A 115,343-nucleotide genomic window follows, 5' to 3' on the forward strand; every position below is an offset into this window, starting at 1 on the left:
AGCGAACAAGTACCGTGAGGGAAAGGTGAAAAGCACCCCGATGAGGGGAGTGAAAGAGACCTGAAACCGGACGCCTACAAGCAGTCGGAGCCTCTTATGGGGTGACGGCGTACCTTTTGTATAATGGGTCAGCGAGTTTCTGTTTGCAGCGAGCTTAAGCCGTTAGGTGTAGGCGTAGCGAAAGCGAGTCTGAATAGGGCGAATGAGTTGCTGGCAGAAGACCCGAAACCGAGTGATCTAGCCATGGCCAGGCTGAAGGTGCGGTAACACGCACTGGAGGGCCGAACCCACGCCTGTTGAAAAAGTCGGGGATGAGCTGTGGCTAGGGGTGAAAGGCCAATCAAACTCGGAGATAGCTGGTTCTCCGCGAAATCTATTGAGGTAGATCGTCGGGTGTTTACCCTGGGGGGTAGAGCACTGGATGGGCTAGGGGGGCCCAAAGCCTTACCAAACCTAACCAAACTCCGAATACCCAGGAGTATAGCCCGGCAGACAGACAGTGGGTGCTAAGGTCCATTGTCGAGAGGGAAACAGCCCAGACCACCAGCTAAGGCCCCTAAATCGTGGCTAAGTGGGAAAGGATGTGGGGATTCCAAAACAACCAGGAGGTTGGCTTAGAAGCAGCCATCCTTTAAAGAAAGCGTAATAGCTCACTGGTCTATTAGAAACCCTGCGCCGAAAATGTAACGGGGCTCAAGCCACGTGCCGAAGCTGTGGGTGCATTCTTTGAATGCGCGGTAGCGGAGCGTTCCGTAAGTCTGCGAAGGAGACGGGGTGACCCTCTCTGGAGATATCGGAAGTGCGAATGCTGACATGAGTAGCGACAAACAGTGCGAGAAACACTGTCGCCGAAAGTCCAAGGGTTCCTGCGCAAGGTTAATCCACGCAGGGTGAGCCGGCCCCTAAGGCGAGGGCGAGAGCCGTAGTCGATGGGAACCAGTTGAATATTACTGGGCCTGCCAGAAGTGACGAATGAGAGATGTTGTCTGTCCTTAACGGATTGAACAGGCTTTTCAATCATTCCAGGAAATAGCTCTGGCGTATAGACCGTACCCGAAACCGACACAGGTGGACTGGTAGAGAATACCAAGGCGCTTGAGAGAACGATGCTGAAGGAACTAGGCAAATTGCTCGTGTAACTTCGGGATAAACGAGACCCGCTCGTGGGCAACCATGGACGGGTGGCACAGACCAGGGGGTAGCGACTGTTTAGTAAAAACACAGGGCTCTGCGAAATCGTGAGATGACGTATAGGGCCTGACGCCTGCCCGGTGCCGGAAGGTTAAGAGGAGGTGTGCAAGCACTGAATTGAAGCCCCGGTAAACGGCGGCCGTAACTATAACGGTCCTAAGGTAGCGAAATTCCTTGTCGGGTAAGTTCCGACCTGCACGAATGGCGTAACGACTTCCCCACTGTCTCCAGCATCGACTCAGCGAAATTGAATTCCCCGTGAAGATGCGGGGTACCCGCGGTCAGACGGAAAGACCCTATGAACCTTTACTGCAGCTTTGCAGTGGCATCAGAGACATTCTGTGTAGGATAGGTCGGAGGCTTTGAAACCCAGGCGCCAGCTTGGGTGGAGCCATCCTTGAAATACGACCCTGAATTTTTCTGATGTCTAACCGAGACCAGTAAGCCTGGTCCGGGACCCTGCATGGTGGGCAGTTTGACTGGGGCGGTCGCCTCCCAAAGTGTAACGGAGGCGCGCGATGGTGGGCTCAGGCCGGTCGGAAACCGGCTGTCGAGTGCAATGGCATAAGCCCGCCTGACTGTGAGAGTGACAGCTCGATCAGAGACGAAAGTCGGCCATAGTGATCCGGTGGTCCCACGTGGACGGGCCATCGCTCAACGGATAAAAGGTACTCTAGGGATAACAGGCTGATCTCCCCCAAGAGTCCACATCGACGGGGAGGTTTGGCACCTCGATGTCGGCTCATCACATCCTGGGGCTGGAGCAGGTCCCAAGGGTTCGGCTGTTCGCCGATTAAAGTGGTACGTGAGCTGGGTTTAGAACGTCGTGAGACAGTTCGGTCCCTATCTGCCGTGGGTGTAAGAGACTTGAGAGGATTTGTCCCTAGTACGAGAGGACCGGGATGAACATACCTCTGGTGCACCGGTTGTCACGCCAGTGGCACAGCCGGGTAGCTAAGTATGGACGGGATAACCGCTGAAAGCATCTAAGCGGGAAACCCACCTCAAAACGAGGTCTCATAGAGCCGTGACAGACCATCACGTTGATAGGCCGGGTGTGAAAGTGCAGTAATGCATGCAGCTAACCGGTCCTAATCGCTCATACTTCTCACTCCAAAACACATGCACAGAAATCAGCCACACACTTCAAACGCACCAACCACCACCCTCTCTCAAAAGACAGGGTGGGCTGGAAGACCTGGTGGCCATTGCGAGGGCCCTACACCCGATCCCATCCCGAACTCGGCCGTGAAATCCCTCAGCGCCTATGATACTGCACCTTAAGGTGCGGAAAAGTCGGTCGCCGCCAGGTCCCCCAGCCTACCCAACACCACACCAAATCCCCCAACATCAACCAAACACCACCGCGGGGTGGAGCAGCCCGGTAGCTCGTCAGGCTCATAACCTGAAGGCCGCAGGTTCAAATCCTGCCCCCGCAACCATAGATCCCTGCACCAGGTGCCTGAAACCCCCACGAAACCAACAGGTTCGTGGGGGTTTTCGCGTTTGAAGGCCGGGGGGAGGAGAGCTGTTTAGTCCAAGAGACTCACGGCGAAGCTTCAAATCAGGGGCGATCATATCGCTCAGATAACCTACTTTAGATGTTAGCGTACTCTCAGAGCGGGCTTCTTGCGTTTTAGCATTCAAAAAAACGGACAGTGTCATCTCGTTGTCCGCTTCCAGTCACTGGCTGCGGCTTTGTCCAGAATGATCGTGGCGTTGTCATGAAGACGGATTGCGGAGGCACTTACGGTCTCGCTTATAGGGCCGTTCAGAGCTTCATTGACGATTGCCGCCTTTCCTTCTCCGACAGCGACCAGCACAAGGCGCCTCGCATCAAGGATCGTGCCCACTCCCATGGTCAGGGCGCGAGGGGGGACACGGTCCGGATCGTTGCCGAACATGCCGCTGTTCTGACGTCGTGTGACCTCATCGAGATGTACAACCCGTGTCCGGCTGTCGAACGCTGAGGGGGGCTCGTTGAAACCAATATGACCGGTCTCGCCAATGCCCAGGAGTTGCAGGTCAATGCCACCTGCCGCATGGATAGCCGCTTCATAACGCGTACATTCCACTTCCAGATCCGGTGCAATGCCGTTCGGAACATGCGCCCGATTTGCCTGCATATTCACATGAGCGAACAGATGATCCTGCATGTAGTGATGGTATGAATTCGGATCCGTAGGCGCCAGGTCAACATATTCGTCCAGATTGAAAGAGGTGGTACCGGAAAAATCCAGTGCGCCTATCTCATGCTTCTGCACCAGAATCTGGTAGATATTTTCCATTGTACGGCCCGTTGCCAAGCCGAGAACAGGTGTGGGAGATCTGCGGATCTCATCCGTGATCATATCGGCGGCGCACTGGAAGGCCTGCTCGGGGCTGTCGGTGACAATGACATTCATGGGGTGCATCAATCCTGTATGACGTATCACGCTCGGCGCTCTGAATTGGTCCAGAATTTTATGACCTGAAATCTGCCGTCAAGCATGTTGTGCTTGCGCAGGAAGTGCCTGTTATCAGGAGGTGACATCATGGTTTCTGATCCAGAGGTAGGAGGCCAGTCTGACCATAACGTCGCGCATAGATCAGCAGGGCAAGATAGGATGGCAGAACAAGCAGTGCGAACATCGCCTGAAACCCGATCACGGGTTTCAGGGCCACATAAATCTGCGGAATGACGGCCCCGCCGCTATACGCCATGACAAGCAGTGCGGACGCCAGAGGCGTCCATGAACCTGCGCCACGGATCGCAATCGGGAAGATTGTGGGCATCAGCATGGCGTTGGCAGCTCCGAGGAGAGCCACGCAGAGTACAGAAACATAGCCATGCGTCAGGAAGGCTGTGATTGTGAGCATCCCTCCCAGAATGCAGGCCAGTTCCATGAGCCGTTCCTGTGTCAGGATGCGTGGAACAATCACAAAACCGGCCACGTATCCCCCCAGCATTGCGGTGAGGGTCAGAGAGGTGAAGAAGCGGGTCTGGCTGAGCGGCAAACCAAAGCCCTGCCCATAAGTGCCGATGGCATCCCCTGCCATGACTTCAATGCCCACATACAGGAACATGGCGACAATTCCGAAGATCAGATGTGGCCGGAAAATACGCCCATTACTTTCCCGTGGCCCCTGCAGGGCCGGCGCCTGAAGATCGGGTAGGCGGGTGACGGGTATTTCCGGGTTATGTGGGAAAACGTATCCTCCAGCGCTGGCAGAAGGTATCCCATTCCGCGTTGGGATTGGATGCGCCTGCTGAGATCAATCGCGCTGTCTCGGCATGATCTTTGCGATAGGTCGTCCAGCGCCGCATGAAGGCCCCGGCGAAACCGGCTTCATCCAGGCGTTTGAGGGCGGCACGGTCGGTCTCAGACTGCCAGACGTCGAGCGGCATGGGGCGGCCTCCCCGGATCAGGTCCGTTTGTCGCTGATTTTGTGAGAAGCCGAGGATTTCAGAAACGGAACGAGCCTGCATAGAGCAAAGGCCGCATCACGTAACCGCATGATTCACTTCATGAAAGTGATAACAGGCTCATGATCTACGGGAGATTCTGGCAGCAAACCTTAAACGATACCGGCGTGAACGCGGGGTGTCGCAGGAAGAGCTTGCCCATCTTGCTGATATTGACCGGACCTATATCAGCTCGTTAGAGCGGTGCCAGTATGCGGCTTTCATTGAGGTGGTTGATCGACTAGCAAAGGCGTTGGGAGTGCAAGCGGCTGATCTTTTGGTGCAAATATCGCTCTGATCATTCGCGAATTAAATTATCTAAAAAATAATTATGCAGATAATCTGAGGTCTCTGAAAATATATAAAGGGATAAAGTGAAATAAATTAATGCGCAAGTAATAGTATTGCCCTTACTTCTGAAAGTAGAAGCGGGGATAGGCCAAAAGATTCTAAAGGTCGCGTTCGTAGCCAGTGTAATGCACCACTGACGTCAAGGTCCTTCCGCGCTGATAAAGCATTTAATTTCATAGCTGTAACGCGAGATAGGCCAAGAGAAATGAAACTTATCATAGTTTTATCAGATGCACCAATCTCCAAATATAGAGGCAAGGACGGGATGCTTGATGCCAAGTCTATTAATCCTGCCTTATCTAGGGCATAAGTTAAAAGGGTATTATAGCAGCCGAAAAGACGAACTGCCTGAAACCGAATATCATTTTCGATCAGTTTAAGAGTATCTCGAATAGTTGTCCGGATAATTTTTTGTGGTGACCGTTTGATTTGGTCATCAATTATTTGAGATAATGATGTCCCAAGCATCCATTTACGTGCAATAAGAGCATGGAACCGATAAATTTTTATTTTCGATGTATCGTGATCAAGTAGAGATTGATAACATATCTCTAAAATAGCTTCATAAGATTTATATGCGTCGCTTTCGCGCGGATGCTTAGGAATGAGAATCTTAGCAGAGGCAGAGCTATGAGAAATATAATTGTTTAATATATCAAGTAGTCTTTGTTGTTTATGAACAGAGATGCCTGGGTTTTTTCTCACAATAGACGGAGGTATAGTAATTTTTTGTTCTGCTAATGTTAATGCATCAAAAATAGTTTTAAACTCGATAGTGTCTTCAGTGATACCTAGACGAGTTAATGTTCTATCTAAATTTCCCCTCATATGGTCCGAAAATAGACGAACAAATACTGTTTCAAAATTTTCAGTATCAGTGATTTTTCCCACTGAATCATCGTTGATGACACTTAATAGGATATCTTCATGGTTCTTTATTGTGTTTTCAATTGCGGGGACAATTATGGAATCTTTAGGACCATCTAATGGTTTTTTCTTCCAGTTATCGTAATCAATTAGAAAAATATTACCTTGGAATTCGCGCAGCAGTCTTCCGGCACGTCCTGCCAAATTCCAAAAATCCGTTGATTCTATCGCCTTCCTACGTCCTCGTTCCGGAGAGCAAAGGAAGATATTTTTTGCAGGTAGGTTAACTCCCTGTAAAAGGGTGCTTGTGCAAATGAGATAATCAATTTGCCCATTAGAAACTGCATCTTCAACTGCCCGTCTTAGATGGGTTGGTATGTTCGAGTAATGAAAAGCGATCCCTTTCTTTACGCATTCTACCAATATGTAGTTCGGATGTACGGTCTCTTTGGCTAATTCCGAGAGTGCCAAAAGAGACTCCTTGTCTGGCCGATCTATAAAAAGATCCATTAATAAAATAGCAATATTTTCGGCCTCAGCCGCGCCGTTCGCGTAAATGATGTTTGACTGACCATGTCCTAATGTTGCTGAAATATGAACCAATTTGTCAATTCGACTGGAAATATTTTGATTCAATGTCAAGTCAGCCACGTGTGAGAGCGGGCTTCTCCCATCTCCGACAGTTTGTATAGAAATTTTTCCTTTAGTTGCTGAGTCTATTTTTGTTATTAAAAAATTTTGAGCTACAGTCGGCTCGACAGATGAAAATTCCACAACATCTTTTATATCAAATAGTCTTCCAAAAACGTCTAGATTTCTAATGGTCGGACTTGCAAAAAGTATTTGAGAATTATTTTTTCTGTGAAGTAGGTCATCAATGACCCATTGTAACAGTACTCCTCTAGCGCCTTCTGAAATTGAATGGGCTTCATCAACGATTATTATATGAGCGAAAAAATTTTTATGAGCAATGAGGGCAAGTTGTACTCGCTCTTGTGTCATCACGTAGATGGCATTTTTTGGGAGTGGGGTCTCGTTATCAATGGGGATTGTTATAATTTCAGGCTTCTCTTCCTCAAAATCTCTGAATTGTTCAACAAGGTCTTCCGCTACCTGTGCAATTAATGCTCGTGTTGGGACGATGTATATAACGGAATTATTTGTATTATTTGAGAATATTGAAGAAATATAGTGTTGAAGAACAAAAGACTTTCCCGCTGAAGTAGGGGCTGCCAAAGCAATGCGTTTTTTGTTAAGTAAATTAACCCATAGAGTATGCTGAAAATCTGTTAGGTAAATATTTTTCTTATTAAAAATTACTCTTCGGCTTTCTGCAGAAGCAGCTTCTTCTGTCGCCAAAGTAAGAGGAAGATTTTTCCCAGAAGATGCGACATCTTTCCGTGTCATGATAGATGGAAAATTTCCTAACCGAGCTAGAACGACTCTTAATGCTTGGTCAAACGGAAGAGACTTTGTTCTGAAAATTTCATATGTGCATGTAGCTACGCGAAAAGCGATTTTGCGGTGTTCTTGGTTCGTTGAGCACGCAAGGATAGCGGCCGCTCTCATGAGGCGATTGGCCTCTTCAAGGTCGAGAAGTTCTGCATCAGTGCCAAGCTCTTGACGTAACCATGCCAATTGAATGCGATGAGATGCATTATGGAAAAGAGGATTTTCCCAAACTTTTTCAATTAACTCTTGCATTATTTTTTCCAGCCGATCTTGGCCTGAAATAAGTCACGAAATTCTTGTACAGAAGGAACAGGAAAGAAAAAAATCTCGATCGGACGCCCGCCTAAGCCGGCCTCATGAAGCTTTTGTGCTAATTTTGGTGCGATTTCTTTTAACTCTTTTTGCGCCAATATTATGAATTTTTCTTCTGCTTTTGTCGCATCTGCCGGTGTGATTGCAGCAAAAGCTTTGAAATCAAAACCAATCAGGCAGGTCGTGATATCATCGCGATCATTATAAGATTCATCAAATGGATCAAGATATCTTAGGAATGCTTCCCTAGCTGATCCGTTCAGACCGGAGAAATCGATATTTCTTTGTACTAAATCAATTTCGTGCTGCATTTTTTCTGGATCTAACGATTCTGATATGGAATCTACGGCAGAAGAAATCGCTGCAGTTATGTTTGAATATAATTTTGATTCACCCCAATATAAAAATATTTTCCCAGATTCTTGGCAGAATTTTGCATGGATGCCATCCGCTCCATGAACAGGCATTTCGCGGTTTGTCTTCAAAGACATTTTTGCTATTATTTGAGGCGCACCTAATATCCATTCTGTGAGCAAATATAGTAATAGCTCTCCTGCTTCACCATTGCGATTGGTCGCTTCGTTTGCGCGCTTGAATAGGTTTTTTGCGGCCTCAGAAAGCGCTGTGTATCGCGCGATAAAGTCATCTTCGCATACATTGCCATAAAGCGCACTAACAGCAGAAACTTCCTTACGAGGCATCGCAAACGCGGTTAAAAACTGCGATATAACGTTGATCAGTTCATGGACTGTAGCTTGCCCCTGACGAAATGCAGGAAAATGAAGACGAAGTGTTACGCCTGAACAGTCACAGGTAACAGTATGATCTAGACTGCGAATTCTTGGCTTGAGTTTAGAATAATCACGCTGCAATGCTGCCAAGGCGACTTCTAAATCTAAGACATCAGTCACTATGCGACTACCCGCTTATACGGCAATAAAATTAAGCTTAGGATATGCCATCATATTAATGAATGCAAACAGTCTTTGGACGGTTAACATCTGAATGGCTATCGATTTTTGCAATGTGTTTTATTTAAAATTTGAATATAATATCATAGATGTTTAACGCTTTGTTTATTTTCTGTGTTCTAAGGAAGCGTGAATAAAGTTTGCAATTTTGTTAGCCGTTACACGGATGGGATTAGTCTTGAGATGGGCGTAGCGTGCGGTGGTCTGCACCTGCGTGTGGCCCAATAACCGCCCGATCATGGTAAGGTCCGCACCAAGCTGGAGTGCATCCGAGGCGAAGGAGTGACGCAGATCGTGGATACGTAGGGTATTCAACCCAGCCCGCATGCGTATCCGTCGCCACGGTTTCTGGATGTCGGTCAGATATTGCCCGTCCACCTTCCCGGTGATGACATAGGGATTGCCCTCGATCCGGGGAATGTCCGCCAGCACGTCCAGTGCTGCCTTGCCAATGGGCACGACCTTGGCTCCGGTCTTGGAATCCGGCAGGCGCAGGACGCCCGCGCGTGCGTCCACATACTCCCATTTCAGCGTCTGGATCTCCCCAAGGCGGCAACCGGTGAGCAATAGCAGGCGAATGCAGGTTGCGGCTTCCGGCTCACCGTCCGCCTCGCGGAGCACTTTGCCCAGCCGGGCCAGTTCATCGAGTGTCAGGTAACGCTCCCGCTTCACTTCCTTGTAGCGTTTGACCTTCCAGCATGGATTGATCCCGTCTGTCCGCATGCCCCATGTGTCAGCTAGGGTGAACATGATCGACATTACGCCCAGCACCCGGTTGGCCTGATAGGGCGTTTCCTTCAGCGACTGGTGCAGTTCGACGACATCGGCGCGGGTTACGTCGATAATCTTGAGCGTTCCCAGCTTCGGGGTGATGAACAGGTCCACGCAGCGGCGATACTCGTACTGTGTCGAGGGCTTGCAATGAGAGGCGACGTGTTCGGCGAGGAACCGCTTGGCGAATTCCTTCATGGTCGCGGCGGCGCGCAGCCGGTCGCGTTGCGCGCCGGGATCGCTGCCGAGCCGGACATCTGAGAGATGCTTCATGGCCTCGGTCCGGGCCTGGTCCGGGGTGATCGGGCCATGTGGGCCAATGTTGACCCGTCGGATGCGGCCGCCCGCGCGAAACTGGGCGAGGTAGATTTTGCGACCCGAGGGATGGACCCTGAGATCGAAGCCCCGAAGCTCGTCGTCCCAGAGGAAATATTCCTTGCCGGTTCTGGCGGCGGCCTCGACGGAACGTTTCGTGATCTTGACCATGCTTTTGTCTCCAGCTGCTGGAATCAAATAGGAATCATCTGGGGGCGAAATTGGGCGATCCCGGTCAAGGAAGAGTGTATTGTGATCTGATATAAAACATCAATAAAACAGTATCTTATAGCATTAAAATCGGTGTGATGCGGCTCTGGCGAAGCTTAAAAAATGGAACTCATAACCTGAAGGCCGCAGGTTCAAATCCTGCCCCCGCAACCATAGATCCCTGCACTAGGTGCCTGAAACCCCCACGAAACCAACTGGTTCGTGGGGGTTTTCGCGTTTGAAGGCCGGGGGGGGGCGGAGAGCTGTTTAGTCCAAGAGACTCACCGCGAAGCTTCAAATCGGGGGTATCATATCGCTCAGATAACCTACTTTATTTGAGCAATCCCGTTCCATATATAGGGGGGATTCAGTAGACCGGAAGTAAATATTTTTGGGTCTAAGGATAAATCCATTGCGGGATATAGAGTATTTGCGATGGTATTGTGGACATGTAAAATGATTTTAAGGTATTTATTTGGTGTAGGGAGAATAAATGAGGCTCTATTTTCGGTACTCTTTCCTATATACGCTCCATTAACGAACAATTTCACTGTGCCTGCAATTTTTGGTAAGACTAGGTGAAGAGGTTCTTTATGAGGTCTCTTAAAATTAGATAGGTGTAGAGTATAAATGCCTATGCCGGAAAAATGCTCAAATCCCTGTTGTTCCCAGCCGCATTCAACGGCGATAGGTACCGGACGGCTCTCTGGACCGGCCTGAAAGATCCATCCGTTTTCGAGCATCTTTTTGTAAGGAGCCGGGAGGGAGACTTTATTCTTCACGGGGAAACAATGGGGTGCTGCTGTTGTCACAGATAATTCAAAAGTTGAAAGCTGACGGGGCATCAGGAAGAGGGTGAATGCCGTATTGGCGGGTACAAAAACCGGTGACATTGCCACCGCCGTATCGCATCTCCACTCTAGAAGAACTCGTTCCTGAGGTGCTGGAGCAAGTCTGGCGGTTCTTTCCTGATCTGAATCATTGAAGATAGCTATGCGTAGCAAGGAGGGCGTCAATTTTTGTAATGTAATCCTTTGGGGTTGGCCTTCAATTGACAGGAGAGGTGGGGGGAAGGTCTCTTTGATAAGGCGAGTAATTTCCGAAGTTGTGGTAACCGGCCCTTCGATGCGCCGCGTTCTGTCATTTCGGGAAGTTGTTACAGCTGCACCTGATCTGAGCAGGCGTCCTCCGGTACAGGAGAATTCTTGGAGGATAGAGAGGGTTTGAGGATCCCGGACGACGGTGACGGCTGGTAGAATGAGCGTATCGAACTGACCTGAAACCAGATGCAGCCAGCCGTTGCATACAGTGTCCTCGCGGATCTGTCTTTCGTCGATAATGGTATATTCGACGCCTGCATCCATCAATGCCTCGGCCCAGAGGCCGAAATGAACTGCGCAGTCTGGTATATTATTACCTTCCCTGAGATCTTCCAGGGGATAGAACAGAGCGACCGATCTTATAGGTGTCCCGTCTTCCAGAAATGCAGAGAGACGGGCAACTTCTTCCAGAAGGTCCGGTGCGTCGTCCCACCAGGGTTGCAGGTTGAATCCAGGTGCGAAGTCGAAACGAGGATCGGACTGGTGAGAGGGGTTCGGATGAATCGCGTCTGGCAGGAAGAGGGCATGGAGTAGAACGCGGCGTGCGCCTTGAAGGATATGACGGATCATCTGGGCGCGTAGCCGAGAGAGTGAAAGATCCCATTGTCCGTATAGTGACGGCCTGCCTGCTTCCCGTCCGGTCGAATACTGTTCGACCGTGCATCGTGTGCGGCCATGCGCGCGGGCCAGAGAGTCCCCCAGTATGGAGGAAAGCTGGGGACGGTAATCGGCGGCATCAGTGACTGTCTGGGTTCTGAAACTATCGACTTCGAAATAATCGACCCCCGGTGCGACACGGGCATCAATGCTTCCCAGGCCGCCAAGCAGTTTCCAGCCGCCGACATGGGGTAGGAGTTCATGGCCGGTGAGACCAATGTCGTGTGCATCACACCATCGTCTCAAAGTGCCGAAGAAGGCCTGATGCATCTGCCTGGAATAGATTTCGAATACGTCAGCGCGGCGGGATGCGGCTTGAAGGTCTGTGCCGTAAACCGCGTCCAGAAGGTCAGCGCAGTTTATCCCGGTATGAAGGAGGCTGTCATCCCAGAGGAGGGAATTGCGGATGGCATCGGCTTCAGTGCCTGAATTCTGGCCGTTCCATGTGTAGAAACCGGCATAGGGATGATCGAAGAAAAATGCCTCGGCTTTCGGAAAGGCGTCCTGCAAAGGTGCATAAACGCGGTCGGTAAAGCGTTCTGCTGCTTCTGGCAGAAGGTAATTGATCAGCCGGGAGGTCAGACACGTTGCTGCCACGAAGACGGCGACCTGGGTGTCGTCTGGCAGATCCGGAGCAGTGATCTGTACCGTACAGCCTGCCTCGTCCGTTTCGGAAAACGTGATCTGCGAAGGCTGAAGCGTCGTCCGGGAGGATATGATGCCACCGCCCACGATCTGCCACAGACCCCATCGGGGCTCGCCGCCATCATATGTCCAGCGTCGTCCGGCCGGGCCGAGGAAGTCCAGAAATGTGGTGTTGATGTCGGAAATCCGGAGCGTAACCTGCCCCTTCCGGAGGAGGCCGGATGTCCAGAACAGGTGCCGTTCACGGAGGTGGTCCGCGTCCTGAACGGTGCGTCCGCCTCCGTGACCCGACATCCAGCCATACTCATCGTAGATCTGGATGGTGAGTCCGTGTTCCTCGGCCAGATCCGAGACGAGACGGCACAGGGCCAGATAGTCCGGGGAAAGATAATCGGATAGCGGCATGGCAAGCCGGGCCTGCACGAGAATGCAGCCCAGCCCGGCGCGCTTCATGTCTGCGATGGCCTCGCGGCACATTTGGGGTGTGGGCAGGTGATGCCAGAACCAGAAGGCCGCCGTCCGGAAGCGGTTTTCGGGTGTCTGGAACCAGTCGGGCAAGGCTGTCGTGGTCACACCATATCCGGCGGAGTGAGATAAAGATCGAGGCGCTGCCCGGGATGGGCATGGGACAGGTCTATGTCCGGGTTCTGTGTGACAGGGAGGGATTTGCCATCCAGACGGCTTTCCACGATCCGTGCCGCATAGGCCGGACCGGGTGTCAGGACGCCCTGCTGCCCGTCAGCGGCATGGATGCGGCAGCTCAGAAGCCCCTCGCTGATCGTGAGTTCTGTCAGACGGCCTGTTCCCGTCCAGGACAGGATCTCTTCCTGTCCACGGCAGAGGATCATGCGACCCTGTGCAACGCTCAGGACGACCTGTCCGATCGGGGTGTGGATCGGGCCCAGAGTGACGTCCGCGCCCGTGTTGTGGAGTTCCCAGCCTGCCCAGGGATTGATGTCCATGACGTCCGCGACACCCAGCATCGGCAGCATTGCGCCCCAGGACAGGAACAGATCGGTATCCGGCTGGTCGTCGGCTTCGCCGGTTGTGGAGGAATAGTTTTCCGCTGCGATCCTGCGCTCCGTCCATGACTGGTTGAACAGGGCCATGCTGCGTTCAGCGAGCATCGATGCCTCGGCAAGGAAGCCGTACCGTCGCAGGCCGTGCCAGATGAAGTAATTCACGTTTGGCCAGATCCGGCCGCGCCAGTAGACGTTGTCCGCAAAGGCTGGATCATCCCGGCTGACATTCGGGATCATGTATGGGCCGCCGAAACGTTTGGGATCTGAGAGGTGACCGATCAGGGAGTGGGCCTGTTCCGGTGTGGCGGCGCGGCAGATGAGCGGAAAGAAGCTCGTGGGTCCGACACTGCGCACGAACCCGCCATGACGCTGGCGATTGGCAAAAATGCCGCGTTCACTATCCCACAGATGCTCGCGAATTTTGCTCCGGGTCTCTTCTGCCAGAGCGTCAAAGGTCTGTGCGTCTTCTATGCGTCCCAGTGCGCGTGCCATATGGGCCAGACATTCCGCATCGAGCGCCAGAGAACAGTTGAGCCCGACATCAAGCAGGGACAGCGTGCGTGTTTGTGGATCGTAGATCGCTTCGTCATGGGTCGGGGAATTATCCATGCCCGTTTCGTTGCGGGCGCCGAAATGCGTCCCCTTGTACAGGGCCTCTCCGACATCGGATGTACCGCAGGAGACAAGTCCCATGCCGTCAGGGTCACGTTCTCTGCGCCACCAGAACTGGTTGCGGGACAGGGCCTCGTAATGACATTCGAGAAAGGATCTGTCGCGATGGCGCAGATAGATCATCCACGTCATGAATGCGCCGTTGGGGGCCTGCGTCCGGTCCACCCAGCTGTCGTTCGATGTGGCGATACAGGCGAAATTGCCCTGTGGCGTGGCACTCGCCGTTGCGACGGCCATGTTCTCGCGTGCCACCTGTCCGTCGAGCAGGCCGGTCATTAAGGCTGCGTAAGTCTGGTCATTATACCAGACTGCGAATTTCCCGAGATTCCAGATCCGGCTGACGGAGGTATAGGGGCGGCGGTTGATGCCGTCATACATGGTGTTCCAGGCCATGACGTCGCGCACGGCATCCAGCGCTCCGGCGTGACGTCCGGTCTGAGCAGGCAGGGCAAGAGGATTTGGTGCGGATGAACCGTCGAGGGCAGCTCGGGCTTTTGCTACGGCCAGTTCTTCGCTGTCCGCGACGGCTGCGGCAAACCGTCCTTTGCGCATCATTTCCAGATTGAACCGTAATGCGATGACGGGGGCAGACGTGCCTCTGCTGGACGTATGGAAATAGCCGTTATCGTCGAAATCTTTTGCTGCGGCTTCCAGCGTCTCATGGGCCGTGACCTGAACGGGGGCCATGTTGCCCATCAGGGCCACATACCGATAGCCCAGCCGGATAACGGCGGCCTCTCCGTTATAGGTCACGGTGGCGCCGCACTCGGCAGACAGGCACAATGTCAGCCAGTAACGCAGTCCCCATTCCGCGAGAACCTGTCCGTCCCATGCGCCCTGCAGGCAGTAGGGATCGTCTTTTTCGTAGCGGAATGCGATTTCTGTTCCGCCATGTCGGGTCTTGAACTCCACCAGCCGTCCGTCTGTGTCATGGCAGCCGAACAGCAGGTCCTTGCCCGGCGGGAGCAGCGTCGCGCGGCGCTGACTGGTGGAATAAAGCAGGGGTGTTACATGAATACCAAGTGGCAGGAATGTCATTGCCGCCGGGCGGTCAGACCAGGTGTTCCATGCGCGGGCCGGGGGCACGGTGCTCTCAACAATCATGACGGATCCAGTTCGCTGCGATGTCCGGGTTTTCTTGCGCCACTGCGTCTGTTGGCGTCGTCAAGGATCTGTGTCAGCCGGGTTTCGTCCAGCTCAAGCCCGAATGACCAGCAAAGTGTGTCGTAAATGCCGAGGAAGGAACGGCAGCAGGGGGCAAGCCGTGTTTCGATCTCGGCGATGCTCGCGCCCGTCACATCGGCAAGCCATGTGACCAGATCGTCCTGTACGCCCGCAACCTCCAGCGCCTGTCCGGGCGGGGTGTGCAGGTTGAGCCATCGTGCTGGAGTAGCGTCTCCCGCGACATGCAGTTCCGTGACAAGGCGGATATCGCGGGAGGATGCCCCGATTTCGATGCTGACCGTTCCAGTGGGGACGGTCCAGTCCTCACGCACGGTGTCGAAATAGGCGAGATCGCGGCGGTCCAGCGTCATGTCCACGACGCGGCTTTCGCCCGCTTCCAGATGCACCGTCGCAAACCCTTTCAGGGCCCGGAGTGGATGATGGGGGAGTGCGCGGTTGGGAGCGTTCGGACTGCGCCCGAGGTAAAGCTGGCAGACTTCCCAACCGGCCCGGGTGCCGGTGTTGGAGAGTGTGAATCTGACGGTAACAGCCTCTCCTTCGGTTGCCAGTTCCAGCACGTCATAGGTGAAGGACGTGTAGGACAGGCCGTGGCCGAACGGGAAAAGAGGTTGGATCCGGCGAATGTCGAAAAAACGATATCCGACGAAAATACCTTCCCGGTACAGGTGCGTCCCCTGTTCACCGGGATATCCCAGAAAGGCCGGGCAGTCTTCCGGTCGCACAGGCCATGTGACGGACGTCTTGCCGGAAGGATTGGCATGCCCGAACAGGATATCGGCGACGGCCTGCCCAAATCCGGCCCCTGCATAGCCTGCCGAGAGGATGGCCTGCACGTTATCGGCCCATGGCAGCACGACAGCGTCCGGATGTGTCAGGACCACCACGATCCTGTCATGAATCTTCGTCAGTTCGGTAATCAGATCATCATGTGCCGGGCAAAGATTTAGATCGGGCCGGTCGGCATTTTCGCCACTGACGCAGGGCGGCGTTGAGGCAAAGATGATGACGGTTTCAGCTGTGCATGCTGCGGCAAGGGCAGCGGCCAGACGTTGCGCGTCATGGTCGCCATCCGCGCTCCAGCCAGGTTCCCAGCGGATGGATACGCCTTCAGGTGCAGTCGCTTTCAGGCACTCCAGCGGAATATCGCATTGGATGGGCCGTACAGCGGCGCTGCCCGCACCCTGGATTTCGGGTGAGACCGCGCCTGTGCCAATGACCAGCAGGCGTTCGCCGGGCTCAGGGGTGAGGGGCAGGACGTCGTTCCGGTTGCTCAGCAGAACGCAGGCGCGGGAGGCGGCCTTGCGGGCGAGGTCGTGATGGGCCGCGAAATCCGGGCGTGTGACGGGCAGTCTGCGCTGGGCATCCACGATCCGCAGGGTAAGGGCCGCGATATGGGTGCAGGCTTCGTCCAGTGTAGTTTCGGGCATACTCCCGTTCAGGACTGCGTTTTCAAGCCGTCGTCTGCGGGCGGCATTGAACGGCATATCCAGATCGTTCCCCGCCTTCAAAGCGGCGGGGAGATCCTGAATTCCGTGCCAGTCGGACATGACCGCGCCGTCATACTGCCATCGTCCGCGCAGGACACCGCGTAGGAGCCAGGGGTTCTGGGATGTCTGGATCCCGTTGAGCCGGTTGTAGGACGTCATGACCGTCCACGGACTGCTTCTGGCGATCGCACGCTCGAAGCCCAGAAGATAGAGTTCGTGCAGCGCGCGGGGTTCGACGACGGAATCCATGCTGATGCGCTCAACTTCGGAATTGTTGCACGCAAAATGCTTGAGCGATGCCCCCACGCCCCTGTCCTGAAGACCGCGGATGACGCCAGCTGCCATTTCTCCCGTCAGGACCGGGTCTTCGCTGAAATACTCGAACCCCCGACCTGCCAGCGGTGAGCGTCGCAGGTTGATCCCGGGCCCGAGCAGGATCTGGGCGCCCGCAGCACGGCATTCGATCGCCAGTGCTGTTCCGACCTCATGGGCCAGCGCGATGTCCCAGCTGTTGGCCAGAACCGAAAGTGCTGGAAAGCATGTTGCCGGCACGCTCTTGCCGAGCAGGACATTGCTGTCCCGGTTTTCCGGATCGTCCGTTGTATCAACGGCATCAAGGAACGCCCCGAGATCGGCATTCTGCGTATCTGTAGAGATCTGGTCCGGCACGACGCGCAGTCCGTTGGACCCATCGACCATCAGCAGAGAGGGCAGCCCCAGACGGGGCACGCCTGTTGTACGCCACAGGCCATTGCCACAGACGAGGTCGAGTTTTTCCGGAATCGTCATCTGCGCGACGATCGTGGCGGCTTCCCTGCCGAATGCGTGCGTCATGTCAGATGCTCTGTGGCTCAACAGGGGGCTCCGGCTGGAGGATGCGCGTCATCTCGGCCTCGGAAGGGTAAAGCAGGATAATCAGGACGGAGAACAGGGCGACGCAGGCAGGCACGCCCAGAAAACCGAACGTGATGAAGGCGCGGGCAGTGTGGGTCTGGATGGCGGCATGGGGAACATAGCCGCCCCAGCCCAGAATTGCCGCGGAAAGCGAGCCGCCGATGGCCCAGGCGACCTTTCCCGCAAAGCTGTTCACGGAATAGGCCATTCCGGATGCCGTTACACCAGTAACAGCCGTGCCGTAATCGATGGAATCCGCGACCATTGCGTAGAAAACCGGCAGTGTCATGCCCTGGAAAAAGCAGATCAGTCCGAAGACTGCGACAAGATAAGCTGCACTATTCGGGCCATATGCAAAGAGCGCCAGCCCCATGGCAGACAGGATGTAGGGCAAAACAATCGTCAGCTTCTGTCCGACATGTCGGGCAAGCCAGGGCGAGCAGGTTACCCCCAGAACCTTGCTGGCCCCCATCATCGAAATGAGCATCCCCCCGAAATACTGCGGGCGATGTAGGACTTCCGTCGCATAGTAGATCGACAGGCCGTAGAATGCCGTCAGGTTAATATAGAACAGGCTCAGCACGATCGTGACGATCACCCATGCCCGGTTGTGGAACAGGGAGCCGAGCAGAACCTGGACGGGACTGTCATTCGCTTCCAGTTCGTAGCGCTCGCGGCAGGTGAAGAAGGGAATGAGCGCCAGCCCTCCGCCTGTCGCTCCCGCAATGGCCATCGCCAGCGGGTACCCCAGCTTTTCGTTGCCCCCGCCAAACAGGTGCACCATGGGCAGGATGGATGATCCAACCAGAAATGTTGCAAGTGTTGCGCCCATCATACGGAAAGTGGACAGGGAGAGACGGTCTTCCCGGTTGCGGGTCATGACATTGGGCAACAGCCCGTAAGGTACGATGACGAGCGAGAAAAGCACCCCCATCACAAGATAGGTGGCATAGGCCCAGGCAAGGCGTCCGCCTGACCCAAACGGCAGGGGCAGAAAGCAGCAGAATGTCAGGAAGCCGAGTGGTAGCGAAAACCATTTCAGGTAGGGTCGGACGCGCCCCCTGAACAGGATGCGATGGTCGATCAGATATCCGATGACCGGGTCCACCACGCTGTCGACCACACGTGCCAGAAGCATCAGCAGAGCAACGGAAGACGCGGAAATACCGTAAACATTGGTGTAATAATAGATGAGATAGGCCCCGGTAATTCCGAACAGGGCATTCCCTGCCAGATCGCCGAAGCCGAAGCTCATCCGCTCCCACAGGGCAGGGCGCTGGTTGTTCATCGTACCGTTCATGCAGCCATCCGTTTGGGGGCATGGCTGCCTTTCCATCAATCCGGAAAGGCAGTCCTGGAAGGATGTCCGATCCGGACAGGGTTATGTCAGAAGTCTGCCTTTATTCCACCGAAGAACTGGCGGGGTGCGCCCACGACCAGCGACTGGTAATCGCCCGAAAGCGGATTGCCGCCGTCATCGCCGGTCATGATCAGGTAGCGCGACCCTGTCAGGTTGGTGACGTTAAACGATGCCGTCAGATTTTCCAGACGTCCGATGCGGCCGAAATTGTAGCGCGCTCCGAAATTGACCAGCCAGTAGGACGGAAGGGACGTGTCGTTCGTGTAGCTGAACGGACGGCTGCTGGTGTAGAGGGCGTCGATGTTGAAGCTGGCTTTCTTGTAGGTGTATTCCGCCGTCGCCTTGTACATCAGGTCCGGGTAGTTCACGACATGCTTGCCCTTGGTGGCATAGGTCGTGCCCTGCTGGGTGATGTTGTTGTCGTATGTCGAGTGGTTGTAGCTGATTGAGTTGAAGATCGAGAGGCCCCGCAGGGGACGCAGGGTCAGGCCTGCATCCACGCCGTTCATTGTGACGCCGCCGAGGTTCAGCACCGTTGTCTGCGGGTTGGTCTGGCTGCCTTGGACCAGCGCGCCCAGACGGTTCGAGAAGTTCACGCGATAGGCGCTGACCGAGAAATCCACACGGCGCTGCGTGAAGCGGTAGCCGACCGAGTAGGCCCAGCTGGTCTCGGGTTTGACGGAGCTGCGTGACAGGTCGAAGGCCTCCTGCGAGACGGCAAACGGCGAGGCCGAAAGGTGATAGCCGCTTTCCGGATAGGCGCGCATGTTCTTGGCAATGTCGAAATACAGCTCATGATGCGTCAGGAAATGCCAGTCCCCGCTGAAATGCGGCAGGAATGCTCCGAATGTCGTCAGGCCCACGCCGCCGGCAAGGGCATTGGTGCCGGTATAGGGTTCGTAATTTCCGGTCTGCCCGACACGGGTCGTGCTCAGCATGGACTTGAAACCGGCATGAAGCGACAGGTTTTTGACCGGGCGCCAGGTGTCCTCAATATAGGTCTGCATTGTGTTGGTATTGTAGGTCTGGCCCCAGAGCTTCGCGAAAGGATCGGACCATTTGCGGAAAGGGTTGGGCGTCAACGTCTGCCCGTCCGCAAGAAGCGGGTCGTTATAGGCGAACATGTTCGAGACGTATTTGTTGTTCTCGTACCAGATGCCGCCATGAATTTCGTGCTTGCCGATATCATACGTCATGCTCGATGTGAGGCCGAAGCGCTGGATGTCGGGTTGCTTGACGATTTCGGACAGGGGCGCGCCGTTCGCTGACGCCATCCACGGATCGGACCACTGGGTATTGGCCTTCTGGTTGTGGCCATACACAACGGAATCCCATCGCAGGTGATCCGCCAGCTTCAGATGAAAATTCAGCCCGCCCAGCAGATCGCGTGACGCTGTCGTTCCGGCATAGTAGGACACATCCTTCGGGTCGCTGGTCGTGTCTTCGCCGTGCGAGTAGATGCCCTGCGCGGCGTTATAGGCCAGCCGGTAATTCGGATAATAGTTGGAGATGCCGTAGCCCAGCTTCTGGACCGTCTCCAGTGTTTCGGACTGGTAGTTGAACTGCTGGACGTCTGCCCAGTCGAACAGGAGCGAGACGCTGCTTTCGTTGTGGATCGGCTGCACCAGTTTCAGGTTGGCCTGCTGGAAGAACTGGGTGCCGTATCCTTTCCACAGCTTTGTGTCATTGCGCATGTAGGACACGTAGAACTTGGTCCCGGTGGGGTTCAGCTTGCCGCTGTCGATGCGGATGAAGGCATGCGTAGTGGCGTTGCTGCCACCCGTTGCGGCAAGGGTGCCACCGAACTTGTCCTTGGGATCAGACGACGAAATCATAATCGCACCGCCGAGCACGTTGGTGCTGGGCATGTCCACGGCGCCGGCACCCTGCGACATCTCCATATGGCCGACGTTCTCGGACGACAGTGCGGCGACAGCGTTCAGACCATTATAGTTACGGTAGACGGACTCGCCGAGTGGAATGCCGTCCAGTGAAAAGCCGATCTGGTTCTGCGAAAACCCGTGGATGTAGAGCTTGACGCCGCCCGTATCGACGCCCTGCGCATCGTCCGACTGAAACAGCACACCTGGCACGTTCTGCAACGCTTTCATGACGGAGGTTCCGGCAACGGCGTTCGTAAAGACGTGTTGGGAGATGACAGTCTGTGCCCCATGCGAAACGCGTCGCCCCTGGACCTGCATGAGTTCGGGCTGCACAGGGCGGGTTGAGGCGTGGTGTGCGGCAGGGGTTCCTGGCTTGGGGGCCGTGTGAAGCGGATGCGCTTTCCCCTTGCGGACATGCTGTGGTTTTTCTGCCGTCCATCCGTATGAGGGAATGAGGGCCAGCACTGTGGAAAGCAGAGCCATGTGGCGTAACGCGAGCTTGTTCTGGGTGACGATACGCATTGAGATCAATCCTTGCCCTCACACGGGTCTGACGGGGTGGCAATCTGGATAACCGGGGAACGCTACGTTGCGATTTTATAACGTGTAAACGACAATATGAACGACAATTCGATTCTGCAACAAAAAAGAAATTCGCAAAAAGCATTGTATTGCTGCCACTGTTTTCTGCTTCTGCTGCTATGTGCCTCGGACAGATATAAGCCTTTCCGTGGTGTGTACGTCATTAATCATGGCTGCATGTCATGCTGAATTTCGTGTGGCCGGGGATGGCCGGTCGGGATATCCGGGATGCGGCATGGGGTGTTGTCCTTATTCTCGTGGGAGGGAAGTACGACCGGGAAATTTGAATATACAATCCTCCCGGAGCCTGTAAGAATCCTGGATGGTTTTAATGGAGAAAAATCCGATGTCGCATGATGCAGATTACGAACTTTGCAATCAGATCGGATATCTTCTCCGGCGTGCCTATCAGCGGCACACAATCATCTTCCAGCGTGAAATTCCCGATGATCGGCTGACCTCCGCCCAGTTTGCGACCATGGTGACGGTTCATCGCCTGAAAGAGGCGCCCCTCGTACAGATCAGCGCGGCAACCGGCATCGATCACGCAACTCTGCGTGATATCGTCATGCGTCTGCGCAAGAGAGGGCTGTTGAGCATCGTCCAGGATCGCAATGATCGCAGGCAGCGTATCGTCTCCCTGACAGCAGAAGGGCTTGCTCTTGTGGAGAGCACCATTCCGAGTGCCGCTGACGTAACCGCACGAACACTGGCGCCTCTTGATGAGTGCGAGAGGATTGCGGCGCTGCATATCCTCAGAAAACTGGCATTTTTCGAAGACTGAAAACCACAGGATATATCCCTCACAGGAAACGAAACGGAATCGTCATAATTCGCTTGACGTTCCAAGGAGGGCTGTGAATTATCCATATATCGTGTGTACGCCATTATTGTTGAGCTCTCTTGCTCCGCGATGGCCAGCAGCAGAAGGGCAATCAGATGTCGGGTGGTGTTCGGGTCGGTATTGTGGGGGCTGGTCTTGGCGGCGTTGCTGCAGCAGGACTTTTGCAGTGTCAGGGTTTTGACGTAACGCTTTATGATCAGGCTCCCGGTTTTTCCCGACTGGGGGCAGGTATCCAGTTTGGCCCCAACGTCCTGAAAATCCTTGCTCATCTTGATGGCCTGGATAAGAAACTCGAGGAAATTTCCTGTCTTCCGGACTACTGGGTCAGCCGGAACGGAGCGGATGGAGCGGTTCTCGCAAAAATCCCGCTGAATGCAGAGCGTGATCGTTACGGCGCGCCTTACATCACCATTCATCGCGGTGATCTGCATCAGGCGATGCTGGACTGCATTGAGCCCGACCGCATCAAATGGGGGCACAAACTCGTCGACTTCACGGATAACGGGAAGACCGTTTCGCTGGAATTCGAGAACGGATCCACGGACACGGTAGATATTCTGGTTGCAGCAGACGGGATCAACTCGCGTGTACGCGAGAAAATCTTTGGTCTGGAAGAGGCTCTCTATACCGGCTGGATCGCGCATCGGGCGATTATCCCCGGTGCGGTCGCAAAGGCTCTGGGCGCGGATGTCAATGCCAAGTGGTGGACTGTGGACCGCCATATCGTCTGCTATTACCTCGATCGCAAGGAAGAGGAATTCTATCTTGTGACGGGAGAGCCGGCGGAATGGACCAGTCGCGCCGGTCAGCTTCCTTCCACGCGTGAAGAGTTCAAGGCGGCGTTCGCGGATTACCATCCGATGGTTCAGGGCTATATCGATGCGGCGGAAACCGTGACGAAATGGCCGCTCAAGACGCGTGAGCCGCTTCCGAAATGGCATGAGGGCCGCGTGGTGCTTCTGGGCGATTCCTGTCATCCGATGAAGCCCCACATGGCGCAGGGTGCAGCCATGGCCGTCGAGGATGCCGCGGTTCTGACGCGTTGCCTGAGCGAGCTTGGCGTTGCCGATCTGGAAGGGACGTTCGAGGCTTATTACCGTGCCCGCAAAGAGCGTGCGACCAAGGTCCAGACGATCTCCAACGCCAACACCTGGCTGCGTCAGCCGGAGGATCCGTACTGGTGCTACGGCGACAATGTCTATGACCTGAAGCTGACGTCCTGACGTGAAGGAGAGGGACGCTATGACGGACAGCGTCTTTCTGATGGTGAACGGGGAACGGCGCAAGGTTCACGCTGCCCCCGGCACACCGCTTCTGACAGTGCTGCGCAATGATCTCGGTCTGAATGGTCCGAAATTCGGGTGCGGACTGGGAGAATGCGGAGCCTGTACCGTGCTGCTGGATGGCAAGGCCGCGCGGAGCTGTGTGGTCCGGGTCGAAACGGCCGCCGCATGTGAGTCCGTCGTGACGCTGGAGGGGCTTTCTCCTGACGGGTCCGATCCGGTCCAACAGGCTTTCATCAAGGCACAGGCCGCGCAATGCGGATATTGCCTTAACGGAATGGTCATGACGGTGAAGGCGTTTCTGGATGCCGTGCCCGATCCTGACGAAGCGGCGCTGAGAGAGGCGCTGCGATATAATCTGTGCCGCTGTGGCACCCATGTCGAAATCATGAAGGCGGCCTGCATTGCGGCGGGTCTTGTGAAGGGAGACCCATGATGGCGCAGGCCTCGCTCCCCACTGGTTCTCTCAGCATTTTTCGTCCCGCGCAGCCACCGAAAGGGCTGGCGGCACGGGGCGGGTTCATTCCCAAAGACGAAATTTTCCTGCGGATCACGGCTGATGATCAGGTCGTGGCGTTCTGCGGGCATGTGGATCTGGGAACGGGAATTGCGACGTCTCTGGCGCAGATCGTGGCGGAAGAGCTTGATGCACGTCCGGCACGGGTGCGGATGGTGCTGGGCCATACCGAGGATACGCCGGATCAGGGTGCGACGATTGCGAGCGAGACCATTCAGGTCACGGCCATTCCGCTGCGCCGGGCTGCAGCGCAGGCGCGGCGTCTCCTGCTGGAACGTGCAGCAAAACTGACAGGCCGAGCGATCGGGACCATGACGCTGCGGGATGGCGAACTGGTCTGTGAACCGCCTTTGCCGAACCGGGTCTATCGCATCGGGGATCTGGTTGAAGGCGTGGAACTGCGGGTTCTGCTGGATGATGCGGCGGCGGTGAAAAGCACGTCCGAATATCGTCTGGTGGGGCGCAACATGCCGCGCGTGGATATTCCGGACAAGGTGACGGGCCGGGCAGTCTATGTGCATGACGTGCGTGTGGACGGGATGCTGCATGGGCGCGTCGTGCGGCCACCTTATGAGGGGTACGACCATGGGCCGTATGTCGGGCGGGCGCTGCTTTCGGTCGACCGGGAGTCTGTGGCGCATCTGCCGGGTGTGGTGGATGTGGTCGTGGTCGGCGATTTCGTGGGTGTTGTGGCCGAACGTGAAGAGCAGGCTGCGGCCGCCGCGCAGGCATTGCGAGTGGAGTGGGCGCCTGTTGCGTTGCCGGATCTGACCGATCCGGCCGAGGCTGTACGGGACAATCCTTCGACACCGCGCGTCGTGCTGGATCGCGGCACGCTTGAAGACGGTCTGGCAGGTGCGCAAACTGTTCTGGAACGGGAATATTTCTGGCCATACCAGATGCATGGTTCTATCGGTCCGTCCTGTTCGGTGGCGGACTGGCAGGATGGCAAGCTGAAAGTCTGGTCCGGGACGCAGAACCCGCACATGCTGCGCGCGGACCTGGCGCTGCTGATGGGGTTGTCCACGGCTGATATTCAGGTCATCCGGCATGAGGCGGCCGGGTGCTATGGGCGCAACTGCGCGGACGATGTGGGCGGCGATGCGGCTCTGCTGTCGCGTGCGGTGGGACGTCCGGTGCGGGTGCAGCTTTCGCGTGAGCAGGAGCATGTCTGGGAGCCGAAGGGCGCGGCTCAGCTCGTGCGGATCCGGGGCGGAATTGATGCATCCGGACAGCCCGTCGCGTATGATCTGGATACCAGCTATCCGTCCAATGTCTCGCCGCTGCTCGCGCTGGTTCTGACCGGTGTTGTTCCGGCGGACGTGCCGGCCGTGGCGCAGATGGGGGACCGGACGTCTGTTCCGCCCTATGATTATCCCAACGCACGGGTGACGGTTCAGGATATGCCGCCGATTGCGCGGGCGTCCTGGTTCCGTGGGGTCTCGGCACTTCCGAACAGCTTTGCGCATGACAGCTATATCGACGAGCTGGCGGCGGAGGCCGGGGCCGATCCGCTGGAATACCGTCTGGAGCATTTGCCGGACCAGCGGGCCTGCGAGCTTTTGAAGGCGACGGCGGATCGGGCCGGGTGGACGTATCGGGCCGGGCCGGTCGAGGTTGATCCGCAGGCCCGTGTGCTGAAGGGCCGCGGACTGGCCTATGCGCAGTATGTGCATGGGACGTTTCCCGGCACGGCGGCGGCGTGGTCGGCCTGGGTCGCGGATGTCGAAGTGGATCGTCAGTCCGGTGTGGTGAGTGTCACGCGGGCGGTGGTCGGGCAGGATGCGGGCATGATGGTGAACCCGGCCGGGGTGCGCCATCAGCTTCAGGGTAATGTGATCCAGTCTACAAGTCGCATCCTGCGCGAAGAGGTCCAGTTCGACGACAAGGGCGTGGAGAGCAGGGACTGGGGCGGCTATCCGATCCTGACCTTCCCGGAGCTTCCGGCGATCGAGCCCGTTCTGATGGAGCGGCAGGACCAGCCGCCTCTGGGGGCAGGAGAGTCCGCGTCCGTGCCGAGTGCGGCGGCGATTGCCAATGCGCTTTATGCCGCAACGGGGGTACGTTTTCGGGATGTGCCGTTCACGCCGGAAAAGGTTAAGGCGCGGCTGGATGAGGCGCTGGGTCCGCTGACTGCGGAAGCGGTGCGACCACTGGCGGCGCTGGGTGTGGCGGGTTCGGAAATGCGTCCGGCGATGGCACGGACCACGCTGGGTGCGAAGCTGCGTCGCGGGGCGTTTGCGGCGGCTTTTGCGACGGTGGGCGGTCTGATGGCGACGCTGATGCCATGGCGGCCGGCGATTGCGCCGGTTTCGCCGCCGGAGGCCGGTCTGTTTTCCGATGCCGCGATTGCGCGGGGCGAAAAAGTGGCGGCTGCGGGGGATTGTGCGGTCTGCCATACGGCACCGGGTGGAGTGACGAATGCGGGGGCGTTCCCGCTGGAGACGCCGTTCGGGATCATCTATTCCACCAATCTCACGCCGGACGTGGATACCGGGCTTGGGGCCTGGTCCTACGAAGCGTTCGAGCGGGCGATGCGTCATGGCATCAGCCGGGACGGGCGGCATCTCTATCCGGCGTTTCCCTATACGGCATTTGCAAAGACGAGCGATGCGGATTTGCGGGATCTGTATGCCTATCTGATGTCGCAGAAGCCGGTGCGCAATGCGGTGCCGAAGACGGCGCTGAAGTTTCCGTACAACATGCGTTTCTCGATGGCGGGGTGGAATATGCTGTTCCATGACCCCGCGCCGTTCACGCCCGATCCGGCACAGTCCGAACAGTGGAACCGTGGTGCCTATCTGGCGGAAGGGCTGGGGCACTGCTCGGCTTGTCATACGCCGCGTAATGCGTTGGGGGCCGAGCGCTGGAAGAGTGCGTATCTGACCGGGGGAGAGGCCGAAGGATGGTCGGCACCTGCGCTGAGCACGCTGTCACAGTCTCCGCTGCCCTGGAGCGAGGACGATCTGTACGCCTATCTGCGGACGGGGTTCAGCCCGGCGCATGGTCCGGCGGGCGGGCCGATGGCACCGGTCGTTCATTCCATGGCGTCTCTGCCAGATGCGGATGTGCGGGCGATTGCGCATTACATTGCGTCCTTTGATCGCAGGAACGCCGTTGAAGGCGTGGCGGCGCGTCGGGATGCGGTGCTGGAGCAGGCGCGCGGGCTGCAGGCGCTGGACCGGGGCGAGGGATCGCGGATCTATAACGGGAGTTGCGCAAGCTGCCATGAAGGTGAGGGCGTGCATCTGTTTGGCGCGCGTCCGCAGCTTGCGCTCAACAGCAATATTCAGGCGGACAGCCCGGATAATCTTGTTCATGTCATTCTCAAGGGTGTGTCGGAGCCGGCCTATGGGCAGGCGACCACCATGCCGGCATTCGGGGACATCCTGTCTGACCGGCAGATTGCGGAACTTGTTGCGTATCTGCGGCGGACAATGGCACCGGGTCGGCCTGAATGGACGGATCTGGAAGCCCATGTGGCCCGGATCCGTGCGCAGATCCGTTTGCAGGGAGGACATTGAGAATGGGTGAACGCTGGCTTCCGGTATGGCGCCGGGCACAACGGACGGACATGATCGCGCCCGATGAGCATCCGGGCGTGGGGCAGACGGTTCTCCTTGGCGGCCAGCATGTTCTGGCGATGACGGGATCAACCGTGGTGGGGCCGCTGCTGATGGGGTTTGACCCCAATGTGGCGATCCTGTGCTCGGGGCTGGGAACGATCCTGTTCTTCTTCATCACCGGTGGTCGCATTCCGAGTTATCTGGGATCGAGCTTTTCCTTCATTGCACTCGTCGTGGCGCTGACCGGTTATTCCGGGCATGGCCCGAACCCCGATATTGCGCTGGCCTGTGGCGGGATTTTCGTGGCGGGCGTGGTGTATGCGCTGATCGGGTTGCTGGTCCGGGTTACGGGGTCGGGGTGGATCGAGCGCCTCATGCCGCCGTCTGTCACCGGGGCGATCGGGGCGGCGATCGGGCTCAATCTGGCGCCTGTGGCGTCGCGCGGGCTCGGGCATGGCGGGGCAGGCACGGCCTGCGGCCTTTTCGCGCTGCTGTGTACGGCGCTGCTGGCGGTTTATGGCGGGCCGTATCTGCGGCGTCTGTCGATCCTGCTGTCCCTGATTGCGTCCACGCTTCTCTATGTCGTGGTGGCGAATGTGCTGCATCTGGCGCCGGCGATGGATTTTTCGGAAGTTCTGGCCGCGCCGCTGATCGGGCTGCCGCATCTGACGGCACCGCGCTTTAGCGGCCATGCGGCCGTTCTGCTGGCCCCTGTGGCGCTGGTTCTGGTGGCGGAGAACCTCGGGCATCTCAAGGCGATCGGCGCCATGACGGGACGGCCGCTGGATCATCTGACGGGACGGGCGTTTCTGGGGGACGGGCTGGCGACGATGCTCGCGGCCAGTCTCGGCGGCACGGGCGTGACGACCTATGTCGAGAATATCGGCGTCATGGCGCTGTCGCGGGTCTATTCGACGCTGACTTTCGGGATGGCCGGAATTTTTGCCATTCTGCTGGGTTTTTCGCCATTTTTCGGGGCGCTGCTGCGGGCCATTCCGGAGCCTGTGCTCAGTGGACTGTCGGTCGGGCTGTTTGGTCTGATCGCGGCGACGATGGTGCGCGTCTGGGTGGATAACCGCGTGGATTTCTCCCGCGCCTCAACGCTGTTTCCTGTTGGTGTGGCCCTCGTGGCCGGGGCGGGAGACCTTACTTTCACAATCGGTGGTGTGACGCTGGGCGGCATTGCGACCGCCACGATCGCTGCCATCGGCCTCAACCAGATCCTCAAGGCAGGATCGGAGTCCAAGGAGCCACCTTCATGCCCGTAAGTGATTTTGAACTGGTGCAGGCCTGGCGACAGGTGCTGACGCTGTGTCGTCTGGAAGCGGGACAGACCGTGACGCTGCTGACGTCGCTGGGCAGCAATGAGCAGACCCTGCGCTGTGCGGTTCTGGCCGTGCAGGAAAAGGGAGCGATTGCGAACCGGCTGGATCTTCAGCCGACGAACGGGGCGCTGTCCTTCTCGCGGGATCCGCTGGCCTTTGTCGGGACGACGCCGCTGACGAACAACCGGGCGGCGGTCGAGATGCTCAAGGCCAGCGATCTGGTGCTCGACCTGATGACGCTGCTGTTCTCGGCCGAGCAGCATGAAATCCTTGCAGCGGGTGGCCGTATCCTGCTGGCCGTGGAGCCGCCCGAGGTTCTGGTGCGGATGACGCCCACGATGGAAGACCGCGAGCGCGTTCTGGCGGCTTCGAAAAAGCTTCAGGCGGCGAAGGTCATGCGGGTGACGTCAGCAGCGGGGACGGATGCGTCCTTTGCGCTGGGCGATTATCCGATGCTGGAAGAATATGGCTTCGTGGATGCGCCGGGGCGCTGGGATCACTGGCCGAGCGGGTTTCTGGCGACATGGTCCAATGAGGGCTCGGCGGAAGGGAAAATCGTTCTTGCGCCGGGAGACATTCTCCTGCCGCAGAAATCCTATGTGACGGCACCCATCACCTGCCATCTTGAGAAAGGCTTTGTCCGGGCGATCGAGGGCGGTTACGAGGCCGATCACCTGCGGGACTACATGGAAAGCTTCAACGATCCGGAAGTCTATGCGGTGTCGCATATCGGCTGGGGAATGCAGGATCGGGCGCACTGGTCGGTCATGGGGTTCTATGACCGCGAGGCCAGCATCGGCATGGACCCGCGCGCCTGTTCGGGGAATTTCCTGTGGTCCACGGGGCCGAATAACGAGGCCGGCGGCACGCGCGATACGGCGTGCCATATCGATATTCCAATGCGGGGCTGCACGGTCACGCTTGATGATGTGCCGGTCGTGAAAGACGGTAGGCTTGTGGAGAACGCATGATGAGCACGCAGGATAACCGCGACGAGGACCGCTACAAAAAGCAGGGTTTCGGAAACGAAATGGGTATGACGGGGCGCATCGCGCTGCTGATTGTCGATTTCGTCAACGGATTTGCCGATCCGGAAGCCTTTGGTGGCGGCAATATTCCCGAAGCGATCGAGCGGACGAAAACGCTGCTGGCAACGGCACGGCGTCTGGGCTGGAAGGTGGCGCATACGCGGATCGTGTTCGCGGATGATGGCGCGGATGCGAACATCTTCTCACTGAAGGTGCCGACGATGCTGGGGCTGACGGAGACCAATCCGGCCTCTGCCATCGTGGACGAACTGGCGCCGGAGCCCGGTGAATATGTGGTCCGCAAGACGGTGCCGTCGGCGTTTGCGGGCACGCCGCTGGCCTCCTGGCTGGTGACGCACGGGGTGCAGACCGTTGTTGTGGCCGGCTGTGTGACGTCCGGCTGTGTGCGGGCGAGCGTGCTGGATGCGATGCAGTACGGCTTCCGTCCGGTGATCGTCTCCGACTGCGTGGGCGACCGGGCCATCGGGCCGCATGAGGCCAATTTGTTCGATATGGCGCAGAAATGTGGGGACGTCATGGACCTCGACGCCCTGTTGTCCCGTCTTCCCAACAGCTGACATCACGATTTTTCAGAAGGATCACTTCATGACCCAGACACGTCTGCTTTACGGTGCGAATGCCCATGCCAACGGCATCCGGCAGCATTATCTGCGCTACGGTGGCAAGGGTGCGCCGCTGGTGCTGGTGCCCGGCATTACGAGCCCGGCCATCACCTGGGGGTTCGTGGCGGACCGTCTGGCCGAGACGCATGATGTCTATGTTCTGGATGTGCGCGGGCGTGGCCTGTCTTCGACGGGGCCGGATCTGGATTATGATCTCGATACCTATGCGGCGGATGTCCGGGGCTTCATTGACGCGCTGGGCCTGAAGGATGTGGTCCTGATGGGGCATTCCATGGGCGCACGTATTGCGATCCGTGCGGCGCGGCAGAATGATGCCGGGCTGGCGCATCTGGCGTTGATCGATCCTCCCGTCAGTGGTCCCGGACGTCGGGCCTATCCTGCCAACCTGGACTGGTACACGGAATCCATCCGTTTGGCGCGCAGGGGCATGAGTGGTGCGGAGATGAAGCGGTTCTGCCCGACATGGACGGACGAGCAGTGCACGCTGCGGGCCCAGTGGCTTCATACCTGTGATGAACTGGCGACCCGGATCACGTTCGAGAAGTTCCATACGGAAGACATCCATCAGGATCTGCCCCACCTTAAAACCCCTGCCACTCTTGTTGTCGCAACGCGGGGAGGCGTAATCCAGAAAGAGGATGTTGAAGAAATCCTGCAGCTCAATCCTGCAATAGCCATCGCATATGTTCCGGATGCGGGACATATGATTCCCTGGGACAATTTCGACGGGTTCTTCGAGGCGCTTCAGGGCCGCTACTGACTTTCAGGACCGAATTTCCGCCCCGCTACAGGACGTCCCTGTAAGCCAGATGAGGTAGATTGCATATGTGTAAACGACCCGGCTCCCTGCACCTCGCCCTCTCCGTGACGACGATGCTGTCGGCCGCCTTTTCTTCGTCCGCCATGGCGGCCACCAAGCATTCGTCCGTGGTGCACAAAGCGGCTCCCGCTACACATAAAAACACGCCCCGTGTGGGGGCGCCGAAGCATCGGCATACGGGGCCATATGTGAGCAAAAGCGCGGAAAGCATGGCAGTTGTGGCCCGTCATCCGCCGCGGGGGACAGTCGAGACTGTCAGCCAGAAAATGCTGGCGGAAGCACCGGCCGGTACCAACCCGATGAAGGTGATCTCGCAGCTTCCGGGCATTGTGTTCCAGTCTGGCGATGCGCAGGGGCTCGACACATGGAGTGCACAGATCTTCATGCATGGTTTCCAGCAGCAGGAAATCGGCATGACGCTGGACGGGATGCCGCTCGGGGAGATGACGTACCGGAACTATAACGGTCTGAACCCGATCATGGCGATTTCGTCGGAGAACGTGGCGCGTATTGACGTGTCCCAGTCAGCCGGTGCGGAAAGCATGGCCGCGAGCAACAATCTGGGCGGCGGGCTGAGCTATGTCTCGATGACCCCGTCGGACAAGATGGGCGGCACGGCTGCGGCGGGTTTCGGCAGCTACAGCACCTATCACACGTTCCTGCGCTTCGAGAGCGGGAAGCTCAATTCCAGCGGTACGAAGTTCTACACGTCCTACATGCGCAACGACAGCGGGATGTGGAAGGGCTATGGCGAGCAGTTCATGCAGCAGGTAAACGCCAAGCTCGTTCAGCCGATCGGTCATGACAGCTCGATTTCGGCATTCTTCGACTGGAGCGACCTGCATCAGAACACCTATCCGGACATCTCGCCACAGATCGTCAACCGGGTGGGCTACGGTCTGCCAAGCTACGAGAACGGCAGCAATTCCGGTTACATCGCGGCTGTGAATGCGGCGAACGGGATCTATCCGGGGAAGGTCGGGACGCTCGACGATCCAGCGGATGCGGCGTATTACGATGGCAGTACGAATACGGTCGATACGTTTGGCGGCATCAAGGCCGACCTGCGCCTGACGGATTGTTTGACCTGGAACACGACGGCTTACGGGCATGGGGAGCGTAACCAGACCTCCTGGGCGACGCCCTATTATCCGTCCCCAACGGGATCGCCGGTCAGTGAGCTGATGAAAGAGCCGGAAATCCGGCGCTTCGGCATCGTCTCGGCACTGCATTACGATATCGCGCACAATCATATCGGCGCGGGTGTCTGGTACGAGAACAACAGCTACATGTCCCCGATGAACGCCTATTCGCAACCGGCGGTGGTGAATGGTGTGGTTCAGGGAAAGGTGCATGATCCGCTGACCCAGTGGCGCGATCCGTTCGCACAGATCTTCAACCAGAACTACAACACCAACACGTTCACGGCCTTCGTGCAGAACACGTATAATGTGCTGCCAAATCTGGCCCTGCATTTCGGTTTCAAGTCCCTGCTGAGCACGACGCGCGTGGGCGACGGCTATCTGAACCAGGACTATTACGGCGCAGGTGCTGCCATCACGAGCGGGGAAAGCCTCACGGTGGCCAAGCCGTTTCTGCCGCATATCAGCGCGGACTGGCACTTCCTGAAGGATCATGAGCTGTATTTCGATATTTCGGAAAACGCCCGGACCTACGCGCAGTCCGGCTACAAGCTCTCGAACTCGCCCTTTGCGGTCTCCCAGACCGCCTATGACGATACGAAGTCTTCGATCCGTCCCGAGACGGCCTGGACCTATGCGATCGGCTATCGCTACACGGGCAAACTGGTCGCCGCGACGGTCTATGCCTATCGCACGAACTACAACAACCGCCTGCAGCAGATCACGGAAGGACCGGTCGTCAACCCGATCTCTGCCGTCTCGAACGTGGGCGGGGTGACGATGAACGGTGTGGATGCGGGTCTGACACTGATGCCGTTCCGCGGTTTCGCGCTGACCAATTCCGTCAGCTACAACCATGGCGTCTACGACCAGAACCTTGTCAGCGGCTCCACGGTCTATGCGACGAAAGGCCAGCAGATCGTCAATTATCCCCGCTTCATGTACAAGGGACGCGTGTCTTACGAATGGCACGGCATGACGGCCTATGCCGACGGAAGCTACACCGGGACGCGCAATTACAGCTACACGGGAGACGTCAAAAGCCCTGGCTACTGGCTGACAAATGTGGGCGTGCAGTACAGCTTCGGAAATATGAAGCGGTACAACCGCTATCTGGGCGCCATCAAAAACCTGACGGTCGCATTCAACGGCTCCAACCTGACGAACAAACGCTACATTTCCACGATGGGCCAGAACGGTAACCCGGCTGATATCGCCTCGGGCGCGCTGACGGACCAGTCCATGCAGATCGGCGCACCCCGGATGTTCTTCGGCAGCGTACGGGCGGACTTCTAGGACAAAAAGCCCGTGGCGTAGGCCGCGGGTTTTTTGCTGTCAGGCGGGTTCCTCAGGCGCGGATGATACTCAGTTCAGGCGCACGGAAGGCCGGACGAAGGTCTCGACCCAGTCGGAGTAAAAGGACATCCGCCCCCGGCACAAGGTGCATCGCATCAAGAAGTCTGTCCCATGATCAGGGCTCACAGCGGAACAGGGTCCGGATCATTGCCGAATATGTCGTTGTTCTGGCGCGGTGTGATCTTATCGAGATACACATCCCGTGTCCGGCTGTCGAATGCAGTCGGCTCTTCGAACATGGCATGGATATGGTCTTTGATTATCATATCATCATGGATCTTCTGGTCAATGGAAGCCCGGTCTTGTTTGTGAGGAGTTTGTTCTCTTTCCGGGCGCAGCCTGTCAGGAAGATCAGGGCGCTGAGAGGTAGCGTGTCGGCAACACTGCAGCAGAACAATCAGAGCCGTCTCCTGAACACGTTGTGCTGGAGAAAGACTTTCTGACGACGGTTCTTCCTTTGATACTGTTTCCTACTAAAAGTGCAGAAATGGGTCTGGCCAACCTGCTTCAATATGCCATGGGCTACAGTAGTCTGTGCGTCGACCATTCATTGGAGGGTTTAAGAGAGATTGTTCAGACCCTGTCGATGTGACCGAGTTTGGCCTGCAGGTGTGTTTCTATCTGCGGGGGATGCTGCAATCATCGCAAACTGACATGGCTGAGGCGCTATCTGTCCAAAGGTGGGACCTTTGTCGATATTCGCGCGAATAGGGAGTTCTTTTCTTTATACGCCGTCCTGCGAGAGGCCCGCGTTAAAGCTTCCAATACGTGACTATCGACCGCCTTTATCCAATCAAGTCCTGAGAAATATAACCACAGTGTACCGCTCATATCCGCAAGTTTCCAAACTCTCAAGTCATGGAAATAAGGCATCATGGGCCGATAGGTGAGGGGTTTCTGGGCATGTCCTCCTACGTATTTTCGCGTTTATAAGATGCCGTGAGAGTGTTCTGGGTGAAACGTTCAGAGAACGGGCGATATCAGTCAGGCCTTCATTCCCTTCTTCCAAGCGAGACAGCGCAATATCCAGAACCTCTTCCGAAAGAAGACGAGGACGGCCCAGTGTCTTGCCTCGTATCTTTGCAGCTTCCAGGCCGGCTCGGGTTCTCTCGGCGATGATGGAGCGTTCGAATTCAGCTAGTGCTGCCATCATATGGAACATCAGTCGGCCGCCGGAAGACGAAGTATCAATATGCTCTGTTAGTGAACGAAAATGAACGCCTCGCTTGCTTAGTCTTTCCATGAGCTGGACCAAGCCGGACAGGGAGCGCCCTAGCCGGTCGAGGCGCCAGACAACCAGCGTGGAACCTTCACGAAGCGTTTGCGTGGCAGCTTCCAAGCCCGAGCGGGAAAAATTACCGCCTGACTCTCCATGATCGGTAAAAATACGATTACAGCCAGCAGTCCGCAGCGCTTGGATCTGCAAGTCCAGTCTCTGTTCTTCTGTAGAAACCCTAGCGTAGCCGATAATCATTTAACCCCCTCAAATGTATCAAATAAAAGGTCTTCCAAGCTGAACTGTTGGTTGAAGATCCCTATGGTTTTCTTCACGAGCGGTGAAGGTGTGAGGTTGACAAAAACGGTCGTTTTACATCGTCCTGCCTGACAGCAGATTTATGCACGGGCAATGTTAGAAAATCGGCCATTTTCTGGGAATCCCCAATTAAGCTTCGGGTGTTTGCGAACCTTTGCTCGAAACGACCGTTTTTGGCATCTGGCAATTCTCTGTTGCAAAAGGAAGTCCATACGGCCCCATCAGTGCAGGGGGGAGGTTCAGAAGAGAACAATCGTTTGCTAGGGGTGCCGGGCGGGATGTCTTTTCTTTTCAATGGGAAAGATCTGATCAGCGATGCCATGACCTATGAAGTGGTCGATCGGCATGTGGCAGACGATTTGGTAATCGAGTTTGGGAAGCTGATTTTTACGGAAAAGCCTTCGTCTCCAGTAATGGTTGATGGGGAATGAAAACGAGTGTCCCTGAAAGTGATCAGCCGGTTGAGCGATACGAAAGAGGCTTCGATCTGGCGCAAGCTGGACGTGAGGGCTGGACCATAGACTACAATTGCAGCACGGGCGCTCGGCTGCGCGGGATAGGGCAAAGCGATCTGGGGGCGTGGTGGCACGTTGCTGGGGCTGCTGCACATGGCTCCCCGTATCATTGCGCGGCTTTGGCAGAGCTTGCTCCTGAGGAACGTCTGGCAATCGAGGTCCACTGCGGCCCGACTGGAATACCGTTGCTGTGACGCATCTATGAAATTGCAACAGGGCTTAATGCAGGCAAGGGACGGACAGCACGGCGACGCATGCGTCGCCGCTTCTTTCTCTGTTCAGTTCGGATTTTGATAGAACATGGTAGTGTCCTCTCTTGCCGCGTGGCGTTCCATAAGAGCGCGTCATCTTGTGTTTGCGACGGTAGGCGGAACGCTCCTTTTTGGAGGGGCCGCAACCATTCCTCTATCAGTGGAAAATCAAGCCGTTCTTGCTATTGCGGGTATCCTTGCTTTTTTTGTCGTAGATAGAGTGCGTAATGAAAATGCGGCGATTATTCTCAAGCTATTATCGTTATTCGTTTCTCTAAGGTATTTTGTCTGGCGTCTCACAGAAACGGTTGAATTCGAGGACTTTGCTCAGGCTGCTTTAAGCGCAGCTCTTATATTCGCGGAGTTTTTCGCGGGGGTCATGCTTGTCTTAAGCTACTTTCAGACATTGCATACGCTTCAACGCAAACCAGCCGCCTTGCCAGACAAGATCGAGACCTGGCCTTCTGTAGACGTCTATATTCCAACTTATAATGAGGACCTGCAGATAGTTCGTATGGCAGTTCTGGCCTGTCTGGGGCTGGATTGGCCGGCAGATCGATTGAACGTCTATATTCTGGATGATGGGCATCGAAGTGAGTTTTTCGACTTCGCGCAAGCCTGTGGCGCGGGTTATATCGCGCGTGCCGATAATGCTCATGCAAAGGCTGGCAACCTAAATCATGCTCTGTCTCTGACCTCTGGTGAGTACATCGCAATTTTCGATTGCGACCATATTCCCGTGCGCGCTTTTCTGCAGTCTACAATGGGATGGATGATCGCTGATCGCCGTATCGGCCTGATTCAGACCCCTCATTACTTTTATTCTCCTGATCCATTTGAGCGAAATCTTTCAGAAGGTCTTTCCGTTCCTCCGGAAGGCAATCTGTTTTACGGGCTACTGCAACCGGGAAATGATTTCTGGAATAGCGCATTTTTCTGCGGTTCGTGCGCGGTATTGCGGCGGACGGCTCTGGAGGAGATTGGCGGGGTCGCAACTGATACCGTGACAGAGGACTGCCATACGGCATTGAGGATGCAAAGGGCAGGCTGGTCCAGCGCCTATCTGCGTCTCCCCTTGGCCGCCGGACTGGCAACGGAACGTCTTATTCTTCATATCGGCCAGCGCGCACGATGGGCGCGAGGCATGACGCAGATTTTTCGTGTGGATAATCCGTTGTTCGGACCAGGCCTGACGTTTGCCCAACGGCTCTGTTACCTGTCTGCGACGATGAGTTTTCTTTTCGCGATACCGCGTCTCATCTTTCTTCTGGCACCGCTTGCATATCTCTTTTTCGGAGAAACGCTGATAGCAGCCTCTCCCATGGCTCTCGCTGTCTATGTACTGCCTCATTTTTTCCATTCCGTCGCAACAGCGTCTCACGTCCAGAGAAACTGGCGATATTCCTTCTGGAGCGAAGTCTATGACATCGCGCTTGCGCCATTCATTGCCCCAATTACCCTCATGACGCTGATTTTCCCACGACGTGGCCGCTTCAACGTGACCGACAAGGGCGGCCTGGTTAAGCAGGAATATACGGATATGCGTGCCATTTGGCCGCAGATTGTCATTCTGATCCTGCTTTCTGCAGCTGTCATTTCCGGGGTGTGGAGAATTTTCTTCAGACAGCATGATGTGATGGTTCTGAATGCCTTATGGACGACATGCTTCTGGGCTGCACTGAATGCTCTGCTGGTTTTTGGAGCCATTCTTGTCGGGCGTGAGACGCGTCAGATCAGGCACAGTCCCAGACTTGCTGCTATATTCCCGCTGACGCTTGATTTGCAGAATGGCAACCTCGTCGAAGGCATCACGATCGATGTCTCACGAGGTGGGTGCAGAATTCACGTTCCGCCTGAAGACGCCAGCAAGCTCAGGTCAGACATGACAGTCCGCCTTTGTCTGCAGCCAGATGAGCCGGAAGTACTCGCAAGAATTGTACTGGTTGAAGAGGATGAGGTCAGCTTGCGCTGGACTCCTGTTTCCCCGCGGGAAGAAGCGGTGATTGTACGGTTCATGTTTGGCCGGGCAGACGCCTGGCTTGGCTGGGACAACTATGCGCCGGACCGTCCGCTACGGAGCGCATGGCTGCTTCTGCGCTGTTTCGGCAGCCTTTTGAAACGGGATGAGCCTGCTGCCTATGCAGAGCGGGACAAACGAATTCTGAATGCCGAACAGCAGGCGAAAGATTTTGCCGCTGCCCGCAGGAAAAAACGTGAGAGAATAGTGCTGCGTCCTCTGAAACAAGGTTCGACGGCCCTTCTCCTGATTATCGGCCTGATGACGGGGATTGCGCTGAGTGGGGAGGTCTATGCTCAGGCGCTGCCGTCTTCGTCCGTGGATGCTGGAGACAGTGTTCCTTTACCCGATATCGGCACTCATACGAATTCACCGGCGCCTGTCATTTCTTCGATCGCAGGTGCAACGCCGCAAACTTTTTCGCTCATGTATTTCGGAACTCCCTCAGTTCTGCGGATGTTGCCCTGGGCTTCCATTCAGGGGGTCAATATCTCCGTCCCCTCGTCTCGTCTTGTCACAGGGGCACATCTTGTCCTGAGCGGAGCTTTTTCACCCCAACTCGTCGCCATGGGCGGGGCCATCACGATACGCTTCAATGATCAGTATGTCGGAACGATCACCATGGATCGCTCTCGTGCTTTGTTCGACGCAATCAGTTTCGACATTGATCCTGTGCTTTTCACGAAAAAGAATACTCTGACCTTCTCTTTGGGAAGTAGCCCGTCGGATCACGAGACGCCGGCTCTTTCTCAAAAAACGGCCGATATATGGGCTGAAATAAGAGGTATGTCCTCTCTGACGCTGACGACTGTACCCTTGCCGCCGCAGCGTCACCTCAACCGTCTTCCCGCCCCCCTTCTTGATGTCCATGCCGTTGATCCCGTCGTGCTGCCATTTGTGCTTCCCGACAATCAGTCTCCGGCCGATCTGCGCGCCGCTGCGATCATGGCAGGCTGGTTCGGGAAGATCACTGATGTTCGGCATGTCTCGTTTCCTGTCAGCAGATATCTCCCTGCAAGAGGCAATGCGGTGGTTATCGCTCCAGTAGGTCTGCTGCCAGCGGGACTTCTGCTTCCGGCACCTCTCAACGGGCCATTTGTAGCCGAAGTTGCCAATCCCAAAGATGGTAATGGAACTGTACTGGTTATCACGGGTCGCACAACAGAAGAGGTTCAGGAAGCGGCGCGTGCGGTCGCCTTTCTGCCAGAAGCGCTTTCCGAGAATGCGTCACAGGCTGTGAGTGCGCCAGAAGCCCTAGCCAGAAGCCCTTATGACGCACCGGCGTTCATACCGACAAGCCGGGTAGTACGTTTTGGGGAACTGGTCAGCGATGCTGCGCTCACTGGCCATGGGTATATTCCTGGTACACTCAGCATTCCCTTCCGTGTCCTGCCTGATCTCTATACGTGGCGGGACAAGCCATTTCTCGCCGAGGTCGGGATCAATGGTCCTCTGGAAGCAATCGTCGATCTGGATCGCTCCCATGTGGATGTGAGTCTCAATGGTCTGTATCTGCGGAGTTACTCCTGGAGAGCCCCCACCCTTCTGCCACTGTGGGTTTCCCGCTATTTCCCGTCGATTTCTGCCTTGCAGCAGGACCGGATCAAACTTCCGGTCTGGGGCGTCTATGCGCAGAACCAGCTGGATTTCTATTTCAGTGGTCGTCCGGCTGAAAATACACAGATTGCTGCATCCGGGCAGGACATCACGGTCAGTATTGATCCAGACTCTACGCTTGATTTCAGGCGGGCATATCACTTTGCCGTCCTTCCCAATCTCGCAATGTTTGCAAACAGCGCTTTCCCCTTCACGCGCCTTGCCGACCTTTCCGAAACGGTCATCTGCCTGCCTGATCACCCGGATACTGCGGTAACCACGGCCTTTCTGGACCTGATGGGCACCATAGGCTCCTATACGTGGTATCCGGCAGACAAGATGACCCTGATCGGTGAGAGCGCACTGGCCTCTGGCAAGACCTTTCCCGATCAGGATGTTCTGGTGCTCGGAACACTGGGCCTGGACAGATCATACGCATCACTCCTGGCGGCAACGCCTTATACTCTTGAAAATGGCAAGCTCCATTTCCGGCAGAGAACAATGCTGGATGGTGTTCGATATTTCTTCACCGATCTTGCAGGAAACGCCGTTTCTGACACAGGCACGGTAAAGCTTCAGGGGGCACTCAGTCTTCAGAGCGGCGGAGCGCTTATTGCGGCACAATCGCCTTATGCGTCGCATCGCTCTCTTGTCATGATGCTGGCGGGGACACCGCAGGGGCTGGACGAACTGGTCCATGCCATGCGTGATCCGGAAAAGCAGCGGGGAATTCAGGGGGACCTGACAGTTGTTAATGGCAGCCATGTCGTCGCATCCCGCAATGGCATCTCCTACACCGTGGGCAGTCTGCCTTTCTGGGTGAATATCGAGCGTATCTTCCGTGAGCATCCATTCCGCATCATTGTTGCGGCTGCCGTCGCCATCCTCCTGATCGGACGTAGCCTCCATAAGGCTGTCATATATCAGGCCATGCTGCGCAAACGTGTCATGGATGAGGTTCAATTCTCGGATCAGGGCGTCTAGGCACGATGAAAGTCCCTTTTCTGTCGCCTCGGCATAAATCTGCCCTGTTTCTGTCCAGTCTGTCGCAATGTGCACTTTGCTGGTGGCCAGGAGAGGTACAGGCTCAGCAGGCCGCCTCTCTCCCGGCAACACAGGGTGGCCAGGGCAGCGTTGTCGCGCTTTTGTTGAAACAGACACGATACTGGCTCGACCGGAACCAGTATGACCGAGCGGCTGAAACACTGGCGCAGGCACGCCAGATAGCGCCCCAAAATCCGGACGTTCTGGAAGTCGAAGGGGAGTGGGCTAGTCAAAAAGGGGATGTTGAAGCCTCGGAAAAAATTCTGAGGACTCTTCAGAGAATTAATCCGGAGACGGCACAAAAGCTGGATTCCGTTATGAGAGGCAGTCTTGTCTCCGGCCCTCTTCTGGATGAGGCACGAACGCTTGCCCGTTCAGGGAATGCGACAGAAGCAGTGCGTATTTACAAGCGCCTGTTTCCGAACGGGCCGCCTGATGGATATGCGCTGGAATACTATCAGGTCATGGCCGCAGCCAAGCCGTTGCGAAACGAAGGTATCGCCGGACTGCGCTCACTTGTCCGTACCAACCGGAACAATATTGCTGCCCAAATTGGTTATGCTGAATCGCTGACCTGGAGTGAGGAGACACGCTCTGAGGGAATGGAACGGTTGCAACGGCTGGCAGGTGTTTCAGCTCTTTCGGGTGAACAGCGAGCTTCCGTTATACGAGCATGGCGCACAGCACTTTACTGGCTTCCTGTAACATCTCGCAGCATCCCGTTCTACGATGCCTTTCTGTCGGTACTTCCGCAGGACCGTGACGTATTGGAACGGCGAAGCCGGGCAGAGCATGCGCCGAGTGAAGAGTCGGCCCAGATCCGTACCGAGGGATTCCAGGCTCTGGATCATGCCAATCTTCAGCAGGCGGAGCGTGACTTCAATAATGTGCTCCTAACCCATCCGGACGACGCTGACGCCGTAGGAGGCCTCGGGCTCGTCCGTCTGCGACAGGGTCGTTCTGACGAAGCCACGACACTTTTGAACCGTGCATCGCAGCTGAATCCGGCTGAGGCCGCACGCTGGGCGCAGGCTCTCGCTGGCTCGAAACTGGCTGGCACTTATCACAGGATAGACAGTCTGATCGCCGCGGGGCGTTATGCCGAGGCAAGACAGCTCACGGTTGATACGCTGGAACTGGCACCTGATCAGACGGCGCTTAAAGTCAAACTCGCAGATATGGACCGCAGGCAGGGGCGAATGGCTGAAGCCGAGCGGGGCTATCGTAGTGTGCTTGCTTCAGAACCTGGCAATATTGCCGCGCTTCAGGGGCTGAGTGGACTTCTGGCATCGGATGGTCGGGTGACCGAGGCTCAGGCCCTCGCGCGACGTATCCCGGGTATGGGAAACCGTTTCCTACACGATATGCGCGCGGCGGATCTTCAGGCAGAGGCGAGCAGGGCGGATAACGCCGGAGAAAGGGTCACTCTGCTGACCTCGGCTCTGTCGGAAAAACCGGATGATCCGTGGATCAGACTTCATCTGGCTCAGGCTCTTCTGCAATCTTCCCGACCGCAGGAAGCGCAGGAGGTCATGGAGCCTCTCCTGTCGACTGCGGGTCATCTGACTGTGGAACAGTTACAGGCCGCGTTGTTCTTCAGCAGTCAGGTCAATGATTTCGACAGGATCAGGCAGCTTCTTCGGACGTTGCCTGCCCACGCACACACATCTTCCATCAGGGAGGTCGAAATGCGTCTCGAAGATCATGACCGGATCGCTACTCTGCCGTCGGATGACACCGATGCCCGCTTTTACGTCCGCAGGCTGGCTGACACCATGACCGATCCCACCGGGGTGAGAGGCACGGGCGTTGCAAACCAGTTGATTGGTGCCGGCAAGTCAGCTCTTGCCGTATTCTTTCTTCGAAGTCTCATGTCTTCTTCCCCTCACCTGACGACACAGCAGAGGCTGTCATATGCGGGCAGTTTCCTGAGCCTTCGCAAGACAGATGAAGCGCGGCATCTGATGGAAGGTCTTGTCGGCGCACAGTTGACTTCCGAAGAGGAACGCGAGCGTCACGATATTACAACAGGCCTGGCCGTAACGCGATCCGACCAGCTGAACGCGAAAGGTGATCAGGCAGAAGCTTATGAAGCCCTCAGGCCCGTTCTGGCGGAAAATCCGTCTGATACGTCAGCCCGTATGGCCCTTGTTCGTCTGTATGAAGCCCGCCAGGAAACTGCAAAGGCAGACGAAATCATACGCGCCGTCGTTAATCGTGATCCAGATGATCTGGAAGCCAGGCTCGCGCTGGTCAGGCTGGAAGCTCAGGCGGGTCAGAAAGACGAAGCCAGAGCCAATGCCGATGCTCTCAAGGAACAGGCGCCTTCTGATCCCCGTGCGTGGATTGCAGCCGCCCGTGTGGCCGAGATGGATGGAAACTGGCGGGAAAGTCTTGAAGACCTCGTGCAGGCAAGAGAACTCCGGAACGCGCAGGTTCGACGGACGGATGGGTACCTGGCTGAGGACGCCAATCCGTTCCGGCAGCAGGAGCATGGCAAATCCGAGATGGAGCAGGATCCGATGCTGAGCGGCATTCAGGAAGATGAAAGCCGCGTCAGCCAGACCTATGCTCCGACTGTGGATCTCACACCCGGGTTCCTGGGGCGTTCCGGAACCGGTCTGACCAAACTTTCCCGTGCCGATCTGAAAATGGAAGGCGCCATGACGGTTGGTTCAGGACGGCTGGGTATTATTCTCGATCCAACAGTTCTCGCGTCCGGCACTGGAAATCTCGATTATCGCGAGGGACTGTGGCAGACCGGAACCACAGCTGTAACCTGTGCGCCTTATCCCGTAACGAGTTCCGCCTGCTACAGTGATGCGATACGTCGTCGCTCGGCTTATGGTGTGGGTACGAACCTTTATTATTCCCTCGGCTGGTTCAAGGGAGATATTGGCACGTCGCCGCTTGGCTTTGCTGTGACCAATATTCTGGGCGGTATTGAACTCACCCCCCGGATCGCCCCGAACCTGACATTCCATACGACGCTGGAACGGCGTGCCATCACTGATAGCGTCCTGTCATATGCTGGAATGCGAGGGGAGGGCACATGGGGCGGAGTGACCAGAAACAGAGCTCATGCACAGTTCGAATATGGAGATGATGCCTTCTCTCTTTATGCAGGTGGTGGCGGCTCTTACATCTATGGTCGTAATACCCAGTCCAATGTCAGTTATGAGGCGGGGGGCGGAGGCAGTCTCCGTATCTATGACGATGGCATGAACAAGGTTCATGTTGGCGCGGACGTTGACTGGTTCGGCTATAATAATAACCAGTTCCTTTATACTCCGGGGAACGGGGGCTATTTCTCTCCTCAGTCTTTCTTCTCCCTGACCATACCTGTGCGTTATGCGGGGCATAAAGGGTTGTGGGACTGGGCTGCATCCGGCTTTGGTGGCTTTCAGGCATATCACCAGCGCAGCACGCTGCTTTTTCCTCTCAACAGCAGCTATCAGCAGCAGGCAGCAGCCTATTACGCGGCCGCGCAATCCTGTGCCCTGCAGCAGACGCTGGCTGCGGCAGATGGATCAACGACCACGCCCTGTGCCGGTGTTTCTACCAGTGTGCTGAACCAGTATAGCGATCGCGACCCCGCGAAATCCTCGTCTGGAATTTCAGGCGGTATAGAGGCGCTTTTCTATTATCACATTACGCCTGACCTAAAGATCGGTGGTCATTTTCTCTATCAGAAGTCGGGTCCCTGGAATCAGACAGATGTGAATCTCTCGGTTCACTATGACTTTTCCGGAGTGCATTGAGTGATCGTTGATTTTACGCTGCTGCTTACAGAGCTCGCCCGCGAATTTGATCAGCAGGCCGGGTCTGATGCCCGGGACAGCTTCCTCCGTAAGGTTGGCCGCCGGATTGGTCGGCGGGCAACTTTGCCGCCGTGTGGGACGCTGCTCGACCTCGAGTTGGAAATGAACGTCCAGCTTGCAACGCTGGGCTGGGGGCAGACGCGCCTTTCCCTTGAAGAAGCGCAGGCGAGCCTTAGGCTCAGCCATGAGGGGCTGCCATCACTGGGAAGTACGGGCACTCCGCCAGGAAGCTGGCTGACAGCGTGCCTGGCCGGCCTCTACGAACAGTGGCTTATGGACCAGCCCGATGCAGCTGAAGGCTGCCGGATAAAATGGGATCCACAGGCCCCTGCCAGCGCTCCCGGAAGTCTACTTTTCGAGTACGGAAAATGAACAGAACCACTATCGCCCGTTCAATGCGTCGGAACGGTTGAGCGTATGTCACAAATTCCATCCGACATCGCTTCGCTGAGCAACGCAATGGGAAAGCCGGATTTCAGATACCATTCGTTCGATAATGTCGCTCTCATTCCACAGACACCTTACGTGACACCGGCTGAGAATGAAGCAGAGCATGCTGAACCACTGGCACAGTCCCCAGATCTGGCAACGGCTTTACCGCACGCCGAGAGCACCAAGGCGGACGCGGTTCTGACGAAAGAGAATTCACTTACGGACGTCGGTAGCATTCAGCTTTCCAGAGTATTCGCGATTTTGGGTCGGAACGGGAGCACAAGCGTCACACCTGCCAAGAAACTTAACGAGATTTTTCGTTGAGTTCCCCAAGCGAGACAGTACCTGACAGGATATATGCAGTGAAAAACAGAATGTGTGACCCCGCCGTGGCATCCGCTTCATTCAACAGGCGCACGGTCATGAAAGGAGTTTTTTATACTTCTCTTCTGGCCGCGACCGGGTCGTATGCTTCCGCAGCGACGGCAGATGAGTTGTGGGAAGATTACAAGCGGCGTTTTATGACGTCCGACGGGCGTATTATCGACGCTCATGATGGTGTCGCATCTCACAGCGAGGGGCAGGGATATGGAATGCTCTTTGCGGTTGCGTTCGATGATCAGGCGTCTTTCGACAAACTCTGGAACTGGACTGCCACCACGCTCCGCAGGCCACAGGATGCACTTTTCTCGTGGAGGTATATCAGCAATGCTGTTCCTCATGTGCCTGACCATAATAATGCTACGGACGGTGATCTTCTGATTGCCTTTGCCCTGACCCTGGCTGCACAGAAATGGCAGCGGTCATCTCTTCTGACACAGGCAAAGAAAATCTATTCAAGTGTTCGAGAAAAGCTTCTCGTTAGTTTTAACGGTCGTCTTGTTCTTCTTCCAGGTCTTGCGGGCTTTCTGCTGCCTGGAAAGGTTACGCTGAACCTGTCCTATTACATTATTCCCTCCATGCAGGCAGCACGGGACCTTGATGATGCAGTGACATGGTCGAAGGCCATTGATGACGGAATGGATCTGCTCAGGCAGGCCCGTTTTGGTAAATGGGGCCTGCCGCCTGACTGGCTTACGCTTGGTAAGGACCGGGACATGCCAGAAATCGCTTCAGGCTGGCCGCCCCGGTTTTCTTACGACGCAATCCGGATACCTCTATATCTTCAATGGGGCGGCATGCTGGATCCGGATCTTGCGGACCCGTTCGTAAGCTACTGGCATGCGTACATTTCAGGCGTGTTGCCCGCCTGGATAGATCTGAAGACAGATGAAACAGCGCCTTATGGGGCTCCCGAAGGATTTCACGCCATTGGTGGGGCTTGTGGGTTCGAGAACGGTTTCGTTCCCGTATTGAGGGGAAATATTGATTATTACTCTGCTTCCCTCGTTCTTCTCTCGAATATCGTGGCGACACGAAGGCTGCGCTAAGGCGCAGCGTCACGGGACCACCATCACATCTGAATACTCGGGGGCATGCTGCTGTTGCAGTTTCTCTCCCGCAGGTCAGATCATAATTTTACGGAAAAACATTTCATGACCATTGATTTCAGTGAAGTACAAGAGCCGTCTATTGCCCAGAAGGAATGGGAAAACCTGATCGCACAGACGCCTGAGCATGTGCGCGAGACCGTAGCCGAAGTGATCGACAGGCATGCGAAGGACTGTGTGCAGCGGTTTTATGAAGTACTCCTGGGCAACGCTGATGCAGCACCGTTCCTTTCAAACGAAATCGTCGACACGCGCCTTCGGGTGGCACTGGTGCGTTGGCTGAAGGAGCTTTTCTCTCATGACGCGCCTGACGCAGCTAACCTTGTACAGACTCAACAGCGGATTGGTGCGGCGCATGCGCGTATTCAGATCCCGATTCATGTGGTGATGCACGGAGCACGTCTCCTGAAAAGAAAACTGCGCATGTTCATTCAGTCTCTTGGACTGAATGGATCGGAGTATTCCATGAGCACCGCATATGCTGAAGACATGATCGATATTGCAATCGAGGTCATGAGCCTCGAGTTCGTAAAGGGAACGCGAAAGGAAGTTGAGGTCAACGAGGCGTTTCGGCTTATGTCATTGGGAAAAGACATAAGCCTTGAACGAGAGACACAGCGTGCCGCATTGTTGGAGTGGGGGCAGTCTTTTCTTCTTGATATTTGTTACGGGGGAGATTCAGCCAGTACTCTTTCAGACTCTGCATTCGGTCTGTGGCTCAGACACAAGGGAAGTGTCCTCTTTCAGGGAGCGCCAGAAATCGACGTCGTCTCGAAGGCCGTGGAACACGTTGATAACGAGCTTGTTCCTGCTCTGGTATCCAAACGGCCTGTATCGCCAAAGGCCATCAAAGCTCTCCAGAGTGCGCTGGAAGAAATCCATTACATGATGGACCAGCTTTTTAAGACGGCCGAAGCTGTGGAGAATGGCCGGGATCCTCTAACCCAGACATTAAGCCGACGCTTTCTGCCTACCATTCTTGGCCGAGAAGTCTCACTTTCTTTGCGGCGGAACGTCCCTTTCAGTGTCCTTATGGTGGATATTGACCATTTCAAATCCATCAATGATCAACTCGGCCATGTCGCTGGTGATTCCGTATTGCGATCTGTCGCTAAAATCCTGCTCGCACAATGTAGGATGAGTGATTTTGTTTTCCGGTATGGGGGAGAAGAATTCCTTGTTCTGTTGACAGAAACAGCAGAAGAAAAAGCAATTCAGATTGCTGAACGTATTCGCGAAGCGATTGAACGGAGTTCTGCCCTGGCAGTTAATGGAAACGATATTCACGTAACGGCATCATTCGGCATCGCCACATTTGATGGCCATCCCGATTATCGTTACCTGATTGAGGACGCGGATCGAGCCCTTTACCTTGCCAAGGCGGCAGGCCGAAATCGATGGCAGGTCAGCAAAGGAAAACATACTCATTGAAGGGGATTGTCAGGGCAGGTGGGCAAAAGATCTGATCCACGCCCTTGTGGTGGAAGATTGAGGAAACTCCTGAATAACAGGAGGCTCCTGTCATACCTTCCGGTCGTTCCATTCGCCTCCTACCAGCGGTTTCGGAAAATCCGATGGTCGTTGCATGGCGAGGGAGCTTCGGTTGCTTCGTGAACATTTGTGTGAGCCGACACTTACGTTCAGGAGATCTACCCGATGTAAGGTAATTATTCCTGCGGCCACGGTGAGGCCGCAGGAACGAATGTTATTTTTCATCCAATGCAAAAGCGATGACGTCATCTCCACGATCGGGAGACTGCCGTGCACCGCCAACCGAGATGACGATGTATTGCCGATGCGTTGTGGGCGAGACATAAGACATTGGACCACCCTGGCTCCCAACGGGCAGACGGGCTTTCCAGACCTCTTTTCCAGTCGCGCTGTCAAAAGCACGTAGATAATAATCCTGGGTCCCAGCGATGAAGACGAGGCCACCTTTCGTCGCAAGCGTTCCCCCCAGCGTTGGCATGCCAATTGGCATTTTGGCATGCATCTTGATTCCGAAGGGACCCGTATCCTGCACTGTGCCAACCGGGACTTGCCAAACGATTTTGTGCGTCCTCATATCGATTGCAGAAAGCGTGCCGAAAGGTGGTTTCTGACAGGGTATCTGCAGCGGCGACATAAAGCGGTTCTTCACAACAGAATACGGCGTGCCTCCAAGCGGCACAGCCCCCATGCCAGCATTGATCGCTTCGCCGCCACTGGCCGATCCAGTTTTGCCTGTTTCGACCTTTTCACTTTGTCCCGCCGACGGGGTAGGGGCAGGGGCCGCTGTCTTGACCATCCGCACCCAGAGGCCAAGGCGCATGTCATTAACGAAGATATAGTGGTTATCGGGATCAGTGGAGATGCCGCCCCAGTTCATGCCCCCCAGTGAGCCGGGAAAGCTTAGCGAAGTATCCGTGCCGGGAGCCGTGAACAGACCCGTGTAGCGCATCGAGCGGAAGCTGATCCGACAGGCAAGTTGATCGAATGGCGTCGCGCCCCACATATCAGCCTCGCTCAGCGGGCCAGCGCCGATTTGTGGCATACCGACCGAGACGGGCTGGGTGGGGGAGTAGTGTTCATTCGGAATATTGGCTTTCGGCACGGGGACTTCCTTGACGTCCGTCAATGGTTGGCCCGTTGCCCGATCGAGAACGAAGATTTGCCCGGATTTGGTGCCAAAGACAACGGCAGGGGTGTTGCCGTGGGCTGTCGGCACATCAATTAACGTGGGTTGCATCGGGATGTCGAAATCCCACAGATCATTATGCACGGTCTGGTAGACCCAGCGCATATGACCTGTCGTTGCATCCAAAGCGAGGATGGAAGTGGCGTATTTATGGTCTTCCGGCGTGCGATTGCCTCCCCATAGATCCACGGATGAACTACCCATCGGTATAAAGACCGTATTCATTGCGGCATCATAGGACATCGGCGCCCAGGAATTGGCAGAGCTCCGCCGATAGGTCTCCCCTTCGGTTAGTTTGTGGTTCGGATCAGGATTGCGAGCGTCAAAAGCCCACCGAAGAGCGCCGGTGATGACATCGTAACCGCGAATTACACCACCGGGCATATCGGTTTTGACGTTGTCAGCAATGCGACCACCAACGATGACAGTCGTACCGGCAACGGTTGGCGGTGAGGTGACCTGATATTGCGGATCCGGAGCATCGCCGAGACCCTCGAGCAGATTTACGGTACCATTGGTTCCGAATTCTTGACAGTATTCGCCCGTTTGGGCGTCGATAGCGATCAGTCGGCCATCGGGAGTGTTGGTGAAAAGACGCTTGTCGCACGGAGCCGTCGGATCGTGAGAGATCGGTTCAGGTGCGGAAAGCGCGTTGGTTGTAACCGGGAGAGGGGCAGAGGCATCGAAATAGCCAAGCCCTCGACAACGCTGCCATATCTTCGACTGAGAATTGACATGTGCTTCCCAGCGCTTGCCACCGCTATCCGCATCGACGGCGATGACATTGTTATGTGGTGTGCAGAGAAAGAGCGTGTTGCCGATCTGCAGGGGCGTCTCCTGGTCTTCCGCACCATTCCCTCCGGGACTTATTGGAATATCCCCCGTGTGGATGCTCCAAACCTGATGGAGGCGGGAAATGGTATTGCGGTTGATTTCCGAAAAAGGAGCGAAGCGCGTGCCAGTCGCCGTGCGTCCATACGCACTCCAGTCTCCGGTGCCGTCCTTGGTGCTGGCGAGTGGCGCTTCTTGCGTCGGGCCAGCGACAGGGGCATGTGGAATGAACATCTCGGCGAAAGCCCCAATCAGACCAATGCACGTCAAAAAGCATAGTCCATAAGACGGACCCCGGAGTGGCGTCTTACCGCTGATTTGGCGCAGATAGGGCAGAAGAGCAAAGAAAACGAGCAGAAAGACGGACGGAACAAACAGTCGCGAGATCAAGGGCCAGAAATCAATACCCGTTTCGCCGAATGCCCACAGTACTGTCGTAATGTAAAAAATCATGAAAAGAAGAAAAGCGAGCGATCGTTGCCGCATTAAAAACCAGGCAGACGTGAGAAGCAGGATGCTTTCTAGGGCGAAATAAGGACTGCCGCCGAGTGCTAGCAGCCAGATACCACCACTGAAGAAGTAGAGCCCTGTGACGAATAGGGCGATTGCCAAAAGCCACGCCAGGAGAAGGGCTGGCCGACTGGAGGGTTGGTCGATCGAATGCAAGACGTTTCTCCTGTTCTGCGGCAAAGGAATCTGACCGCCTTAGATGATTCAGACTAACTAGATAGTCAGCAAGCGAACGCATAGGACACCCAACAAGCCAAACCAAACACTACTCACGCTTTGAGACCCTCAATTCACCGTGATAGAATGAGAGGATATTTTTCCGTTATGAACAAAACCTCCCTAACCAATTGAAGGTACGAGAGAATTAACGAATGAGTGATGATCCTCCCTTTCTGCGGGATGCAGACCAGACACGGAAAAATATTCTGGAAGTCGCATTGAAAGAATTCGCTGAATACGGTCTGGCGGGCGCCCGGGTGGATCGGATCGCCAGAGGAACCCGTACAACGAAAGGTATGATCTATTACCACTTCGGAGATAAGGATGGCTTGTATAAAGCCGTTTTGGAGAAGGTTTATCCTAGTCTTCGTTCAGATGAGGAGCATCTTGACGTACGCAACACTGATCCAATTGAGGCATTGGAGCGTATTATCGATTTTACTCTCGACTATCACGAAAAACACGAAGATTTTGTTAGAATCGTGATGATTGAAAATATAAATAAAGGTGAGCATCTACGAAAAACGGGAATTGATAGCACTGTTAGTTATAGAATCATGGTGGTAATAGCTGATATTCTGAGTCGTGGGATGGCTTTGGGTGTATTTAAAAGAGAAGTTACCCCTGTAGACTTGCATATATTTTATACGTCTTTTTGTTTTTATCGCGTCAGCAACCATCATACTGTGTCTTCTGTTCTCGGAATCAACATGCTTAGTGCGCAGAGTTGCGCGCGACACCGCCGTATGGTGAAAGACGCCGTTATTGCTTATCTGGCGTCGGCGGACTGAGTTCGCCCCATAAATGAGCGGTTGAAACAGACATAATTTCCCAAAAGTGTGATTTTTCCGGCAGGTATTTTTAACCTATTCGCTCGATTTCCGAGCTGACTGTCTAGTCAGTCAGAACTGAAATGCCATGAGAGGAATAGTGGATGTTTCATTCTTGTGGTTCTGCCGCCGCTAAAAATGCTTTTTCGGTCGCATGTCTGCTTGGCCTGTTGGCGGTGTCTGCGCACGCGGTGCCTCAATCCGTCACGGGGAGCGATCCTGTTCAAGAGCCCGTACAGGCGGCTCCGGGTGATGTGCAGCTGGAAGCAAACGGAAAGCCTAGTCACCCTTCAGCGGCCGTAACGCCTTTTACCAATAAAGCGTTAGGAGATCCTTTTGGCGCTCGGAGCTGGTTATTCGATCACGGAATTGATCTGACGCTAACCTATCTTACCGAAACGCTGGCCAATGTAGCCGGCGGTCGACGTTCGGGGATCGCCTACGATCATCAGATTACGATGGGAGTCGATGTAAATCTGCAGAAGCTGATTGGAGCGAAGGGATTGAGCTTTCGCATGCTGGGTGTTCAACGTGCCGGACGAGATGTAGCGAAAAATTACGTTGGCAATCTGACACTGCTCGAACCGCAACAGAGCTTCGGTGTCGGTGGGAACGTTTTATACCACCTTGTCCAGCTCTACTTACAGCAGAAGCTGGCGCATGATCGATTGACAATCACAGCGGGGTTTTATCCCCCTAATATGAGCTTCGGGTCATTTCCATTGGGATGTTATGCTTTGGATAATGTGACCTGTTCGCATCCCACAGCGGTTTCTGTTTCTTCACACTGGCGCTCTTGGCCTTACGCTGAGTTGGGTGCGCAGGTGGAATATGACCCTGTAAAATCAGTCTATACGCGCGTCGGGTTATTCCAAGATACGAAAAAAGACGGAGGCATTGCCGGCTTCACGATTACTACGGCATCCCTCGGAATTATGATTCCCATGGAGATTGGCTGGGAGCCGAATTGGGGGAAAAATAAGCTTCCAGGGCACTACAAGATTGGTGGTTATATCGACACCTCAGATAATAAGGATCTCTTCACCTCCGTAACAGGTGCGCCAATTGTAACTTCTCATGCTTCAGCACGGATCGAACGACAGCGAGGGGCAGCCTATATTGGTGGCGATCAAATGCTGTTTCGTTTCGGGCCGGGCCCACGTGACGGTCTGATCATCATGGGAATCGCCACGGATGCTACCGGTTCCTCTGTGCCGTTCCGGCATCAATATACGGCAGGTCTGATTGCACAACACTTCGTGCCGAACCGACCAGCGGATTATATGTCTGTCTTCTTTTCTAACCTTCAGGTTAATCCGAACTTGACGCGCACGCAGGAGCTTCAGCAGTCTCTCGGACTGGCGCTAAGCAATGGGGTGCATGCGGTCGAGACGAATATTCAGGTTCTTGAAATTAATTACTCTGCGAAGCTTTATCCGGGAGTTTCGATTGTGCCTGATTGTCAGATTATATTCAGACCAGATGCGGGTGATTATTATAATACGGCACTTGTGACAGGATTTAGAATCTTGGCGGATCTCTGATCATTTGGCTTTTTATAAAACTATCTCGGTTGCTTCGATCGGTGATTTTTCGAGCAGCGCTAGATTGACACGCTGTGTTCGGTTGCGGAATGTTCACGGAACTTTGGTATCGGGATCGGCGCGCGGTGGAGGTAATCTCTCATACGTGGCTTGAAGAGATCCATTTCTGTGTGAACAGGTGACGATGTCGCTTTCTTCCGGTTTTGCTGGCTTTTTCTGGCGGTTTGTCGCTGCACCCGTTGCAGTCATGGCTTTTCTGGTACCGGTCCACGCCGAGCCTGGGAAGGCTTCTGCCATGTTTGCGCCGCTTCCGGTGGTAGGAAGCCGCGATGTCATGAGTATTGAACCGCAGATAACGCGTCCGGATACGCCGTATTGTACGGTTGAGCTTTTTCCCGATCATGAATTTGACGGCCCGGCGGTCCGACAAGTTATTGATTACGCCCCACCCGTCGGGTGTCCGGGGCCATGGTCCCGGGTAGTCCTTGAAGCAGATTTCAGTGTCAGTGCAGGCCAGCAGTTTGACCGGACGGTGAGAGTAAGGCTCGGTGAGGTCAATATCCTGACCGGGACAACGGTTGAGCCGGCCCGCAGGCAGGGGGCGACGTGGCATGTCGAACGCGACCTTACCGATTATTCGGCGCTTCTAAGGCAGCCCGAGAAAGGTGATGCCGAGCTTCTGAATATTGTGACCGATCAGAACAACGGCCGCATAAAGGGGGCGGCCCGTCTGGTATTTTATAAGGCAGCTCCGGGCGCGCAGGCGCCGGACGTCCCCGATATTGTCCTTCCGCTGGACAAGGATCCCGTTTTCCTGACGGCGTCGTCGCCTGTGCTTAAAAGTGAGCTCTCCCTGCCGAGGAATGTGACGCGGTTGATGCTGGATGTTCTGGCGATGCCGCAGCAGGTGGATGAATTCTGGTATATGTGCATGCCTATTCATTATACCCCGGAGATGAACGCGGCACAGGACAGGACATGCGGTATTCCGTTCCGGGAAACCGAGGTGCGGGTGGACGGCATTCTGGCGGGAATTGCTCCGGTATTTCCGTGGATTTACACGGGCGGATTCAATGCGATGTTGTGGAAGCAGATTCCGGGAATCGAGACCCTGAATCTGCACCCGTATCGGGTAGATCTGACACCTTTTGCAGGACGTCTGAATGACGGCAGACCACATCATATCGACCTGAGCGTTGTGGGCGCGCGCCGGTATGTCGTCATGACCGGGACATTGCTCGCATGGCGTGATCCCGGACGGCAGGTTGTAAATGGTGAACTCGTCCGCTCTTCAGGAAAAACGGCCGCGATCACTGTTCATCAGGACATTCCGGTGCAGAAAAACGGGACAGGGAAATATACGACCCGTGCAGATCAGGCAGTCGAGGCTGTAGGCTATGTCGAAACGTCGCATGGTCGTGTCGAGACTTCGGTGAGCCAGAAGATGTCCTTCGAGAACGCTTACGCGCGCACGGATGGGGGCAGCAGTATCGTTCAGATCAACCGCCTGACGACCCGTCATGATCAGCAGGATTTACAGGGCCATCGTGGATATACTGTTGCGGAACGTTTTCCTCTGACGGTTCGTCAGGGAAAATCAGGGGCCGGCACAGAGCCGGCATATACCCTGAATGTGCAGCAGGGTCTGATACGGGAGATGGCGGGAACCTGGCCGGAGAATATCACGCCCCAGATGCGGCTTTTCATCGATGCGACGGCTGTCACCGGTGCGGGCAGGAATGGGGCTTTGACAGAGCACCGATCAAACACGTCGGAAGCCTGGCTGCAGATGGGAGATGGCCGGTCCAGATGCCATGAGCTAGCAGTTAAAAGCCTGAATGACGTTATCGTGTCGGTGAAGGACGACGCGGAATGTCGTGAGATTCCACAGCAGGAGCCCTGACAGAGGGCATTTTCCCTAAGGTCTCTTTGAACTAGAGTATTTTGATATCAAAACGTATCAATTGGGATATTCTGCCGTCTCGGGGATCGTTCGACGGAGAGGCCATCTCTAGGATAAACGCTCTCTCGTGGCAGCAAACGAGATCGTGTTCCAGGCGGTGGATTTTTTGGTATGAACAGGTCAGATTCCAGCCCCGGCTCTTTAAGGCGTATCAATCTCAACCTGCTTTATGCGCTGGATGCCATTCTCAATGCGTCATCCCTGACGGAAGCCGGACGACAGATCCGCCTCAGCCAGCCTGCGATGAGCGTTGCGTTTCGCAAGCTTCGGGATCAGTTCAATGATGAACTGATTGTCTATCCGTCCGGTGAGCGGATGTTGACGCCGCTGGCGGAAAAGCTGAGACCACGGGTCAAGAAACTACTGGCACAGCTGGACGAGACTTTCGGGCTTCAGCTGGATTTCGATCCCCGGACGAGCCGCAAGACATTCCATCTCTCGGCCCCTGAAAATCTGGCGACCATGCTGCTGGGGCGGGTTGTGCCCACGATGCTGTCCGAGGCGCAGAACATCAGGGTTGTCGTCTCCTCGCCGGGAAATACAAAGCAGAGCGAACTGTTCGAGGGCGGTGCGGACCTGGTGATCGTGCCGCATTCCCTTCTGGACCCGCGTTTTCCCGCTACAGAGCTCATGAAGGACGGTCTGTCATGCATGGTCTGGGACCGTCATCCGACGATTCAGTCGACCATCACTCAGGAACAGTATCTCGAGGCGCGACATGCTTCAGTATCGGAGGCTGTCTATGCAGCCGGACCGCAGAATGAAATTCTTTCCCAGAGAAATATCGTGGCAATGACAGGTCGTTACGGAACACTTCCTGGCCTGATCATCGGGACCGATCTTGTGGCGACGGGAAGTGGATGGGTCCTTCAGTATTATGCCTCGATGTTTCCTGTACGGGTTCTGAAGCTGCCATTTCCTGTGGAACTGGAGTCTGTTTTTGCCCAGTGGCCCGATCACAGGACGAATGATCCAGCACATCGCTGGCTGATGACGCATATCGACAGTTTCACTGCGACGCACCGTCGGGCCCATAAAAGCACCCATAAAAAAACATAATATTCATTATACACATTTATTATTTGTGGTTATGAAGCTTTTGTTGCTTTCCTACGGTGGAGAGTTCGCGGAAGGCATTTTCCTTCCGAATCCGAAACAAGAATCGGGCTTCTTCAGTCTGGCTTTTCCTTCTGTTTCTGAAGGGAAGCGGGAAGGAGGCTGCCATGGGAGAAAAGAGCGGCCATGCGACGTGACAGTTCCTCCGGAATGAAGATCTGCCGGAACGATGTCCGTCCTGCGGGTGGGGGCGCGTAATGGCATCCCGATCCCTTTTCCTGTCCGCGTTCGATTTCGGCTCTCCGCAGGATTGGCAGGCAAAAAGCCGGCCGCTCAGGAAAGCGGTTGTCCTGGGAAAGCTTGTGAGCATTTTCCTGTTTTCAAGACGATGGATCCTCGCCTGGTTTCTGCTTCTGGTCTGCCTGGCGATCCAGTTCGGCGGTGTCTACGGTTTCAGGATAGAAACGGATATCAGCAAGGCCGTATTTGATTCCATTCAGTACAAGGATTTCCCGGGCTTCGTCAGATATGCCTTGGAGTTCCTGCTCGTCGGATCGCTGGCTTACAGCCTGTCTTATCTTGGCGTGTATGTGCAGAATGTTTTCGAAATGCTGTGGCGCAACACGGTGACTGTTGCCCTCACAGGGAACTGGCTGTCCGGGAAAAGATTCTATTTCATTGAACGCAGTGAGCTTGTCGAAAATGTCGACCAGCGTCTTGCCGAGGACGTCAGGAATGTCGTCAACGGCGTATTTGGTATTTTCACCGGATGCCTGCGGGTCACCTTCACCATCATCCTTTATACCTCGCTGCTGATCACCAAATCGACTCCGGTGACGTATCATGTCTTCGGGCATGACATTACCACGCGTGCCGATCTTTTACTGGGAGCCTATCTCTCATCGATTATCGGAACTGGGGTCATTTTCCGGATTGGCCGGAAGCTGATCCGTCTCAACATGCGTCAGCAGCATTATGAGGCGGATCTGCGTTTTTCGCTGGTTTCGATCCGCCGACATGCCGAGCAGGTCGCGCTCATGCTTATGGAGCGGGTCGAGCATCTGCGGATTGCGGGCGCATTTTCCGCACTTGTGAACAACTATTTCGTGCAGCAGCGGATGGGGCTGATCATCTCCTTTGCGAGCCAGATCATCAGCCATGTTCAGCGGCTTCTGCCGCTCGCCCTTGCCGTGCCCCGCTACATGTCGGGCCGCATGACATACGGCGATATCATCCAGACGCAGTCGGTTTTCGTGACGCTGAGTTCGTCGCTGACATGGTTCATGCAGATGTATCCCATGTATGCGGAAACATCGGCGTCCTTTGACCGACTGTTCGTTCTGGTCGACGCGATCCAGACACCGGAAAAGGCTGAAATCAGTCTGCTGCGGGATGGACAGGACGACATCGTCGCCCGTGATCTGGTTCTGCGTGTACCCGAACAGGCGGAACCGGTTCTGGAAGTTCAGGAATGGACTGTCCGCGCCGGAGAAAAATGGGTCATTACAGGACCGTCTGGCAGCGGAAAAAGCACTCTTCTGCGGGCCATGGCAGGTCTCAGCTCCGAGGGAGAGGGGCAGATCTCGCTTCCCCGGGAGAGGCGGATCATGTTCCTGCCCCAGAGGCCCTATCTGCCGCACGGGACGCTGCTTGATCTCATGCTGCCGGACCAGCCGCATTCGCCTGAAAACCGCGCCCTCTGTGCCACGCTGCTTCGGCGCTTCCTGCTGCCCGGACTTGTGGATCAGCTGGATGTGGGGGGCGACTGGTCCCAGCGTCTGTCTCCGGGGGAGCAGCAGCGTTTTGCGCTCGCACGGGCCTTTGTCTCCTCGCCGGATGTTCTCGTTCTGGATGAGGCGACGTCCGGGCTCGACCAGGAAACGGCCGCCGCCATCTATCGCATTCTTCTGGACCATCCTGCCCTCACGCTCATCAGCGTCGTGCATGCGCGCGACCTCATGATGCTGCATTCAAAGCGGCTGCATATCGCAGGCGGGGTGGGACGGGTCATGGACAATCAGGAACCGCCTTCTGGCGCGCTCCTCTCTTTGCACAGGACATCCTGACATGCTTCAGCGTCATGAAATCAGCCGTCTCAGGCAGGATTTCGAGCAGATCGCGGACCGGGCCTTTTCTTTCGGGAAAACGGTGCATGCCGACGACGTCCAGATCTCGCTGCAGGAGACCGAAAGCTGGACGGTGGGAGCACGGAACCGCAAACCGCTTCAGCGGAACAGTTCGATCCGGCGCAATGCCTTCGTCAGCGTGATCTGCGACGGGATCCGGGCTTCGGCTGCTACCACGGATTTCTCCCCCGACGCCATAAAACGTGCCCTTCAGGCTGCGACCGACATTGCCCGCTATGGTGAGCGGGACGATCTTGCCGCCTTTGCCGATACGTCCGAATACTGCTCCGAGATCCGGGATCTGGATCTGTACCATCCCTGGGACATCGCCTACCCGGATGCGCTGGAACTGGCGCTGCAGACCGAAGAAAGTGCGTTTGCGGTCGATGCCTGCATTCATCAGACGGAAGGCGCATCCGTCTGGAGTTCGGCCGGTCTGTCGTTTCTTGCATCCAGCCGGGGATTCACGGGTTCGGTGCCGTGGAGCCAGCATGGTATTGCCTGTTCTCCCGTCGCCATGCGCGATGGTGCGCGCCAGGTTGAAAGCTGGTCCACCAGTGGTCGGCGTGCGACGCAGCTTGAGAGCCCGGAGCAGGTCGGGCGCATCAGTGGCACTCGTGCGCTTCAGGCCATTGGCGGCCGTCAGATTCCTACCGGGACATACCGGATCCTGATTGATGCTCCGACAGCGACAGGCCTGCTCGGGGAGTTCATGCGCGCCGTATCGGGACCGTTACTGCGGCAGGGAAACTCCTTCCTGGCAGGGGCGCTGGGGCAGGCTGCCTTTGCGGAGCATGTCAGCATTTCGGAAAATCCCTTTCTCCTGCAGGGGAACTCCAGTGCCCCCTACGACGCGGACGGGATTGCCGGCACGCAGCGCCATGTCGTGGAGCGGGGCATTCTGAAGGGATATTTCCTGGATCTCTACTCCGCCCGTTTCCTGAAAATGGCCCCCACCGGCAATGGCGGGCAGACCTACAACATGCAGATCTCGAGTTCCCTGACGCAGCCTTCCGACACGCAGGACGAGATGCTGAGGAAGCTCGGGACCGGCCTTCTGATTACCCACATGGCCGGCTCGTCCGATCTGACAACCGGAACATTCTCGCGCGCGGTGCGCGGGGCCTGGGTTCAGGACGGCCGGATCGTGCATCCGGTGGCCGGAGTCACGATTGCCTCGAATCTCAGGGAGATGTTCGCGGGGATTGTCGCGCTTGGGGCGGACGCCGTCGAGCGCGGACCGTTCCGTACAGGATCGTGGCTTCTGGAAAACATGTCCGTAGGCGGGAGTGCATAACATGGCAGGTCTTACGCAAAACTATCCCGCAGGACGCATCGACACGGCCCGTTCCACGCTGCTGGACCGTTATGGGCTGGATGAGGCTTTTCTTCAGAATGTCGCAGGCTCTGCGCTCGGGAAATGGGGGGATTTCGCAGATATCTATCTGCAGTCCCGCGCGTCCGAAAGCTGGCGTATCGAGAGCGGCAGGATCAAGGCCGGTGCGTTCGGGATTGACCTTGGCTATGGCATGCGGGTCCTGCGGGGCGCGGAAGCTTCCTTTGCTTCGTCGCAGCGGATCGACCGGGCGAGCATGCAGAAGACCGGACGGCTTCTGACGGAAGGCTATGGAAATGCCCCGGCAGTTCAGCCGGTTCCGGCAGTGACGCAGGACGGCCCGATCCGGGAGGATCTGTACGGCATTGCGGATCCGTTGCTGTCATGGAGTACGGATCGCAAAACCGCGCTGTTACGGTCCATCGATGCCCTGGCCCGGTCGCTTGATCCGCGTGTGGTCTCGGTCAATGCCAATGTCCATGCCTCGCACGAGACGGTCTGGCTGACGCGGCATGATGGATTTTCGAGCGGGGATGTCCGGCCCCTCATCAAGGTGGCTGTGATGGTGACGGTGCTGTCCAACGGACGGCGCGAAGTCGCGGGATCGGGTTTCGGCGGCCGTGCCGGATACGAGGTTCTGTCGGAAGAGGCCATCGAAGGGCTGGTTCGCAGAGTGGTCTCGTCCGCGCTGACCAAGCTGGAGGGGCAGCCGGCTCCCGCAGGTCCGATGACGGTCGTCATCGGGGCAGGCTGGAACGGCGTGCTTCTTCATGAAGCGGTCGGGCATGGTCTGGAAGGCGACTTCAACCAACGGGGCAGCTCGGCATTTTCCGGCCGGATCGGGGAGCGGATCGCCGCATCTGGCGTCACGATCCTGGATGATGGCACGGTTCCGGGCGGCCGGGGCTCTCTCAACATCGATGACGAGGGGGTCGGGAGCCAGCGGACGGTTCTGGTAGAGGACGGGATCCTGCGTGGCTACATGCATGATCTGCTGAGTGCCCGTCAGATGGGATGCGCGCCGACAGGCAACGGACGCCGGCAGTCCTATGCCTCCACGCCGCTGCCGCGGATGACGAACACCTATATGGAAGCCGGCACCCTGGAGCCCGGGGAAATCATTTCGTCGGTCAGCCACGGGATCTATGTCGACAACCTGTCTGGCGGACAGGTCGATGTGACCAGCGGCCGTTTCGTGTTCGAGGCCTCCGAGGCTTTCCTGATCGAGAACGGCCGGCTTGGGGCTCCCATAGCCGGTGCGACCATTCTCGGAAACGGACCGGATACGCTGAAACAGATCAGCATGATCGGGAATGACCGCATGCTCGATGGCGGAATCGGCGTGTGTTCGAAGTCAGGCCAGACCCTTCCTGTGGGGGTCGGACAGCCGACCCTGCGTGTCGACGGTCTCATCGTGGGGGGGAAAGGCTCATGACAGTCTCCTTCCCGCGGTCATCGTCAGAAAAATCGAATTCCTGAAAAGAGAAATCTCATGAGCGTTATCATTCCTGTGTCCCAGCGCGATTTCGATACGGTTGTTCTGAAATCGGAACTTCCTGTCGTGGTGGATTTCTGGGCGCCCTGGTGCTCTCCGTGCAAGCAGTTGCTGCCCATTCTGGACGACACGGCCGAAACCTATCAGGGCGAAGTGCTGTTTGTGAAAGTCAACGCTGACGAGAACCCTGAGATTGTCAGCCAGTTTCATGTGCGAGGCCTGCCGACGGTCATGCTGTTCTCTGACGGACAGGAACGGGAGCGGTTTACGGGTCTGCAGACCAAAAGCCGCATCGCAGCTTTCATTGACCGCAATCTCGAGGGTTGACCATGGCGCAATCCTTTCACGACAGTGCCAATCTCAAGCAGGCCATGGTCCAGAAAGCCCGTTCCTTCCAGGAATCGGGTGCCTGGGTCAGCCGGCCGCTTCACTGGGATGGCGAGACCGGAAGTCTGGTCGGAGCATTGCTGGAAAGCGAAGATCTGGACCAGTGGAGCAGCCAGTTCGGGTTGCCCAAGTGGCTGGCCTTATTGCTGGATATGGTCGCGGCAACCATTTCAACTCCTAAAGAAGGGATGGCCGCACAGCTCGCACTGCTGGAAGCTGTTCCGGTTGGGGTCGATCTGGATCGTCAGGGTAACCTGCTGATTCTTCGCTTCCTCAGGGAAACGGAAAAGGATCTGGCATTCCTGAATGCGGACCATCCGCTGCGGGTCTCTCTCAGGGATGCGATGGAACTGCATGACATGGAACTGGCGGGAGCGGCCCCCAAACCCGCTCTTTGGAGAAAGGTCCGCTCCGCTGCGATTGCCGAGACAGATCGCGCCGTCAAGGAAAGTCCTGAAGCCCAGTTCGGTGGCGTGATCGAAGCGGCGACCTGGAGTCCGCGAACATCCCGTTCAGTCGTTTCGGATACGTTCCGTTCATGGGTTAATGCGCGCCGGGATGCAGCAGTTCAGCGCCAGGTGGGCGAGAGGGGACTGCTGACGGTCAAGGAAACAAAAAGTCTTCTGGAAAAAATCCATGAAGAAGAAAAGAAGAAGCGAAAAGACAAAAAAGAATTCATCCATGTCTTTGGTATTCTGGAAGAAAAATATCCCAAAGAACATGCATCCATGATGGATTTCCTGCGAACCCAGCACAAGGAATCCCTGCAACAATGGGAAAATGCTCTCGGGATCCTTCTTGGTGTTTTCGAAGCGGCACATTGTCCGGACCGATGTACCTGCTGATGCGGTAGTCTGACCCTACCGCAAGCTGAGCCTTAATCTGAGTATCGGAAATATTCACGAATAAACGCGTCATCATCGGAAGAAAGCAGGGGGAAGAAATGAGTATTTCGTATCTAAAGCGTAACGTATCGTTGTGCGTTACTGCCGGTCTGCTGGGGATCTATATGCCTGCCTATGCCGCCGATGAAAATTCGGGACGGAAAGGCAACGGGGCAGTCGCAGGCAGTGTGTTTGTCCTGCCGCGACAGCCACTCCGTACGACGGTTCAGGAAATTGCCCGTCATGCCCATGTTACCGTAACGATCGGTCAGGAGGTTCCTGATACGGTTTACGCGCCTGCGGTGAAAGCCAAAACCGCAACCGAAGCCTTCCGGCAGGCTCTGTATGGCTCGGATTATGCCATTTATTCTGACAAGAACGGCATGTTCTACGTGCGCCGGGCCAATGCGGGACATGTGGAAAACATGAACGTCATTGCGAAGCGGAACGAGGCCGAGACACAGTATAACGTTGATTCTTCTGCATCTTCCACACGTACGGGTGGCTCGATCAGGGACCTCCCGCAGTCGTCACGGACCATCACCAGTGCCCTTATCGCGGATCAGCAGATCCAGACGATTGCTGACGCCATGCGGAATGCGAGCGGCATGACGGTCAACCGGAGCAACCTGCAGGGTTCCAACAGCTATACCGTACGTGGCTGGACGGCGACAGGAATGACAAATGGTATGCTGGACCCCACCGGCGCCATGCAGCCGACGGCCAATGTCGAGCGGGTTGAAGTTCTGAAAGGTCCGGCGGCTCTTCTTTCGGGCGGCAACAACATGGGTGGTTCGGTCAACGTGGTGACCAAGAAACCCGTGGCGGAGAACCTGCTCAATATCGAAGGCATGTATGGCTCTTATGACGACCGCAAAATTACGGTCGATGGGTCCACGGCTCTCAATCATTCCAAGACGCTCAGTGCACGTATCATCGGCGATTTTGCCGATCAGGACCGGAACTGGGCCGGCTACAAGGGACGTAAGGAATATTCGATTGCACCCTCGATCCGCTTCAAGAACCGCTCGGTTGACGTCACGGTCGGGGTGGAGAACTCGAAGGTTCGGCAGCCACAGACCGGTTATGCGGTGATCCCGACAGTTGGATCGGACCCGCAGATTGTGACGTATGGACATGCCTTCGGTCCCGATAATCAGGGGATCACCATGTGGAATACGCGCTGGTTCTATGAAACGACCTGGAACATCAACCACTGGCTCACTTTTGTCAGCCGGAGCCATGTGTCCAATTCCACGACCCTGGTGGATATGTATGGTCCTGCCGCGCATGTGGGAGGGATCAACTACCTCATCATGCAGTCAACGGACAAACAGGTCTCAACCCAGTATGCAACGGATGATTATTTCAGGGCAAAATTCAAGACATTCATTTTCAAGCATACGATTTCTGTCGGTCTGAACTATTCGGATTACACGGTCTCTGACTATAGCCCGCCGTCTTCCGAGCAGACGGTATTTACGACTGTTCCCATCAACAAAACGCCAAATCTCTCGCGTTTTTATCCCGCGACCATCTTTCAGTACAGTCTGGGATCGCGACAGCTCGGGTTCTATGGGCAGGATCTGATCGAATACGGGCGCTTCCATTTCTTTGGTGCCATCAGACATACGGGCTACCGTTCCTGGGGAAACACCTCTGCTGCCAAGAAAATCGGCAAGATCTCTCCGATCGCCGGTATGGTGGTCGATCTGAACAAGCAGTTCTCGGTCTATGCGAGCTGGGTGAATGGATTTACGCCCAATTTTGCCATGGGCACGGACAACAAGCTTCTGCCTTCGCAGACGACGACCAATCTTGAAGCGGGTGTGAAGGCGCAGTTCTTCAACAAGAAACTGGACGTCGTGAGCTCAGTCTATCGTCTTGACCAGAGTAATTATCCAATTCTGGCCGCCGGCTCTAGCAACAGATATATCGTGCTCCCCGGGATGCGGACCCAAGGCGTGGATATCGATGTGAGCGGTACTCTTCTTCCCGGCTGGCAGATTTCGGGCAGCTTTACGTATGCAGGCTTCCGCTTCCTGTCTAACAGCCTTGAGAAATACATCGTCGCCGCACAGCCGAAGGTGAAATACAGCCTGTTCATGAGCTATGTTCTCCAGAGCGGGATTTTCAAGAACGCCGGCATGTCCTTCGGCGTATACGGAAATGGCAGCAGCGCCGCCGTCTCCTATTATCCGAAATACACCATCGGGCCGCAGCATGAACTGGATATCAATTTCCTGTACTCTTACAGGAAGCTGAAATTCAATTTCGGCATTACCAATCTGGAAAACCGGAACATTTTCGGTGTGACCAGCACCCCGTCCTATGTTTCCGTAAGTGGCCCTCGCATGTTCCGTGGAACGATCTCTTATTCGTTCTTCTGATCTCGATTATTTATCCTGCCGTATTCACGGCAGTTCAAAGAAGGGCCTGAAGGTCGGGGGCGAAAGAGCCCCCGACGGTTGGGTCAGGCCGGTGGCTGGGACTGCATGACGAAGTGCAGTTCGCCACCGGCCCGTACGTCCTGCTGACGCAGGAACGGGGTGGTGAGAGGCTGGCCGTTGAGTGTCATCTGACCGACATAGGGATGGGCATCGTCCAGATTGTCAGCCGTGACCGTAAAATCATGGCCGTTACCCAGATGCATGACAGCATGTGCAACGAACGGACGGCCGATCGCATATTCCTGACTGGCCGGCGCGACCGGATAAAATCCCATTGCAGTGAACAGATACCATGCCGACATCTGGCCCAGGTCGTCATTGCCTGCTAGCCCGTTCGGACGAAGGGCATACTGCGTCTGCATGATCTGCGTCAGGCGCTGCTGGGTTTTCCATGGAGCGCCCGCATAATCATACAGATAGGCGACATGATGATCCGGCTCGTTGCCATGGGCGTACCAGCCGATCAGACCGCTGATATCCTCGACATTCCTGAAAATTGCGGGATCGACCTTGGCGTCGAACAGCTCGTCGATCCGGGCGGTGAATTTCTCCCGTCCGCCCATGACCTTGATAAGCGCCGGGATATTCTGCGGCACATACCATGAGTACTGCCATGCATTGCCTTCGGTGTAGTCGCTTCCATAGGCTGCGGCGGCAGGAGTGAAGGGGGTGTGGAAGCCCCCCGACGACAGGCGGGCGCGCATGAATCCCGTCTGAGGATCCCACACTTTCCGCCAGTTGTCGGACCGCTTTTCGAATGTCCGTGCCACGTCTGTCTTGCCCATCGCCCGCGCCATGCGGGCAAGCGCCCAGTCGTCATAGGCGTATTCCAGCGTCTTGGAAGCGCCTTCGGCTTCCTTGTCGATCGGGACGTAACCGATCTTCATGTAATCGGTCAGATCACCATAGGGACCATAGGTCGCACTGCGGATCATGCCCTTGAGCGCGGCCTCGGCATCAAAGCCCCGCACACCTGCCAGATACGCATCGGCAATGACCGGCACGGCGTGATACCCGATCATGCACCACGTCTCGAGCCCCTGATAGGCCCAGATCGGCAGCAGACCGAACGGGCTTGTCTGCTGGGATGCGATGAGCGAGCGGATGAAATGTGAGCTCATATCCGGGCGCAGAATGGCCAGAAGCGGCTGCTGCGCGCGATAGACGTCCCACATCGACCAGGTAGAGTAGAACTCGAATCCGTCCGCCCGGTGACGCTGATAATCCGGTCCGGTGAAATCGCCGTTCGCATCCATGCTGAGCGTTGGCGCAAGCATGACATGATAGAGCGCGGTATAGAACTGTGTCCGCTGATCCGGTGTACCCTGCATGTCGATGACCGAAAGGGCCTTGTTCCATGCTTCGAGAGCCGCCTTGCGCTGGGCGTCGAAGTTCCAGTCCTGTCCCTCGCCATCAAGATTGGCAATGGCGTTTTCTTCACTGACCGGTGAGATGGATGTCTTCACCAGAAGCGGCTCTTTCAGGTTCCCGAAATCGAACACGCCTTCCAGTTCCCGGCCGTTCTGCGCCTCATGATCAACGGGATGGTTCCCCGGACCGCCAAAGCCGCGATAGGCCACTTTCGTTTCGCGATCATAGAGCGTGCGTCCGACCATGGGCCTGGAGAAGTGCATGGCAAAGCACAGCGTGCGCCCCGGTGCCCAGCCCCGTGTCGTCCGGCAGCCCGAAACCGTCCCATCGGCCGCGACATGCAGCCGCGCCCACAGCACCTTGCCTGGATAGTCATAGATGCTCGGCCGTAGATCCAGTAGCAGATGCGCGGGTTTTCCCTTGGGGAAGGTATAGCGGTGCCAGCCCACCCGGCGGGAGGCGGTCAGTTCGGCACGGATCCTGTAATCATCGAGCGTCACCGCGTAATAGCCCGGCTTCTCGATCTCCGTGGCGTGGCGGAAGCGCGAGCGATATCCGCTTGCGGGTACAGCAGCGTCTCCCGGCTCCAGCCGGACGTCGTCCCCGGAAATCGGCATCACGAGCACGTCGCCGAGGTCGGAATGGCCCGCACCCGAAAAATGCGTGTGTGAGAAGCCCATGATCGTCGGGTCATCATACTGATAGCCCGCCGCCCAGGCGTAGGAATGATGGAAGTCCGTCATCGCCGTATCAGGGGAAAGCTGGATCATCCCGAAGGGTACGGTCGCGCCGGGATAGGTGTGTCCTGCTCCCCCCGTTCCGATCCGTGGATCCACGGCAGAGGCGGGAGACGTATCCGCAGGAACCAGGGCCGGCGCCGCCATGGCGAGAGGAGCGGTCCCGGACAGCAGGGTCGCGACCAGAAAACTTCGGGCTAATCTGCAAAGCGCCATAACGGTCTAACTCCGTGAGTGAGAAGATCCGGGCGGCTGTTACATCCAGTGCCCCCGGATCTTCTGGGCGAAAGGGTTTATTGTGCTGAGGGGGAGGTGTGCCCCAGCAGTTCGAATTCCCCAGCCTCGGCAGAGACCGGTTTCAGTACATGCCAGCGATACATCTGGTGCGTGGCGCCTTTCGGCAGCAGGAACGGCCGTGTCTGGTGTTGCCAGGGGAATGCCTCGCCCGCCCGGTGATCCACCACCTGCCACGTCCTGTTGTCGTCGGACGCCAGGATCTCCCACGCGGAAGGCGCGAGATCGGGCCTGCCGGTTGATGTGACGGTGTAGGCCAGAGCCGATGCGTCTGCCGATACAGTGACCGTCACATCCGTACCACCAATGGGTGCTGATGTGAGCGCGTCATTGTCGAACAGCGCGTCCGGCCCGGTATGCGTCGCGCCCGGGACATCTGCCAGATCGACCGCTGGGCTCGGCGTCTGTCCGGCTGGTGTCAGCGACGGCAGGGAGGCGTCCGGTGAGCTTCCCCAGTGCGAGGGTTGTGGCCCCATCTGGAAAGTCAGATCACCACCCCCGGCAATTTCGTCATGGCTCAGCCACCAGCGCGTTAGCGACCTGCCGTTCAGGCTGACGGACTGGACGAAGCGGTTGCGGTCACTCACGCCCGGAGCATGAACCGTGAGAACCCGATCCTGCCCGACCGTCAGGCGCATGGTCTCAAAGCGCGGTGCACCGATGGCGTAGGTCGGCGTGCCCATGCGCAGGGGATAGAAACCTGCCGCACTGAAGACCCACCAGGCGGACATCTCGCCATTGTCCTCATCCCCCGGATAGCCCTGTCCGATCGACGTTCCGCGATAGAGCCGGTTCATGACGTCGCGGATCTTGTCCTGCGCTTTCCAGGGCTGCCCGGCATAGTCATACATGTAGAGGATATGATGCGCGGGCTGGTTGCTGTGGCTGTACTGACCCATGCGGATATCGTGCATTTCCCGCATTTCATGGATCACCCCGCCATAATCGCCCGTGTGGTAAACGCCGGGCGTCGCGAAATATGCGTCCAGCTTCCGCGCCAGCCCATCGCGGCCGCCGTAAAGACTGGCGATCCCCTGTCCATCCTGAACGGGATCGAACGCCATCGTCCAGGCATTCGTCTCGGTATAGTCGCCGCCCCAGGCGAGCGGATCGAACTGCGCTTCAGAAGCTCTCCACCGGCCATCCGGCCGACGGCCAACGAAAAATCCAACCTCGTGATCGAAGAGATTGACGTAATTCAGCGCCCGGTTGTGCAGATACCAGCTTTCCGCCGCATAATTGGTCTGTGCCGGGCTGTCAGCCGGAGCGGAAGCGGCCAGGGAGGCGGCCATCTCGCCGAGGGCAAAATCATTGAGGGTCGCAGCATTGGACCAGGACAGCGCCTCGTCCGTATCGGTGTCGGTATAACCCCGGAATGCCGAGCGGTTGAGCCCTTTGCGTCCGACGCCAGGATCATCGGGCATGACGGTCGCATCCTTCAGACCGGCGCGATAGAACGAAGACGCATCGAAATTGCGGACATGCTTGTCATAAGCATCCGCGAAAGCCACATCCGCGCTCGTCCCGGTCATGAGGTCCGCATAACCGGGGGCGGACCAGCGTGCGATCCAGCCGCCTTCCCGGTATTGCTGGACGAAACCGTCGATGAGTTGCCCGTCTTCTTCCGGCGTCAGCAGGGCATAGGCGGGCCACGCTGTGCGATACGTGTCCCAGAACCCGTTATTGACATAGAGAGGCCCGTTTACGACCGGAACCCCGGTCTGCGTCGGGCTGTCGGGATGCAGCCGCGCACCGAACGGGCTGGCATGTCGCAGGCGTGGTGCACTAGCGGTGCCGACATTTTCTGCCGCGTTATTGGGATACAGATACATCCGGTAGAGATTGCCGAAGAGCGTGCGCTGTTCGTCGAGTGGGGCGCCAGGGATCTGCACGCGAGCAAGCCGACTGTTCCACGCCCTCTTCGCAGTTTCCGCCACGGTTTCGAGCGTAGTGCCGGTTGGCAGTTCGAGGGCGAGGTTACGCCGAGCCTGTTCGAGACTGATGAGCGACGTGGCGATCCGGATCGTGACGGTCGGGTCCGTCTTCGTGTCGAACGCCGCCCAGGCCTGCACGTTGTCCCGCTTCTGTCCGCTCAGGCGCCCCTGTGCGATGGCGTGACGGTCGAATTCAAGATGGACATACATCCGGCTCGCGCCTGTGGAGAGCTGGCTGGCGACGTCGGTGTACCCGTCGGCACTACGTCCGTCCGGAGCAATTTTCAGGCTGCCCTGATTGGTGATGTTGTCGAAGACGACCTGCCCCTGATCTGTGCCCGCGGGATAGCGGAAGCGCAGGATGGCGGCATGATCGGTCGGGGCCATCTCGGCCACAATCCCGTTGTCCAGCGTAACGGCATAACGGTAGGGCAGGGCGGTTTCGTGGTCGTGTGTGAAGCCGATAGCCCGTGCCGTCCGGTCTGCGGAAGGTGCTTCGGGTCCGGCCGCGGGCATGATCTGGAAAGTGTCGTGATCGCCCATCCAGGGGCTGGGTTCGTGGCTGAGGGACAGGGCTTCGAGGCGCGGGTGGTTATCGGGGCCGTTGCGCTCCTGATACTGGTAAAGCCAGTTGGAGTTGCCACGCGTCACGGGCGTCCAGAAGTTGAACCCGTGAGGGACCGCGATGGCAGGGAAATTGTTTCCCCGCGAATAGCGGCCGTTCGCATTGGTCCCGCGTCGTGTGTCCACAAGATCGGCCGGTGTCAGGCCGCTGGGATCGGGAACATCCGTGATGGAAACCGCATCGAAATAAACGCGCCGGGCCGTGCCCTTTGACGCGCGGGACGTGAGTTCAATGGCGGCAACGGTTCGTCCTGCAGCGACCTCGCCGAGAGGGACATCAACCAGTGTCCACTGATTGGGGTAGAGCGCCCGGCCTGCTCCCTGACCTTGCGCCGTCAGTTCGGCTCCGGACAGATCGCGGGCACCGAGCGTGGAGGCTCGGGTGCCGTCCGTGAACAGGACGTCCAGGCTGGTATAGGTCGCTTCATCCGTCAGGGACAGCGGGTCGGCGACCGGGAAAATCGCGTAGGTGAGGTGGGAGCGGCGTCCGATGGAGAGGCCGTGACCGGGTTTGGCAATGATCGTGTGAACAGAAGCCGCTGTTGCATCAAGGCGGAGCGTTTTCGTTCCGATCAGGCCGCTGCCGGCACGGGCCGTAATGACCTCGCCCTTTGTAGGACCATCGGCGCTGGAGAGAGCCCAGCCTGACCCGGAACCCGTCTGGACCGCGAGGGGCGCAGACATGTCCGAAAGGCTGGAGGGGACGGGGGCTGAAAAGGCTTGCGGCACCCCCATGGCGATTGTCGCCATGAGGAATGCCGCGCGCGAATGGGATCGCCTGATTGTATTTTGCATCACGCCTTACAGTGTTGCCGTAACTCCGAAGCGGAAGGCCCGCCCAAGAACACCATTCTGGGCCCAGGACGAATTGTAAAGGTAGGAACCGTAGGTGCCGAAGTCATACGGGGCCTTGAAACCGGCCAGATTGTAGATGTTGACGTAGCCCGCCCACTGTTTGTTGAACTGGTAGTTCACAGTCATGTCGATGTCCCAGAAGTGGCGGACATTGCACTGGGAGGGATAGAAGCTGCTGACGTCCTGATAGAGCGCGTATTTGCAGTTTCCAGCCGTGCCTGGACCATCATTGTCTTCCGCCGTGCCGTGATAGCCGCTGGTGTAATAGACCGTGAACGTCGTCGAGAGCTTGTTCCATGTGAAGGTATTCTGCCAGTTGGCACGCCAGCGCGGCGTACCCGACGCCGAGGTCGTGTTCCACGGGCCTTCGGTTCCTGCAAAGCGTTCCACGCCCACGCCCGGGATGGTCTGGTTGAAGCGGTGCACCCATGTTGCGTGGCCGTTGCTGTACCAGTTGATCATCTTCAGCGGACCGGGCAGGCGATGGCTGATCGAAAGATTGAGATCCACGCCGTCGGTCATCATGCTGTCGGCATTGATATAGGACGACTCAATGATGCCGGCGCGGCGTGGTGCGTCAGGATGCAGCGGATCCGCAACGTCGGGGATCACCGTGTCGCCGTCGATCGTGACCGTCTTGTTGGTGTTCAACGCCTCGTAAGCCGATGCCACAGTGGCTGCCGGGATCGGATTGGAGACAATGACGTTCTTTTCGCGGATGTACCAGTATTCCGCACTGAACGTCATCCACGGGACGGGATGGAAGACCGGACCGCCCGTGAAGGTATTGTTCGTCATGGGCTTGAGGTTCGGATTGCCAATGCTTTCGCCACCCAGGCTGTAGGCCTGAGCATAGTCGTCCTTGGTCCCGTTGGCATTGAGGTGCTGGTTGATCCAGGTCAGGTTCGACGGACCATAAGACGTGTAGCCAATCGTGGTGCCGTTTGTTTCGTAGAAACTCGGAACCTGGAAACCCTGGGACCACGTTCCGCGGAGCATGAACTCCTTGGTCGGCTTAAAGGTGACACCGATCTTCGGGGAAAAGTGGCTGAATCCCGTGGAGTAGGAGTCGTAACGTCCCTGGAAATCGGCGTTCAGCATTTTCACGATCGGCGCATTCAGCTCGAAATATCCGGAATAGACATATCGATGGCCGATCGCGCTGAACGGATTGATGCCTTCATACTGGTTGTTGACGTCGTTGGGATCGATCGGGTTGGCATTCGGAGCGTTGAAGCCTTCGTAACGGACGTTGGTTCCGACAGCCAAGTTCAGCATTCCGCCCGGCAGTCGCACCAGCCCCTTGGTGACAGAAGCCTGCCAGGAGTATTCTTCCGTCTTGGAGTGGACGATTTCCGTCGGCGCGATGGCGCGCTTTGCGGCAGTGGAGTTTGCGGCCTGATCAACGAAATTATACGTGCCGTTCTCGATCGCATAATCAAGATCAGCGATATTGATGTTGTTGTCATATCTGGTGGAAAGGTCGGTATTCATGCCGACAAAACTGGAATCATAGTTCCAGTCCCCGCCCCAGTTGGAAGGCTCCCAGCCGGTCAGATGCATGGAGCCGCGATAGTTCTGCGAGAACTGGGTCTCGGCCGTGGGGTCGATGAAACGACCGTAAATCTGTGCGCTTTCGCCGAGGGACGCATAGGGATTGTTGGGGTTCAGCGAACCATTCGGCAGATAGGCAGGGGCAAGTACGCCTTCGCTTGTTCCAAGCTGGGACTGTGTGTTGGCGTAGAACGCGCTCGGAGTACCCGTATAATAGGACAGGTTCTGCGAGTAGGTGAACATGCTCACCAGCTTCGCGCGCGGGCCAAGTTTGACCGTGAGATGGGCGGTTGCTTCCACGCGGCGGTCATAAGGTGAGACGACGCCGTATTTTGAGACCTTGTCCTGTTGGCACATGGTGCTCACCGAACCTGTCGGCGTGCCTGCGACATAGCCCGAATGGGCTCCGGACAGTCCGTTGCATCCGGAGGTGGGATTCAGCAACTGATAGCCGCTGAGCGCTTTGCCGTTGCTGTCGACAGCCTGTGCCACGGCGCCTGTGGTCTGCGTGACGGCGTTTGTAAATGTGCCATCGGAACCCAGCAGGTTGCCATCAGCGTTTCCGCCGCCAATGCCCGTGAGGTTGCTCGTATTGTATGGATAGCCGAGCTGGCTGTTGGTAATCATGTCATCGGACTGGTATTCCGAGTTGACGTAGAAGTTGTAGCCATCCTTATCCAGGTCGCCCACGCCGTAATTCGCGTAGAGGCGCTGATGGCCGCCATACCCACCCTGGTTGAGGCCGCCTTCCGCGTTGCCTTCGAAGCCCTTGATCTGTTCGCGCGTGATCATGTTGATAACGCCGGCAACAGCGTCGGCACCATAAAGTGCCGAACCACCGTCCTGCTGGACGTCGATGGTCTGCACCAGGGACGAGGGCATCCAGTTCGTATCGACGAAGTTTCGCGCGCCATCATCGCCCGCTGGGTAGTAGGACAGGCGCATACCGTCCATCATCACGAGCGTAGCGGAGGTCTGGAGACCACGCAGGGACGGCGCGGACGCACCACCCGCGAAAGCGCCATTCGCGGAAAACGCGTTCGTCAGGTTGCCCGAACCGTTGGATGACAGAAGCTGAAGGGCATCCGTCACGGTCTTGATACCGCGCTGCTGAAGCTGTCTGGCGGTAATCTGCTCGATCGGCGAAGCGCTGCTCAGGTTCTTGTCGCGGAACAATGTGCCCGTGACAACAACGCTCTCGGCGTGCGTCGAATTGACGCCGGCATCGGTCGCGTTTTTCAAAGTCGCCTTGCGCGATGCCGTGGTAGCGGGCGTCTTGCCCGTTGCAGAGCGGCTGGAAACCTTGTTCTGTTTTGTACTGTCAACGCTGTCCTGCGCGCTATTGACAGCCTGGGCCTGTGCCGAGCCAACGGGAGCCGCGACAGCGACACCCGTCAACGCAGAAAAGGCGAAAAGTATGATGTTCCGACGTGAGGTTGACCTGACTTTCATGGAAAAACAATCCTCAAGCTGAGCAGGAAACTGGGGATTAGTCACGGGAAAGCATCGTTCTGAAACAATAACGTACAATGTTTGATAGCTTGACTCGATTGTTACAAAAACTGTTTATTCTTACAAAAAATCATCAAAAATAAGATTCATTGGGGGTGTTGCATAAAAGCACATACATTTCTTAACTGTAGCGTTGTATACAATATGTACTCGACAATGTTGAAAGACATATATGTCTCAGCGCCCTCTCCCCTGGTCAGGGAGAAGGGCGAACAATTATCGGTTTGTATCGTAATGAGCGCCCCCCTGACGCCGCAGCGGAAGGATGGCAGCGCCTGATACCGAGGCCCGTTTGTGTGGTCTCAGTACGCGGGTATCCCTTGGTCAGCAGGATGCCCGCAGAGACGATGTTCTTTCCCGAAATGGGGGAAAGCGGTTCATGATGGAATGCGAAGCTCTCAACCCGCCAGATCGAGATCTTCCGGTTTTTTGATTACGACATTTACACGATGGGTCAGGCCGTCATTTTCCATATCGATCGGCCGGGTTAATGCAACGAGCGCATCGTCACCCCGCATGAAAAGATCCCCCTCGGAGACATGGTCGGGGTTTTCTATCCGGATGTGATATTCCGACGTTTTCCAGCGCAGACGCACTTCATACGCGGGCCATCCCGCAGGAATGCGCGGGTTTATCAGTAGGCTGTTTCCTTCAACCTGTACGCCCAGCAACGTCTCAATTCCGATGCGCTGCATCCATCCTGCCGATCCCGTGTACCAGGACCAGCCACCCCGCCCGACATGCGGGCTGGAAGAGTAAACATCTGCAACAACCGCATAGGGTTCGACCTTGTATCGGTCTGCTGCCTTCTGATCGCGGGAATGGTGAATCGGATTGAGCGTCGAGAACATCTCATGCGCCGCATCGCCCTCTCCGAGCAGAGCCGTCGCCATGACCGTCCAGAGGGCCGCGTGCGTGTACTGGCCGCCATTTTCCCGAATGCCGGGCGGATAGCCCCGGATATAGCCCGGGTCCGGCTCTGAAACATTGAACGGGGGCGTCAGAACCATGATGATCTCCTGTTTCAGATCAACAAGTTGCTCCTGAACGGCCTGCATGGCCTGCCGCGCGCGCTCGGGAGAACCTGCCGCTGAAATCACGGCCCATGACTGGGCAATGGCATCAATGCGTCCCTCACTGTTGGCGTGACTGCCCAGAGGGCTTCCGTCATCGAAATAGGCCCGCAGATACCACGCACCATCCCATGCGGCTTCCAGAGCGGTTTCAAGCTCCGTCATGACACGGGTCCATTTCTCGACGTGTTCAGTGTCCTGTCGTGCGCGGGCGAGGGGAAGGAACGCAGACAATGCGGCATGCGTGAACCATCCCAGCCAGATGCTTTCCCCTTTTCCGGCTTCGCCAACACGGTTCATGCCGTCATTCCAGTCTCCGGTGCCCATCAGCGGAAGACCGTGCGCGCCTCTCTGCAGACTGTGGTCGAGCGCAAGAATGCAGTGCGTATAAAGAGAGGCTGTGTCGTCCGTCACTTCCGGCTGGAGAAAGCGCTCATGCTCCCCATCCGCCAGAACAGGCGCGCTGAGGAAGGGAATTTCCTCATCCAGCACCGCCGCATCCCCGCTGACACGGACATATTGCGCGACGGTGTAGGCGAGCCAGGCACAGTCATCCGAAATCTTCGTGCGAACGCCATTCCCCTTCTGGGGGAGCCACCAGTGTTGCACGTCTCCTTCCGGAAACTGTCGGGATGCCGCCCGGAGTAGATGCTCCCGGACCAGCTGCGGAGCCGCCAGAACGAGAGACATTCCGTCCTGAAGCTGATCCCGGAATCCATAGGCGCCACTGGCCTGATAGAAACCCGCCCGGGCCCAGATACGGCTGGACAGGGACTGATACAGCAGCCAGCCATTGAGCATGATATCCATGGCGCGGTCCGGCGTCTGAACCTGCACGGTTTTCGTGACCGTCTCCCATCTGCGATGGACAGCCTCCAGAACGGCATCGAGATCCGCCGCCCTGTACTGCCGGACAAGCTGGCGAGCGTGTTCGGCATTCCGTCCCTGACCCAGCAGGAAAAGGATTTCGGTGCTTTCCCCGGCTTCAAGCGTGACGACAGTCTGCAATGCGGCACAGGGATCAACGCCAGCGCCGATAATACCCTCAAGCGGGCCACCACGGACAATGGCTCTGGGCGCTGAAAGACTGCCGTTCGGACCAATGAACGTGCGCCGGTCATCCGTGCTGGACGTCTGCTGACCCGCCAGATCCGCAAAGGCGACCCGTTCGCCAAACGTCTCGCCCCATCTGTTCCTGACGAACAGCGCGCTGGATTCCGGGTCCTGCTCCGTAAAAACGAAGGGTGACGTCGTGCTGCGGGACTGTCCGAGCACCCATTCGGTATAGGTCGTGACCCTCAGGGTCCGGGCGCGCGAGGATGTATTGGTCAGTTTCAGTCTGGAAATCCGGATGGGATCTTCAGGCGGCACATAGTGCAGCAGGCTCGAGACAATCTCGTTGGCGTTGCGCTCGAACCGGCTGTATCCGCGCCCGTGCCGGCAGACATAAACAGCATTGTCGTCCGGGCACACGGCCGCCACCGGGGACCAGAACTGCCGGCTTTCCTCATCGCACAGGTAAAACGCCTCTCCGGTCGGGTTGACGACTGGATCATTGGACCAGGGAGTCAGCTGGTTCTCCTTGCTGTTTTCGGACCAGGTATAACCACTGCCTTCCGCAGAGACCTGAAAACCGAAATGAGGGCTGGAAACGACATTGACCCAGGGCGCAGGGGTGCGGGTTCTGCCACGGATGATGACGGCATATTCCTGCCCGTCAGACGTAAAGCCGCCATATCCGTTCGCCAGTTCCAGCACAGGCAGTTCAGGCGTTTCCTGCGCTCCGTGGTAGGGGCGGCAGGGACGCAGGGCGGCCTGCACGGCTTTCGAGCGCTGCTTCATTTCGAGCCGGGTGATCTGATGTTGCAGGTTCCCACCCTTGCCCGTCAGAACGACGCAGGCCACCGAGAACAGAAGCTCCCTGACCGTTTCCGGCATGAGCGTCCCACGCAGGAGACGCACGCTTCCCGGCTGCCCGGAAGAGCGGACCAGGGCTTCAAGAGTGTGCTGTAGATCCTGCGCATAAGACGCCGAATGGTCGTTCAGAATAACGAGATCAAAAACCAGCCCCTTGAAACTCAGATAGTCATGGGCCGTGAGAATGCTCCGTGCGAGGTCGAAATCCTCGCTTTCGGCAATGACCAGCAGTAGGATCGGCAGATCGCCGGAAATTCCCTGTCCCCACAGGTCTGCCTGTTTGCCCGCCCCGCGTTTGATCCGGGCAGCCGACGCGCGCAGGGCCGGTCCCGGAAACAGGAGATACCCTGCAAGCTGCTGGAACAAATCCGCCTGGACGGGCTGGATGTCGAGATGCCGCAGATGAACCTGGGCATGCGTCCAGGCAAGGGTCAGCGCACGATCGAGATCCGCGTCATTCTGATGGCGCACGATGCTCTGCATGAGGGCTTCGCGGGTTGAGGCCACAATCGTCCAGAATGAAACATGCCGCGTGGAACGTGCGGGAAGTGTCAGCTTGCAGCGTGCGGAGAAAACAGGATCCAGAACCGTTCCGGTTGATCCCGAAAGCGGCCCGGTCCCCGTAACGGCAACCGGATCGCGCAGATCCCGCCCGCGCCCGATGAACCGGGAGCGATCGGTCTCAATCGAAAGCTCACTGCCGCCCACCACCATATGCGCAGCCCAGATCTCCGGATCGGACGGATTTCTTTTGCGCCGCGTGGCAATGATCGCCTTGCAGGCGGGAAGATATTCCGTCTGTACAAACATCTTGGCAAAGGCCGGATGGCTGATGTCCATCCCCGGCGGGCACAGGGCGAGTTCCACATAGGACGTGACATAGACTTCCACTGCGGCCGTGCCGGAATTCCGGACCGAGATGCGACGAAGTTCGGCGTCGTCCTCGGCCGAAACGAGGACTTCCAGCGTCGTCGTCAGCCTGTTGTCCTGCCGCGTATAGGTCGCGCGGTCTTCCCGGAACTCGATATCGCAGCTTTCGGCTTCGACGCCGGAAGGCTGCAGCCCCGCCGTCCAGAAATGACGGCTCCCGGCACGCTGGAGGTAGATATAGCTCCCCCAGTTATCGAGGGTGGAATCCCGTCGCCACCGCGTCACCGCCTGATCCCCCCATTTGCTGTACCCGGACCCGGAAGCCGTCAGCATCACGCTGTAACGTCCGTTTGAAAGAAGATGCGTGACAGGCGTGTTCGTGTCGGCCGTGCGAAGATGACGCCCGCCGGACTGCAACTGGATGGTCAGCGCAGCAGGCGCGGTCTCTTCTTCCTTCAACGGTGTCGTAATGACACCGCCTGTTGGCGCGCGTTCCTGAAGCAGCAGCTCCGTCGCCCCGATCATGGGCTCCGCATGAAAACGGGAGCGCATAAGCCCCTTCAGGACCGTATCCGCTATGGCGAGGATGGACATGCCCTGATGATGGGCCATGTAGGAATGAATGACCGCAACGGTCTGGTTCGGTTGCAGCCGCGCTTTCGTATAGTCCAGCGCCTCGTAAAATCCGTAGCTCCCCTGCGCTCCGGCAGCCTGCAGGGCCTTGAAGTTCTCCGTGGCCAGATGCGCATCCACCATGGTGGCCAGCGCCGTGGCATAAGGCGCAATGACCAGGTTCTGCGCCAGCCCCCGTTTCATTCCGAGGCCCGGAACACCAAAATCGGAATACTGGTAATTATAATCCAGATCCCGGGCATTATAGGCGGATTCCGAAATCCCCCAGGGCACACCGCAGAACTGCCCGTATTCGATCTGACGCCGGACAATCTGCCGGCTCGTCTCTTCCAGAAGACTGTCAAAAGGCGCCGCCATGATCAAGGACGGCATGAGATATTCGAACATGGACCCCGACCACGAGACCAGCGCCTCTCCATGTGCCACGGTGGCCAGCGGCCGCCCCAGACGGAACCATTCCCAGGCCGGAATGTCACCTTTCGCGATGGCAAAGAAGACGGCAAGCCGCGCTTCCGACGCCAGCAGGTCGTAGCAGTTCTCATCCAGCGTGCCTTCATTGACGACATAGCCGATGGAAAGCAGCTTGCGGTCGGTGTTCCGGAGAAAGCCGAACTCCATCTCCAGCGCCATGTTTCTCGCGCTCTGTGCAATCCTGTGGAGCTCGTCATGGAGCAGGGGACTGCTTTCGAGATCCTTGCGTTCACTCTGGATGCAGTCCTGCGCCGCATGCAGCCAGAAAAGAAGGTTCTCCGCACCCGTGGAAGAAGTGTCCTGCCCTGCGCGCCCTGCCGTGGCCCGCCTGTGCAGGAGATGCACAAGTTCTTCGGTCTGACCGACCAGCATCTGCACCCTGTAGGCGAGCGTGAGCTGGCTGGCATGGCCGTCCTTCATGTCCTGAAGAACGGTCTCTATGAGCTGTGCAAGTTCCGAGGAACGAAAGACATCGCTTCCTGATGTGGCCTGTTCGAGTGCGAGGTTCAGAGCGTCACGCACACCTTCGCGCCAGGTGTCGGATTTCCGGCCTTTCTGGATCCATTCTTCGCAGGCGCAGGCCAGCGTGATCAGATGGCCGGCCAGATTGCCGCTATCGACGGTGGACACATAAACCGGCGGCAGCGGGGAAAGATCGGCAGTACTGTACCAGTTATAGAAATGCCCTCTGAAGCGTGGAAGCTGCGCCATGGTCCCGAGCGTGGCGCTCAGACGCGATGTGGCATCCGCGACGCCGATCCAGCCGAAATCGCAGGCCGCGACCACGGACAGAAGATAAAGCCCCATATTGGTCGGGGATGTCCGGTGCGCGACGAGCGGGGCAGGGGTCTCCTGGAAATTGTCTGGCGGCAGCATGTGATCGGCGGCAGAGACGAACGTCTCGAAATACCGCCACGTCCGCCGGGCCTGCATCCGCATGAAAACGGTCTCGGCCTCGGTCGCCTCAAGCCTGCGGGCCGAAGCGCGGTACTGGCTGGCCTTCCACGCAATCGCCGGCGACAGGCACCAGGCGAGCGCAAAAGGCAGAATGACGAGCCAGACCCAGGGAGCCGACACAACCATGACGATTGCCGCCAGCAGGCCGATCAGAACGGCGCCGCTCATCTGGCGGAAATAGCCCTGGATCTGCTCGCGCGGCGCTTCGGCTGCCTGAGCTGCCGTAACCCATTGCAGAAGATGTTTGCGGGTTACGAAAACGCGGGCCAGCGTCCGGCTGATCGCATCGCCCGCAAGGCAGGCCTGATCGGCCAGAAACGCGAAGCACAGCGCCGTGGTCAGGGCCGTGCGCTGAAGATCGACCGTCAGAAGGGAAAAATAGCTGCGGAACGTCTCTCCGCGTCTGCGCCGGATGATATCCACCAGAAGCGGCAGGGAAGCCGGAATGACGAGGGTCGAGACAATGCACAGGCTCCACACCAGGGCATTATGAAACCCGAGAAACCAGCCCGCGAAGAGTGCCCCGATGGCCATGGGGGCCGAAAGACTGCGGCGCAGATTGTCCAACATCTTCCAGCGCGCAATCCCCGTGAGCGGATTGGTCCTGATCCCGATGGTCGGAAAACGGCCCATCCATGAGAAAATCCATGGCAGAAGCTGCCAGTCCCCCCGCACCCACCGGTTGAGACGCGCAACCGAGACCAGATAATCGGTTGGATATTCCTCGATGACCTCAATATCCGTCACCAGACCGGCCCGGGCAAAAACGCCCTCGAACAGATCGTGGCTCAGGAGCGTCCCATCGGGAACGCGCCCCGCCAGCGCCGCTTCGAACGTGTCGATCTCGTAAATGCCTTTTCCCGCAAAGGACCCCTCGGCAAACATGTCCTGATACAGGTCGGAGACGGCCGCCGTGTATGGCTCTATCCCGTTGGGGCTTGAGAAAACCCTCTGGAACAGGGTGCTCTGCCGTGCTTCCGGCAGAGAGGGCGTGACACGCGGCTGAAGAACCGCATAGCCCTCCGTGACGCGCCCTTCGTTCGGATCGAACTGCGCATTATTGAGCGGATGGGCGATTTTCCCGACGAGACGCCTGACAACCTCATGCGGCAGCCGCGTGTCGGAATCCACCGTCACGACATACCGGACATTCTGCGGAATATTCTGCCCGGACAGACTGAAAAAACTGGTATCCGTCGCCCCGCGCAGCAGCCGGTTCAGTTCATGCAGCTTGCCGCGCTTGCGCTCCCAGCCGATCCATTTTTCTTCGCTGGCACTCCACTGCCGCCTGCGATGCAGGAGCAGAAATCGCGTCCCCGCAGGCCCCGCGCCATAAGTCTGGTTCAGGCGGGCGACTTCCCGCCTCGCAACCGCCAGCAGATCCTGATCACCCTTTCGGCTCTCCGTGGATGAGTCCGTCCAGTCCGTCAGAAGGGCGAAATAGATCTCGCCATCCCGGCTGGAAAGATAATGCTTCTCCAGGCGGTTCACCATTTCCAGAATGGAGGAACGCTTCGTCAGAAGGGTCGGGACGACAACCATGGTCCGCAGATGCGCGGGAACGCCGTCCTTGAGCTCCAGCGCAGGAAGTTCCGAGACCCGGATGGCCCACATCAGGAAGCGGTTCACACCCGCTACAACGGCATCCGTGGCTGGAATAAAGCCCAGAACAATCAGCGCGCACGCCGCCCGGCCCGACAGGTTTCCGTTCATGATGGACAGGAACGCCGACAGCAGAAGAAGCGTCAGTAACGTAACGCCCAGGCTGTATCCCGTGATGCCGAGCCGACGGCAGATCTGCCCGATCTGGACCCGCAGCGGAGCGCGGAATTTCAGTTCCGCTTCAAATCCCGGTCGTCCTTCCGCCAGAAGATAATAGCCCGGATCGGCGCGTCGCGGATCGGGATTTTCCTCCTCGGCTGCCATTGCGGCAAGAGCCGTCACCCTGTTCGCAATGTCACATTCCGCATGCCCGGACCCTTTCGCCAGGGCCTCGATGGCCTTGCTGTACAGGTTCCGGGTCGCAGGATCCATGTCCGAGAAACCGGCATGGCGATACAGGATCTGGCTGACCGCGCTGATGTTTTCAAAAATACTGCTCCAGTCCAGCGTGGTGATCAGCCGCATGCTCGTAATGATGTTGCGGATGGTCGCATTCAGGGCGCTCTGTTCCTGCAACTCTTCATGAACGACCTGCTCCAGAGTTATCCCTTTTTCCTGCAATATCCCTTCCAGCCACAGGAAAGCGGGGTCTTTCTGTGGATCGTGTCCCTTGAGGCGATGCGCGAACTGGACAAGAAACGCCGGGCCCAGTGTCTCCGTGTTTATTCGGGAAAGGGTTTTAAGAATTTTCGTATTGCTGGCCTGGGCATCAAGAAAAACCGTATTGGCAAGCGCATTGGCGGCCTTCTGTTCCTGAAGATTCTGGCAGATCTTGTCCGCCACCCGCCGGAGGTTCTCGATCAGAACGATCTTGATCTGGGTCGGAATGGCCCAGAGTTCCCGGATCAGCAGCGGCCGGCGGTCCTGATAGGCGCGCAGAAACTGGCAGAGTGTCTTTGGTTCGATATGGCTGTCCGTATGCGCCACGAGAGCCCAGGCAATCTCGAAAACCCTTGGCAGACCGGCAAATGGCCCGCTGGAAAGCTCGGGAAGGTCTTTGTAATATCCCGGTGGAAGATCAAACCGGATGGTCTGTATCTGTGCATCCATCAGGTAATAATTATCAATCAGCCACCCACCCGCCGGAGTAATCTGCTCACCATTTTCTGAGGCCTGAGATAAAAGGATGTTGGCCTCAAGAAGAACCCTGGCATTGTCATTCAGCCGGTTCGGTAAAATGTTGTTCTGCGTGGCGAGCAGAATATCGCCATGAATTTCCGCCAGGCTCTGGGAATGCTGCAGAAGCCGGTCTTCACTGAAAAGATCAGAGCGGATGATCTTTCCGGAATGAATCCGAAACGAATCCCGGGAATTTTTTCCGAAAAACTTGGCCATATCTGCAGGTCCTTGAGGTAGGAAGCATCGGAGAACGGGTGTGTTGTGCCTTTGAGGAGATTCCAGACAGATAATTTCAAATAATTATGGTCCGGATGCAGATTTTATAAATATAATAACCAATTATGATGTTTGTTTTGGTTATGTCGGCAGAATCTGTTCATCACACAACGTGCGATTGAAGTTTTGGTTACCATCTGAATCAAAAGATTTTAAAAGATGAGAGAAAAATCTCTGACAGAAGACATGGATCAATTTGTCATGAGAAGGGAACCTTGATCCCCAGGACAATACCGGGTGCGCAAACACCTCTGCGACGTTTGTCCGTCCGCCATACAGTTCCGGCTCATGATACGGGGGAGCAGAAAGATCCTTTTCCATTCCATCCATCAAAGCCCGGGGCAATGGTGAAGGGATATGATCATCAATTCGTGTCGGGGAAGAGGGCTTTTCCCATGTCTGCGGAGTATCCATCCGCCCGGAACCATAAAATGACTATGATGTTAATGGGTTCTCTTTAATGCCGGGCTAATGGTATCTCTTCTTCAAGAGGCTTCTGATGGCCTTTCTCGCATCTGATGCGTCGGTGTTTTGGGGAGTTTTGCATGCGCTATCTTGTTACCGGTGGGGCAGGCTTCGTCGGTAGCCATGTTGTTCTTGCTCTACTCGATGCAGGTCATGATGTTGTCGTGCTGGATAATCTGAGCACGGGATATCGTGAGGCGGTCCCCGCCGGTGTGCCTTTCCACAAAGTGGATCTTCTGGATTATGCCGTTACGTCAGCCGTGGTGGCGCAGGGGAAATGGGATGGCGTCCTGCATTTTGCGGCGCTTTCTCTTGTCGGCGACAGCATGCGCGATCCCTTTCATTATCTGCGGCAGAACTATCTGACGGCCCTGAACCTCGTACAGATCTGTGCTGGGCAGGGCGTCAGGAAGATCGTGTTCTCTTCGACGGCCGCTCTTTTCGGCGGCCCGGAACGGCTTGACCCCATCCCCGAAACCGCACCTGTGCAGCCCGGCTCCCCGTATGGCGAGAGCAAGTTCATGATTGAGCGTGTGCTGCACTGGGCAGATGCGATCTATGGGCTCAGAAGCGCATGTCTACGATATTTCAATGCGGCCGGCGCGGATCCGCAGGGACGTGCAGGCGAAGACCATCGCCCCGAAACCCACCTGATTCCCCTGACCATTGATGCGGCACTCGGTCGCCGTCCTGCACTAAAGTTGTTTGGTACCGACTATCCGACCCGGGATGGTTCCTGCGTTCGCGACTATATCCACGTTACGGATCTTGCCGACGCTCATATCAGGGCTCTCGCACAGATCGATCATCGCAGCGTCACGTATAATATCGGCAATGGCCAGGGCTACTCGAACCTTGAGATCATCCAGAGTGTCGAGCGCGTCAGTGGCCGCAAGGTGCCGTGGGAACCTGCTCCAAGACGGGAGGGCGACCCAGCCCTTCTGGTGGCGGATTCCACGACCCTTAGAAATGATACGGGATGGGCACCCCGGTTCGGCGATATTGATAGTATCGTGGAAACGGCCCTGCGCTGGCGGGAAGGCCATCCTCACGGTTATCGCGGGTAACTAGCACAACCCCGCCACGGCGCTCTGAAAGAACGCTCTGATTTTGAACCCTTACGCGCCGTCTTCGGCGCGCTGGAAGCGGATCAGGCTGCGCGACAGCCGTCCCTGAGCCCAGTTCGGCATCTTTCGCCACGGCGTCGTGACGTCTGCGGTTGTGCCGCTGACCACAACGGTCCGGCGCTGTTCCGTGCCCACCCATTCTGGTGCCCAGGCTGTCTGGACCTGCGTGATCCACTGGTTTCCCTCGACGCGATAGCGCCCGATATAGGCCACCAGCGTTTTCATAAGGCCCGGATAATCGGCTTCCGTTTCAGCAGGGTGGCGATGGCTGCCCTCCAGATTGAACGCCACCCATCCATCAGGCGTAAAAATGACCCGCCCCCGTGGTGAAGGGCCCATCGCATTGATGAATGTTCCCGTATCCTTTTCCTCCACCCGGTAGGAAACGAGATTCCAGGTGCCGACAAGCTGATCTTTCAGCGTTGGTTGTTCCGGATTTCCGTCAGAGGATGTCGTGACTGGAAAGACTGAAGCCATGCTGTTTTCCCGACCCTGTGTGGCGTTTCTGGGCGCTCTATAACGCAGACCGATCACCTTTCAGTAGGCACCTCATCGGAAAGGGAATATTACGTCAGGTGCAAGAATGAATCGAATTCCGCTTTTAGGGGGGCAGGATGCGCCATGACGAAACAGGAGACCTGCGTTTCTTTGCTCATCTTGTTGCTTCGGGCAGTCTGACCGCCTGTGCCCGCAATCTCCAGACATCACCCGCGACTGTGTCCCGTCGTCTCGCCCGTCTGGAAAGCCGGCTGGGTAGCCTGCTGGTCGTCCGGAATACGCGGCATTTCGGACTGAGTGAAAACGGGCGGATCTACCATGAGCGCGCGGTGGAAATTCTGGCGCTCATTGACAGTCTGGAAGAGGAGATCTCGTCCAACACCAACATTCCCCGGGGAACGCTCGGGATCGGCGCTCCGGTAGAACTCGGACGACGCCTGATCGCACCTTTTCTGGCGACTTTCAGCGCCACGCATCCGGATCTGCTGGTCAATCTGGCGCTGGCCTCGGAAGGATTTTATGACACCAGTGACTCTCTCGATGTCGTCCTGCGTCTGGGCCTTCCTGATTCTCCGGATGCGGTTGTCACCAGACTGGCCTCGACGGTGCGGGTGCTGTGCGCATCGCCTGAGTATCTCGCCCGTCGTCCTCCGCCAGTGACGCCGCAGGACCTGGCGGCCCATGACTGCCTTTGTCTGAGGCGCAACAAGACAATGGCTCTTCTGGACCGCTGGGTCATCGGCAACGACCTGCAGACGGAGATCATCACGGTCGAACCCCGCCTTTCGAGCACGAATGCCGAGATCATCCATGACTGGGCGCTCTCGGGAGAAGGGATCGCCTACAAGCTGCTCTGCGATGTCCATCATGATCTGGAACAGGGGAGGCTCGTGCGGATTTTCCCCGATCTGCAGGGGGAGAAAATCGACCTTCACGCCGTGCTGCCCAACCGGAAATATACGCAGGCCAGTGTCCGCGCCTTTCTGCACAGCCTCAAACCCCATCTGCGTGTCGCGGGCTTCTTCTAGTCTCCTGACAGGCGTTGGCCTGCGCGCGTGTTTCCGGCTGATGGACCTCTCGCCCATCTTGCGCGCAGCTGTGGTATGACGCCTGTCTCTCGGCCGATCGAACAGGATTATTCTGATGCAGGGCAGCGGTGTTGGCGTTCTGGACAAGTGCATGGCGCTCATGCGCTGCCTCTCCGTATCATCGGGAGCATTGACCGCGCTGGAACTCGCCCGTCAGACCGGAATGGATCGTGGCACGGTGCATCGCCTCCTCAAGGCCATGGTCTACTGGAAACAGGTCGAGACGGGCGATGGTACCTACCGTCTGGGTGCAGGGGCGCTTCTTTCGGCCAGTTCCTACCTGACGCGCCTGCCTCTGAGGCGTGTGGCGCTGCCCTATGCCATCGATCTGCAGAACGTGATTTCGGACCGTCCGGCCATTGTTTCCGTGGCTCTGCCGGTCGGAGACCAGATCGTCCTGATTGACCGGATGTGGACGGCCACGACACCGTTCAATGTCATCGCGGATCTGGATGACCGTTTTGACATGGACGCCTGCACCAGCGGGCGGGCCGTTCTGGCGACGCTCTCAGCCGCCAGTGCCGAGGCGCTTCTGGGAGAAGAGCGTTATCTGGCTGTGGCGCCCCGTCTTGAGAAAATCAGGAAGAATGGCGGATATTCCTTTGGCCATAGTGAACAGCGCAAGGGGCTGTCCGCCATGGGATATCCCGTCCGGCATGGCGATGGCCCCGCCCTGGGCGCGCTGGTCGTCGCCGGGCTGGAGATGGAGGCAGACATGAGGGTTTCTTCGTCTCTCGCGCATCACATACAGCGTGCCTGCGCAGGAATTGCGGAACGGCTGGTCATATCTTCCCCGAGGTAGTGCCGGTTTCCAGAATTTCCAGGAGCTTGGCCTGCTGTACCTTGCCGTAATGAGAGCGGGGAAGCTGCGGGACAAACTGGATCTGCTTGGGAACCTTGTGGCGTGAGAGCACACGACGGCAATGCTGGATCAACTGTTCCGGCTGGACCTGCTCTCCGGCATGAAGCACGACGGCCGCACAGACACGTTCGCCCCATTCCGGGTCCGGAAGGCCAAAGACATGGACATCCTGAACGGAAGAATGCTCCATCAGGGCCTCCACGACTTCCGAGGGCTGTACGGACATACCGCCGGTGCGGATGATCTCCTTGCGGCGCCCGACGACGCGGAGGAGGCCGTTGCTGTCACGTTCTCCCAGATCGCCTGTGGCAAGCCAGCCGTCCCGGAGTGTGGTTGCGGTGAGTTCCGGGCGGTTCCAGTAACCGGCCATCAGGTGAGGGCCGCTGACTTCGATTTCCCCGGCATGGGAGAGGGGGTCCTGATCCGTCAGCTGGGCCTGGACGGTTTTCAGCGCAAAGCCCACGGCGCCTGCGGATGTTCCCGTTTTGCGCAGAGAGGCAAGGACAGGGGCGGGGAGGTAGAAGCTCCAGGGGGCTTCGGTCATGCCGTAGAGGATGCTGAGGCGCGGTCCCAGAAGGGATGTGGCCCTGTCCAGAATGTCCTGTGACAGGGCTGCGGCTCCGACATCAAGGGAGCGGAATTTCGGCAGAGGTCTGGGAGGGGACGGGATCTCGGCCTCGTGCTGGATCAGGCGCGCGATCTGGGTGGGGACAAGGGAGCTGAAGGCCGCGGCTGTTGTTTCCAGCTGCGCCAGGAAAGTTGCCGGGCTGAAGCGGCCGGCCAGAACGACAGTTCCGCCGTTGCACAGATGGGCCAGAACGGAAATCGAGGCGATCGGCCACAGGGGGCGGACGTTCAGGAGCACGTCCTGCGGGGAAGTGGGGCGTGCCAGGCTGATATTCCCGATAACGGCCGACAGGCTGGCCTGGGTGTGCATGACGGCTTTCGGCTGGCCGGTGGTGCCGCCGGTATAGTTCAGGGAGGCGAGGTCGCTGTCCGCTGGTGCGGGCAGAGGGGACGCTGTTTCGTTCCATTCGGTCGGGAGGGGACGGCAGAGGGTGTCCGTCAGGCTCCGTGCCTGCGCCTCAGCCGCGTTTCCGTAGAGCAGGAGGGCTATTCCGGCGTCTGCAATCTGGCTCTTCAGTTCCTGTGGAGACAGGGAGGGGTCGAACGGGACGCGGATATATCCGTTCGCCATCGCGCCGTAATCGGCGACGAGATAGGGAATGCTGGCATCGGAGAGAATGCCGATCCGGGCTCCCTGCGGGATGGAAAGGTTCGTGAGGAAGGCTCCGAACCCCGCCAGGGCCGCTGCAAACTGTTCGAAAGTCAGATACGCGCCTGATGCGAGATCCTGCACGGCCGTTGCGTTCGGCCACTGTCGGGCAGCGCGGGAGAAGAAAGAGCCCAGGGTCATGATGTTACCACCCGCTCAGAATGATACGTCCGTCCACCTGTCTGGCTTCCAGAAGTTCGTGGGCCCGGGCGGCTTCGGGGAAGGGCATGATCCGATCGATCCAGGGTCTGACGATGCCCGCGGAAATCAGGGCGAGAGACTGTCTGACCTCATCGAGCGTGGCACTGCCGGAACCCTGGATCCGAAGACGGCGACCGATCAGCAGGCCGGGTGAGACCGGCACATCTGCCGGAGAGACGTTCCCCAGAACGATAACCCGCCCGCCCATGCCCATGGAGCGCAGAGTCTGGGGCAGGGTGAAGCCCAGATTTTCCATGGCGACATCCACGCCCTGTTTCGCGGTAGCCGCCCAGACGTCCCGGCTGTACTGGCCGTCGGAGACGAGGACCGTTCCGGCGCCGAGATCTCTGAGGAAATCAACTTTCCGCTCGCTGCCCGTGATGGCGATGACATGGGCGCCCCGGGCCTTTGCGATCTGGATCTGATGGACGCCCAGACCACCGCTGGCACCGTTGATAAGTACCGTATCTCCGGCCTGCACGCCGGCCTGTGAAACCAGGGCACGCATGGCCGTGCCAATGGGGCAGGAGGCAAGCGCCGCCTGCGGGTAAGGGACGTTGTCGGGAATGCGGATGGCGGAAATGGCGGGAAGGCGGATGTATTCCGCGTAAGCGCCTTCGGTATCGATGGAGGGCAGGGACAGGGAGCGGCAGAGATCCTGCCGCCCGCGCAGGCAGTCCCGGCATGTGCCGCAGAACCGGCGCTGATAGCCCACCACCCTGTCACCGACCGTCAGGGCCGTAACGGATGCTCCGGTCTGGACGATTTCTCCGGAAACTTCATGGCCCAGAATGACGCCCGCCGGTGCTCCCGGAAGTTTGCCAGCGCGGTGCAGAAGGTCGTGATGACAGATCCCCGCCGATTCGACACGGACCAGCACGTCATCCGGGCCGGGCTCGGGCGTAGGAATTTCTCTGAGAACCAGCTGGTCCGGGGCGCCGAAGTCCTTGAGAAAAATGGCTTTCATGGTGTGGCTCCCTGCAGTTCTGTTCGAATTATGAACCTTAAGATCGAACTGTGAACTTTTTTATATTCCACCTCGATTTCGGTTGCTATGGTAATTTAACGATCAAATCAGATGATGATTCAGGAAACTACAATGATAAAGAGTGAAATATCTGAAGGTGTTCTGACTCTCACTCTTGATCGTCCCGAGCGCCTGAACGCTCTGGACAGCGCAGGCAAGGCGGCTATGGGGCGTGCCTGGCACGATGCGCTTCGCAATCCCGAGGTCCGGGCGGTTGTCCTGCAGGGGGCCGGGGAACGGGCTTTCTGCGCAGGGTCGGACCTGAAAGAGATCAGTGCCACGGGGCAGGTCGCGTCTACGGATGTTCTGGCATCGTGTCTGCCAGGCGTTGCCGAGGATTTCACCAAACCGGTTGTGGCGGCGCTTCATGGCCATGTCATCGGGTTGGGGATCAGCATCGCCATGTACTGTGATTTCAGGATTGCGGCCCCGACAGCGCGTTTCCGTTTTCCCGAAGTCGAGCATGACATGCTCTCCGGTTTCAGTGCCATCGAGCTGCCTTCGCTCATCGGTGAGGCTGCGGCTCTGGATATCATGCTGACGGGGCGTGCGTTTGATGCCGCCGAAGCGCAAAGGCTGGGGCTGGTTTCCGCTATTGAAGAGGAGCCGCGGAAGGCTGCCCGCGCATTCGCGTCGCGGCTGGCCGCCATGCCGGTTTCCGCGATGGGATGGAGCAAGCGCCTGCTGCTGGCGGAACGACGCACCCGCCTTGAGCGGCATAAGGCTCTGGTGGACCGGGCGCGCAGGGAGGTGGGGGAGCATGAGCGCTGACGCCCTTTCGGACGCGGGACAGAAGCAGCGGGAGGTCTTCAGGCGTATTGCGTGGCGCCTGATGCCGTTCCTTTTCGCGTGCCTGGTTTTCAACTGGCTGGACCGGGTGGCGATCAGCTTTGCGCATCTTCAGTTCCGTAAGGATCTGGGCATTACCGATACGGTCTTCGGGCTTTCGGTCGGCCTGTTTTCCGCGGGATACCTGCTGTGCGAAATTCCGAGCAATCTGGTTCTGGAACGTTTCGGAGCAAGACGCACCCTGGCGCGGATCATGATCCTGTGGGGTGGCGTTACGATCGGGATGGCGTTCGTTCAGGGGCCATACAGCCTCTATGTCACGCGCACGCTGCTGGGGATGGCGGAAGCCGGGTTTTTCCCGGGGGTAATTCTGTATCTGACATACTGGTTTCCCGATGCCTACCGGGCGCAGATTACCTCACGTTTCATCATGGCCATTGCCGTTTGTGGCATTGTGGGCGGTCCGGTTTCGACATGGATCATGACGCATCTTGCGGGCGTGGGGGGCTGGCATGGCTGGCAGTGGCTGTTCGTTCTGGATGGTCTGCCACCGGTGCTCGCCGGGCTGATGGCCTATCGCTGGCTTTCCGACCGGCCGGCAGAGGCAAAATGGCTGGGACCCGAAGAGCGCGAGACGGTTCGGCAGGCTCTCGGGCATGATGTTGAGCCGGGTGTAAAGCCGGAAAAACGCTCCCTTCGCGATGCTTTCAGGAACCGGACGCTCTGGGTCCTGTCCCTGAGCTACTGCCTGACAATCATGTGCACCGGGAATGTCGTCAATTTCTGGGTGCCGTCGCTTCTTCGGGCGTCTGGGGTACAGGATCTTCAGAGGCTCGGAAATCTAAGTGCGCTTCCGCATGTCATCGGCATCGTGGTGATGCTGCTGGCTTGCCAGAGCTCGGACAGGCACCGGGAAAGGCGCTGGCATTTTGCTGCGGGCGGGGCGCTGGTCGTGGTGGGAATGCTGCTTCTGCCGTGGTCATTGCATCATGTCGTTCTGACCATGCTGCTTCTGACGCTCATGGTCTGTGGATATCTGATCGCCACCGCGATTTTCTGGAGTATTCCAGCCCTTCTCCTGCCCCGTCAGGACCGGGCTGTCGGCCTCGCCTTCATCAACTGCTGTGGTCAGGTGAGCAGTATGCTCACGCCCGTGATGATCGGTTTTCTCCGAAGCCGCCTGGGCGGGTTTGAGGCTGCGCTGACCGTGGTGAGCCTTCTGGTGGCGCTGGGCGTCCTGATCCTGCTGCGATGTACGACCTTTTTTTCCGCGTCCCGTTCTTCTTCCCTGCTGGAGCCGAGTTCATGACTGATTATGCCGATCTTGCCCGACAGCTTGCCCCTGCGATCGCGGCTTCAGCGCCCGGGCGGGATGCGGAGCGCCTTCTGCCATTCGATGTCTTTGACAGGATCCGTGCGTCCGGGCTGGGAGCAGCGCGGGTTCAGAAGGAACTGGGAGGCGGGGACGTCAGCCAGAGTGTGGTTGCCAAGATTTTCATAACGCTGGGGAAGGCTGATCCGAATGTGGCCCAGGGACTGTTTCCCCATTTCATGAACATCGAGCAGCTGCGTCTGATGGCGTCTCCGGAAATGCAGGCGCGCTATCTCGCAAAAATCGGGGAAGGACAACTTAGTTCGGGCGCTGTTGCCGAGCGTGGAGGTGGCTTTCGGGGCGAAATCCATACGCATGTCTCGCAGGCTGAAGGACGCAAGATGCTTCAGGGAAGCAAGTTTTACAGCACGGGGTGCCTGTTCGCCGATTTCATTAAGGTTCAGGCCGTGGATGAGGAAGGAGGCGCGCTTTATGTAATGTTGCCCAGGAATGCCGACGGGCTTGTCCTGAAGGATGACTGGGACGGGATGGGGCAGCGCGTGACTGCCAGTGGCACCAGCGAGTTCCATGACATTGTCCTGTCGGATGAGCAGATCATTCCGATCCATCACTGGTCGGGCCGGAGAAGCTATGTGGGGGCTGCCGCGCAGCTGATCCATTGCGCCATTGATGTCGGCATCGGGCTCGCCGTGCTGGAAGATGCCATATACTGGGCGAAAAACCATACCCGTCCCCTGCGCGAAAGCGGGGTCAGCAAGGCCAGCGAAGATCCGTATATCCTCTATGCGATTGGTGAAATGTCCACGCGCGTCCGGGGGGCGGAAGCGCTGGTGCGGCGGGCTGCGGAGCATGTCGAACTGGCGTGTCTGGCGCAGCTTGAGGATTCACGGCAGGGGTGTTTTGCCACGGAAGAAACGGAGCGCCTTCTGGTCCGGTCTTCCATCACCACGGCCGAAGCCAAGATCGCCTCTACCGATGCCGCGCTCTACGTCTCTCAGCGCATGTATGATGTGGGAGGGGCGGCCACGACGCAGAAGCGGTTCAATTATGACCGGCACTGGCGGAACGCGAGGACGCATACGACCCATGACAGCGTTGCCTACAAGTACAAGGCGATCGGGAACTACCTGCTGAACGACGCACCTCCTCCTATTACGTTTACGTACTGAAAAAACCCTCTCCTGTGCCCAAGGCACATTTCCCACCTTATAAAACTATGCAATATAGTTTTATATAAAAAGGTCACTTTGCTATGGTTGTTAAAGAGCTTTCAGCAAAGAAATACATTCCTTTGCTGGTTTTTGTTTCGACCCTTCCGTCTTCGGTCCTGGCCGCTGAGGACAGGGGCGAGAAACATGATGCTGGCAAAAAGGTGGAAACCAGCGTTTCTCACCGTCATGCGTTGCCTTCGCGCAGTCGCCAGCGTCCGAAAGATGCGCGGCCGGTTCCTGCGACGCCACCGCGTCCTGTTCTGGAGACCATCTCGGTGCTCGGGCGGCAGGAAGATCCGGTCCTGTCTCTCTCCACCAGACGCCACAGCACAGTCAACGTGCAGGTGGTGAGTTCCGAGGAAATCGTGAGGACGGGGCAGAGCAACGCGATGGCAGCGCTTGAACAGCTCGTGCCCTCGGTCAGTTCTCCCTCGTTCAGTGGTGTTGGATCCAATCGTTTTATCCGGACCATGCAGTTGCGGAACCTGTCAGCCGACCAGACGCTTATTCTCGTCAATGGAAAGCGGCGCCATCTGACGTCCAATTTTAATGCCAATGCCGGCCCCAATTCCGGGACCGAACCTGCGGATCTGTCCCTGATTCCGCTCAGTGCAATCGATCATATCGAGGTCATTACTGAGGGCGCATCCGCCCTTTATGGGCAGGATGCGATCGCAGGCGCCGTCAATATCGTGCTCAAGCACAACACCAGTGGCGGTTCGATCAATTTCGTGGACAGCGGCTATTATGCCGGTGACGGGGTCGGGGTGAACGGCTACGGGGATTATGCGTTCAAGCTGGGGAAAAGCGGCGGTTATCTTGATCTTGCCGCTCAGGTTTCCAACCAGCTGCCGACCAACCGTTCCGGCCCTTACACCGGGACCATGTATTTCCCCCTGGCCGATGGCAGTGTCGATCCGCGACAGACGAAGGCGGGCCGTGATTATAACCGGCTCGAGGGTCTGGGTCATACGACCATGGAGACGGTTTCGGCAAATGGCGCCATTCCGCTGACGGATCAGATTCGGGCTTACATGACATCGACCTATGCGCATCGGACCGTTGAAAACCAGGTGACTTTCAGGAACCAAGCCAACAATAATACGGTCCGGGCCCTTTATCCGGATGGTTTCATCCCCTTGATGGGCATGAGCGAGAATGATTTTCAGGTGAATGGCGGTGTGCAGGGTACGACTGCCGGCTGGAACTGGGATGGATATGTCACGTATGGACGGGATGACGAGAGCTATACGACGCTGAATTCCGATAACCCGACATTCGGCCTGGCCAGCAAAACCAATTTCTACGATGGATCGGATATCGCGACTCAGCTTGTCGCCGGGTTCAAAGCATCACGCAATTTCCATCCGTCGTTTTTGTCCGGTCCCCTTCTTGTGGAATTCGGTGGTGAATACCGGCATGATACGTTTCAACTGACGGCCGGTGAATATCAGTCCTGGGCTGATGGTGGCGTGACTGTTCTTGACGGCCCGAACGCTGGTGCTCTTGCGACGCCGGGAGCCTCCGGTCACATCGGTGCGTCTCCTGATACAGCCAGTAATACTGCGCGTGATACGTTTGATGGTCACGTCAATCTTTCATTTCATATTCTTCCGAAATGGGAATGGACGCTTGGTGGTCATGCCGTGAATTATTCGAATCTTGTCACGACCGAAACGGGCTCCATTGGAACGCGATATGATTTTAACAAGCGTTGGGCGATCCGGGCTAATATCAATACGGGCTACCGCCCCCCGACGCTGGGGCAGGAGAACTATTTCTATACCTCCACTTTCCCGACCTACACGTTTGCGCAGCTCCCGACGACGAGTGCCGCGGCCAAGGCACTGGGAGGCGGAAATCTGAAAGGTGAGTATTCCCGGAGTTACAGCATAGGGATTGATGCGCATCCGATCGATAATCTGACCGTAACCGCCAATCTTTACCGGATTGCGATCAATGACCGTATGGCAAACTCGACGCAGTTTGGCGGAACGGCTGTCGAGAGTCTGCTCAGCACTCTGGGACTGAATGGTATCCGCTATGTTCAGTATTATACGAACCCCGTGAATACCGTCACAAATGGTGGAGACGTCAACGTCTCATATAATATTGACCTTCATCATTATGGACGCTGGCTGTTTTCGGTGGGGGTGAATTTTGCGGATACGGAAATCAGCCACTTCAATAGCGCTCCAGCTCAGTTGGTGGCTCTGAATCAGGCATATTTCGATGCCTACGCTCAGAATACCCTGCTTCATTCAGCGCCAAAAAACAGGGAAACGCTTGGAATTACCTGGGCCTTGAAGAAATGGACCGTTGAGTTTCAGGAGCAGCGTTATGGAGAACTGACCTATATCGCCAATCCGAGCCTTGCTTCGAAGGACTGGACCGTCGTGAAGCCGGGTTACATCACAAATCTGACGGTTGGCTATGATATCAGCCCAAGATGGTCTGTCAGTGTAGGGGCGCAGAATCTGTTCAATAAATATCCAGGACAGGTTTCCAAGGTCGCGCAGGCCTCTTCAAGCGGGGCGTTCAAGTATCCGTATTATTCGGCTTACGGGTTCATGGGCGGATATTATTTTGCAAAAATCAGTTTTCATCTCTGAAGATGAGATTCTGGTTCGGCAGGTCCGTCTGAACGGGCCTGCCGAGCGGACTGTTATTTCTGCAGGACCAGCTCTGTAAGCAGGTTCCATCGTACAGGAATACTGGAAATCTCGATGTATTCCTGCAAAGTGTGGGCGCCATCTCCGACAATGCCGAGCGCATCCAGCGTGGGAACGCCCATGGCGGCAGAGAAATTACCATCCGAGCCGCCACCGGTGGAAAGATCGAAGAGGACCTGTCCATCGGCATGAGAGATGGTTTCTGCCTTTTTGACGAGTGCCGTAATGCCTTTGTCCTTCACATATCCGGGGCGGTTGATCGCGCCTTCGACCGTCAGTTCGACATCCGGATTGACAGCTTTAAGGGCCAGAATACGCTCGTTCATTTCTGTCCCGGTGGCTTCATCCGGAACGCGCAGATCCACAACGGCGGAAGCGTGTTCCGCCACCACATTGGCGCCCGTTCCACCGTCAATGAGGCCGACATTCACGGTAATGCCGCGACTTTCATCCGTCATGTCTTCAAGGGCGAGGATCTGATGGGCCAGTTCCCGGATCGCGCTGCGGCCTTCAGCATGAGCCCGGCCGGAATGTGCCGGACGACCGTGGCAGGTGATGAAATATCGCCCCACGCCCTTGCGGCCACTCACGACGCCATTGCCGGGGCGTCCCGGTTCGGTCACGAGGACATATTGAGCCTTGGCGGCTTCTTCCTCAATGAGCCTGCGGGACGACGGACTTCCGATTTCCTCATCCGACACGATCAGCATCCGGATCGGCAGATGTGATTTTTTCGAAAGGGCTGCGAGAACCCTGAAAGCGAGCAGAACGCCTGCTTTCATGTCGGCGATGCCCGGTCCGTAGAGTCTATCGCCCTCTTTTTTCCAGGGCAGCGTATGAGCGAGGGTCCCGATAGGGTGTACGGTATCAATATGACTGAGAAGGAGAATGCCCTTCTCGTTCGACATCCGCTCGGGATCGTACAGGACGATGTGGTCTCCGAGCGGTGCACCGCGCGTATCCTTGTTACCGCTGTGGACCTCGGCAGCCAGGCCGGCATCCTTGGCCCGGGCCATGATCAGCCGTCCGAGTTCGTTCACCTTCTCGGGGCTGGTTGTCGGCGTTTCAATGCTGACCCATTCCTTGAGTTCCGTGAGAAACGAGGACAGGGCTTCAGGTGACATCTGCATGAAAAATGCTTTCAGAGAGATGGAAAATCAGGATGTGTGCGGAGTGGCTGCCAGAATGGAGGGAGTATCGCGCAGGCGTTTCCTCATCCACAGGAACGGAACCGTGGACAGCAGGGCCATGGCTCCCACATAGAAACACCATGAGACGGAGCTTCCCGTGCGGTTGATGATCACGGTGAAAATAGGCTGGGCCGAACCGCCGAAGATTGTGACGGCCAGCGAATAGGCACAGCCTACCCCGACCGTTCTGACAGGCATAGGAAAGAGGCGCGTCAGGATTCCTGTCCCGGTTCCGGACGCTGCGCCATGGAAAATGGCGAGAAACCCCAGAAGTAAAAAGACGGTCGGGAAACCCGCGCCATGGGAGAACAGCATGAAGACTGGCACGATCGTGCAGGCCAGGATGACGCGGCAGGTCACGACAATGGCTGTCTGACCCACCATTGAGACCAGATAGCCGCTGGCAATGGCGCCGAATGCCGTTCCGGCTCCGATCGCAATATTCACCGACAGCGCCGGAAGGGCGTGGAAATGCAGGTTCTTGCCTGCAAACAGGGCACAGTAAAGGAAGAAATACTGCAGGACCGTTCCACCTGCCGTGATGAGCATTCCGGACAGCACTTCGACCGGCATCCGGGTGAAGACTGACAGGATATGGGGCGGCTGGGCATCACTCTTTTCAGGGACGAGGGTCTCTTCCAGGGCGCCACGCAGCCACAGGCCGATCGGACCGATCATGGCGCCGATTGCAAAGGGAATGCGCCATCCCCAGCTGGCAAGTTCGTGGTGGGTCAGGAGCAGGCTCAGCGCTGCGCCCAGCAGGCCTGACGCCATCGTGGCGAAGGACTGGCTGGCCAACTGCCAGGAGGCCGCCCGACGGGAGGTTTTCGTATCAGGTGCGGACTCGACCAGAAATGCCGTGGCCGGTCCCATTTCCCCGCCGACGGAAAATCCCTGCAGCAGGCGTGCGACGAGGAGCAGGGCCGGTGCGGCAATGCCCATTGTCTTGTAGCCGGGAAGAATGGCAATCAGCAGCGACCCCACACACATGGATATCAGTGTGAGCGTCATGGCAGCCTTCCGGCCCCGCGTATCCGCGTAATAGCCGATCAGCAGGGCGCCCAGGGGGCGTGCGACAAAGCCGAGGCCGAACACGGAGACGGCCTGAAGAATACGGACGTAATCATCCGTACTTCCAAAGAAATAGTCACCGATATAGGCGGCGTAAGCCGTGAAAACAGTAAAGTCAAAGAACTCCAGCGCATTACCGATCGTCGCGGCAGCGATGGTCCTGACGGTTTTCCTGTCTTTCATGCGTATTGCCCTTTTCGGCTTTCCGATACGTTCCGCGTCATCAGAAATTATAATTCACGCGACCACCGATAAAGCGGGGCGGACCTGAAATGGCGGTCTGCACGTTCGTGGCCTGAGAGCGTGTGAGGTCATATTTCCGGTTGGCGAGATTGGTCGAATAGATGGTGGCCGACCATTTTTTCGAAACCGGTTCGAACGTCAGGAACGAGTTCAGCAGGAAATAGGCCGGAACGGTGCGGTAAGGCGGGTTCCCCGGGATAAGACCTTCCGCTCCGCGATACGAATAATCGACGTCGAACAGCAGGTGATAGCGGGAGGTGATGTGGAAGGCATAGACGGCGGACCCATTCATCGAGATCTTGGGAATACCGCTGTCGACGCCATGATAGTCGCTGTAGAATGCTTTCCAGATGCCGGTCTTGACGTAATAGGCGTTGACCTGTGTCGCATTGATCGAATGGAACTGGTCGTAGACGCCCCTCTGATATCCCACAACCTGAGTAAGGGTCAGATCCCGGGTCGGATGGGCTTCCATCGAACCTTCGACGCCCCAGATTGTCGAACGCGGAACGCTGACATACGATCCCACGGAGCCGTAGCTGGGAATGACGATGTTTCCCAGAACCTGCTGGTCACGGTAATCATAGTAGAAGGCTGCGCCGTTCAGGCGGAGGCGATGGGAAAAGAAATCGTTTTTCGTGCCGATTTCATAAGCCATGATCGTCTCAGGCTTGATGGGCTGTGCCTGCTGCGCAACGACCGTGTTGTTCGCCGTGAAGCCGCCCGGCTTCATGCCCTTGCGGACATCTGCATAGAGCAGGCTGGTGGGCGTGAGCTGATATTCAATCCCGACCTTGCCGGTGAACTGGTTCGCCAGCGCGCCATGCGTTCCAAAGTTGAGATCGTTCTGTCCGAAATGGATGGTGGTGAGGTCAACGAGCTGCCGTGAGTCGGATTCATGCGCAATGCTGCCGACCAGACGCAGGTTTTTCAGGACCTTGTATCCCAGGGTCACATACTGGTTGAAGGTCTCCTGCGGCGAGCTGAAGCTGGTTTCGGACATGTAACCACGCAGGGCATAGTCCGTGAAATCGTAGTAATTGCTCTGCTTCTGCATGACACGGTTGTAGTACATGCCAACGTCCCAGCTGAAGCGGTGGGAACGGTCCTTCAGGTCATGGAGGCTGACTTCCTGCGTGAAGGAATTGGCGACCTGCGTCCGGTAGTTATCTGCTGTGGCGTACAGCATACCGTCCTGATCCTGATATTCATGAAGCTGTACGGCGTCATAGGCGCTGGAAACATCAAGCTGTCCGAAACGGAAACGATGCGCCATCGCCAGGTGAAAGCCCCAGTTCAGGTCATTGAAGTCAGGTTTCGTGTCATGATAGCCGATCAGCTTCGCAAAAGCGGGCTTGATGTCCCAGCCAGTCTGGTAATACCCGAGGTCGCGCCCGTATTGCCCTGCGAAGGACGAGAGATTGTTGTTGATTCTGAAGCCGGGGGCTTCGGAACGGTTCAGGGACCAGTATCCCGTCAGATTGACATCCGTATTCTCATCCGGCTGCCAGGCGAGCTTGCCGCGGATGGCGCCCGTATGCTGGTCGCCGAGCGACTGGCCGGTATCGCGGCTTGTATAGTATCCGCCCCCCTCGAGCAGTTCTGCGGCCAGACGGTACTGAAGGTTGTGCGTGATGGAGCCGGTGACGAAAGCATCCGTCTTGCTACGGTTGTAAGAGGCAAAATCCTCGGAAATCCCGGCATGGAACTGCTTTTCCGGAGCTTTTGTCGTGATGCGGACCTCACCACCTGTGGTTGTCTGCCCGTGGGTGAAACCGGAGGGACCCGGATCAACACCGATGCTGTCGATATCGAACAGAGGGCCGGAGGTCATGGACGAAATTGAATAAGCGACACCGTCAATATAAGGCATGACCGACGGTGTATTATTCATGGTCAGATCGTTGAAACCGACGCCACGAAGGTGAAAATTCAGTGCGCTTGAACCGTACTGCGTTTCAATCTGCAGGTTGGGTGCCAGTTTCTGAATATCAGTAGTGGTAATGACGGCGCGCTGCTGAAGAGTTTCAGAGCTGATCATTGTCGTGGATGAGCCGACATGCTGCTCTGTATTGAAGTGTGTCGGAAGTTTCCGTACCGAAACCTTGATGGTTTCGGTATCTGTTGCCGTCCGCGATGTTGCATGGGGCGCACTTTTCTTGCGTACCGGGGGCGTGGCATGCGTCAGCGGATGCTTGGCGGAACGCACGGAATGCGTCTGTGCTGCTTCGGCGGGAATAAGAGTTGCCCCGACCGTGCCGAATACCAGAGCGGTTGTGAGTTTGGAATTCCGTGAGAGAACGCGCAGCACCATGAAAAGCTTCCTTTATGGGCTCATCTGATTTTACGAGCGAATTGCAAGACCGCCACCCTGACGGGCACAAACTTGTTGCCTAATTGGAATATTAAAAACCGATTGAATCTATGTCGTAACGGGCGCAAGAATGTTGCGTTCAATGCAACGGAGAAGCAGGATGTTTGGCAGACACGAACTGAGCGAACGGACCCTGCAGTATCTGGACGCCGTTGCGCGCTTTGGCAGTATCCGTTCTGCCGCCGTAGCGATCGGGGTCAATGCCTCTACGATCAGCCGTCAGATCGCAGCTCTTGAAGACCAGCTGAATCTCGGTCTGCTGATGAAAAGCGGACGGGTCACGGTTCTTACCGAAATGGGAAAGGTCGTCTGCAATTACGGGCTTGAACGGGCGCGTCTGACACGGCGCTTTCAGGCCAGCCTTCAGGAATATCGCACTCTGGAGCGAGGACATGTCACCATCGGCAGTGGAGAAGGGCTGGTCACCGTCCTGATCAAGGCGGTGCTCCACAAATTCGTGGCCAGTCATCCTGGCATCACCATCGAGATCCGGACGGCCGCCCTGCCGCAGCTTGTCCAGATGGTGCGTGATGATGAAGTGGACGTGTGTATCTACGCTGGCGCGGCGCGGGATCCCATCCTGAATGCGCGGCCTTTCCAGACCGAACCGCTATGCGCGATTCTCCCGGTGATGCATCCCCTGGCCAGAAAGGAGAAGGTGACCATCGAGGAAATCGTGCACAGCCCCCTGATCTTCTTCCAGCCCCATTTCGCAGCCCAGACCTATGTCGATGCGATTCTGGAGGACCGACAGCTCAATTACTTCCCTGCGTTTCGATGCGACATGTTTGGTACGGCGCTCTCGCTCGTGGCGCATAATCTGGGGATAGCGTTCATGACCAAAGGCGCGGCTCAGGATTATGTCGATCTTAACCGCGTCTGTGCCGTCCCTCTGGATCATCCGATTGCCAGTGCGTTTCAGCGCTATGTCGCGGTGCGGGCCGGACGACGGCTGATGCCAGCCGCATTCGATCTCTGGCGCGATATTCTGAGCGCGAATTCAAACGGATCCTAAGCCGCCGGTTGTTCCCGTCGGCGCCTGCTCAACTGCAGGCGTGGCAATGTTCCGGGGTAATGCTGCGCAGATAGTCTGCGAACTCGCGGAAGACCGGGGCACGGGGGTCGGAAGCGCGCCAGGTCAGGCCGATCGTGCGGCGTGCTTCGGGTTCGGGCAGGCTGCGGACGGTGATCAGATCTTCGAAATCCGCACGATTGCGCAGTGCGATCTGCGGGATGAGGGAAAAGCCCTCGCCAGCGCCGATCATGTACCACAGCATTTCAAGGCTGCTGGCCAGACGCTGCTCGCCCTGGCGGGGAACCGTCGGACAGATGGACAGGGCCTGGTCGCGCAGGCAGTGCCCATCCTCAAGCAGAAGCAGGTCCGGGCGGCCGAGCTGGCTCAGGGACAGTTTCGGTTTGTGTGCCAGTTCGTGTGTGCTCGGGAAAACGGCGAGGAAGGCCTCCTCGAAAAGTGGCGCGCATTCCAGTGCGTCCGACGGCGCGGGCAGGGCCATGAGGGCCACATCCAGTTCGCTGTTGCGTAGGGCGTGGACGAGCGCATCCGTCATGTTCTCGCGCAGGCGCAGGCTGAGGGATGGATAATGTTCCCGCAAGCGGGGCAGAAGGCCGGGGATGTAATAGGGGCCGAGCGTGGGGATGACGCCGAGACGCAGGGGGCCTTCCATCGGCCCGGTCTGGGCACGGGCGACTTCGAGCAGGTTTCGGGCTGCTGCCAGAACCTCGCGGCCGAGCGCAAGGAGCCGTTCACCATCGGGCGTCGGGGCGACATGGCGCCGGGAGCGCTCAAACAGCGTCACGTCCAGCAGTTGTTCGAGCTTGCGGACCTGTTCTGACAGCCCAGCCTGGCTGACGCCGCAGCGTTCTGCCGCGCGGGAGAAGTTGCGCAGATCATCGACCGCAACCACATATTCGATATCGCGCAGGGAAAGGCCGGAAAGGGGAACGTAGCTCATGTCCCATAGATATGACCGAATATCCGAATGGGGAAGTGCGGTTCTGCCTGTTAAGGAAAAATAGCGTCGAGACAGGCCGGCTTCAGGGAAAAGCTGCACGCTTCCTGATCGGGAGTCTTGATATCTTCATCTCGTCAATTCGGTTTTGGCGATCAGTCATATTGACAGGAACTGTTTCCTGTCCCTCTCTTTCTGTGGGACACAGAGTCCGCAACACAACTTCAACCCAAGGTCAGGAGACAGTCTGATGGTTCGCATCAACTCCCCGCTGAAGCCCTTCTCTACCGATGCTTTCCGCAACGGTGAGTTCCTCACGGTCACGGACTCCGACGTTCGCGGCAAGTGGTCCGTTTTCTTTTTCTACCCGGCTGACTTCACGTTCGTCTGCCCGACGGAACTCGAAGATCTCGCTGACAACCAGGCCGCTTTCGACAAGCTGGGCGTGGAAATCTATTCCGTCTCCACGGACAAGCATTTCACACACAAGGCCTGGCACGATACGTCGCCGGCCATCGGCAAGATCAAGTACACGATGCTGGGTGACCCGACGGGCACGATCGCACGCAATTTTGATGTGCTGATCGAGGAAGCCGGTCTGGCCGATCGCGGCACGTTCCTGATCGATCCGGAGGGCAAGATCCAGTACATCGAGATCACCGCCGGTGGCGTTGGCCGCAGTGCTGCCGAGCTGCTCGACAAAATCCAGGCTGCCCAGTACGTCGCCACGCATCCGGGTGAAGTCTGCCCCGCCAAGTGGAAGGAAGGCGGCGAGACGCTGAAGCCGTCCCTCGACCTCGTCGGCAAGATCTGATCCGGCACCGGATCTGATGATGGTGGGGCCTTCGGGTTCCACCAGCCCCGCCTCCTTCATGGGGGCGGCTGCGCCGGACAGTCTTCCGGCCCAAATTGTCCAGTCCCGAAATCCGGAGAAAAACAATGCTTCAGGACGACCTGAAAACCCAGATGCGCGCCTATATGGAGTACCTGCGTGATGCGGTCGTGCTTGAGGCGACCCTTGGCACGGATGACCGCTCCAATGAGGTGCGCGGTCTGCTGGAAGATATTGCCAGTCTGTCTCCCAAGGTCACGTTCTCGGACAAGGGGCACGGCACCCGCATCCCGTCCTTCGTGATCCGCCGGCCGGGCACGGATGTGCAGGTCTGCTTTGCCGGTCTGCCGATGGGGCACGAGTTCACGTCCCTGGTGCTGGCGCTGCTTCAGGTCAGCGGGCATCCGCCGAAGATCGAAGCGGATGTGGTTGCGCAGATCCGCGCGCTGGACGGGGACTTCCATTTCGAGACGTATTTCTCCCAGTCCTGCCAGAACTGCCCGGATGTGGTGCAGGCGCTCAATGCCATGAGTGTGCTGAATCCGAAGATCCATCACACGGCCATCGATGGGGCAGATTTCCAGGATGAGGTGGAGCGCCTCGGCATCCGCTCGGTCCCGCAGGTTTATCTGAACGGTGAGCCTTTTGCGTCGGGCCGGATGGAGGTGGCGGATATTCTTGCCAAGCTGGATACGGCATCTGTTGCCCGTTCGGCGGAAAAGCTGAACGATATGGCGCCGTTCGATGTGCTGGTACTTGGTGCGGGGCCGGCCGGTGATGCGGCGGCGATCTATGCCGCACGAAAGGGTCTGCGCACGGGCCTCGTGGCCGAGCGGTTTGGCGGTCAGGTCATGGATACGGCCGGGATCGAGAACTTCATTTCCGTGCCGGAAACGGACGGCCCGAAACTCTCGGCAGCACTTGAGGCGCATGTCCGGCAGTATGACGTGCAGATCATTGCTTCGCAGCTTGCGGCGAAGCTGATCCCGGCTGAGGAAACCAGCGGGCTGCACCAGATCGTGCTGGAAAGCGGGGCAACCCTGCGCTCGAAGACGATCATTATTGCGACCGGTGCGCGCTGGCGGCATCTGGGTGTGCCGGGTGAGGACGAGTATCGCACCAAGGGTGTGGCGTACTGCCCGCATTGCGACGGCCCGTTCTACAAGGGGCGTCCGGTTGTGGTGACCGGCGGTGGCAATAGCGGCGTGGAAGCGGCGATCGACCTTGCGGGGATCGTCTCGCATGTCACGCTGTTGCAGCGCGGCGCGCATCTGAAAGCCGACAAGGTGCTTCAGGACCGGCTGCTGAGCCTGCCGAATGTCACCGTTCTGACGAACGCCCTGACCACGAAGATCGAGGGTGACGGCAAGGAAGTCACCGGCCTGACCTATAGCGACGGCGATGGTGGACTGCATCAGATCAAGACGGATGGCGTGTTCGTGCAGATCGGTCTGCTGCCCAATACGGAATGGCTGAAGGGGACGCTGAAGCTCAGCCCGTATGGCGAGATCGTCATTGACGACCACTGCGCGACGTCTGTTCCGGGCGTGTTTGCGGCGGGCGATGCGACAACCGTGCCGTACAAGCAGATCGTCATTGCCATGGGCGAAGGCGCCAAGGCGTCCCTGTCGGCCTTCGATTATCTGATCCGTCTGCCGGTGGCGGCGAAGGCGAACTGAGAAAAGAAGGATTGGGGGTTTTCGGGAGGCGGTGTAGGTCTCGCGCATGCATCCTTACCTGATCCCCCTTCTGACGTTTGCTGCCGCGGCGGCTGTTTTCACGATTACGCCGGGCCTCGATACGGCCATGACACTACGAACGGCCACGACGTCCGGCTGGAAGGCCGGTCTGGCGGCCGTTACGGGGATCTGTCTCGGGCTGGGAATCTGGGGGCTTGCGGCAGCCTTTGGGCTGACGGCGCTGCTGGCGGCCTCCGAGACGGCGTTTACGGTCGTCAAATGGGCCGGTGCGCTCTATCTCGCCTGGCTTGGGATCGGATTGATCCTGCATCCCCGGGCTTCGCTGGGAACTGCGGAGACGGTCCCGGTGCATGACGATGCCCGCGCGGCGTTTCGCCGGGGCCTGCTGACCAATCTGCTCAATCCCAAGGTCGGCATTTTCTACATGACGTTCATGCCGCAGTTCATTCCGCCGCATGTGAACGTAAAGGAGTTTTCGCTCCTGCTGACGGCCATTCAGGCCATCCTGTCCTTCTCGTGGCTGGCGCTTCTCGTCGCCCTGACCGTGCCGCTGGGACGGTTTCTTTCCAGTCCGGTGGTTGTGCGGCGCATGGACAGGCTGACAGGCAGCATTTTTCTGGCGTTCAGTCTCAAGCTGGCCCTCAGCCGCCGGGCCTGAGCCTTAAACGAAAATGGCGGGGCCGAAGCCCCGCCATTTCTCAGTTCGCTGAAGCCATTCCCCGCAGGACGTAGGGCAGGATGCCCCCGTTGCGGTAATATTCCGCCTCATCGACCGTATCGACACGGCACAGCAGCGGGACGTCCTGCGTGCTGCCATCCTGACGGGTGATCGTCATGGTGAGCGTCTGGCGCGGGGTCAGGGTTTCGATGCCGTGAATGGCGATCGTCTCCGTTCCATCCAGCTCCAGCGTCTTGCGCGTCGTGCCCGGCTCGAAGGTCAGGGGCAGGACGCCCATGCCGACGAGATTGGAGCGGTGGATGCGCTCGAAGCTCTCCGCAATAACAGCCTTGATGCCCAGCAGACGAGTGCCCTTCGCGGCCCAGTCACGGGACGAGCCCATGCCGTATTCTTTGCCACCGAATACCACAAGCGGCACGTCGTCCTGCGCATAGCGGCTGGCGGCATCATAGATGGACATTGTCGCGCCATCGGGCTGATGCAGCGTGACGCCGCCTTCGGTTCCGGGTGCCATTTCGTTACGGATGCGGATATTGGCGAAGGTGCCCCGGACCATGACGCGATCATTGCCGCGACGTGAGCCGTAGGAATTGAAGTCCTTCACCGCGACCTGATGCTCCTGAAGATACACGCCCGCAGGAGAAGAGGCTGCAATCGCACCGGCCGGGGAGATGTGGTCGGTCGTGATGTTGTCGCCCAGCAGCGCCAGAATGCGTGCGCCGGCGATGTCCTTTGTGGGGGCCGGTTCGGCGGTCAGACCGTCGAAATAGGGCGGGTTCTGCACATAGGTCGAGCTCGGCTGCCAGTCATAGGTGGCCGAGGTTCCGGCCGAGGCCAGGGCCTGCCATTCCTTTGTGCCTTCCGTGATGTGGCTGTAGCGCTCGACGAACGCTTCGCGCGTGACGGCAGAGCCGACAAGTTCTGCGATCTCGTGGTTGCTCGGCCAGATATCGCGCAAATAGACCGGCGTGCCATCGGGTGCGTGTCCGAGAACAGCGGTCGTGATGTCTTCGCGCATCGTTCCCAGCAGGGCATAGGCCACGACGAGCGGCGGACTTGCGAGATAGTTGGCGCGGACGTTGGGCGAAATCCGGCCTTCAAAGTTCCGGTTGCCGGACAGGACCGATGTCGCCACCAGACCATTGCCTTCAATGGCGTCCACCAGTTCCTTCGCCAGAGGTCCGGAATTGCCGATGCAGGTTGTGCAGCCATAGCCAACCGTCTCGAAGCCCAGCGCGTCCAGATCGGCGCTCAGATTGGCGCGATCCAGATAATCCGTGACGACCTGCGAGCCCGGTGCGAGGGACGTTTTCACCCAGGGCTTCGGCATCAGGCCGAGCGCGCGGGCCTTGCGCGCCACCAGTCCGGCCGCGACCAGAACGGCCGGGTTGGACGTGTTGGTGCAGGACGTGATGGCAGCAATGACGATGGAGCCGTGCCCGATCGCATAATCCGTGCCAGCGACGGGGGCGGTCTTGTGAATGTCAGCGGGTTTGACGCCGAGCGCTTCCGTCAGGGCCTTTTCGAACGCCGGAGTGGCGGCGGAAAGTTCGATCCGGTCCTGCGGGCGCTTGGGGCCGGAAATGCAGGGCGTGACCGTGCCCAGATCCAGTGTCAGAACGTCCGAAAAGACCGGCTCCGGCGTGGAGGCGTCGCGGAACATGCCCTGCGCGCGCAGCCATGCTTCGGTCAGCGCAATGCGATGTTCGTCACGGCCGGTCTGGCGCAGATAGTCGAGCGCCAGCGCATCCACGGGGAAGAAGCCGCAGGTCGCACCATATTCCGGGGCCATGTTTGCGATGGTCGCACGATCCGCGACCGGCAGATGATCCAGCGCCGGGCCGAAGAACTCCACGAACTTGCCGACCACGCCCTTGGCGCGCAGCATCTGCGTGACGGTCAGGACCAGATCGGTCGCGGTCGTGCCTTCCGGCAGACGTCCTTCCATCCGGAAACCCACGACATCGGGGATGAGCATGGAAATCGGCTGTCCGAGCATGGCGGCCTCGGCCTCGATCCCGCCAACGCCCCAGCCCAGAACGCCGAGACCATTGACCATGGTCGTGTGGGAATCCGTGCCATACAGCGTGTCGGGATAGGCGTAGGTGACGTCGCCCACGGTTCCCGTCCAGACCACCTGGGACAGATATTCCAGATTGACCTGATGGCAGATGCCCGCACCCGGCGGGACGACGCGGAACTGGTCGAACGCTTCCTGACCCCAGCGCAGGAACGCATAACGCTCGCCATTGCGCTCGAATTCCAGCGAGACGTTCTGCTGGAGCGCGTCCTTGCGTCCGGCGACGTCCACCATCACGGAATGGTCGATCACCAGATCGACGGGGACGAGCGGATTGACCTTCTGCGGATCACCGCCGAGCGAGACAATGCCATCGCGCATGGCCGCCAGATCGACCACGGCTGGGACGCCGGTGAAGTCCTGCATCAGAATGCGCGCGGGCTTGAACGGCACTTCCTGCGTGGAGTGGGCGTTCTTCGTCCAGTCAACGATCGCCTGCGCGTCCTCGACGCGATAGGTCGAGCCATCCGTAAAGCGCAGGACGTTTTCGAGCAGCACTTTCAGGCTGACGGGCAGGCGCGAGATGTCGCCCAGTTTTTCCGCCGCGACGGGCAGGGAGAAATAGCGATAGGAGCGGCCCTCGATCGAGAGGTCGCGCTGGCAGTCCAGAAGGTCGTGTCCAACCTGTTTCATGATGGGAATGTTCCTTGGAGGGCTGTCAGAATATTACTGAATGGCGCGCAGAAGGGCCTGCGTGACGTCCTGCGTGGTGGCCTTGCCGCCCAGATCGCGGGTGCGGAGGCCTTCGACCTGAAGGATTTGCTTCATGCCGCTGTCCAGACGCTGGGACAGGTCCTGCCGTCCGACATGGGCCAGCATCATGCTGCCCGCCATCATCAGCGCCAGCGGATTGGCGATGCCCTGTCCGGCGATGTCGGGTGCAGAGCCATGCACAGCCTCGAAGATTCCCATTTTCTCGCCGATATTCGCGCCCGGTGCCATACCCAAACCGCCCACGAGACCGGCTGTCAGATCGGACAGGATATCGCCGAACAGATTGGTCGTGACGATGACGTCGTAATTCTCCGGGCGGATCACAAGTTCCATCGCGCAGGCGTCAACGATGCGTTCTTCCAGCGCCACGCGGCCTTCATATTCCGCAGCGACCTTGCGACCTTCATGCAGGAACAGGCCGCTCAGGATCTTCAGGATGTTCGCCTTGTGAACGAGCGTCACCTTCTTGCGGTTGTTCTTCACGGCGTATTCGAAGGCGAAGCGGACGATCCGGTTGCATTCGGCGCGGGTATTGAACCCGGCGCCGTATGCCACGGCTTCGGGGTCACCATCCACGGCCATGTAATGCTCCATCGCGGCATACAGGCCTTCGATGTTCTCGCGAATCACGACCAGATCGACGTTCTCATAGCGACCGCCGGGCACGATCGTCTGGGTCGGGCGGACATTGGCGTAAAGGTCGAAGGCCTGACGCAGCGTGACGTTGATGGAGCGGAAGCCCTTGCCCACAGGCGTGGTCAGCGGCCCTTTCAGCACGAGGCCGGTGCGGCGGATGCTGTCGAGCGTGGCCTCGGGCAGGGCCGTACCGTGCTGGTCGAATGCACCTACGCCTGCGCTCTGGTGATCCCAGAGGAAGGGGGCGCCGAGGGCATCCATGACGGTCGTGACCGACTGCATGATTTCCGGGCCAATTCCGTCACCGGCGATGAGCGTGGCGGGAATGGTCTTGGTCATGGCGCGTTCCTGTTCGGTCAAAGGATGTGTCTGTGACGCGGGGGACCTTAAAGGGGTTTCATGGTGGAAACCAATGTTTGCGGGAAGGTTTCATCATACCTTAAAGGTATGGAATGATCGAACTCAGACATCTCCATGCCGTCATCGCCATTGCCGAAGAACGCAACCTGACGCGTGCTGCCGAGCGGCTCGGGATCCAGCAGCCTCCGCTGACCCGGCTGCTCAAGGGTATGGAGCAGGAACTTGGGGTCCAGCTCTTTGAACGTCATGCCCGTGGTATGCGCCTGACCCCGGCCGGGCGCAGCATGCTCAAGGGGGCATATGATGTCATCGAGCGTATGGATGAGACGGTTGAGGATGTCCGGCGGATTGTGCGTGGTGAGGCCGGAGAACTGTCGATCGGGTTCACGAACTCCGCGCTGTGTCATCCCAGTCTGCCGGACATGCTGGGTCAGTTCCGCGAAACCTGGCCCGATGTGGGGCTGACACTGACGGAAGGTAATTCCAGCCAGCTTCTGGGGGCGCTCCGGGAAGATACCGTGGATGTCGCTTTCGTCCGGACGTCCATCCCCTATGTGTCGGATGTGGTGGTCGAACTGATTGTGGAAGAGCCGATGGTGGTGGCTGTACCCCGGACGCACAGGCTGGCGAAAGAGGCGCCTGCGGGAGGCTTGAAGCTGGCTGAACTCGAGGACGAGGACTTCATCCTGTATCAGAGCCAGTACAATAACGGCCTGTACAAGACGATCGTCGATGCCTGTCTGGGCGCGGGCTTTACCCCGCGGATCCGCCAGAAAGGTCCGCAGCTTCTGGCCGCTCTGAACCTTGTGGCTGGGGGCTTGGGCATTTCACTCGTGCCCCAGTCCATGCAGCAGCATCACGCAGGGCAGGTGGTCTATATCCCGCTCACTTCCCGCACGGCTTTGACGGCGCCGCTTTATCTCGTGTTCCGCTCGGTCCGGATGACGGGGGCCAAGCTGTATTTCATCCATCAGGCCCGCCGTATCCGGCAGGCCTATGGTGCGGTCGCGGCGGAATGAGGGTTCAGGAGTCCAGAGGCGTTGAAACGGGTGGGGGTGTCTGGCGGGAGTCACTGATCCAGCTCTTGGTCAGTGTATAGGCCACGGAGAGGATCAGCGGGCCGATGAAGATCCCGACCAGCCCCAGTCCGCCGAGCCCGCCAATCACGCCGAGCATGATGAGAATGAGCGGGATATCGGCCTGTTTGCGGATCAGGAACGGGCGCAAGACGTTATCGATGATGATCGTGATGATGGTGACGACGAGCAGAAGCGCTGCCGGGGCAAGACCACGGTCGAAATAGACCCAGATCACGGCTGGGATCAGGGTGACGCCCGGGCCGGCCTGAAGCAGGCAGACCATGAAGGTCACGGCGGTCAGGATACTGACCCAGGGCGCACCGGCGAGTTTCAGTCCGATCCCGGCCACGGCGGATTCAACGACCGCGGTGACGGTCACGCCAAAGGCGACCCCCCGGATCGTGTAGGCCGCAAGCTGGAGCATTTCCTTGCCGCGATTGCCGGCCAGAATGGTGACGAGCGTGTCCGCAACGGCGATCGCTGATTCCGCGCGCATGAGGAGCACGCCGAGAATGACCAGCGTGAGGATGAACTGCAGGGCCAGAATGCTGAAACTGCCCGCATAGGCCAGGAATGTGTGGATGAGGGTTTCCGGGGCGGGGATGACCTGCCGGACCATTTCGGGGAACTGCATGTGCTGCATGCGGTCCCAGAATGGCGCGATATGCGGGCCCACCAGGGGAAGCCGGCCCATCCATGGCGGCTCATCCGGGATGTGGAGTGTGGAAGACGAGGAAACCAGCGCGATGATATCGCCGAAATGGCTCGAAACCGTCGTGATGGCGAGCCAGAGCGGCAGGATGAACACCAGCATCGCAATCAGGATGGTGAGGGAAACGGCCACCCGGCGGCTGTTTCCGACGAAGGTCTGAAGCCGTCGCAGCATGGGCCAGGTTGTCACCGCGATCGTGACGGCCCAGATCGTGGCGGGAAGAAACGGCTTGAGGATCCAGATGGCGCTGATGACAATGCCGCTCGCCAGCAGGGCAACCAGAACGGACCGGGTATTGTCCTGAGAACCGTTCTGGAAAAGGTCTGGCATTGAAGGCTTGGCTTTCCGTGGAAATAAAATCAGCACTGTAGTGCAGGGAAAGATAGGCCGATCTGCCCGCAGGAGAAAGTAGGGGTATCTGAAATCTGCGAATGCTCAGCAGAAGGCCTCAAGCCAGCCAGGGTGTCCGGGGTGTTTTTTACGCCGTAAAGGCGATGCCCTTGTTGGATATCTCAACCCGGCATCGGATCAGGCGTGCAATGGACAGGGCGAAATCTTCAGGGGCCGCGAGAGCGAAGCTGCCGGAGATCCTGCTTCCTGAAAGATGGGGATCGCGGATCATGAGTTTCAGGCGTGTATAGGGGGCAAATCGCGCAAGCGCATTCTGGAGCGTTGTGTCGTTCAGCACGAGGGTTCCCTGTCGCCACGCCGTCTGTTCGATGATGTCATCGGGGGAGAGCGGGCGGCAGGTCGCTTGCAGGCTGCGACCGGCTTGCGTGAACTCGACGGCTGTGGGGGTGGTCAGCTGGTGCTGGCCATCAGGGGTCTGCCAGGTGAGCGTCCCGGCATAGTGCTGAAGGCGCAGGCCTTGAGGTGAGCGTGTCAGATCGAAATCCGCCGCTGTTCCCGTAAGGCGCAGGGTGTCTGTCGAGACCGAGACGATCCCGGAATGAAGCTGGATGCCGAGCCGGCCATTGATCATCTCGATCCGGTCGCTGGAGGTCGCTTCCGGCAGGTAAGCGGTGGTGAGGGCATCCAGAGTAATCACGCCCTGATGCCAGGCATAATTGCGGGGGAGTTCGTGTCCGCGCTCCAGACGGACTGTTTGGTCCCGGGCCGTATCGTACAGCATCAGGCTCCCGATCGAGGCGGCGGCAAGCGGCAGAAAGCGCCGTCGCGATATGGTCGCTGTGCGGGGCGGACGGCTCGGCGTATTGCGGGCAGGGACATGGCTCAGGGATGGAGACGCGCGGTAATTCAGATGCCTGAAGAAGGCCTGGGCGCGGACATACGCGCCGAAATTGCGCACGTCCTGAGCAAGCCATGCCTCGAAGTCCTGACGTTCTTTGCCAGTGAGGGATTGAGCATCCTGCTGTATGACCCAGTGTGCGGCCATGGCGTCACGTGCGGTGCTGTCTTCTGATCTGTCTTCAGGCAAGAAACGATACTTTCGACTTTGGACCCTGTCGCGGGATGGGGGCGCGCTTTCCATGATGTGTCCGGCGCCGGGGAGAAGTCTGACTGGCGGGTGTCAGGAATCGTCGCTTCTGGCCTTGAGGAGATAGGCGAGGCCGGTTGCGATGTGCCGTTCGACCGACCGTCTTGAAATGCCAAGTCGGGTCGCGATGTCGTCCTGATCGCAGTCATACAGTTTTCGGAGAATGAATGTATTTCGGTACGGTTGCGGCATATCGTTGAGCTTCTGCTTCAGCCAGTCGAGCTTTTTCCGGCTGGCATAGACCTGTTCCGGATCCGGCGAGGCATCTGCAAGCTGCTCTTCCATGTCATGAACCGGCTGGATCAGCGTATAGAGCTTGGCGCGGCGGCCATGCTCGATGACCAGATTTCTGGCGCACCGGAAAAAGAAGGCCCGGCCATCCTGAATGTCACGGGGTTTGGCCGTGCAGAGGCGGGCGTAGCATTCCTGGATGATGTCGTCGCGCGTGACACCGTGCAGAGGTACCGTGCCGAGCCAGGATCTCACGGCACGTTCATGCGGGACAATGGCCCGGGCAATCCAGTCGAAGCAGTCCTCTTCCGGCAGGGATACAGGGCTGGCGGGCTCACTCGCAGGAGAGGTGTGCTCAACATTTCGGGGGGGCTGTGAAGGTCGTACTGGCGCGCCGGACATAACGTTCCTTCAGGGCTGTATCCTGTGGCGGCGTTCCGTATCATGGTATTGGAGAGGTGAATAAGCTGGTTATTTATGAAAATTATAAGACAATCCCCGAAAATAACAGGGTATATAAGGTAAGATTCCTTATGGGGTTGTGGAGTGAAATAAAAGCTTAACAATTATTCCTGAAAAATCGTGTCGGTATTTTTGGAAGCGCGCGTCTTCCTCTGCGAACGCTCTCCTTGCTCCAGGATTATTCGAACACGATGAAGTGCTTCAGACTGCATGCCGCCCTCCTCTCTTTTGGAGTGGTCGGCTCCTGGAACGTCGCGCATGCGGCGAGCCATGAATTCAATATCGATTCCAGCAGTCTGCCGGCGGCGCTTGCACGGTACCAGCAGATCACCGGCATCGGTGTTGCGGTGCCGGGCGGGACGGCTCAGGGCATCCACCCGCACGCGGTCAAAGGCGTGATGGACGATCAGGCCGCATTGCGCGCCCTGCTTGCGGGAACGTCGCTGTCCGTCAGTTATTTCGACAGAAAAGGAGCCGTCCTTTCCCACACGCCGGCGCCGGGAAAGTCGGAAGCAGCGCCGCATAACAACGATGTTGAAGCCAACGATGTCGAGAAGATCTTCTCGTACGGGCACCGGATGGTAAAATCCGAAAAGCGGACGTCGAACATCATTGTCGACAGCATTGCGTATGACCCGTTTGAAAATCTGGGTGGAAATTCGTCCATCGCATCGTCGCTGATCCTGCTGCCCGGTGTCGCGGCGATCTATAACGGCGATGAACCGCGTTATGTCAGTCTGCGCGGTATCAGTCCTGACCTGAACCATACCACCGTCGATGGTCTGACCCTGGCCTCGATCGGTGAAACCGGTTCGGGAACGAGGCGCGTCAATCTTCAGGATACGCCTGTGGAAATGACGTCGCACACCAACATCTACAAGAGTTTTACGGCCGAGCAGTCGGGCGATGCCATTGGCGGCGTCATCGACATGATCCCGATGAGCGCATTCGATCACAAGGGGCGTTACGCCTATTTTGACGGATACGGCATCGACTCCCTTTACGCGGGATCGGCCGGGCAGAACGGGTTGAGCGGGCATTCCAAGCACATGGGTGCCGGTGAGAAGGCCGTGATTTCCGACCGGTTCGGCAAGAACAAGGAATTCGGCATCATCATTTCGAGCCGTTATCAGGACCGTGTGACCAACCAGACCGGCAGCGTCAGCGATTTTCAGTATTACGATACGTCCGGCACCGCGACGAGTGAACCGACGTCTCCGAAATGGAACCACAAACTCGCGCCCACCAACTATACGACTTCGGAATACGCGAACTCGGTCACGACGCTGGGTGGTTCGGGAAAGCTGGAGTGGCGGCCGATCAATACCGGAATTACGGCCTCCATTCTGGGCTGGACCTATCGGCGTCAGGAAAATCAGGTTGGTGATCTGAACAATTACAATTTCAACAGTAACTATATCGCCAATCAGACGGCCACCAGCGGCACGCAGAATATTTACAGCATCTACTCACGACGCATCCAGGATACATATTCACGAAGCTCCAATGGCCTGATCGGACATCTGGACTGGACGCACGGCAAGCATAATGTGGTGATCCGTGCCGGTTACACGTGGGAAGATTACGACAATTACCAGCCGCTCGAGCGGATGCGGACCTATCCGAGCAAGCTTTACGCCAATTATTCGGGCGACCCCGAAAATGGCGAGATGTTCCGGATCGACTCCCTGTCCAATCCGAACCTCGTTAAGAACGCGACCTGGAAATCCTACCAGATGCAGCAGCAGTGGCGGCAGTCCAGCGAGAGCATCCCGACGGTAAGAGCCGATTACAACTATAATATCGCCCCCGGCGCGCGCGGCTTCGGTTTGGCTGCGGGCTTTGAATGGCGGGAATTCAACATCCAGTTCAATGAACAGGACAAGATCTGGAACAACGGCGCCAATGTCACGAGTGACGCCATGTATTCCAATTATTACCCCTGGCGCTGGAGCATTCCGTTCGTGTTCATGAACGTGAATGGCCTGACCTATGACTGGTCCAAGCTGTCGCAGAGTGCGGCCAATGCAGCGACCAGCAAGTATAATTCGACGATGAGCGATTACCGGTATCGTGAGGATGTCACGGACGGGTATCTCTCGCTGCATTATGCGCTGCCCAAGACCGTGTTCATTGCTGGTGTGCGGGCGGATAACGTGAACTACACGTCCTGGTCGCCGACATCTTCCAACGGGATTG

70 protein-coding genes, 1 tRNA gene, 2 rRNA genes and 1 pseudogene (2 of these 74 running past the window's edge) are annotated in these 115,343 nt (G+C 57.4%); 44 read left to right on the forward strand and 30 right to left on the reverse strand.

From position 1 onward, the window contains the following. The 3 genes from GLS_RS07100 to GLS_RS07110 form a co-directional block, all read left to right on the forward strand. Positions 1-2,306 (forward strand): 23S ribosomal RNA (locus tag GLS_RS07100) (it extends 430 nt beyond the left edge of the window). Positions 2,307-2,388: 82 nt separating this feature from the next. Further along, positions 2,389-2,503, forward strand: a 5S ribosomal RNA gene (rrf, locus tag GLS_RS07105). Positions 2,504-2,556: 53 nt separating this feature from the next. Next, positions 2,557-2,633 (forward strand) — tRNA-Met (locus GLS_RS07110). A 219-nt stretch (positions 2,634-2,852) separates the two neighbouring features. On the opposite strand, the gene nagB is transcribed toward GLS_RS07110, so the two are convergent. From nagB to GLS_RS07125, 3 genes are all read right to left on the reverse strand, one after another. After that, positions 2,853-3,596 carry a glucosamine-6-phosphate deaminase gene (gene nagB, locus GLS_RS07115; RefSeq protein WP_041111695.1) on the reverse strand — a complete coding sequence of 248 codons (744 nt, stop codon included), beginning with the start codon at positions 3,594-3,596 and terminating at the stop codon, positions 2,853-2,855. Between the two features lie 127 nt (positions 3,597-3,723). Next, positions 3,724-4,257: an MFS transporter gene (locus GLS_RS07120; RefSeq protein ID WP_226986538.1), complete on the reverse strand. Its 534-nt coding sequence runs from the start codon at positions 4,255-4,257 to the stop codon at positions 3,724-3,726. A gap of 112 nt (positions 4,258-4,369) precedes the next feature. Continuing rightward, a complete protein-coding gene (locus tag GLS_RS07125; RefSeq protein ID WP_041111696.1) occupies positions 4,370-4,579 on the reverse strand; it encodes a transcriptional regulator domain-containing protein in 210 nt (69 codons plus the stop codon). 157 nt (positions 4,580-4,736) lie between these two features. Here GLS_RS07125 and GLS_RS13115 point away from each other — a divergent pair, with 157 nt between their 5' ends. Continuing rightward, the gene (locus GLS_RS13115; protein WP_226986672.1) at positions 4,737-4,934 is read left to right on the forward strand and encodes a helix-turn-helix domain-containing protein; all 198 of its coding nucleotides are present in this window, start codon (positions 4,737-4,739) and stop codon (positions 4,932-4,934) included. 86 nt (positions 4,935-5,020) lie between these two features. Here GLS_RS13115 and GLS_RS13120 read toward each other — a convergent pair whose 3' ends face one another. The 8 genes from GLS_RS13120 to GLS_RS07165 form a co-directional block, all read right to left on the reverse strand. Continuing rightward, positions 5,021-7,558 (reverse strand): DEAD/DEAH box helicase, encoded by a 2,538-nt coding sequence (locus GLS_RS13120; RefSeq protein ID WP_080691911.1) that lies wholly within the window; start codon positions 7,556-7,558, stop codon positions 5,021-5,023. Further along, a complete protein-coding gene (locus tag GLS_RS07135; protein WP_041111698.1) occupies positions 7,558-8,529 on the reverse strand; it encodes a HamA C-terminal domain-containing protein in 972 nt (323 codons plus the stop codon). Before GLS_RS07135 ends, GLS_RS13120 begins: the two co-directional genes overlap by 1 nt. Before the next feature lie 165 nt (positions 8,530-8,694). Next, entirely contained in the window at positions 8,695-9,846 is a 1,152-nt protein-coding gene (locus GLS_RS07140; protein ID WP_041111699.1) for a tyrosine-type recombinase/integrase, read from the reverse strand. A gap of 365 nt (positions 9,847-10,211) precedes the next feature. Further along, on the reverse strand, positions 10,212-12,860 hold the full coding sequence (locus GLS_RS07145; protein ID WP_041111700.1) for a hypothetical protein: 2,649 nt from the start codon (positions 12,858-12,860) through the stop codon (positions 10,212-10,214). Next, entirely contained in the window at positions 12,857-15,085 is a 2,229-nt protein-coding gene (locus tag GLS_RS07150; protein ID WP_041111701.1) for an MGH1-like glycoside hydrolase domain-containing protein, read from the reverse strand. The genes GLS_RS07145 and GLS_RS07150 overlap by 4 nt, the downstream gene beginning before the upstream one ends. After that, positions 15,082-17,487 (reverse strand): beta-glucosidase family protein, encoded by a 2,406-nt coding sequence (locus GLS_RS07155; protein ID WP_052327508.1) that lies wholly within the window; start codon positions 17,485-17,487, stop codon positions 15,082-15,084. Before GLS_RS07155 ends, GLS_RS07150 begins: the two co-directional genes overlap by 4 nt. A 1-nt stretch (position 17,488) precedes the next feature. Next, on the reverse strand, positions 17,489-18,847 hold the full coding sequence (locus tag GLS_RS07160) for an MFS transporter (protein WP_041111702.1): 1,359 nt from the start codon (positions 18,845-18,847) through the stop codon (positions 17,489-17,491). Positions 18,848-18,933: 86 nt separating this feature from the next. Further along, positions 18,934-21,312, reverse strand: a complete 2,379-nt coding sequence (locus GLS_RS07165; RefSeq protein ID WP_052327509.1) for a TonB-dependent receptor — start codon at positions 21,310-21,312, stop codon at positions 18,934-18,936. Positions 21,313-21,718: 406 nt separating this feature from the next. Between GLS_RS07165 and GLS_RS07170 the strand changes: the two genes are divergently transcribed. From GLS_RS07170 to GLS_RS07210, 9 genes are all read left to right on the forward strand, one after another. Next, a complete protein-coding gene (locus GLS_RS07170; RefSeq protein WP_226986539.1) occupies positions 21,719-22,156 on the forward strand; it encodes a MarR family winged helix-turn-helix transcriptional regulator in 438 nt (145 codons plus the stop codon). 155 nt (positions 22,157-22,311) lie between these two features. After that, positions 22,312-23,439 (forward strand): FAD-dependent monooxygenase, encoded by a 1,128-nt coding sequence (locus tag GLS_RS07175; RefSeq protein ID WP_041111704.1) that lies wholly within the window; start codon positions 22,312-22,314, stop codon positions 23,437-23,439. A 19-nt stretch (positions 23,440-23,458) separates the two neighbouring features. Beyond that, positions 23,459-23,935, forward strand: coding sequence for a (2Fe-2S)-binding protein (locus tag GLS_RS07180; RefSeq protein WP_041111705.1), 477 nt, complete (start codon positions 23,459-23,461; stop codon positions 23,933-23,935). Further along, positions 23,932-27,540: a molybdopterin cofactor-binding domain-containing protein gene (locus GLS_RS07185; RefSeq protein WP_226986540.1), complete on the forward strand. Its 3,609-nt coding sequence runs from the start codon at positions 23,932-23,934 to the stop codon at positions 27,538-27,540. Before GLS_RS07180 ends, GLS_RS07185 begins: the two co-directional genes overlap by 4 nt. A gap of 2 nt (positions 27,541-27,542) precedes the next feature. Beyond that, positions 27,543-28,850, forward strand: a complete 1,308-nt coding sequence (locus GLS_RS07190; RefSeq protein ID WP_052327510.1) for a solute carrier family 23 protein — start codon at positions 27,543-27,545, stop codon at positions 28,848-28,850. Then, positions 28,841-29,878: a M29 family metallopeptidase gene (locus GLS_RS07195; RefSeq protein ID WP_041111706.1), complete on the forward strand. Its 1,038-nt coding sequence runs from the start codon at positions 28,841-28,843 to the stop codon at positions 29,876-29,878. Before GLS_RS07190 ends, GLS_RS07195 begins: the two co-directional genes overlap by 10 nt. Continuing rightward, positions 29,878-30,513 (forward strand): N-carbamoylsarcosine amidohydrolase, encoded by a 636-nt coding sequence (locus GLS_RS07200; protein ID WP_041111707.1) that lies wholly within the window; start codon positions 29,878-29,880, stop codon positions 30,511-30,513. Before GLS_RS07195 ends, GLS_RS07200 begins: the two co-directional genes overlap by 1 nt. Positions 30,514-30,541: 28 nt before the next feature. After that, complete coding sequence (locus tag GLS_RS07205) at positions 30,542-31,339, forward strand: alpha/beta fold hydrolase (protein ID WP_041111708.1); 798 nt, start codon at positions 30,542-30,544, stop codon at positions 31,337-31,339. Positions 31,340-31,404: 65 nt separating this feature from the next. Beyond that, positions 31,405-33,837, forward strand: a complete 2,433-nt coding sequence (locus GLS_RS07210; protein WP_041111709.1) for a TonB-dependent receptor — start codon at positions 31,405-31,407, stop codon at positions 33,835-33,837. Between the two features lie 182 nt (positions 33,838-34,019). On the opposite strand, the gene GLS_RS13365 is transcribed toward GLS_RS07210, so the two are convergent. Next, entirely contained in the window at positions 34,020-34,163 is a 144-nt protein-coding gene (locus GLS_RS13365; protein ID WP_155721039.1) for a hypothetical protein, read from the reverse strand. A gap of 590 nt (positions 34,164-34,753) precedes the next feature. After that, complete coding sequence (locus GLS_RS13130) at positions 34,754-35,371, reverse strand: recombinase family protein (protein ID WP_080691913.1); 618 nt, start codon at positions 35,369-35,371, stop codon at positions 34,754-34,756. 233 nt (positions 35,372-35,604) lie between these two features. Here GLS_RS13130 and GLS_RS13265 point away from each other — a divergent pair, with 233 nt between their 5' ends. The 8 genes and pseudogenes from GLS_RS13265 to GLS_RS07235 all read left to right on the forward strand — a co-directional run bounded on the left by GLS_RS13265 (position 35,605) and on the right by GLS_RS07235 (position 48,028). Further along, on the forward strand, positions 35,605-35,862 hold the full coding sequence (locus GLS_RS13265; protein WP_148295904.1) for a hypothetical protein: 258 nt from the start codon (positions 35,605-35,607) through the stop codon (positions 35,860-35,862). A gap of 384 nt (positions 35,863-36,246) precedes the next feature. Beyond that, positions 36,247-40,794: a UDP-forming cellulose synthase catalytic subunit gene (gene bcsA, locus GLS_RS07215; RefSeq protein ID WP_080691915.1), complete on the forward strand. Its 4,548-nt coding sequence runs from the start codon at positions 36,247-36,249 to the stop codon at positions 40,792-40,794. 5 nt (positions 40,795-40,799) lie between these two features. After that, a pseudogene (locus tag GLS_RS13630) lies at positions 40,800-41,138 on the forward strand (tetratricopeptide repeat protein); the annotation flags it as partial. Between the two features lie 33 nt (positions 41,139-41,171). Next, on the forward strand, positions 41,172-44,615 hold the full coding sequence (locus tag GLS_RS07220) for a cellulose synthase subunit BcsC-related outer membrane protein (RefSeq protein ID WP_041111710.1): 3,444 nt from the start codon (positions 41,172-41,174) through the stop codon (positions 44,613-44,615). Beyond that, a complete protein-coding gene (bcsD, locus tag GLS_RS07225) occupies positions 44,616-45,047 on the forward strand; it encodes a cellulose biosynthesis protein BcsD (RefSeq protein ID WP_052327512.1) in 432 nt (143 codons plus the stop codon). 45 nt (positions 45,048-45,092) lie between these two features. Continuing rightward, complete coding sequence (locus GLS_RS13140) at positions 45,093-45,431, forward strand: hypothetical protein (protein WP_080691917.1); 339 nt, start codon at positions 45,093-45,095, stop codon at positions 45,429-45,431. Positions 45,432-45,469: 38 nt separating this feature from the next. Further along, entirely contained in the window at positions 45,470-46,537 is a 1,068-nt protein-coding gene (locus GLS_RS07230; RefSeq protein ID WP_148295905.1) for a glycosyl hydrolase family 8, read from the forward strand. A gap of 105 nt (positions 46,538-46,642) precedes the next feature. After that, complete coding sequence (locus tag GLS_RS07235; RefSeq protein WP_041112756.1) at positions 46,643-48,028, forward strand: diguanylate cyclase; 1,386 nt, start codon at positions 46,643-46,645, stop codon at positions 48,026-48,028. Positions 48,029-48,302: 274 nt separating this feature from the next. Here GLS_RS07235 and GLS_RS07240 read toward each other — a convergent pair whose 3' ends face one another. Continuing rightward, positions 48,303-50,771, reverse strand: coding sequence for a membrane-bound PQQ-dependent dehydrogenase, glucose/quinate/shikimate family (locus GLS_RS07240; protein ID WP_196756965.1), 2,469 nt, complete (start codon positions 50,769-50,771; stop codon positions 48,303-48,305). Positions 50,772-50,986: 215 nt separating this feature from the next. On the opposite strand from GLS_RS07240, the gene GLS_RS07245 reads away from it, so the two are divergent. The 10 genes from GLS_RS07245 to GLS_RS07290 all read left to right on the forward strand — a co-directional run bounded on the left by GLS_RS07245 (position 50,987) and on the right by GLS_RS07290 (position 64,845). Then, positions 50,987-51,625: a TetR/AcrR family transcriptional regulator gene (locus GLS_RS07245; protein ID WP_041111712.1), complete on the forward strand. Its 639-nt coding sequence runs from the start codon at positions 50,987-50,989 to the stop codon at positions 51,623-51,625. Between the two features lie 143 nt (positions 51,626-51,768). After that, complete coding sequence (locus tag GLS_RS07250; protein WP_041111713.1) at positions 51,769-53,208, forward strand: carbohydrate porin; 1,440 nt, start codon at positions 51,769-51,771, stop codon at positions 53,206-53,208. A 334-nt stretch (positions 53,209-53,542) separates the two neighbouring features. Then, the gene (locus tag GLS_RS07255) at positions 53,543-55,111 is read left to right on the forward strand and encodes a peptide-N4-asparagine amidase (protein WP_158413636.1); all 1,569 of its coding nucleotides are present in this window, start codon (positions 53,543-53,545) and stop codon (positions 55,109-55,111) included. A 171-nt stretch (positions 55,112-55,282) separates the two neighbouring features. Beyond that, positions 55,283-56,230: a LysR family transcriptional regulator gene (locus GLS_RS07260; RefSeq protein WP_041111714.1), complete on the forward strand. Its 948-nt coding sequence runs from the start codon at positions 55,283-55,285 to the stop codon at positions 56,228-56,230. Between the two features lie 359 nt (positions 56,231-56,589). Further along, on the forward strand, positions 56,590-58,293 hold the full coding sequence (locus tag GLS_RS07265; protein WP_158413637.1) for an ABC transporter ATP-binding protein/permease: 1,704 nt from the start codon (positions 56,590-56,592) through the stop codon (positions 58,291-58,293). Between the two features lies 1 nt (position 58,294). Continuing rightward, positions 58,295-59,650 carry a TldD/PmbA family protein gene (locus GLS_RS07270; protein WP_052327514.1) on the forward strand — a complete coding sequence of 452 codons (1,356 nt, stop codon included), beginning with the start codon at positions 58,295-58,297 and terminating at the stop codon, positions 59,648-59,650. A gap of 1 nt (position 59,651) precedes the next feature. Next, positions 59,652-61,124, forward strand: a complete 1,473-nt coding sequence (locus GLS_RS07275; RefSeq protein ID WP_041111716.1) for a metallopeptidase TldD-related protein — start codon at positions 59,652-59,654, stop codon at positions 61,122-61,124. 57 nt (positions 61,125-61,181) lie between these two features. Continuing rightward, on the forward strand, positions 61,182-61,511 hold the full coding sequence (gene trxA / locus GLS_RS07280) for a thioredoxin (protein ID WP_041111717.1): 330 nt from the start codon (positions 61,182-61,184) through the stop codon (positions 61,509-61,511). A 137-nt stretch (positions 61,512-61,648) separates the two neighbouring features. Beyond that, on the forward strand, positions 61,649-62,416 hold the full coding sequence (locus tag GLS_RS07285) for a hypothetical protein (RefSeq protein ID WP_148295906.1): 768 nt from the start codon (positions 61,649-61,651) through the stop codon (positions 62,414-62,416). Between the two features lie 164 nt (positions 62,417-62,580). After that, on the forward strand, positions 62,581-64,845 hold the full coding sequence (locus GLS_RS07290; RefSeq protein ID WP_158413638.1) for a TonB-dependent siderophore receptor: 2,265 nt from the start codon (positions 62,581-62,583) through the stop codon (positions 64,843-64,845). 83 nt (positions 64,846-64,928) lie between these two features. On the opposite strand, the gene GLS_RS07295 is transcribed toward GLS_RS07290, so the two are convergent. From GLS_RS07295 to GLS_RS07310, 4 genes are all read right to left on the reverse strand, one after another. After that, positions 64,929-67,160, reverse strand: a complete 2,232-nt coding sequence (locus GLS_RS07295) for a GH92 family glycosyl hydrolase (protein ID WP_052327515.1) — start codon at positions 67,158-67,160, stop codon at positions 64,929-64,931. Positions 67,161-67,306: 146 nt separating this feature from the next. Continuing rightward, positions 67,307-70,615, reverse strand: coding sequence for a GH92 family glycosyl hydrolase (locus GLS_RS07300; RefSeq protein ID WP_226986541.1), 3,309 nt, complete (start codon positions 70,613-70,615; stop codon positions 67,307-67,309). A 51-nt stretch (positions 70,616-70,666) separates the two neighbouring features. Then, positions 70,667-73,726: a TonB-dependent receptor plug domain-containing protein gene (locus tag GLS_RS07305; protein WP_080691920.1), complete on the reverse strand. Its 3,060-nt coding sequence runs from the start codon at positions 73,724-73,726 to the stop codon at positions 70,667-70,669. 458 nt (positions 73,727-74,184) lie between these two features. Then, positions 74,185-82,704, reverse strand: coding sequence for a GH36-type glycosyl hydrolase domain-containing protein (locus tag GLS_RS07310; protein WP_041111722.1), 8,520 nt, complete (start codon positions 82,702-82,704; stop codon positions 74,185-74,187). Between the two features lie 605 nt (positions 82,705-83,309). Between GLS_RS07310 and galE the strand changes: the two genes are divergently transcribed. Further along, positions 83,310-84,296, forward strand: a complete 987-nt coding sequence (galE, locus tag GLS_RS07315; RefSeq protein ID WP_041111723.1) for a UDP-glucose 4-epimerase GalE — start codon at positions 83,310-83,312, stop codon at positions 84,294-84,296. Between the two features lie 51 nt (positions 84,297-84,347). Here the strand turns inward: galE and GLS_RS07320 are convergent, their stop codons facing one another. Next, on the reverse strand, positions 84,348-84,833 hold the full coding sequence (locus tag GLS_RS07320; RefSeq protein ID WP_052327516.1) for a lipocalin-like domain-containing protein: 486 nt from the start codon (positions 84,831-84,833) through the stop codon (positions 84,348-84,350). Positions 84,834-84,970: 137 nt separating this feature from the next. Between GLS_RS07320 and GLS_RS07325 the strand changes: the two genes are divergently transcribed. Continuing rightward, positions 84,971-85,882, forward strand: a complete 912-nt coding sequence (locus GLS_RS07325) for a LysR family transcriptional regulator (RefSeq protein ID WP_041111724.1) — start codon at positions 84,971-84,973, stop codon at positions 85,880-85,882. A gap of 115 nt (positions 85,883-85,997) precedes the next feature. Continuing rightward, positions 85,998-86,744: an IclR family transcriptional regulator gene (locus GLS_RS07330; RefSeq protein WP_052327517.1), complete on the forward strand. Its 747-nt coding sequence runs from the start codon at positions 85,998-86,000 to the stop codon at positions 86,742-86,744. Here the strand turns inward: GLS_RS07330 and GLS_RS07335 are convergent. Then, positions 86,725-88,221, reverse strand: coding sequence for a class I adenylate-forming enzyme family protein (locus tag GLS_RS07335; RefSeq protein WP_041111726.1), 1,497 nt, complete (start codon positions 88,219-88,221; stop codon positions 86,725-86,727). The genes GLS_RS07330 and GLS_RS07335 overlap by 20 nt on opposite strands. Positions 88,222-88,225: 4 nt before the next feature. After that, entirely contained in the window at positions 88,226-89,248 is a 1,023-nt protein-coding gene (locus GLS_RS07340) for an alcohol dehydrogenase catalytic domain-containing protein (protein ID WP_041111727.1), read from the reverse strand. 132 nt (positions 89,249-89,380) lie between these two features. Here GLS_RS07340 and GLS_RS07345 point away from each other — a divergent pair, with 132 nt between their 5' ends. The 4 genes from GLS_RS07345 to GLS_RS07360 all read left to right on the forward strand — a co-directional run bounded on the left by GLS_RS07345 (position 89,381) and on the right by GLS_RS07360 (position 95,253). Next, positions 89,381-90,079 (forward strand): enoyl-CoA hydratase/isomerase family protein, encoded by a 699-nt coding sequence (locus tag GLS_RS07345; protein WP_041111728.1) that lies wholly within the window; start codon positions 89,381-89,383, stop codon positions 90,077-90,079. Then, on the forward strand, positions 90,069-91,406 hold the full coding sequence (locus GLS_RS07350; RefSeq protein ID WP_052327518.1) for an MFS transporter: 1,338 nt from the start codon (positions 90,069-90,071) through the stop codon (positions 91,404-91,406). Before GLS_RS07345 ends, GLS_RS07350 begins: the two co-directional genes overlap by 11 nt. Further along, on the forward strand, positions 91,403-92,599 hold the full coding sequence (locus GLS_RS07355; RefSeq protein WP_041111729.1) for an acyl-CoA dehydrogenase family protein: 1,197 nt from the start codon (positions 91,403-91,405) through the stop codon (positions 92,597-92,599). The genes GLS_RS07350 and GLS_RS07355 overlap by 4 nt, the downstream gene beginning before the upstream one ends. A gap of 203 nt (positions 92,600-92,802) precedes the next feature. Further along, positions 92,803-95,253 carry a TonB-dependent receptor plug domain-containing protein gene (locus tag GLS_RS07360; protein ID WP_226986542.1) on the forward strand — a complete coding sequence of 817 codons (2,451 nt, stop codon included), beginning with the start codon at positions 92,803-92,805 and terminating at the stop codon, positions 95,251-95,253. A 53-nt stretch (positions 95,254-95,306) separates the two neighbouring features. On the opposite strand, the gene GLS_RS07365 is transcribed toward GLS_RS07360, so the two are convergent. From GLS_RS07365 to GLS_RS07375, 3 genes are read right to left on the reverse strand one after another with little or no spacing between them, the layout of a single operon-like run. Next, positions 95,307-96,443, reverse strand: a complete 1,137-nt coding sequence (locus GLS_RS07365; protein ID WP_052327519.1) for a M20 family metallopeptidase — start codon at positions 96,441-96,443, stop codon at positions 95,307-95,309. 27 nt (positions 96,444-96,470) lie between these two features. Beyond that, the gene (locus GLS_RS07370) at positions 96,471-97,757 is read right to left on the reverse strand and encodes an MFS transporter (protein ID WP_041111730.1); all 1,287 of its coding nucleotides are present in this window, start codon (positions 97,755-97,757) and stop codon (positions 96,471-96,473) included. A gap of 40 nt (positions 97,758-97,797) precedes the next feature. After that, positions 97,798-100,131 carry a TonB-dependent receptor gene (locus tag GLS_RS07375; RefSeq protein ID WP_052327520.1) on the reverse strand — a complete coding sequence of 778 codons (2,334 nt, stop codon included), beginning with the start codon at positions 100,129-100,131 and terminating at the stop codon, positions 97,798-97,800. A 160-nt stretch (positions 100,132-100,291) separates the two neighbouring features. On the opposite strand from GLS_RS07375, the gene GLS_RS07380 reads away from it, so the two are divergent. Beyond that, entirely contained in the window at positions 100,292-101,206 is a 915-nt protein-coding gene (locus GLS_RS07380) for a LysR family transcriptional regulator (RefSeq protein ID WP_041111731.1), read from the forward strand. Positions 101,207-101,234: 28 nt separating this feature from the next. Here the strand turns inward: GLS_RS07380 and GLS_RS07385 are convergent, their stop codons facing one another. Next, the gene (locus GLS_RS07385; RefSeq protein ID WP_041111732.1) at positions 101,235-102,164 is read right to left on the reverse strand and encodes a hydrogen peroxide-inducible genes activator; all 930 of its coding nucleotides are present in this window, start codon (positions 102,162-102,164) and stop codon (positions 101,235-101,237) included. Between the two features lie 247 nt (positions 102,165-102,411). Here GLS_RS07385 and ahpC point away from each other — a divergent pair, with 247 nt between their 5' ends. From ahpC to GLS_RS07400, 3 genes are all read left to right on the forward strand, one after another. After that, complete coding sequence (ahpC, locus tag GLS_RS07390; protein ID WP_011252874.1) at positions 102,412-102,975, forward strand: alkyl hydroperoxide reductase subunit C; 564 nt, start codon at positions 102,412-102,414, stop codon at positions 102,973-102,975. 125 nt (positions 102,976-103,100) lie between these two features. Further along, the gene (ahpF, locus tag GLS_RS07395) at positions 103,101-104,672 is read left to right on the forward strand and encodes an alkyl hydroperoxide reductase subunit F (RefSeq protein ID WP_041111733.1); all 1,572 of its coding nucleotides are present in this window, start codon (positions 103,101-103,103) and stop codon (positions 104,670-104,672) included. A gap of 46 nt (positions 104,673-104,718) precedes the next feature. After that, complete coding sequence (locus GLS_RS07400; protein ID WP_041111734.1) at positions 104,719-105,351, forward strand: LysE family translocator; 633 nt, start codon at positions 104,719-104,721, stop codon at positions 105,349-105,351. 40 nt (positions 105,352-105,391) lie between these two features. Here GLS_RS07400 and acnA read toward each other — a convergent pair whose 3' ends face one another. After that, on the reverse strand, positions 105,392-108,085 hold the full coding sequence (gene acnA / locus GLS_RS07405; protein ID WP_041111735.1) for an aconitate hydratase AcnA: 2,694 nt from the start codon (positions 108,083-108,085) through the stop codon (positions 105,392-105,394). A gap of 33 nt (positions 108,086-108,118) precedes the next feature. Then, a complete protein-coding gene (locus GLS_RS07410; protein WP_041111736.1) occupies positions 108,119-109,141 on the reverse strand; it encodes an isocitrate/isopropylmalate dehydrogenase family protein in 1,023 nt (340 codons plus the stop codon). Positions 109,142-109,254: 113 nt separating this feature from the next. Between GLS_RS07410 and GLS_RS07415 the strand changes: the two genes are divergently transcribed. Continuing rightward, entirely contained in the window at positions 109,255-110,181 is a 927-nt protein-coding gene (locus tag GLS_RS07415) for a LysR family transcriptional regulator (protein ID WP_041111737.1), read from the forward strand. Between the two features lie 4 nt (positions 110,182-110,185). Here the strand turns inward: GLS_RS07415 and GLS_RS07420 are convergent, their stop codons facing one another. The 3 genes from GLS_RS07420 to GLS_RS07430 all read right to left on the reverse strand — a co-directional run bounded on the left by GLS_RS07420 (position 110,186) and on the right by GLS_RS07430 (position 112,937). Next, positions 110,186-111,283 (reverse strand): AI-2E family transporter, encoded by a 1,098-nt coding sequence (locus GLS_RS07420; RefSeq protein ID WP_041111738.1) that lies wholly within the window; start codon positions 111,281-111,283, stop codon positions 110,186-110,188. Between the two features lie 148 nt (positions 111,284-111,431). Further along, positions 111,432-112,391, reverse strand: a complete 960-nt coding sequence (locus tag GLS_RS07425) for a DUF4880 domain-containing protein (protein ID WP_158413639.1) — start codon at positions 112,389-112,391, stop codon at positions 111,432-111,434. A gap of 93 nt (positions 112,392-112,484) precedes the next feature. Continuing rightward, on the reverse strand, positions 112,485-112,937 hold the full coding sequence (locus GLS_RS07430) for an RNA polymerase sigma factor (RefSeq protein ID WP_158413640.1): 453 nt from the start codon (positions 112,935-112,937) through the stop codon (positions 112,485-112,487). 398 nt (positions 112,938-113,335) lie between these two features. On the opposite strand from GLS_RS07430, the gene GLS_RS07435 reads away from it, so the two are divergent. After that, positions 113,336-115,343, forward strand: partial view of a TonB-dependent receptor gene (locus GLS_RS07435; protein WP_041111741.1) — the 5' portion only. The gene runs 881 nt beyond the window's last position; the window shows 2,008 of its 2,889 coding nt (coding positions 1-2,008); it begins with the start codon at positions 113,336-113,338; its stop codon lies off the right edge, out of view.

It is taken from the genome of Gluconobacter oxydans DSM 3504 (genome assembly GCF_000583855.1).
Taxonomy (GTDB): Bacteria; Pseudomonadota; Alphaproteobacteria; order Acetobacterales; family Acetobacteraceae; genus Gluconobacter; species Gluconobacter oxydans.

Coding starts and splice junctions, on each gene's coding strand:
- ahpF (WP_041111733.1), top strand. CDS start 103,101: ATGCTTCAGGACGACCTGAAAACCCAGATGCGCGCCTATATGGAGTAC.
- GLS_RS07120 (WP_226986538.1), bottom strand. CDS start 4,257: ATGTTCCTGTATGTGGGCATTGAAGTCATGGCAGGGGATGCCATCGGC.
- GLS_RS07300 (WP_226986541.1), bottom strand. CDS start 70,615: ATGGCGACAATCGCCATGGGGGTGCCGCAAGCCTTTTCAGCCCCCGTC.
- GLS_RS07290 (WP_158413638.1), top strand. CDS start 62,581: ATGCCTGCCTATGCCGCCGATGAAAATTCGGGACGGAAAGGCAACGGG.
- GLS_RS07350 (WP_052327518.1), top strand. CDS start 90,069: ATGAGCGCTGACGCCCTTTCGGACGCGGGACAGAAGCAGCGGGAGGTC.
- trxA (WP_041111717.1), top strand. CDS start 61,182: ATGAGCGTTATCATTCCTGTGTCCCAGCGCGATTTCGATACGGTTGTT.
- GLS_RS07260 (WP_041111714.1), top strand. CDS start 55,283: ATGAACAGGTCAGATTCCAGCCCCGGCTCTTTAAGGCGTATCAATCTC.
- GLS_RS07375 (WP_052327520.1), bottom strand. CDS start 100,131: ATGGTGCTGCGCGTTCTCTCACGGAATTCCAAACTCACAACCGCTCTG.
- GLS_RS07330 (WP_052327517.1), top strand. CDS start 85,998: ATGCAGGGCAGCGGTGTTGGCGTTCTGGACAAGTGCATGGCGCTCATG.
- GLS_RS07325 (WP_041111724.1), top strand. CDS start 84,971: ATGCGCCATGACGAAACAGGAGACCTGCGTTTCTTTGCTCATCTTGTT.
- GLS_RS13130 (WP_080691913.1), bottom strand. CDS start 35,371: ATGATTATCGGCTACGCTAGGGTTTCTACAGAAGAACAGAGACTGGAC.
- GLS_RS07345 (WP_041111728.1), top strand. CDS start 89,381: ATGATAAAGAGTGAAATATCTGAAGGTGTTCTGACTCTCACTCTTGAT.
- GLS_RS07305 (WP_080691920.1), bottom strand. CDS start 73,726: ATGAAAGTCAGGTCAACCTCACGTCGGAACATCATACTTTTCGCCTTT.
- GLS_RS07140 (WP_041111699.1), bottom strand. CDS start 9,846: ATGGTCAAGATCACGAAACGTTCCGTCGAGGCCGCCGCCAGAACCGGC.
- GLS_RS07295 (WP_052327515.1), bottom strand. CDS start 67,160: ATGGCGGCGCCGGCCCTGGTTCCTGCGGATACGTCTCCCGCCTCTGCC.
- GLS_RS07335 (WP_041111726.1), bottom strand. CDS start 88,221: ATGACCCTGGGCTCTTTCTTCTCCCGCGCTGCCCGACAGTGGCCGAAC.
- GLS_RS07255 (WP_158413636.1), top strand. CDS start 53,543: ATGAGTATTGAACCGCAGATAACGCGTCCGGATACGCCGTATTGTACG.
- GLS_RS07195 (WP_041111706.1), top strand. CDS start 28,841: ATGCCCGTAAGTGATTTTGAACTGGTGCAGGCCTGGCGACAGGTGCTG.
- acnA (WP_041111735.1), bottom strand. CDS start 108,085: ATGAAACAGGTTGGACACGACCTTCTGGACTGCCAGCGCGACCTCTCG.
- GLS_RS07180 (WP_041111705.1), top strand. CDS start 23,459: ATGACGGACAGCGTCTTTCTGATGGTGAACGGGGAACGGCGCAAGGTT.
- GLS_RS07190 (WP_052327510.1), top strand. CDS start 27,543: ATGGGTGAACGCTGGCTTCCGGTATGGCGCCGGGCACAACGGACGGAC.
- GLS_RS07125 (WP_041111696.1), bottom strand. CDS start 4,579: ATGCCGCTCGACGTCTGGCAGTCTGAGACCGACCGTGCCGCCCTCAAA.
- ahpC (WP_011252874.1), top strand. CDS start 102,412: ATGGTTCGCATCAACTCCCCGCTGAAGCCCTTCTCTACCGATGCTTTC.
- GLS_RS07160 (WP_041111702.1), bottom strand. CDS start 18,847: ATGAACGGTACGATGAACAACCAGCGCCCTGCCCTGTGGGAGCGGATG.
- GLS_RS07200 (WP_041111707.1), top strand. CDS start 29,878: ATGAGCACGCAGGATAACCGCGACGAGGACCGCTACAAAAAGCAGGGT.
- GLS_RS07270 (WP_052327514.1), top strand. CDS start 58,295: ATGCTTCAGCGTCATGAAATCAGCCGTCTCAGGCAGGATTTCGAGCAG.
- GLS_RS07420 (WP_041111738.1), bottom strand. CDS start 111,283: ATGCCAGACCTTTTCCAGAACGGTTCTCAGGACAATACCCGGTCCGTT.
- GLS_RS07185 (WP_226986540.1), top strand. CDS start 23,932: ATGATGGCGCAGGCCTCGCTCCCCACTGGTTCTCTCAGCATTTTTCGT.
- nagB (WP_041111695.1), bottom strand. CDS start 3,596: ATGAATGTCATTGTCACCGACAGCCCCGAGCAGGCCTTCCAGTGCGCC.
- GLS_RS07340 (WP_041111727.1), bottom strand. CDS start 89,248: ATGAAAGCCATTTTTCTCAAGGACTTCGGCGCCCCGGACCAGCTGGTT.
- GLS_RS07410 (WP_041111736.1), bottom strand. CDS start 109,141: ATGACCAAGACCATTCCCGCCACGCTCATCGCCGGTGACGGAATTGGC.
- GLS_RS07170 (WP_226986539.1), top strand. CDS start 21,719: ATGTCGCATGATGCAGATTACGAACTTTGCAATCAGATCGGATATCTT.
- GLS_RS13120 (WP_080691911.1), bottom strand. CDS start 7,558: ATGCAAGAGTTAATTGAAAAAGTTTGGGAAAATCCTCTTTTCCATAAT.
- GLS_RS07370 (WP_041111730.1), bottom strand. CDS start 97,757: ATGAAAGACAGGAAAACCGTCAGGACCATCGCTGCCGCGACGATCGGT.
- GLS_RS07320 (WP_052327516.1), bottom strand. CDS start 84,833: ATGGCTTCAGTCTTTCCAGTCACGACATCCTCTGACGGAAATCCGGAA.
- GLS_RS07400 (WP_041111734.1), top strand. CDS start 104,719: ATGCATCCTTACCTGATCCCCCTTCTGACGTTTGCTGCCGCGGCGGCT.
- GLS_RS07365 (WP_052327519.1), bottom strand. CDS start 96,443: ATGCAGATGTCACCTGAAGCCCTGTCCTCGTTTCTCACGGAACTCAAG.
- GLS_RS07155 (WP_052327508.1), bottom strand. CDS start 17,487: ATGACGCACGCATTCGGCAGGGAAGCCGCCACGATCGTCGCGCAGATG.
- GLS_RS07385 (WP_041111732.1), bottom strand. CDS start 102,164: ATGAGCTACGTTCCCCTTTCCGGCCTTTCCCTGCGCGATATCGAATAT.
- GLS_RS07210 (WP_041111709.1), top strand. CDS start 31,405: ATGTGTAAACGACCCGGCTCCCTGCACCTCGCCCTCTCCGTGACGACG.
- GLS_RS07380 (WP_041111731.1), top strand. CDS start 100,292: ATGTTTGGCAGACACGAACTGAGCGAACGGACCCTGCAGTATCTGGAC.
- GLS_RS07355 (WP_041111729.1), top strand. CDS start 91,403: ATGACTGATTATGCCGATCTTGCCCGACAGCTTGCCCCTGCGATCGCG.
- galE (WP_041111723.1), top strand. CDS start 83,310: ATGCGCTATCTTGTTACCGGTGGGGCAGGCTTCGTCGGTAGCCATGTT.
- bcsA (WP_080691915.1), top strand. CDS start 36,247: ATGGTAGTGTCCTCTCTTGCCGCGTGGCGTTCCATAAGAGCGCGTCAT.
- GLS_RS07150 (WP_041111701.1), bottom strand. CDS start 15,085: ATGATTGTTGAGAGCACCGTGCCCCCGGCCCGCGCATGGAACACCTGG.
- GLS_RS13140 (WP_080691917.1), top strand. CDS start 45,093: ATGTCACAAATTCCATCCGACATCGCTTCGCTGAGCAACGCAATGGGA.
- GLS_RS07165 (WP_052327509.1), bottom strand. CDS start 21,312: ATGCGTATCGTCACCCAGAACAAGCTCGCGTTACGCCACATGGCTCTG.
- GLS_RS07415 (WP_041111737.1), top strand. CDS start 109,255: ATGATCGAACTCAGACATCTCCATGCCGTCATCGCCATTGCCGAAGAA.
- GLS_RS07310 (WP_041111722.1), bottom strand. CDS start 82,704: ATGGCCAAGTTTTTCGGAAAAAATTCCCGGGATTCGTTTCGGATTCAT.
- GLS_RS07220 (WP_041111710.1), top strand. CDS start 41,172: ATGAGAGGCAGTCTTGTCTCCGGCCCTCTTCTGGATGAGGCACGAACG.
- GLS_RS07245 (WP_041111712.1), top strand. CDS start 50,987: ATGAGTGATGATCCTCCCTTTCTGCGGGATGCAGACCAGACACGGAAA.
- GLS_RS07235 (WP_041112756.1), top strand. CDS start 46,643: ATGACCATTGATTTCAGTGAAGTACAAGAGCCGTCTATTGCCCAGAAG.
- GLS_RS07250 (WP_041111713.1), top strand. CDS start 51,769: ATGTTTCATTCTTGTGGTTCTGCCGCCGCTAAAAATGCTTTTTCGGTC.
- GLS_RS07175 (WP_041111704.1), top strand. CDS start 22,312: ATGTCGGGTGGTGTTCGGGTCGGTATTGTGGGGGCTGGTCTTGGCGGC.
- GLS_RS07205 (WP_041111708.1), top strand. CDS start 30,542: ATGACCCAGACACGTCTGCTTTACGGTGCGAATGCCCATGCCAACGGC.
- GLS_RS07275 (WP_041111716.1), top strand. CDS start 59,652: ATGGCAGGTCTTACGCAAAACTATCCCGCAGGACGCATCGACACGGCC.
- GLS_RS13365 (WP_155721039.1), bottom strand. CDS start 34,163: ATGATAATCAAAGACCATATCCATGCCATGTTCGAAGAGCCGACTGCA.